The following is an 81,009-nucleotide window of genomic DNA, read 5'->3' on the forward strand; positions in this document are numbered from 1 at the left end:
ATATCGAGAAGCGAGTGATGTCAGCCAAAGTGCTGGATTACTGGTTTGAGAAGAACGATTCGCGCGAACACGTAGGACATTAATTAAAACATGTTCAAGGATTAGCGGGACGATAGTTATGGACCTGTGGATTAGCTTGCCGCAGGTCCTTCGTATATACAAGAGACCATTAGCATAATAGGCATAAGGAGGAATCGACATGATGGACGAGCAGTTATTAGATCAGTATCGGCAGCAGGGCGCACTTGTGCGTGTGGTGCGTGATCTATTGGAAATAAATGATGTTAAAGGAATCGTCGTTGCGTGGGATGACGACAGTATAATGATTAGGAAGCCGAACCGACGTATTGTGAAGTTGAAGCGCTCCTACCTCGTGCAACCGATTGATGAGCCGCGTAAGCTGCCCCCAGGTTTGTTGGAACAATAAGTTGCTGTAGAAGAAATTGTGTAGGGTAAGGCTGTAGTGAACAGCCCCTTGAGCTAGCCAGCAATGAGAAATATATTGCAAGGATGGGATAAGTATGATAGTATATGTTTCCTAGCCCAATTGTTATGGTTCATGAATGTGGCTAGTTATTACATGTTATACATGCAGTCATGGCGGAATTGGCAGACGCGCTAGATTCAGGTTCTAGTGCCCGCAAGGGCGTGGAGGTTCGAGTCCTCTTGACTGCACCATCTTGCTATCAACAAGTTCGTATAACTGCTTCAACAGCGGTTTGAGAGCTTTTTTTATTTTTATTGGCTATCGGCACGCTAATTGCAATTGATCGCATTCATGCCATAGTGCGGCAGTTCGACGGCAGCCGCTTAAGCAATTAAATGAACATGTTGACACGCAACTTTTAACGTGGTATATTATTTCTTGTGACCAAGCGATGATCAAATGAAGACAGCATTAAACATATGGCTCATATAGTTATGAGATGTGTTGTGGATACTTGTGATCATCACGTTTTATGAAGTACAGCATACATATAATGCTCTATTATACAGCATGCAGTCATGGCGGAATTGGCAGACGCGCTAGATTCAGGTTCTAGTGCCCGCAAGGGCGTGGAGGTTCGAGTCCTCTTGACTGCACCAATTTTATAAGCACGAGAAGGTTCAGAGAATGCTAAATAGCATTTTGTGAATTTTTTTATGTTTAGAATCTGTACACTGGATTGTCCACCATTAGCAGTACCATCCACTTGCAAGTAAGCTTCGATACTCTTCTGTTTGCTCCTCTCATCGTCATACTCATACTCATAAACTACTGATCACCTTTTGTTTATTCTCCTTGTTTTATTCGCAAGCACCCTCCATCATTTTTAATCTGCCACTTGTACAAACTGTAGTCGTTTTCAATATTAACCATTGTTTAATAATTACTTTACGATTTCTTTACGACACGTGACTTTTCTCATTACATTATAACGGGCGGAGCTTGGTTCGGCTCATTTTCCTTGATTGGAACTTCTGACTATTTATGTAGTGGAAATAGCGATGATTAAGGGGGTGATAGAGTTAGAGCTTTAGTAAAAGCTGGAGTCGTGTGCTGACAATATGTACAAGCATCAAGAGGGTAAGGTTAGAGCCGATTCGTTCAGAACGGATAAGCTACAACTATAGGTTAAGGAGTGGGAGGGGATAAACGTTGCCTATCATGCTGTCCCGATGGGATAAAAAGGATGAAGGTATGTTTGTTGCGGAACTGTACATTCGATACTACCCCATGATGAGAAAAAAAGCTTTTGAGATTACACGCGATCATAGTGTGGTAGAGGATATCATTCAGGATGCTTTTATTCGATTAATGAACAAAATTCCACTTCTAAGATCACTAGATTCCGGTAAAAGAGTTTCCTATATACTCCAGACGATTCGACATACTGCCCTTAATTATATGAAACAGCATGCTAAAAATAAAAAATATACGACGACTTGTTATTCCGATTTGGAGTGGATATGTGATGCGCAGTTAAGTATTGAGGACACGTACAATGCAAAGGAAGGGCTGCATTCTGTAAGTGGTATCATTTCTGAACTGCCCAAAAGAGATCGACTGCTGCTTTATAACAAGTATATTTTAGATTTAGACGATCACGCTATTTCCCGCTCAATGAAAATACCAACAGCTAACATTCGATCGTATTTGACGAGAGCAAGACAACGGGCGCTAAAAATACTGCTTAAGCATAAAAGCTACATCACTAGAGCGCACCCTCAAATTTAATTTCAAAAAAAGTTACCTTAGCTGTTGCACATTTTTAAGTTTGGTTGTCTTTAAGATAGAGACATATGGATCAAGCATATGGATCGTTTGAATTGGTGGCCGCCATTCAATATAAAGTCTACATTTATATAGTTGGAGGTTATGTCATGTTCAAGAGTAAATTATTGCTAGCGTCCATGTCGTCCTTATTATTGGCTGGTGCAATCGGGCTACCTGTTTCACAGGCTTTTGCAGCATCACCTCAAACAACAGTAGTATCTAGTGTTACAGTGGGAAGTGCACAAGGGTCTGTTGAGGCCGCAGGAAAGCTAGGGTTTCTAGTTAGAGGTGCGCTTGTTGTTATTAAAAATGCAGTTAAATATGGTGGGGAAGCATTGTCCCACGTTGTAAAATGGCTGGATGCAGACACCGCAAAATACTTATCTAAAAACACAGGCAAAATCTCGGATGGCATCGATAAAGCCATTGGTAAAATTAGTGAGTTGGGAGATTATGCAACCGCGACAATCCGGACGATACTGCTTGACGGACTTCGTGCGGCAGGTGTGCCTGATAAGTATGGTGTAGCGATTGCAGAGGCTATTGCTGCAACGGTTGACTTATTGCTCCTCTAATTGGTGTAAACATAGGGAGGGGGAACGATCGGTTCTCCCTCTGAATGTTTGTAGAAAGGTGGTTTACATATGGATACCAAAATAAAGCAATTGGAAGATATGATCGCTCAACAAAACAAAGTTATTCTTACGCTGCAAAATAAAATTGAATTGTTAGAAGATAAAGCAGTACGGCTAGCCATTTGCAAAATATCAAACGGAAACTACCCTTATTATGACTTTATTTTGTCCTACCATATAACTCCGGAACAGCAATTTCAAATTAAAAGATTATTTATGGTGTTATCTGAAAAATTAGCAGGTAATGCCCTTCCCGTTTCGTTTAAGACTTCTGAACGTTATTCAACTGATTTCATATATGAAACGAGCACATTTACGTTTAGCGACGTCAAAAAATCGATCTTAACGATCTTGCTTAATACGGATGAAGACCTTCCGCTTACTTTAATTAAAGCGATGAGGGATCAAGGCATGCAAGTAGAACTTTGTAATTATTTAATATCTTTAGCCGAACATGAAATCTAGTCAAGCGACCCTTTAATATATAAGCTAGTTCTTTACTCCATGAACAATTTAGTAATAACGATAGGAATGTTAACCTATGAAAATAATTAGAAATGTCTGCTTGCTCTTTTGTACGAGCTGCATCTTGCTCGTTTCTTTATTCGTTCCACCTTCCTTATCCGCTCAAGAGGAGAAACGCCAATACTTCATTTCATTTAAATCACAGATTAATACCGCTTTAATCTACAGCCTGGGAGGCAAAATTGTAGAATCATATCCAGACTTGACGATGATACTCGCAGAGCTATCAGCCGCGAATGCAGCCAAGCTCAAAGGGGACCCACAAATAGAATTTGTTGAGCAAGATCGTGCAATACATGTGTTGCCTGAACAGGGTACAACTGTGGAACGTGAAATGTCGCATCTGTCACAGTTTAATCAGGGGCAGGTCATCCAATGGGGAGCCCAAAAAGTAAAAGCAATTGAAGCTCAACAAGAGGGTTACATGGGGAAAGGAATTAAAATCGGAATTATAGATTCCGGAATTGACTATACGCATGAGGATCTTTCGATCGCAGGTGGCGTTAATATTATCGATGGCAGCGCAAACTTTATGGATGATTATGGGCACGGAACGGAAATAGCAGGAATTATCGGCGCTCTTCCTAATCATATAGGTGTGCTAGGTATTGCGCCAGACGCTCGTATATATGGAATAAAGGTGCTGGATGCAAAAGGGGACGGGCACATCAGCCATGTCGTGAAGGGGATTACATGGTCGATTGATCATCATATGGATATTGTCAATTTAAGCTTTCAAACAAAAGAGAACAGTAAAGCATTAAAGAAAGTAATCAAGAAAGCATATCAAAAAGGGCTGCTGCTTATAGGGGCCGCTGGCAACAACGGCTTTAATGAAGGAAATACGGTTGAATATCCTGCCGCATATAAAGAAGTGATTGCGGTTGGAGCGATTAACAGTAGAGATGAAAGAACCTTTTATTCGGGTAGAGGAAAAGAATTAGATGTAATGGCCCCAGGGGCAAGTATTTACAGCACGACATTACATCATCAATATACAATGACGCTTGGAACTTCTATGGCAGCAGCTCACGTCTCAGGCGTAGCCGCGCTAATCATGGAGGCGAAGCCTCACTTAAACAACAGAGAGATTCGTTCAATTGTTATGCACACTGCTAGTAAAATGGGGGAGAGAAACCTGTACGGACACGGATTAGTTGACGCTTTAAAGGCCATACATTACCCTACATCGAAATAATAGGATATACAACAACGCAACCTTCCTTTCAGCGTATAAACAGGCTGAAGGGGAGGTTGCGTTGTTGTTCGTATGTTACTGAAATGGATCACTCGTCACAATCATCCTCGAACAACTGCCGGAGCATCGCGTTACGATTTTCTAAAAATGATCTCGTAATTTGATAATGATCGGTGTCCTCGTAACGGATTGGAGCTATCGGATGACAATCAAAACTAATAATTTGAGCATCTGGATATCCCATTAAAATAGGGGAGTGAGTAGCTATAATAAATTGCGAATCTTGGGATAGATCCTTGATAATACGCAACAGTGCCAATTGCCTTGCGGGTGATAAAGCGGCTTCAGGCTCATCCAGCAAATAAATGCCCTTGTCTCTAAAACGGTGACGAAACAAGCTAAGAAACGACTCGCCATGCGATTGCGTATGCAAGGAACGTCCGCCGTACGCTTCATACATACCGATTTCATCAATATGGGTAGCAAACTCATAAAAGGATTCTGCGCGCATAAAAAAGCCATTTGTGAGCTTAGGAAACCAAGACAGCCTCACATAATTGCCCAGTGCCGCCTCAGAGGACTCTACATAGTAAGTGTTATTCCGACCGCCACCAGCGGTATTAAATCCACATTGATAGGCAATTGCTTCAAGTAAGGTCGATTTGCCTGAGCCATTTTCACCAACAAAGAAAGTAACGTTGCTAGAAAAATGCAGTGTATCCAATCTTTTGATTAAAGGCAAGGAGAAGGGATAACTTTGATAATTGTGCATCTTTTCTTTTAGCAAATATAAGCTCTTCAAAGACATGAAGTAATCTTCCCTCCAAGCAGGATAGATGTACAATCAATTCAACTAAAGTTGTTTGTCCACCAGTACACGGTTGCCCTCAATAACAACAACATCTCCAACCTCTGTACCTGGGGGGAGCAAATGCTTCGGGTACTCAATCGAATGTTCCTCTACTTCAATGACTGCAATATCACATTCAAAGCGATTAATGGTTCCTTTTATCATGTAAGAGTACCTCCTGTACATTATTTTAATATTCAAAGTTTAACATACGAGCAGCAATATTGCGATCATCCGCTAAGGAAGCAATCGTCACCAATTTCCATTTTCAGTATTTGTACAGAATGAACGTTTAGTATAGGTACAGAGTTATTTGATTGTCATTAAATAACTCCTGATTCTGTTACTCCATGTCCAACGTGCATACAAGAAAGAGTCGGGAAGAAGTCATTACGAAGTGAAGGAGGGTACATATGCTCACCAACTCGCTGGCAATGACTTTTTTGGCTAGCGAAGGATGATAAATGAAAGCAGAAAGGAGCTTACTGCACGAATGAAAAGAGTTGTAAAGACGCAAGCGGTTATTTGGGCGTTTATGTTAATGCTGCACAGTGTGCTGCTGCCTGTCGCTGCTTATGCTAATCAAGCTGGCGGCGATGCAAGTGGTGTCCAAATTAAATTAAACACTACGGAAGCGAATGTGCTTACAGGCAAAACATTTTCGTATGAAATCGACTATAGCTTGGCGAGTACGACAGGAGACTTTGCCAATGCCAAAATAGTGCTGCCCCTCCCAGCAGGAGTTGAATTTGAACGTACAGTAGATTCCATTCATGCAACAGGGAAGTATGAGAAGGTTGGCAACGCCGGACTTGTAACCTTCACATTCAAAGATCCCACAGCGGCGGGTGTAACTGGCAGGCTGCAAGTGAATGCACATTTTCCTAACTTCATAACACCAAATGGAACTGTTGCTGCTACAAATGCTGTATTTGAACATAATCAAGGCAGCATTCATGTGACGTCTAACGTGGTGGAGGTGACGGCACAGGCATCTGCGGAATGGGGCTTAACAAAGGAACAAGTTGTACCCGTGAAGCATGTCAAGCCTTTACCTGGCAGTGAAGTGGAGTACAAAATTATGTTTGGCGATAAAAAGGATGCGAATCAATATGGCAATTTGAACATTGATGACGTGATCCTTACAGACACACTTCCAGACGCAGCTACATTTATTTCGGCGCGTCCAGCACCGAGCAAGCAGGAGCTAAACAATAAGCGATTGACTTGGCAGGCAGATGCTCAGGGGAACTTTCCTACTGAAATATTTGTAAAAGTGTCTTACCCAGCCAATGTCATCGATGTAATCAATCAGCACCCTGACAAGTATCCAGAGCAAAAGGTAACCAACAACGCCCAAGTATCCTACAAGCCGCTCGGGGAATCTCAGCCTGCCACTCTTCAGGCGAGCGCATCACACGGCTTTGTTGATGTACCGCAAGGCGGCATCTGGATATACAAAAACATTTACAGTGCCAACGAGAAAGAGTTGTCCAAAGGTCAAGGGGTCAGCTTCTTTATCGGGGGGATGGATAATTCAGCAAACGTAGAACTGCAAAATGTTAAGATGACGGATATGACACCTCATGGTTTGGAACTTCACTACTTGAAGACACCTAAGTTTGTCGGACTCCCATCTTATAAAGTACAGTACACAACAACTACGCATCCCAAGCAAGACAGTGACTGGGCGGATTGGAGGGCAAACCTATCAACAGATCAAGCCCATCAATTAAAAGCAGCAGATCTATCACCTACACAAGCTGCTGATGTCAAAGGCATTCGGTTTGTGTTTGGTTCTATTCCGGTTGAATTTCGTCAAGTGGGCGCACTGGAGCTGCGTTATAACCTGACAGCAGATTACAAAGATTTGCCGGAACCATACGTATATGGATATTTCCAAGATGGTACGGATGGGGAGCCTGGAGGGAATTACCCAGAGCTGGACAAATATAACGGATTGCCGAATAGTCAGGAAAGTCCTGCTGACCGTAAACAAATTGTGAATCATGCAGTGATGACCCATACGATGAAAGACAAAAATGGGAACCCAGGTGACATACAACAATTTGTAGCTAGAGTTAAAGTGCTTGCCGTTGATAAATTGCCTATCATTAGTGTCGACAAAAAGGCGAGCGGCAGTTCGTTTGAGTCAGGAGATAAGGTTACGTATACGATCAAGGTGAAAAATGAAGGAAGTACGAACGTTGACTTCGAAAATCCAATCGTAAGGGACCTGCTGCCTGCTGAATTGGAGTACGTCCAAGGCTCCGCAACATTTACAAATAGTAACAAAACCGTACTGCCGGCTCCGCATTTTCAACAGGGAAGCCCTGACAGCAGCGGCCGAACGCCACTGGTTTGGACATGGGGAAATGATCCGAACAATACGCTGCTGCTTCAAAATGGGGACACACTGACTTTGACCTTTGATGCGCAAATTCATAAGGGTACGTCACGTGGCTCCATTACAAACGAAGTGGAAGTGACGTCTGTTACCCAGAAATATGTAAACAATTATAATAATTTTAAAAATCAACGTTTTAAAGATGGCAAGTGGTATGTATACAGCAATAGTGCGATTTATATCAATTCTGCAGTTAACCTTGAATCCATTAAATGGGTGCAGGGTGATCTGGATAATGGAGCTTGGACGAGATATCCAGATACAGGGAACGTTACACCTGGCGGTGAAATTAAGTATAAGCTGGAATTACGGAACAATGGTACCGTTGGAGTTAAAAATGCAATCATCGTAGATGCTCTGCCTCACGTAGGCGATCGTGGTGTCATCGATCCAGCACAGCGAGGTAGTAAATGGAGTCCTGTATTGACTCAGGAGCTTAGTTTGCCGCAGGATGTGGCGGTATACTACAGCACAGATAGTGAAGCAGCTATGACCGGAGGCAACTGGTCTAAGGTGCCTCCTCAAGATTTAACGACAGTTAGAGCTTTGCGCTTCGAATTTGGCAAAGATGTGATCTTGGCTCCTGGAGAGTCGAGAGAGCTGACGTGGACGATGCGTGCGCCAGTAGGTGCGCCGACAGGAGCGGATCAGATTGCTTGGAATTCCTTTGGATACACAGCTATTCCAGTAGGTAGCGATTCATTTATGCTGCCTGCGGAGCCGCTTAAGGTTGGCATTAAGATCCAAGAAAATCCTAAAGCTGAACTAGGCAACTACGTTTGGCTGGACGTCAACGACAATGGAATCCAGGATGAAGCACCATCAAGCGGTGTTAACGGTGTACGAGTTACGCTGCATCGTGCAGCGGACGGTCAACTGCTGCAAAGTACAATTACTGGCAACAGCCATACAGGGAACCCGGGTTATTATTTGTTTACGGGTCTTGAGGCAGGTCATTATGTTGTCAAATTTGAACTGCCTGCTGGTTATGAGTTTGCGAAAAAAGGCGAGGGGTCTAATGCTGCCCTGAATTCAAAGGCTGATCCTACAGGCATCACCGCTGTAGTAGCACTGCAAGCAGGCGACAAGTATCATGATGTGGACACAGGGCTAATCCCTAAAAAAACGCCCCCTGTTACGATTAAGGGTGCGATCGGCAAATACGTATGGCTGGATACGAACAGCAACGGTATTCAGGACGTCGAGGAATCCGGTCTAAACAACGTTGTGGTTGAGCTGCGTAACGGTCACGGAGACTTGCTTGCTTCTACCGTAACGCGCTCGGTTTACTACAGCTCGGTCACGAATTCGGTATATGATCCGACGGTAACCGGTTCTGTATATAATCCTACTGTGACGGATTACGTGTATAAGCCAGGTTATTATTTATTTGATCAGCTTGATGCGGGGCAGTATAAAGTTCGGTTTATTGTACCGGATGGTTACGTGTTTACGAAAGCGAATCAAGGCAGCGATCCTGTACGTGATTCCAATGCGAATACGCTTGGTTGGTCGGAGGATATTACGTTAACAGAGGGACAGCGAAATTTAACGATTGATGCGGGTCTTGTAGTGAAGTCAACCCCTCCAGTTGATCCAGGAAAGCCGGATGAACCAGGCACACCAGGTAAGCCAGATCCAGGTACGCCAGGAAAGCCGGATGAACCAGGCACACCGGGTAAACCAGATCCAGGTACGCCAGGAAAGCCGGATGAACCAGGCACACCGGGTAAACCAGATCCAGGTACGCCAGGAAAGCCGGATGAACCAGGCACGCCGGGTAACCCAGATCCAGGTACGCCAGGAAAGCCAGATCCAGGTACACCTGATGAAGATGGGGCAAATCAACCTGGAGATCATACGCAAGGAGAGCAGGATGGGCAAAATGAGACAGACGGCGGCGGCACGGATGTAGCAGGTGAAAACGATCATGTGAAGCCAGAGCAACTGCCTCAGACAGGGGAAGAAGCCCCAATTGCCCCAATCGCAGGCATTATTCTTTGCGTAATTGCGCTTTTGATGTGGCTCGTCCGCAAAAAAATAACGACTGTCCGCTAATCCAGTGTTAGCTACAGATTGAAGCGGCAAGCGGCAATAGTTGTCCTGCTGCGACGGCGTTAAGCGAAATGACGAGTGAGACTGATCCGATATTTTAATGTTTAGCGTCGCCCTAATGGCGGCGCTTTTATATGGAGCGGGTGTTATCCGCACATGGCTAAGCCATACAGTTGTGCCAGATAGCACACAGGGGTATAGAAATCGTAGGAGATACAACAGGTGTGTCTTGGCCCGACTAAGCTAACGCACAGAGGCCGACTCATTATGAGCCGGCCTCTGTTGCTATAATGTGGAGCGTGATCTAAGTAAATATTACATCGTTGCCTTTATAATTAGACGATGGGTTGATTTCCCAAACGGCTCACAAGTAATGAGTGTCAGTTCCTTGCTATCCTCACGCTGATCTAAGACCGACAGATCTTCAGGTAATACAACAAATTTGGAAGTAACGCTGTACTCAAACGAGTGATCAGCCGTTTCTAACTTAATCTTATCTCCCGCCTCAAGCTCATCTAAGCGGTTAAAATGTCTGCCGTAGGTTCGACTACGATGGCTCGCCAGCACAAAATTGCCAATCTCGCCAGGCATACGTTCAGGAATGACAACACCACTTCCCAATTTAAGCGATTGTGCTGTTGCACCTTCTACCATAGGCTCACGTAAATCGATCTTCTCTATGGAAATCGTTCCGTATACAGGCAGCCCGTCAATAAGCGCAGCGGGTGACTTGTTGTGAGATGCGGAAGTTGGACGTATCGGAGTCGTTGATCCACTGCCAGATGTTATCGACTTGGGAAGGGAGTCCCATTCTGTTAGCAAGCGCAGCTCATTTTGCTCTTCTACATATCGTGTCCATTGGGGGTAAAAAATGAGAACTAGGCCGACAATTATCAACAGTATAATGGCCATATTCCACAGCCTTAATTTGGAACGCGAAGTCATAATATAGGTGTACTCCTTATGGATTTAAATATTGCACCTATTTCATTTTACGCGTATGCTGTACATGGTTTCAACCTGTATGGACTTATTTTACACAATAAAATGGATATCGTGGGACTTGCAACGTACGGCTAAAGGATGACGTAAGGGAATCTTGATGGGAATATTCACCTATTGTAAAATGGTAGAACTCCCCGAGGGAGGCGTTGATGGACATCCTGCAAAGTTAGCATGAACACGCAGAGGAGGAAAAGCCCCTGGCTCCGGGGACCGGACGGGTAAGGGGATGCGCTATTATATATGCTACAAAAATCGAAAGCTGCTAGGTCCTATGTCCAAAGAAGAAGCTGCCCGTGAAATATTTGAGCTCAGAGGAACCTTCAAAGACCTGTACATATTAGTGGTTGATGTCAATGGGAAAGTTATAGGGCGCATGGGACGAAAGAAATAAGTTATAACAGGGGCACCAGTATGAAGGGAAGCCAGCCTATTGTTATGAATAATACGGAAGTGAGCGGGGAACAGCAGAGGTGGTGTTCCTCTTTTTTTGATGCAAACATAGTGCCATAAGGGGGATAGGCACACTTGTCACATTGCAAATCAAATATGTAACTAAAGAACTAATCTGAAAAAAAACTGAAACTTCATGATTCATTTACACATAAATCAATTTGCTTTCCAGTATATTAGGCTCGAAGGATCTAAATAGAGACGATCTAAACGGACTGAAATAAACCATATTTGTTTTGACGTGCCACGGGAACACTTTGTACCAGTTCACCCACAATGCCTCCTTTAACCTCACCATACTGCTTATTATTGATGATGTCCGGCCAACCCACCTATCGATCCATGCCTGTACGTATCACGATACAAGATCCTTCCGATTGGAGTTCAAGTTAAAAGTGGAGACTTTAGCGTAACGAGGTATTCATATGATTGATATTCATGCACATATCCTTCCTCGTGTAGATGACGGGGCGACATCGATGGCAATGTCGATTAGGATGGCACGTCATGCTTCTATACAAGGCATCAGGCATATGTTAGCCACACCGCACCATCGCAATGGCTTATATGTGAACCCTGCGCCCGTTATCCATGACGCGGTCAAGCGCTTAAACGAGGAACTTCAGCACAGCAACATTAAGCTGGTAGTATACCCAGGTCAGGAAATTCGGGTATACGATCGTTTATTGCAGGATTTGACCCTTGGACAGGAGCTATTATCCCTAAATGAATCAAGGTATGTCTTGTTGGAAATGCCATCTACACATATTCCTCCAAGGCTGCGAGAGTTGGTGTATGAAGTGTGTCTATTAGGTAAAGTGCCCATCATCGCACATCCTGAGCGTAATTTGGAGGTGATGAGCACACCAGCACGATTAGCTGAACTTGTACAGCAAGGGGCACTGTGCCAAGTGACTTCACATTCCTTAGTGGGCCATTTTGGCAAGAAGGTTAAAAAACTTGCATGGGAGTTGTGCAAGCAGCATACTGTTCATTTTGTCGCTTCAGATTGCCATCGTGACGTAAGAAGAGCGCCTAATCTGGGGGAAGCTTACAAGCAAATGCGACGTTTGCTTGGAGAGCGATATGTGCACTTTTTCCAGGAGAATGCCCGCAGTGTACTCTTTAATGGCGAAATCAAGCGGGAGTCTCGTTCTATGCAACCGGTGAAATGGTATCACTTATGGAGATAAAGAGAGACGGCAATGAAATGCGTCTACCATTAGGAGAAGGGATGAAGCCTAAAGATGAGAAGAAAGCTGTTGTTGTCCATCATCGCACTTCATTTGGCGATGAGTTCATTAGTATTGCTGCCGCCAAGTGCGGACCGTTCACCCGTTTATTATCAGCCTGAGATTGCTTATGCTGACGCAAGTGCTGCAAGCGGGCTTGATCACATCAAGACCAAGAAAGATGCTATTTTCAAGCTAATCAGTCCAGAAGATGCTAAACGACTTGAACAAGTGCGAGAGCGAATTAAGAAGCTGAAAAGCAAAGATATAGAGAAGGTTTGGAAAAAAATTAACGACATCAAAAAACGACAAGGATCGGGTTACGAGCATGTAACAGAACAACGTGTGCTGGAACTCGTACAGCAGCTAACTTATTTCGTATACGGGAATGATTGGGCTAAATTCGATAATTTAAGAAAAGATGCTCCGTTCCGTCAGTTTATAAATGAATTAGCCAAATTAGGTGGCATCAAAGCGGGCTTAGGGGGACTTTCCTTTGAAGATGCCTATCAGTTTGCTTTAGAAGTGGAAAAAGCGATCCGACTTAAAATAGATACGCTTGATTATGAAGATAGATTGCGGCTTGCATCAAACAAACAGGAAATAAAACGATTGTTTGTAGAGGTGTTTAACGAAATTAAGAAAACATCCCGTAATCCGCTAGCAACAGTGATACGTGCATTCCAAATCTCGGAAGACGATATTTTGAACGTTACTGATCGAATTGATCCTGGTTATCGCGGTGCTACCGTGTTGCTGTTTGCTTATGCGCAAACAGAAGTAACCGTTAATTACCGTGTGACACAAGGCGGCAGAGTTGCTTATCCGACTTTAAAAGTACTAGGTCAAGAAGTACCCAACGTGCTGCTGAAATGGAAAAAGATAAGTGGCTCTCCTGCCGTTACGGTACGTGATAATCGTATCGTGCTAGCAGATAAGGAAAAGTCCGGCACGGCGATCATTGCGGCAGAGGACGTCTTGTTCCGTGAAGAGCTTTATCGCGGCAGCGTTACTCTAACGGCTGATGCAGTTCCTGACGGCATCGTAATTCCGACGCAGGCTGAGATTGAACGGATTGTGAAGCGGACGCTTAATGAGCTAGAGACGATTCGAGAACAGTTAAAATATGCGCAAGGTACAAAACGCGCACTGTTGCTGGCTGAAGCGAAGGCGATCGTAGAGAAAGCAGTACCGAAGATAGCGCATTACAACTTAGCTAGCTTTATTCAGATCAATAACGGAAAAGCCACCGTAAACATCGATGTACCGAAGCTGGTTAGTTATTTAAAAAATAGCGCTGCTATAACCAAGACGCTTCTCACAACTTACAAAGCATTGGATCCAAAAACACGTGCACCAGAGGTGGAATATGCATTCGACTTTGGCAGCGTGAAGAGTGACCGCATTACACTCGATTTACCGAAAGAACTTCTGAAGGAGGCCAGTGCACTTGGTGTGACCAATCTTGCGTTAAAAGTAAACGGGGTGACGATAGTTGTCGACATTACCTCATTAAAAGGGAATACTGTACTGCACCTAAATCAACAAGCCCAACCACCGAGGGACCTGCTATATCGATCGGAAACGTACAGCTTTACGCTGGAGACAGATGGTAAAGCCGTTACCAATCTGTTGCAGCCTGTTCAAGTCCGTATTCAAGTCGCTGACGTGCACCGTACTGAGCATTTGGCGTTAGTCAGCTTGGGGGAGCAAACCTATTCCTTACACGGTGGGTCATATGATGCGGATAATAGCACATTTAACGTCAAACGTTATACGCTGCTTCCTTTTTCTGTTATTGAACGCAACGTTACATTTACCGATTTAAGCTCCGTGCAATCCGCGCAGCAAAATGCTATTCATACGGTTGCAGCACAAGCCATTATGGAAGGTGCGGGCCATCAACAATTCAGGCCTAATGAACAGCTGACGCGTGCACAACTCGCCAAATTACTTGTTAAGGCGTTAGAAGTAGAGCCTGCTGCATCTAATGTAACTTTCAAGGACGTAAAGAACAGCGATTGGTTCGCCTCCTATGTTTCGTCTGCTGTCCAATCGGGGTACATGGCTGGGCAGACGGGCGCAACTTTTAATCCTGCTGCCTTCGTCACCAAGACCGAATTAGCAGCGGTTGCTGCTCGTATTTTGGCATGGTCCAGTAAAGAGGTGACAGAAGCAGAGATCGTCTCCATATTGAAACCCTTTCCAGATGCTGCTCAAATTCCCGCTGCTGATCGATTCCATGTTGCACTGGCGTCGCAATACGGGCTGATTACAGCCGACGCCAAGCAGAGGTTAAATTCACTGGCGAACGTAACGAGGGCTGAGGCGGCCGTTTTTATATCCCGCGTCCTAAAGTTGAGATAGTCGGGGGTAACTATTAGGAGGATTGTGATGGGGATTGACATTAAAAGTCTCATGTTATTGATCCGCCGAAAAATAGGGTGGGTGTTGGCTATCGTCACGGCAGCCTCTTTAACGGCAGGTTTAATTAGTTACTACGTGTTAAAGCCGACGTATGAAGCTTCCAGCCAAATTATTGTAAATTCAACAAAAGGGGTAGGAGAAGGCGTTATAAGCATCAACGAAGTGAATATGGATCTCCGCCTCATTGATACGTACAAAGAAATTATTAAAACGACTTCTATGATGGCACATGTCACGACGGCTCATCCAAACCTTGGTTATAGTCCAGCTCAATTGGCGGCTCGCGTTCAAGTCGATTCCGTTAACAACACACAAGTGATCACCATATCATTTCAAAATGATAACTACTTAAAGGCGGCCCAGACGGTAAATGCGATCGCACAAGTGTTCCGTGCGGAAATTCCTGCTCTGATGAAGACTGACAATGTGTCGATATTAGGACTTGCGGATGAGCTGGCTAAACCTGCTCCGATCGGGCCCAAAACCGTGTTTCATGTAGTGCTCACTTTTATGATATCTTTATTGGTTTCGATTGGATGTATTGTATTTCTTGATTATTTGGATGACACCGTCAAAAGTGAGGCCGAAATTTATCAACTGCTAGGACTTCCGAATTTAGCGACAGTAATGGTCATTCATGAATCGGATTATTCCGGTCAACTTCATACTTCAATTAAAGGGAAGGGAAAATTGAACGATGTCACAATTGGGCAAGAAGCATAACATTATTACCGAGCAAAACCCGATGTCACCGATATCGGAAGTGTATCGTACACTGCGTACGAATATTCAATTTTCCTCCATAGACAGTCCAGTAAAGTCAATTATGGTCACCTCGGCTGGTGCAGGTGAAGGAAAAACGACTACGTTAACCAATTTGGCGGTTGCTTATGCGCAAGCGAATATGAATGTCATTATTGTGGATGCGGATCTGCGAAAGCCTTCTATTCATGAATATTTTAGTTTATCTAATCGTCTCGGGGTCACGAATGTACTTGCGCATCAAGTTGGTAAAGAGACTGTCATTGCGAAAAGTGGAATTCCTTATCTCGATGTTATCCCTGCGGGGACGATCCCGCCGAACCCTTCGGAATTACTCGCTTCCCAGCACATGTCAACATTAATTCAGGAACTGTCGCAATCCTATGATGCTGTATTTATTGATACACCTCCCGTTCTGCTCGTCACAGATGCTCAAGTGATGGCTACGAAATGTGACGGGGTATTGTTAGTTGTCCATTATGGCAAAGTGAAACGCGAGGATCTCCGCAAGGCTAAAGCAAACTTACAGTTGGTCAATGCGAATGTGTTGGGAACGGTGCTCAATAAATACGCACAAAAGGGTATGAATCGATATCACTATTATGCAGGCAGCAATTAAATGCAATTCAATTATTGAGCATGTTCCTGACATTAGAAACGTTTGATGGAGGATCATGATGAATCAAGTTACCGAAATGATGTTGAGAGAGCAAAGTGCAGCAGTTGTCAAGTCACATAAAGAGGTCGACGTTTCGTACTTGTTTCTGACATGCAAAAGGATTATCGATTTTTTCCTCTCTTTATCGCTGCTTTTAATTACATCTCCGATAATAGCCTTGCTGATTATTTGGATTAAATATGAGTCGCCCGGGCCTGCACTGTATGTTCAGGAACGTGTTGGTTACAGGGGGAAAATGATACGTGTTTTCAAATTAAGATCGATGTACATTGATGCGGAAAAGGACGGTCCACGATGGGCCGTCCGCAATGATAGTCGAATTACTAAAGTGGGCGGATTTATCCGTCGAACCCGATTAGATGAGCTTCCGCAGCTTATTAACGTGCTGCGTAATGATATGAGCTTAATTGGACCACGGCCTGAGCGATATGCATTTATGCTGCAATTTAGCGAGAAAATTCCCGGTTTTATGAATAGAGTGCTCGTCAAGCCTGGATTAACGGGATGGGCGCAAGTAAACGGAGGTTACGACCTGACTCCAGAAGAGAAGTTTGAGTATGACATGTATTATATCCATCATTATTCGGCATGGTTGGAGACCAAAATCTTTTTCAAAACTATTTTTATTGTGCTGACGGGTAAAGGGGCACGATGAGCCCTTTTTGATGTTATTAATACTACTTTTTCAATTGGTAAAGTTGGTTAATTAAATAAAAAGCTTGGAGTTGTAAATTTATGAGCTGCTTGGTGTGAGGTGCTAGATGAAAGTAATGGTGATTTCGAGCAGTGCCCCCTCTTTACTAACGTTTCGTAAAGACATGATCAAGGCGTTTCAACGGGATGGATATGAAGTTTTGGCTACTGCTCCAGAGCCTGCACAGGAATGGGCACCCAAGTTCAAATCGTTTGGTGTCCATTACTATACTGTGCCGATTGAGCGTAACGGGCTCAATCCTGTAAAAGATATTGGCACACTGATCAAGCTTTTGAAGCTAATACGCCGCACGAAGCCGGACAAAATCTTTGCTTATCAAGCAAAGTCGATCGTATACGGGTGTATCGCGGCGAGATTGGCAGGGATTAACCACATTTTCGCATTGATTGCAGGATTAGGTTCGGTATTTCGTACTAATAACAAGTTATCTTTCCTCAAGCTTGTACTGATGCTGCAATATAAGCTCGCACTTTCCTGCTGTGAGCGAGTTTTCTTTCAGAACAATGACGACATTAGCGAGTGCAGGCGGCTGCGACTTGTTCGAGAAGAGCAGCCCTGTCTTATTCACGGCTCTGGTGTTAATTTGGAGCTGTTTACCGAGCAGCCTTTGCCGGATCACGATACGTTTTTATTTGTCGGCCGACTGATAAAGGATAAAGGACTGATGGAATACTTGGAAGCTGCGCGAATCGTGAAGCAAACGTATCCGGCAGCAAGGTTCCTTCTGGTAGGCCCGTTTGATACGAATCCGACGGCGATCCAATATACAGATTTGAAGCCTTATGTGGAGGATGGCTCCGTGGAGTACGCAGGGGCAACAGATGATGTGCGGCCTTATTTAAGACAGTGTTCAGTATTTGTACTGCCTTCTTACCACGAAGGCACACCAAAGAGCATTCTGGAAGCTATGGCGACAGCTAGGCCGATTGTGACAACAGATGCGCCAGGATGCAGGGAAACGGTTGTTGATCTTGTAAACGGTTTGCTTGTTCCCGTGAAAGATACACAAGCGTTAGTCCATAAAATGAGATGGATGATTGAGCATCGGACTCAACTCGAGTCCATGTCCCGCGAAAGTTTGCGTATATGCAAGGACAAATATGATGTAAACAAAGTGAATCAAGTTATTTTAAATATTATGTCATCCAACCCGATGGAGGTTAAATCTATGCTAGACGCCATCAAGGACCGGGAAACGTCGATTGCGGTAGTTGGACTTGGATATGTCGGGCTTCCCTTAGCTGTTGCACTTTCTAAAAGGGCTAACGTGATTGGTTTTGACAACAGCACCCCCAAAATTGAACGCTACAAAAACGGGTACGATCCAACCCATGAAGTAGGTAACGATCATATTCGCAAATGTACGGTGGAATTCACGAGTAATCCCGAGGATATTGCACGAGCTGCGTTTGTCATTATAGCTGTACCTACTCCCGTGGATCGACACCATAAACCTGACTTGTCAGCTATAACGGGAGCCAGTCGCGCAGTTGGCCGTTACATGGGGAAAGGCAGCATTGTGGTCTACGAGTCCACTGTATATCCCGGTGTGACGGAGGAGGTATGTGTTCCTATTTTGGAGCAGGAATCAGGAATGAAGTGTGGTGTGGACTTTAAGGTGGGCTACTCTCCGGAACGTATTAATCCAGGTGATAGGGTGCATCGGCTAGAGTCCATTGTCAAGATCGTATCAGGTATGGATGCAGAGAGTCTGGACATCGTTGCGGGTGTATATGAATTAATTATTACGGCAGGTGTATACAGAGCGTCGTCCATTAAAGTGGCGGAGGCCGCCAAAGTAATTGAAAATGCACAGCGAGACATTAATATCGCGTTTATGAATGAATTGTCTATCATTTTTAACCGGCTTGGCATTGATACGCTGGACGTCCTGGAGACAGCAGGAACGAAGTGGAATTTTCTCCACTTTAGACCTGGTCTTGTAGGAGGACACTGCATCGGGGTCGATCCGTACTATTTGACCTATAAAGCCGAGGAAATAGGCTATCATCCCGAGGTTATCCCGGCTGGTCGTCGGATTAATGACAATATGGGCAAATATGTAGCTGAAAGTGTCGTCAAGCAGATGATTCGCGACGATTGCCCTATTAAAGGCGCTAAAGTTCTTCTAATGGGGGTTACCTTTAAAGAAAATGTGCCGGATGTTCGAAATTCTAAAGTAGCCGATATCGTTCGTGAATTACAGGAGTATGGCATTTTGATTTATGCCGTTGATCCTCTTGCGGACAGCGATGAAATTCAGGAGGAATACGGATTTGAGCTAGCTCAGGACATTCCTCCCGTCGATGCCATAATCGTTGCGGTAAATCATCAGGAATATGTCGATGCTCCTTTGGAGCAGCTGCGAGGAAAGTATGCTGACAACAGAAACGTACTCGTTGACGTTAAAGGCATTTATGATCGGAACGAGGCCGAGGCTATGGGCTTCAAGTATTGGAGGTTATAAGATGGGATACGAGCTAGTGAAGCTTCCTCAAGGGACGTTATTTCTAGTTACAGGTGCCGCTGGCTTTATCGGTTCCAATCTTGTCGAAACGTTACTTGACATGGGGATGAAGGTAAGAGGACTCGACAACTTTTCCACGGGCAAACAAGTGAATGTAAGTCTATTTGCCAATAATCCCAATTATGAGTTTATGGAAGGTGACATTCGTAACTTTGATACGTGTCAGCAAGCTTGTAAAGATGTCGAGTATGTGCTTCATCAGGCAGCGCTTGGCTCTGTGCCCCGATCAATTGAAGAACCACGGCTATATGAGGAAAATAATGTGTTAGGCACGCTAAACATGATGGAGGCGGCTCGTCTGTCAGGAACGGTAAAACGATTAGTATATGCATCATCCTCATCTGTGTATGGAGATTCCGCACAACTTCCTAAGTACGAGGGGGCTGAAGGCCAACTTCTTTCCCCTTACGCGGCAACCAAATTAGTGAATGAGCATTATGGCTCTTTATATACACGACTATACAACATGCCTTGTATTGGGTTGAGGTATTTTAACGTGTTTGGTAGAAGGCAAGATCCGGACTCGCAATACGCTGCCGTCATTCCTATTTTTTCAAAGCTGCTGTTGAGCGGAGAGCGGCCGACCATCAATGGGGATGGGTGGCAGACTAGAGACTTCACGTACATTGACAATGTAGTTGAAGCGAATTTAAAAGCTTGTGTCGCAGACGAGGCAGCCTGCGGGGAGGCGTTTAATATTGCTTGCGGTGAAAGATTCAGTTTGCTCAATATGCTAAAACAGATGTGTGAGCGGCTTAAAGTGCCGTATAATCCTGTCTTTGGTCCAGACAGACCTGGAGATATTAAGCACAGTCTGGCCGACATATCGAAGGCCCGTAAGCTTTTGGGCTATGAGGGAAAATGGACATTTCACGATGGTTTTGATCGTGCGGCTGACTGGTATCGCAGCTATTTTGAACAGAGCGTCTCAACTAATTAATGGAAGATGGAGGGCTGTTATGCACGCCGTATGCAGATGGCATCAACGGGCGCGGTGGCTGCACAAGCATCGCGTTCCGTTTTTGCCAACATGGATTTACTATTTGATGCGCATTGTGTTTGCATGTGACCTGCCATATGCGGTAGATATGGCAAAAGACGTAAAGTTGTACCACAACGGACTTGGTGTTGTGATCCATCGCAAAGCGAAGATTGGCACTGGCACCAGCATTTATCAAAATGTGACGATCGGCGGCAATGGGAGAGAAGGAAAAGATAACGGAATTCCGGTTATCGGGTGTCATGTATTTATTGGTGCAGGCGCCATCATTATGGGGCCGATTACGATCGGGGACTATGCCAGAATTGGCGCTAACTCTGTTGTGACCCGCTCGGTGCCTCCGTACGGAGTAGCTGTAGGCGCACCCGCTCAACTTATTCGGATTGATTATGATAGAGGGGTGAGCGCACGATGACAAATGGAGCACCACGGCGTATTTTACATGTGTTCTCTAGATTGGATAGGGGCGGAGCAGAAACGCGCATTATGGACGTATATCGTTATATGGATCGTACGTACCTGCAATTCGACTTTTTGGTGCTGGAGCCTGGACAGCACCATTACGATGAAGAGATTGAGCAGCTTGGCGGCAAGAAACATATCGTTCGGCATCCTAAGCGAAGCGGCATTTTTGCACATGTGAAGGAGATGTACCAAGTGATGAAGCGGGAAGGTCCCTATCAGGCGGTTCATGCCCATACAGCACATCATGCAGGATTGGTTATGCTTGCTGCCCGCCTCGTCGGGGTATCATTTCGCGTCAGTCATGCGCGCACGACCGGCACGTCCGGCTCTATGCTGAAACGACTTTCGATCCTGTTCGGGAAGCTGTTGATGCTGCATCATGCAACGCGCCTTCTTGCCATTAGTCGCGATGCAGGACGTTATTTGTTCGGGCAACGGGCAGTAGACAGCGGGCAGGTTGAGATCGTGCCTAACGCCATCGACTTAGCGCCGTATTTCGACCTCCAGGAGGTGGATGTGGCAGCGAGCAGGCGAAATAGTGGCATTCCCGATTGTGAACTGCTGCTTGGCCACATCGGGCGGCTGCATGCAGTGAAAAATCATATTTTTTTGTTTAAGCTGCTTGCACATCTAAGGGCTGCGCACGTCGATGCCCGCTTAGTGCTTATTGGCGGGGGGGCTCTGCGGAAACAGTTGGAGCAACAAGCTGCTGATAGCGGGTTGTTAGAATGGGTACATTTCCTCGGTATCCGTACCGATATTCCGCCGCTGCTTCGTATGCTGGACGTATTTGTGATGCCCTCGTTTTATGAAGGGCTCGGTGGAGCTGCTATAGAGGCACAAGCGGCTGGTGTTCCGTGTGTATTATCGTCCTCTCTTCCTGAAGAGGTTGATATGGGGCTGGGGCGGGTACACTTTTTGTCACTGCATCAACCGCTTGAAGATTGGGCGCAAGCTGTTCAGGAGCAGGCGAAGCAGGCACGACCAAGCTTTGAGCGTATTTATGCCGCTTTTTTTAAGCGTGGTTTCCTGCTTGAACAGGAGTTGGATCGATTGCAGCATGCGTATGGACTATCTACTTTTTCTCAGAATGACTTAGATAGACGGAGGATCTACGAAGTATGAGCAGCTTGCCAAAACGAGTGCTGCAAGTGATCCCTTCGACAGGCTACGGTGGTATTTCATCCATGTTGATGAATATTTATCGTAGTGTGGACAGAAACACTTTGCAATTTGATTTTGCTGCTTTTAACGAGGGACCGCTCCATGATGAGATTGTGGCAATGGGCGGTCGTATATTTTATTTTGACTATATTAAGAAGCAAGGTATCTTTTCTTATATGCGCGCTTTTAGGAACTTGATACAGGAACAGGGTCCGTATCAGGCCGTTCATGTTCATAACGGTTACAAAGGTGGATTTGCGTTGAAGGCGGCCCGGCAGGCGGGGATTAATAAACGTGTCTGCCATATCCATACGAGCAATGTGGAGCAAGCTTGGCAGAGAGCGATTGTACCGCTGTTAAAGTTTGCTGCGATCGCAAACGCAACAGATCTGCTCGCTTGCGGGGAGGAGGCGGGTCGCTTTATGTATGGCCGCAGGCCATTCGATGTATTGACTAACGCGATCAATTCGTCTTCCTACAGCTCACAATCGCAGTCAGATCGCAGCACAATGAGAGCACAATTAGGCATTCCGCTCGATTGTCTTGTGATCGGTCATGTGGGCAGACTATCCGAAGTGAAAAATCACTTCTTTATTATAAATATTGCGGATTGCTTAAAACAGCAGCACCCTGAGCTGTGCTTTTGCTTCGTATTTATAGGAGATGGACCGCTCAGGCACGATTTAGAACAGGCCATTCGCAGCAAAGGCCTTGAACAGCACGTTATGTTTGCAGGGCTTCGATCGGATATTCCAGACCTGCTGCAAGCATTTGATATTTACGTATTTCCATCGCTATTCGAAGGATTGCCCGTCTCTCTCTTGGAAGCACAGGCATCTGGCTTGCCTTGTCTCGTCTCAGCAGGCGTACCGTATGAAGCTGACATCGGAGCGGGTTTAGTCCGTTTTATGGACTTGACAGAGGGCAGTGCTAGATGGGCAGCCGCATTACTGGAGTGGGCAGCAAGAGGGCGAGGCGATACACGGGAATCAGAGTTAAGGCTGATTAACAAAGGTTATAACATCGAAGAAAATGTCCGTAAGCTAATGCACATTTATCAGCTATAAGATTATGCGCTGTGCCCAAACTATGGGCACAGATAGGGGGAGAATGATGCAGCAAATTTACGATGGAGCCCCTTACGTCATCCCACACAGCAGTTCAAAGCAGCGATTTGTGTTACCCGCTTGGCTGTTCTACACGATTGTATCGCTTACACTTCTGCTCTATTCATGGCTGCAACAGCCTATTTATTTAAATGCTGCAATTTTGATGATGGCAGGTTACATTTGCGTTTCACACGCTTATCGACATTTTTTGTTGATTGCGTTTCTACTTCCTTCTCTTCATTTATTTGTAACGGAAGATAGTGGTGTCTCTTATGCAACGCTGCTGTTTCTTGTTGCACTCGTCAAGTATGTGGCTGCTCGGTTTAATACGATGAAGCTGCATGTAGTCGGGCTCATTGTCATGCTAGGTATGATCGCATATGAATGGCTCCATCTGTTTTTGAATGGTCAAGTAATGATCGTGCCTGCTATCAGATGGTCAGCTTTGTTTCTGTACGCATCCCTGATGATCATCGATATGAACTTCAAACCAGATTTTAAGCAGGTCGCACACTATTTTGTAGCAGGAATCGTGTTATCAAGCGTATGTGGATTTGTGATGTCCTTTGCCAATGCTAGTGATGCAGTGACAGGATATGCCCGATTTGAGGGAGCAGGTGGTGACCCAAATGGCTTTGGAATGATGATTTTGATGGCTGCTTTTTTTTTACTCCACATTTACAAACAATCACAATTCCCCAAGCCACAATACATTTATTTTGCATTAGGATTAATGCTGCTAGGGTTATCGACCTTATCCCGCGCTTATTTGCTGACAGCAGCCATTACGACGGTACTGTTAGCAGGCTATATGATCGTCACTTCCGAGCATAGCATGATAAGGCTGCGTAGGAAGCTGGCATTTGCCGTGCTTGTGTTTGCTGCTGTGTTTACTGTGCCTGCCATAGGGTTTATTACTTCTATCATGGAGCGAATGTCAATCGGAGATAGCTTGCAAAAGATGACAGGACTACGCTCTATGCTCGCTCAACAATACTGGGAAGTGTTTACGGAATCCACCTTGTGGGAAATGCTTTGGGGCAAGGGGGTTATCGGATATTTGCAGCAGAGCAACATTTCGGTTATGGGGGTTTTGACGGGACCTCATAACACCTATTTGGAATCGTTAATGGCGTGGGGCATGTGCGGAACGATGTTATTTGTCATTTATATGGTGGTATTAAACCAATGCCAAAAGCAAAAAGTGGATCCAGGTCATCGGCCGTCCTTCCTATCTTATCTGCCTATCATTTCCACACTTATATTTCTACTCTCGCTACAGTCACTAGCCAAGTACAGCACTTATTTTTATATGACGATGTTATTGATGAACATGTATTATTGTGAGCATGCTAACCGAGGTAATGCTGAACGTATATCCCCTTCGGTGACGGTGAGAAAATGAAGTTAAACAACGCGGTATTTAATTTAATCGCAAATCTGCTGCTCCAGTTTGTTACTGCTGCTGTTGGCCTTATTTTGCCGAGATTACTCATTGAAGCTTACGGTTCAAATATGAATGGTATGATTTCCTCGATCAATCAATTTTTAAGGTACTTGTCGTTAGTGGAGGCTGGTCTTGGGGCCGCCTCTATCGCTGCGTTATACAAGCCGCTTGCTGCTGGTAATGTCCTTGAAGTGAATGCCGTATTGTCGGCTTCACGGCTGTTTTATCGTCGAACTGGCCTTATTTTTGCGGTGCTTGTTGTCGGAAGTGCAATCGGGTATCCATTCCTCGTCCACGGTCAAGTGCCGCTAATGACTTCAAGTGCGATGGTGCTTATTTTGGCAGGAAGCGGCTTGGTGGAGTACTTTATTATCGGTAAATATAGAGTGCTGCTGATGGCAGATCAGAAAAGTTATGTAATCTCCCTCATTCAAACAATTGGTGTATTGTTAAATGCCGCAGTGTCCGTCGTCCTCATTATGAACGGATATGATGTATTGATCACCCAAGCCGCTGCGACACTCCTATTTGTTTCCAGAGTCGTATTGGTCAAATGGTATGTCCGTCTTGCATACAAGGAAGTAAACTATTTTGCTGAGCCGAATCATCATGCGTTAAACCGACGCTGGGACGCTTTTATTCATCAGCTTAATACGTTAATTGTTTATGCCGCGCCTGTCATGATTATCACGATCTGCTGTAGTCTCAGTGAGGTGAGTGTCTATGCGGTGTACAATATGGTGTTTGTTGCGGTAAATATGTTCGTTTCCGCGTTCTCTAGCGGGTTAATGGCTTCATTTGGCCATGTAATTGCGAATGGGGACCGCGGTAGCTTGCTGCGACAATTTAGTGCGTACGAGTACATGTACTATGCGGTGTTGACGGCTGCGTATGCTTGTGCAGCTATATTTATTTTACCTTTTATCCGCCTTTATACTACGGGTATTCATGATGCTGTGTACATTCGTCCAGAACTGGCGGCATTATTTATAGTTGTAGGGATTATAAGCAACGTAAGGCTGCCGCATTACACGTTAATACAAGCAGCAGGCCATTTTAGAGAAACCAAATATCCTTCTATAGTGGAGTCGATCATTCATTTGGCAGTATCGCTTGTACTCGTTCAATGGTTAGGAATGATCGGGGTGATGCTAGGCAGCCTTTGCGCGCATTTATACCGTACGCCAGAGCTGATAAGGTATACTTCCAAGCACATATTGGGGCATGGCACGAGGCAGACGACTGTTCGAATGATGAGACTGGTTGTCCTGAGCGCCATCGGGACTGCACCATTTTTATTCCTATTTGTGCCGGACCCTGTCCGTGTAACCGATTGGTTAGTGTGGGCTTTTATCGCAGGAGCGAGTGTACTTTGTATAGTTATTATTGGTAATGTATGCTTTGAGCTGGACACGGCGAGGCAAGTCTGGAAGCAAGTCAAACAGGTAACTAGGAAATGGAAAACAAGAAAAAGCAACGGACAATTGGATCACGATCAAACAAGCTAATCCACGATAGGAAGGTGGAAGATGCTGTGCGCTCAAAAGTTGGAATTGTTCTTGTTGTGATCATTGTGTTAGGTGTCATTGGCGTATGGTGGGGATATGAGTATTTGACAAACCGGGAGGTGTCTACTCAGGAATTGGGGGTAGATACTGATTTCTTTGACTTTAGTAAAGTAGATACAACTCAAACGGTCAATAATATTGGAACGATTTCTCCAACCCAGTCCGCATCAAAGCAGCATCTTGCTGCTACACCAACACCAAACAGAGACGGGCAGACGGGAGAGCGATCTCACGAGCAACATCCGCAGGCGGAAGGTATACAACAACCGTCAAGCGGTGCTGGCAGTGCTCAGGCTTCGTTGTCTGAATCGTCTATTCGGGATCGTTATACCGATTGGTTTGAGAGTTTGCAGGCGGTAGCCATAGCACGGCTTGATGTACTGGGTAAGAAAGCAAAAGCAGATTATAAGCTGTACAAAGCAGGGAAATCAAATCGTTCTCTGGCTGATCTGACTTCGCTTTACATGAGTGCGGCTAAAAAGCTAGAGAAAAACGTTGACAAGTCATTTTATCGTCGGCTGGACAACATGAAGGCAGAATTGAAGGAACATGGATTTGGAGGCCAACTGGCAGAGGAAGCAGAGGCAGCGTATCGATTAAAAATAGACACCAAAAAGGCACAATTGATGGACAAAATTGCTGGTAAGTTAAAATGATCTCCATTGCGCACCTATCTGTGCTTCTTATTTGGTGACAAGACAAACCATATAGAAGAGGGAGGGGAGGCTCTCTCTTCTATATGGTTTTCATAGTGATGTTCGTTAGCCTGCATTGTCTGCGAACAGGTTAATTGTGATACGATTGCGGTTGTACACTGTACCCTGCATTGTACCCGTAAGCCGGGTTCGTTGAGTACAGAGGTGTGCTTGCATTGTCGATCTGATTACAGGCTTGCAACACGGCCTGCATTTGCTGGATGGCAGCTTGGTGTCCTTGCAAAGCGGTTTGTATCACTTGAACAGCTTGTCGTTCTCGCTGTACCAGTTGTTCCAGATGTTGAGCGTTTTGCTGCTCTTGCTGAAGTAAGCGTTGATAGTTGCCGCTGGCTTGTTCCGTTTGTTGGATCATTTGTTGAATTGTGCTGCGAATTTGCTGTGTAGACGTATGTGTCATTTTTCTAACCTCCTGCATGTAATGTAAGCTGTTGGCATTCCGTATGTAGGATGTGCGTTGCTGTCCATGACTATGCAGCAGATGAGGGAGATTCAATAATACTCCAACTCGTTCGTAATTTTAAAATATATTTCCAGCACGTCAGGATGCTTCGTTTCATACGTATAGAGCGCATCTGGATCGTCAATCGGAATCGCAAATTCGACTTCCATCGCCATCATTAATTCCTTTAATGCTGCTTCGAGATGTGCTTGATCCACATAATAGGTCGATGCGATTTGTGCAAAGCGTTGTGTGAAAAAGTCCAGTTGACACTGGATCATACCGTTCACCATCCATGTATAGTTCATTAGTCTAATATGACTACATAATTATATGATCAATGATACATAAATGTCACGTATATTCAACCGCATAAAATAGGGACTAGAAGAGTCAGCCTTCAGCATTTTTTGTCTCCAATGTGAAGCCAATAAAGGGTATACTAGTAGAGTGTGATAAATAAGAAACTTGTACTTGCACTTGCGAATTGACGATACATCACAGAGGGGGAGAGAAGTTGGACATTGGAGCCAAGTTATTGATTTTGGATGTGGATACAGGTGTGGATGATGCACTTGCAATCGCTTACGCTGTTCGCTCGCCTGAGCTTAAGCTGCATGGCATCACGACTTGTTATGGAAATGTTACAGTAAGTGAAGCGGCACGAAACACATTGATTGTGCTGGAGAAGCTAGGTGTTTATGATGTTCCTGTGTTTAAAGGTGCCGAGCAGCCCTTGAGACGAAAAAAGGAACATTATGTGAGACACATTCATGGTGAACATGGCTTAGGTGAAGCAGCGTTATTTGAGCCCCAAAATAAACCCTCTAATCAGCATGCTGTTGATTACCTGATTGAGCAAATTCGGGCCTACCCGAAACAAATTACACTTGTTATGGTCGGGCCGTTAACGAATTTGGCATTGGCTTTGCAGAAGGCCCCAGAAATAGCGGAGTTGATCGGAGAGTTAATTATTATGGGCGGGGCTGTGCGTACTCGCGGTAATGTTACACCTCATGCCGAAGCAAATATTCATTGTGACGTTGATGCGGCGGACGTGCTGTTTAAAGCGAAGTTACCGTTAACTGTAGTTGGTCTTGATGTCACGATGGAGACGTTGCTTCCTTTGTCTGCTGTTCAGCAGTGGAGGCAGAAAAATCCAGATATTGGCGGGTATTTTGCAGATATTACTGAATTCTATATTCGTTTCTACGAGACACGTTATCCTGGCAGCGGCGGCTGTGCGTTGCATGATCCGCTGGCAGTAGGTGTGGCGATTGATGCTAGTTTTGTGAAGCGTATGCCTCTACATGTTGCTATTGATACGACAGGCGAAGAAGTGGGCAGAACAAGAGAGTTACATGAAGGGGAAGCCACGTGTGAAGTGTGCTTGGAAGTGGATGCTGAGCGATTCCTGACCCATTTTTTGAGCCGCGTCATCTAGCTAAAAATCGAATAGCATGTGAGCTGATGGAAGCGTTATATGTTCTGCAAGCTCAGTCGGAACAGCAAAAACTCTGCGTTATAGAAATAACGCGGAGTTTTTGTCATGCATACAATGACAAGCACAGCGTGCGCAGTTGTAGTATGTAAAGGCTATGAAAAAAATATTATATTTTACTTAAATGCGTCGAGTCAGGTCAATAGAAATATTTGTCGTTTTCGTAAATAGGATGATGCTAGCATTTAGAAACAGCGCTGTTATCACATTTTTGGCTGCACAATCTAATTGGTTGATAAAGTTTCCAATTATTATATCTTGTTCCTAATCATTTTCAAAGGCATGATGTCTATGAAACTTGTATACGGAAGGAGATTAAACATGCGTTGGAATTCATACATAAAAGGAACGATCTTAGGTGTATCTTTGTTAACGTTAACGCTCACTAGCATCCCGACACTAGCTGCCGCAGAGCGGTATGCGATGTCGTATCTTTATTTTGGCAATCCGAGTAATTATGTACAGGCAGTTAATCACACAAAAGGTAGTTTGGATATGGTATCGCCAAGCTATTTTGACCTTCGTGAAGACGGCTCTCTTTTACTGACGGAAGCGCTTGATCCGGCCTTTATTAAGGAGATGCACAATAAAGGGATGAAGGTAGTTCCATTTCTAAGCAATCATTGGGATCGTAATAAAGGGATTGCGGCTTTGAACAATCGAAATGCATTAGTCAAGCAAATTGCTGCGGCAATTGAAAAATACAATTTGGATGGTGTTAACGTTGACATTGAAAATGTAACAGACAAACAACGTGATGACCAGACGCAGTTGGTTAAAATGCTGCGTGAGACGATACCCGCCCACAAAGAAGTATCGGTAGCTGTGGCAGCCAATCCGCATGGATGGACGACAGGTTGGCATGGCTCCTATGATTATGCGGCCTTGTCGAAAGTAAGCGACTACTTAATGATTATGGCTTATGACGAAAGTTATCAAGGCAGCGAGCCTGGACCTGTGGCGGGTCTTCCATTTGTAGAACAATCGATCCAATACGCGCTAAAATACGCTCCAAGCCATAAGCTGGTACTGGGAATTCCGTTTTATGGTCGATATTGGAAGTCTGATGGAACGATGAAGGGGAATGCAGCACAGAATTATCGAGTTCGTAAACTGTTACAGGATTACAATGGCAAAACTTATTATGATACGGCGGAACAGTCTCCTAAGGGTATATTTACGATTAAGTCAGGGGATACGCTGCCGAATGTTCATGGAACAACATTAAAACCAGGATCTTATACGGTATGGTTTGAAAATGAACAATCTATTCAAGCGAAACTAAATCTTGTAAATAAGTACAACTTAAAAGGGGCAGGAAATTGGAGCCTGACAGAGGAAGCAGATGGTACATGGGATTATTATAGTGCCTGGCTCAACGGCTCATCATTTAACGATACAGCAGGACACTGGGCGAGCGCTCATATTCATGCTGTGAGCGAACGTGGCTGGATGACGGGAATCGCTGCACGAACGTTTGCGCCAGAACAACGATTGACACGCGCGCAATCAGCTTCCATCGTGGCGCGTATGCTCCATTTGCAGCCGCAAACGACAGATTCCCTGTTTTGGGATGTGCCATCTCGTCATTGGGCTGCAAATGACATTCGTATGGCACAGCAGGCTGGAATTATGATGGGCCGGACGGATGGCAGCTTCGGGCCGGATGAAACGATAACACGTGAAGAATTGACCGTGCTGCTGGCGCGAGTGCTACAGGCAGCTCCATCCAAGCCAGTCGTTAGTTCCTTTGTGGACGTGAGTAGTGACAGATGGTCGGCAGCCGCTATTGCAGTGTTGGCGGAAAATGGAATTGTTAACGGCTATCAAGAGGGTACTTTCCGCCCCTTGCAGGCGGTCACTCGTGCTGAGATGGCCAAGATGCTGGATCTTGCAGCTCCGATGTTAAATGAACGGTTTTAAATTGTTCATTTGTCTCTGTTCGTCTTCGTTGCATTTTGTTTTAACTTCATATTAAACAAACGAATAATCCCCTCTGTAGAGACGATAAGGATCGTCTCTACAGAGGGGATTTCGTATGTCTGGAAAGGAGAGATTACTCTTCTTTCCAGTCTTCTTTACTTAATTGCTCGTCAATTACATCTACAAAGCGGTTAAAGCAATTACAATAGAAGTCTTTGCGGCAAATTGGGCATGGCATCGTCAACAGACGGTTAATCATTTTCTTGCCATTGTTGTCAAACAAACGAAGCTGTGTTCCGTCATGAAGGGTAAGAACCAACTGAGACAAATTCGTCTCGGGATTATGGTCTGACAACTGTGCTCTCTTTACAATTGGTTGATAGGACATCTTCATTATCACCTGCACTCTACTTTTTTGCGTACTTATCATCTTAGGGGAATTGCGGATGCTTGTCAATTGGCAAGCAATCATCGCCATTGTACGCATGATTATTGTTACATTTGGTACATATTAAGAACAGCACAACGCATCATATATTATAACCCAAAACAGGGCTGAATGGAGGGGCAGAAATGAGCGATTTAAAAAACATGGTAAAAGGCGTTATTGCGCAAAATAAGGTTCAAAGCAAGGTCTGGTTTCTGTTAAAGGTCGGTACAGGAGTGCTAGCTATCATTATTGCGCTGATGGCTTGTGTGCCTAAGATAGTAGCGGCAGATGAAGTGCTTGTGCATAAAAAGGTGAATTTGCAACAGGTATCTAGCTTGTCGCCTGTTCAAGAAAAGAAGAAATCGGTAGCTATAGTTATTGATGATTTTGGCAATAAGATGAAAGGGACCGAGCTGATGCTAAAGCTGCCGGTTCATATTACGGTAGCAGTTATGCCCTTTTTGCAAACCTCAGTTGCAGATGCGGTGCTTGCCCATCAGATGGGACATGAGGTGATCGTACATATGCCGATGGAGCCGAAGTCGGGGAAAGCAAGCTGGCTCGGACCAGGTGCTATTTTGGCATCCCAATCGGATGAGGAGATCGAGAAAAGGATCCGTGCGGCCATTGATGCTGTTCCGCATGCGGTCGGGATGAATAATCACATGGGCTCCAAAATAACGGGAGACAAACGTATAATGCGAGTTGTACTGCGTGTTATTAAGGAGAAGGGGATGTATTTTCTGGACAGCAAGACAAATTATCGCTCCGTTATCGAGGAAGTTGCGAACGAAATAGGTGTTCCTGTTGTGAACAATCAAATATTTTTGGATGACGTTTATTCTGAGGCACATGTCACCAAGCAATTTAGTAAAGTGCTGGAGCAGCTTAAATCTAGCAAGGCCTGCATCACGATCGGTCACGTTGGAGCGGGTGGACTAAAGACGGCTGCCGTCCTTCATCGTCAAGTTCCCCAAGTGATGAAGGACGTACAGTTCGTCCGTATTTCTGAATTAGTAAAAAAGTAAGAACCAGGCGGTGGCTTATTGCAGGAATGTGGCATACAAGTAATAGCCACTAACCCCTGTCAATTATGAAAAAGTGGCGTAATACTGGATAATGGCATCACAAATTCGTTGTGCGATAGCAGATTGGCCTGCGCTGCTTGTGAGCAGCAACCGATCTTGTTCATTGCTAATAAATCCAGTTTCTACAATTACTGCGGGCTGCTGCACTTTACGCAGCAAATAATACTTATTTCCGGCTTCGGGAAGCATAACTTTTTGAAATAAGGGATTTAGCTGCTGCTGGATCAAAGTAGCAAGCAGCCTGCTCCGCCCTTCTTCTTGATGTAATACAATAGGCCCGCGTGCAGCCTGGTTTTTGCCCCAATTGACGTGCAGGCTCACATAAATGGAGACGGGTACCTCTTCGCTTAGCTGGCGTCGCTGCGCTAAGTCCTTCCGATGTCTTGAGCGTGTAACTGACCAGCGATTATCATCACTTAAAGCGTAGTCTCCCGTTCGATTTAAGACAGCTGGAATGTTTTTGCTTTTTAACAACAAATACAACTTTTGAGCGATGGCCAAGTTAATATCTTTTTCCAAAACGTTCTCATGAACAGTTCCACCGTCAATCCCCCCGTGACCAGCATCAATAAGCACAAAGGGGTGAGGAAATACATGAGTAATATGCTGATGGGCTTCGTCGGTATCAAAACTTGCTTGTTGTTCATTTGTCATGTGATTCATAAAAGTTGGCGACTGGGCGTCGTAGGCGCCGACAGCAGAGGCCATAGAAGCCGCAGAAGTTGCCAAAGCTACAGAAGCCACAAATAGGGCATTAACACTGAACAGGACAGTAATGCAGGTTAAAACAAATGTCTGGGGGTAACGCATGGAACATGACCTCTTTTCCACATAACCTTGTCTTGGGCGTTATGTCGTATCGTGCACGAATAAGAATTAAGCCATACCCAGCGTATATTGGAAACAAGGTTTTTTGGTTGAATGACGTAATCACGTTTAAAATAGGAGAGGAAAGCTCACACTAGAAGCAAAAGAAGTCATTCGGATTCGGAGGAATGTACATGTCAAAGCGTGATGACTTGATTAAGTATATTACACAACGCGTAGTGACCTATATCGATGAGCCCAAGGAACAACGGAGCGAGCGCAGGCTTGAACGCAAGCACCAACAGCGAGAGCATTGGTTAGTACGTTGGTTCGGATTATTGCCATTTAGTATGAAGATGATGGCTGGAGACTGGAGGCATGCGGGACAACCCTTCGTGAAGCGGATTACAAAAGTTGTGGAGCGAATCCGTCGTACTGGCAAATGGGGAAAGGGAAAAACGTTGTCATGAATTGGAACATCAGTAACAGAAATATTATGAACAGGTAAAGGCATGCTCCGTATAAATAAGGGGCACGCCTTTTTTTGATACGATTAAAAGTTTGGGGGGCAAGTGTTACTGAACAGGTGTAATATAACCAGTTGTTAATGCTAATGGCTCTGCAATGAAGCGGATACAAGCTGCTCCAGAAGAGGATACTGCCGCATAGGAAGCGGCAAATGTCTGGCCATCTGTCCATCCCTGCTTGCCGACCAGTGCATAAGGCAGATTTATCGTTCCGCTGTTGTAGGGGCGTGACTGAACGTAGATCCAAGGAGAAGTTTGTAGATCAGGGTTCCAATGATTGAGCCACTCTAATGCTTTTTTTCCGTTTAATTGCTGTTTTCCGTTCATCCATTGAATATTGTCGTAAGGGTCAAAATTGGATTTGATTACGACCGGATCGTCTGGCGTTAGCCTTGGATTGGATATAACTCCAGTCCATGTGCCAAGGTTTTCTGAGCGTGCTGATAACGCCGCAGATGTGACTTGCAGACGGGGGGAGTTTTTAAACCGACTAAATGACTGCTCAAATGGAGTCATTTCTAACTCCTCTGGTAGCTGCTCGCCAGTTTCTGCATCCAGAAGCACGCTTTCCTTGCCGTTATGTACGCGCCACATGGCGATCAAAGGCGGAGCATATAACGGGCTGATTTCCAGTTTGTCGCCCTCCCAGCCTAGTGTATGAATCGCTTCCGATAGAACGGTTTGATCATAGGGGAGTCGAGCGCCTACTCCATACTCAGTTAACAAGTAATCGTTGTCTGGTGTTGCATAAATGATCAAATATCCCACCGTTTTGTTAGATGAACTTAACACATTTACTAGCCAGCCATGCGTGCCTGGCCCAAGCGGCTGTACATCGGTCTTAGCAAGCTTCCACGAAGAGAACGGCTGATGCTGTGACAGTCTTTGCACGGTCTGCTCAATGGTCTCCTGTAAAGAAAGACGGGGAGCAATTCGATATTGTGTCGCGGCGGGGATGTTCGCAGGCTTTTGATGTCGTATGGTGAAAGTTCCGTCGCGTAATTGGTTGGGAATGCTGGCTTGGTGTGACGTCGGTAGGTTAAGTTCAATGCGGGCCGGTAGTTGTATGGACTCCGAGCCCGTCACGATGACATATGATAATCCTGCGGATACAACAGCAGTTATCGCCGCAGCACATGTTAAGCGAACGAAGTGGTTCCACCAATGGTTCATGTTCAAGCACCTCATTTCTTGGCAACCTAATAGAATATTAATGGTTTACCCTATTTATGCTAACTTAACACCATTTTATCGAAGCTATTTTTAAAAGACTGTCGCTTTAAGGCCAATATACAGCTTGTTTTAGCAACTATTTTTGCCGTTCTGTGGCGGTTCAAGGCAATTGGTTATGAAAGCCAGATCGTGCGAAACGAGAACTGTCGCATTATGCGAGCATAGTGAAAAAAACGGCTCAACCATTCAAGCCGGAGGGCAAATGAAGGAGAGCCGTATTTATAACGCTAAGCGTGATTCTAGGTTCAAACTGCCATCGAATCTCGTTGCAGCGTATTTCAAATTGCTCGCGCGCCGAGCGAGTTTGTGGCGCTAATGGCTCTTGGGCAGTTGCAGAATGATCTGACTGCTGCTCATGCAAGGGGTCAAGCTGCTGTAACATGCTGTCAAGCGAAGCGCGCGGCGGAGGCAGTTCAACAGCTAACGGCTGCTCTTCTGCTGCAAAATCCGCAGCATCTGTAGAAGCCGTATCGGATTTCATCGCTTCTTCCTCTTGCTTGATCAGTGGCTCATAATAAGCAGCTAATCGTTCCCATTCTTCATCGAGCCGCTCACTTGCTTCTATCGCCCAGCTCATATCATAATCAGCCGCCAACTGTCGAATACGTTGCTCTACGAGTTGAACCGCTTGTTCGAGTGTAAATCGCCAAGTCATCGTGTGTACGTTTGCAGGCAGCTTTGGCGTCAATTGTCGATCTTTAACCAGCTCCATAAAATGAGGATGAATCGTTCCACTCACAAGGGAGACGCCGAATGAATGAAGCTCCTCCCGTTTGAGATCACACGCAAACTCTAGCTTTACATTTAGCAATAAATAAGGCTCGTAAGCTAAAGAGCGACGCTGCCCACGTCCTGTATAAGCTGTGCTGCTTTCTTCGAACAAGGAGAGGTAACGTCCTCCTTGTAAGGCCGCTTGCATAATTTGTTCCAGTCGTTGACTACCAAAGGTCACATTATCTTTAGGAATACGACCGACTCCTCCTCCACCGCCTGTAAATGCAGGTGCAACGCCAAAGTAGCGCTGCATAATGCTGTCACCAGTACCTACAGCTTCACCGACGGCAGGCGGCAGCGGAACTGATTCGGTAACAGGGGCGGTCACATAACTGACAGGACCCCGACTCGCCTCAGGTGGCATCCTAGCGGGATCAAACACAAATGTAAACCGCATCGTCTCCGCCTCAGCCCCTGTCCGGTCAACAAAGCCCCAATAATAGGGCCGGTTTGTTAACACACGATCTGCTTGTTCGGACAGCTTTACCGTGACATAAGCCGGTGTTTTCTCAATAATATGACACGCTGTTGATTCCAAATACCTCATGACGAAGCGGGTAATTTGTTCCGTATCCATATGCTAACTAAGCCTCCGCTTCCGTACCAAATCGTTGCAAAAATGACTGTACTTCACGCTGCTGCTTGCTACTAGCGGTAATGTCCACCTCATTATGCAGTTGTGCTCGAATTTCATTAAGGGATTGTCCAAGTGAATCAACCTGCTTACGCACTTCTTCTTCATTATCGGCTTCAAGTAAAATACGAGACAAGCTGCGCTCCAAGCTATCTTGTTCTTCAAACCGCTCCAATATCATATCCAAGCTGCCGATAACCATTTCAAACATATTAATTTTTTCGTGTAATAAATTCAAAATATGCTCCTCAATGGTACCTTTGGTAGACAAATTATAAATTTTGACGTCATGCATCTGCCCAAGTCGATGGACTCTGCCAATACGCTGTTCTACCCGCATCGGATTCCAGGGGAGGTCAAAGTTAATCATATGGTGGCAAAATTGCAAATTAATGCCTTCTCCCCCGGCTTCTGTAGCTATCATCACCTGTGCACGCCCTCGAAACAGATCCATCATCCAATCCTTTTTGCCACGATTCATCCCTCCCCGATAAGGTACAGCGACGAGTCCACGATCACGGAAATATTGCAGCAAATATTCTTGAGTAGCACGATATTCTGTAAAAAGAATAACCTTCTCGTTCATGCCCTGAATTAATTGCATCGCCGTTTCGGCTTTTGTGTTGGATTTAATTCGTTTAATAAGGTCTACTAGTTCCCATATTCGTTCACGTACAGGCGAATTTTCTGCTAATTTCTTAGACAGATTAACAAGTGTTAAAAAAACGGCGTCTCTGCTGGAACAGACTTCTCGCTGTAATGTGATCAATGAGAACATGCTGCCAACATCAGCGACGTTGGACTGGTATTGTTCCCGAATGAACTGTGTTACGCCATCATATAAAGCTTTCTCGTCTGATGAGAGTGTCAAGGGCACATTTTTAACGATACGCTTCGTAAAATGAACGTTACCTTCTCCACGCCGGTTGCGGATCATCACCTTCGATAGCTCAGATTGCAAAACCGTTTCGTTTTTAGGAACACGTTTGTCTGTCACATAGTTAGTGCTAAAGTCTCCTTGGGCGCCTAATTGACCAGGCTTCAGGAGCGTTATGAGATTATATAACTCGTTCATATCGTTCTGCACCGGTGTAGCTGTCAGCAGCAGGCAATATTTTTTTCGTAGTTGAGTAACGAATTGATAATTAGTCGTTTTACGATTTTTTAGCTTGTGTGCTTCATCAATGACAAGCATGTCATATTCCTGATCCAGCAGAATGGAGCGGTGTGGGTCGCGTTTAGCCGTATCCATAGATGCGACTACGACACCGGAGTGCCAATGATACTCTTTCTTCTGGGCGACGGCTGGTATGCCGAACTTATGATTAAGCTCGCGTACCCATTGCAGTACAAGCGAAGCGGGTACAAGAATGAGGGCCCGTTTCACGAGCCCGCGGATCATATATTCCTTAATAACAAGGCCAGCTTCAATTGTTTTGCCAAGTCCTACTTCATCTGCAAGAATCGCACGTCCACGCATCTCGTGCAGCACTTTGCGGGCGGTAGAGAGCTGATGAGGCAAAGGTTCGACATTCGTCAAGTGTGTTAAGCACTGCAACTCATCAAAAGATCGGATAAGCTTAGCTTGCTCCGCTTCATAAGCAAGTTGGAACAAGGTCCAGTCATCCCACGGACCATTACGATCGATACGTAGCTGCATCGTCTCCATCCAACTGCGGTCAAAGTGAAACGGTACGTGTTCGTCTGCGCTTAACGTCATTTTTTCATTTTTCACGAGGTGGACCTCCTTGCTTTGGTGCCATGTAATGTACGTTTAGTATGGTCTATATTTATACAAATCATAACTTTGGACATTTTTGGCGAAGTATAAATACATAATGGTTACTACGTTAACGAAGGCGTATGTCAAATGCCAAAAAGGCTGAATGAGAGAGCATAATAGAGAGACGATAAGGGAGGGGGGAGACGAGGTCGTTTCTTTTAAGAATATCCTTGTTTAATCATTCGTAATTCTATATGTTGTGTAGTAAAATGATCAACGCATACTATATATTGTGTGTCTTACATACGTTATGAGCTGAAAATGATGTGTGTTTCATGTTGTTTATTTCGTCCATTTTGTGACACAGGAGGTTGTTTGTATTGGATACTATGAAGAAAGCACAGCGCTTGGCAGGACTGAGCGAAAAAATATTTTTGGATCGATATGCGTGGAAGGACGCGGATACGAATCATACCCAAATAGGGGACGTCGTTCTTGTATTAACGAAGGATGATCCTAAGTTTCCGGCTAAGGAAGTCGGTGAAGTTATTGCTCGTGATGGACGTCATGTGACCGTGAAGACACGGGGTGGCGAAGTGGTGCATACGACGATAGAGAAATTAACACTTACAATCGAGAAGACACCAGAGGAAATGTGGGATCGCTTAGCAGCCGCAATGGCATCAGTAGAAGCAACACCCGAAAAGCAAGCAGAGTGGACGGATCGTTTCAGATATATGCTGGATGATTGGAAGCTGGTTCCTGGAGGCCGAATAGCGGCTGGCGCTGGGGCTAGCGAGGAACTGACATTGTTTAATTGTTATGTCATACCATCGCCTAAAGACAGTCGCGGGGGTATTATGGAAACGTTGTCGGAGATGACAGAGATAATGGCACGCGGAGGCGGCGTTGGCATTAACTTGAGTTCATTGCGTCCACATCGTGCGATCGTTCGGGGGGTGAATGGCTCCTCAAGTGGTTCGGTATCCTGGGGAGGCTTGTTCAGCTATACGACGGGTTTGATCGAACAGGGGGGAAGCCGTCGTGGTGCACTCATGCTGATGATTAATGATTGGCATCCGGACGTACTCGATTTTATTACTGTCAAGCAAACGGCAGGACAAGTTACAAATGCGAATTTGTCTGTTTGTGTCAGCAACGCTTTTATGAAGGCTGTAAAGGAAGACTTGGAATGGGAATTGGTATTTCCGGATACGTCTGATGGTGACTATGATGAGATTTGGGACGGAGATTTGGATAAATGGAAGCAAGCGGGTAAACCTGTCATTCCATATCGCAAAGTGCGCGCCAGAGAAATTTGGCATACGATTATTGAATCCGCCTGGAAGTCGGCTGAGCCAGGCGTCGTATTTATGGAATACTACAACCAAATGTCAAACAGCTGGTATTTTAATCCGATTATTTGCACGAATCCGTGTGGTGAGCAAGGATTGCCAGCTTGGGGAGTTTGCAACTTGTCAGCCCTGAACTTGTCGAAATTTTACGATGAGGAACGCCATGATGTAGCGTGGGATGAGCTGGCACGGGTAACAAGGGATGCCGTTCGTTTCTTGGATAATGTAATTGACAAGACACCGTATCATTTTGAGAAAAATCGTGTAAATCAGCAGACAGAGCGGCGAGTTGGCCTCGGCTCTATGGGCTTGGCAGAGCTGATGATTAAGCTCGGCATTCGTTATGGCAGCGCGGAATCATTAGATTTTTTAGATCGAATTTACAGCTTTATCGCTCGTGAATCGTACTTGGCCTCCGCCGAAATTGCAAGCGAGAAAGGTTCGTTCCAGGCATTTGATGCAGAATTGTATGTACAGAGCGGATTTATGAAAACGATGATTGAAACCTTCCCAGAAGTAGGACAGGCGATTAAGGAAAAGGGAATGCGCAACGTCACGGTCATTACTCAGGCGCCAACAGGCTCTACCGGTACAATGGTAGGGACATCAACAGGCATTGAGCCGTACTTTGCATTTAAATATTTCCGCCAAAGCCGGCTTGGATTTGACGAGCAGTTTGTACCGATTGCACAGCAGTGGCTGGATGCTAATCCAGGGCAACAACTGCCTGATTACTTTATAACAGCGATGGATTTGTCCGCGGAAGATCATATTCGTGCACAAGCGGCGATTCAGCGTTGGGTGGATAGCTCAATCTCGAAGACGGCCAACTGTCCGCATGACTTTACGGTGGAAGAGACGAAACGTTTGTATGAGCTCGCATTTGACCTTGGCTGTAAAGGGGTAACAATCTACCGCGACGGCAGCCGTGATGTTCAGGTGCTGACGACACAGAAGCAGGAAGCGAAGACCGAAGATGCCGCACAGTCGGCAGATGCAGCACAAGTGGCAGAGAACAAGGCCATTGGTGTGTCGGCAGCATCTCCTTCCGCACCAACTGTTCCGGTTGATGCTGCCACTACGGCAGTGGCAGCAGGTACTGTAGGCTACATGCGTCGGCCACAAGTGCTTCGTGGTGCGACCTACAAAATTAATACGCCATTTGGTATGGCTTATATTACGATAAACGATTATGAAGAAACGCCAGTTGAAATCTTCTTAAATGTAGGCAAAGCTGGCTCCGATGTGTTTGCAATGGCAGAAGCACTTGGTCGCGTAAGTTCTTTGTTCCTTCGTTATGGTGACCACGGCAATAAAGTTGAACTGCTGATCAAACACTTAAAAGGTATCGGCGGTTCCGGAGCAATCGGCTTTGGCGCAAATCGCGTCGAGTCCATTGCTGATGCTGTGGCGAAGGCGTTGGAAACACACCTTGCCGAAGCCAGTGTCACCGCCGCTGCGATCGAGTCTGCACCGATCGCGGCTACAATTGAAGCACCAGCAGCTTCCTCGCTTGCTGCAGCGGAAACCTTACACGCAGACCCGCTTGTTATGCATGCGCAGGTGCGGGTGGAATCGCGCGATCTATGCCCATCGTGTGGCTCAGCCTCGCTGTTAAACGTAGAGGGCTGTAAGACGTGCGCGAACTGCGGTTACAGCCGCTGCAATTGAGTGTGAACAATGAGGCATATTTACAACTTTGTAGCTAAATTGAGGAGTTATTCCAAATATTATATAGCTCTGTCACTAGTCCGCAAGCGGATGTACACATGTAAAACATAGTAGATGTGGGACAAAATTTTTTAACTTGCACGGCAACATAAATGTTATGTTGTCGTGTTTTTTGTTGTTATAGAACTTTCAGGTCATCAAACGAAAGAAGTAGGGAGTAATGTTCTTAGGTGTCATCTTTTGTAAATATTAAAATTGGGTTTATTTACTTACATATGATCATATAAAAATATAATAATTTTGTGTGAACATACCGATAAATCTAGTACAGCACGACATTTTACACAATAAAGGGGAAGGTTTTATGGGAATTCCAAAAAGAAGGCAAGGAACAAAATGGCTCGTCAGTCTATTAGTAGGTTTACAGGTGCTCACTTATTCGGGTGTATCCTTCGCAGCACCAAATGAACTCCACGATATAGACAGCGGGATTGCGAACCTCCATTACAATCGTAATGAAGTGTTAGCTGTAAAAGGGGATCAAATTAGTAGTTTTGTTCCTAAAGAAGGTCGTCAATCCAATGGTAAATTTATTGTAGTTGAACGCGACAAAAAATCACTCACAACTTCACCCGTAGATATCTCCATTATTGACTCCATCACAAATCGAACTTACCCAGGTGCCATTCAGCTAGCAAATCAGGATTTTGCCGATAATCAGCCTAGTTTACTTATGGCAAAAAGACAACCGTTAGATATTAGTATTGATCTGCCCGGCTTAAAAAGTGAAAATACAATAACGGTTCAAAATCCGAACTACAGCAGTGTTTCTGGCGCTGTTGATCAGCTCGTATCGACTTGGAGTGAAAAGTATTCCGGTACGCATACACTGCCTGCCAGATTACAGTATGCGGAATCTATGGTATATAGTAAAAATCAAATTTCGAGTGCATTAAATGTGAATGCTCAAGTGCTTAACGGTACACTTGGAATCGACTTTAATGCGGTTGCAAGCGGCGAGAAAAAGGTGATGATTGCGGCTTATAAGCAAATCTTCTATACGGTTAGTGCAGCACTTCCTAACAACCCGTCGGAGTTGTTTGATAACAGTGTCACGTTTGCTGAGTTGGTCCGAAAAGGAGTAAGCAACGAGACTCCGCCACTCATGGTGTCTAACGTATCATATGGCAGAACCATCTACGTCAAATTAGAAACGACCTCAAAGAGTAGTGATGTTCAAACCGCATTTAAATTGTTGCTCAACAATCCGAGTGTCCAAACTAGTGGTCAATACAAAGATATTTATGAAAACAGCTCATTTACTGCTGTCGTCCTAGGCGGCGATGCGCAAACACATAACCAGGTCGTCACAAAAGACTTTAATGTCATTCAAAGTGTAATTAAAGACAATGCTCAATACAGCACCAAGAACCCGGCTTATCCTATTTCTTATACTAGTGTCTTCCTAAAAGATAATTCCATAGCAGCGGTTCACAACAATACCGAGTATATCGAAACTAAAACGACGGAATATACAAAAGGTAAAATAACACTTGACCATAGCGGCGCGTATGTAGCTCAGTTCGAAGTGTCTTGGGACGAATTTACGTATGACGAAAATGGACAAGAAGTTATTACTCCTAAAACGTGGGAAGGCAGCGGTCGAAATAGAACTGCCCATTTCTCGACAGAGATCCCACTTCCGCCTAATGCCAAGAACATAAAAATATTCGCAAAAGAATGCACAGGTCTCGCTTGGGAATGGTGGAGAACCATTATAGATGAAACTAACGTGCCGTTAACTAGCAATATAAAAGTTTCGATTTGGGGAACAACGTTGTATCCGTCAACATCCATCAGTCAATAGGAAGTAGTAATTTAGAAAATCTCCCTTTACCAAAGGGGAGATTTTCTTTTTATGTTGAAGGCGCACTGGAAGAGAACCGTCCATTAGGTAGGCGGTTCATCACACTATCGTTCAGCGTTTATTTAACATCTTGAAACAATCCTCTGCCAATAACATTTGCTGATATCGGGTTAATCCCCATTTCTCTCACCCATACCGAGAGTTGGCCCATATGATGAATTTCATGTGCAATTACATGACGTAATATTTCACCTTTAGTATAACGTTCTTCCGACCACGGAACGGTCACAATGTCTCTATCAAAATCATCGGACCATGTTTGCAGAAATGCTTTAGTTTCATGAAGCCAACGATCAGAAAGTTCCTTTACATGTTGGAGTGTCATATCGTTCTTGTATTGTACTTGAATATCTGGCTTACCTTGTATGCCACGAATCCAACTGTACTCCACATCCGAAATATGGAACAGCGTATACAGAATGCTACCCACACCACCTATTCGATTACGCAGCAATTCCTCTGTTGGCATTTGTTTGCATAGCTCAAACCATTCCTCTCTTATCATCCAGTTATACTGAAACATCGTTATCAACTTTATCGCCCCTTGTCTAAAGACTTCATTCTATTAATTATAGAACAAATGTTCGTTCTTGTCTATAATTAACCAATTTTATTTTCCAGGTTAGTCTCAATTTATTCCTATTTCTGCTATGAGTTCGAGAATAAACAACTGGATTTATTATTATAATCAGTATAAAATTCATTTTAATTATGAAACTAAGTTTCGTCTAATGGAACTAAAGGAGAGATTAAATGGCTTATTATTTCTATGGACTTGACCACGTTCAACTGGCAGCCCCGGAAGGTTGCGAAGCAGTTGCACGGAGTTTTTTTAATCATGTATTGGGCTGGACGGAGATTCCAAAACCTGAAACGCTAAAAAAACGTGGTGGTGTTTGGTTTCGATGTGGTACTCATCAAGTACACATCGGCGTACAAAAAGATTTTGTTCCCGCTACAAAAGCTCACCCAGCATTTCACGTACATAACTTAGATGAATTCCGTAATTATTTGCGTCAAAACAATATTCAAATAATAGATGATGGAACAAGGGCTGATGAAGGAGTAAGACGCTTCTATTTAAACGACCCCTTTGGAAATCGACTTGAATTTTTAGAATGGCTTACTCCATTATAAAAAACGATAACCGCAATAGAATATAGTAGCCATCCATATTTTGTTTGCAGCCTACAGTAGTAAATACGGTAGGTTTTTTTATTTAATCCGCATGTTCCTCTATATAAATTAAATTTAATTATTAAGTTTTGTAGTATTGTGTAGGTTTTCGTGGGTTGCTAGTTAACTTGGTATAACAATCAATTTCATTCACAGGAGGGAGGGGATTGGATGATTCATTTCCACCAGATTAATAAGCATTACGGTCCTTACCATGTGTTAAAAGATATAAATTTATCGGTCAAGCAAGGTGAGGTTGTCGTTGTGATCGGCCCGAGCGGCTCTGGAAAAAGCACATTGGTGCGTTGTATAAACCGCTTGGAGTGGGTGACTGATGGTGAATTGATAGTGGACGGCATGCGTGTAAATGACAAGTCTATTGATATTAACAAATTGCGTCGTCACATCGGGATGGTGTTCCAACATTTTAACTTATACCCGCATAAGACTGTAATGCAAAATATTACGCTTGCGCCTATACAAGTAGCAGGCATGTCAAAGCAAGAGGCCGAAGAAGCCGCGATGGTAAACCTTGACAAAGTAGGCATTGCTGATAAAGCAAACGCGTTTCCGTCCCAGTTGTCCGGCGGTCAGCAGCAGCGTGTTGCGATCGCGCGTGGACTGGCCATGAAGCCTAAAATTATGTTGTTTGACGAGCCTACCTCCGCATTAGATCCGGAAACGATTGGCGAAGTGCTTGATGTTATGCGCAAGCTCGCACAGGAGGGAATGACGATGGTTGTCGTCACTCACGAAATGGGGTTTGCGAAAGAAGTGGCCGATCGCATCGTATTTATGGATCAAGGCACAATTATTGAAGAGGCGGAGCCGGCACAATTTTTCACACAACCACGCGAAGAGCGAGCTCGCTTGTTCCTTAGCCGGATATTAAACCATTAATGATAAAGGAGAGTTGGTTATGAAATTGTGGAGTAAAATGATCGGATTATCGTTAGTCGCCGCATTTGTTGTAAGCGCTTTAATGGGGTGCGCAAAGCAAGCCTCCGAAGCCGAAGGGACAATTGCCAAAATTAAAAAGCAAGGTAAAATCATTGCAGGAGTCAAGTATGATTTGAATTTATTCGGACTAAAGGACCCTGCTAGTGGACAAGTGCAAGGTTTAGATATCGATATTGCGAAGCAGATCGCAAAGAAAGTTCTCGGGGATGAACATGCAATCGAATTTATGGAAGTAACCTCAAAAACACGGATTCCTATGCTTAAAAATGGAGACATCGATATGATTGTGGCGACCATGACCATTACGGAAGAGAGAAAAAAGGAAATTGATTTCTCGGACGTCTATTTTACAGCGGGACAGTCTTTACTAGTGCCCGTTGACAGCACAATCAACTCAATTAAAGATTTAACGAAAGATGCAAAGGTGCTGACCGCCAAAGGCTCCACATCCGCCAAAAATGTTCGTGAGGCGGTGCCAGACGCGCAGGTAATGGAATTCGAAAACTATGCGGAGGCGTTTACCGCCTTAAAAGCGGGTCAAGGCGCAGCATTAACTACTGATAATGCCCTGCTTTATGGTATGGCACAACAAGATCGTAAGTTTCGCGTGTTAGAGGAGACCTTTACAAAAGAGCCCTATGGTATAGGCGTTCGTAAAGGGGATGAAGAGTTTGCGAAGCTGATCAACGAGACATTAAAGGAATTACAAGATAACGGACAATATGTCGACATCTATGAAAAATGGATTGGAAAAAAACCGAACTAAACGTAAATGAAGGTCGAGGGGATAAGCGCACATCGCTCTTCTCCTCTTTCTAGTTCGTGAAGATAACAAGTCTTTAGGAGGTCAACTGATGTTAATTCAATTTTCAGTTCTTACGGAGCATCTCGACCGATACTTGATCGGATTGGGAGGAACTGTTGCGGCAAGTGTTGTTTCCCTCCTTGCGAGCTTTGTGTTAGGCGCTATGATCGCGGTGTTATGTATTACACCTGTGAAGCCACTGCAATGGGTAGGTACCGCCTATGTTGAGTTTTTTCGCAATATACCGCTTATACTTATCGCATTTTTTGTGCTGGTTGGAGTTCCACTATTAACGGGTACTGTTTTGGTGCCGTTTATATCGGGACTTACAGCTTTGACGGTGTACACTTCTGCTTTTATTGCTGAAGCGATTCGTGCTGGAATCCAATCCGTACCTCAAGGTCAGATGGAGGCAGCTCGTTCTTCTGGGCTAACTTATTTGCAAGCGATGCGGTATGTCATTTTGCCACAAGCGGTTAGATTAGTAATTCCTCCGTTAGGCAACCAATTTCTGAATTTGGTAAAAAACTCATCGATATTTACGGTATTGTCTGCATCGGACTTAATGTATCAGGCAGATTTAATTAATTCGGATACGTTTGATACGTTCAGCACTTACATTTTTGCCGCTCTGTTTTACTTGATTTTGACGATCCCACTTAGTTTTGGTATCCGATATTTGGAGCGCCGGTTCCCCCGTGTAAAAGGAGTTGAGGCATAATGGATTTTGTTGGCGCGTGGTCTCCTGTAAATATACAGTTTTTGCTGAGTGGATTTTTGATTACGTTAAAGGTTGCGCTTGTGTCCATTGTGGCTAGCTTTACCATTAGCGTAGTTATCGGTACTGTGCGGTACGCACAGGTGCCTGTGTTCGGAAAGTTATGTGCGGTTATCGTCGAGACTGTTCGCAACTTGCCGCTGCTCTTAATTATTTTTTTTACGTACTTTGCACTGCCTGAGATCGGTATTAAACTTGATAAATTTACAGCAGCGGTCATTGCGCTTGTTATTTTTGAGTCAGCGATGATTTCCGAAATTGTACGAGGGGGGCTAAACGGTGTGGAAAAAGGTCTAACCGAAGCGGGTCGTTCATCAGGCTTAACATCTGTACAGACACTTAAACACATTGTACTGCCCATCGCGCTGCGTCGGATGGTGCCGCCATTGGTAAGTCAATTTATTTCATTACTAAAAGATACATCACTAGCGGTTGTTATTGCACTTCCGGAATTGATGAACCATGTCCAGATCATTAACGGTCATAACATTAATTACGTTATTCCGACGTTTTTGTTTGCTGCATTTTTGTATTTTACAATCAATTATTTACTCTCGATCGTCTCGCGCAAGCTTGAAAATAAACATACTTGAGCATTTTGTATGAACCTGAGCCTCAGTCTCTGCTTTTACAATCTCTTATCTTATTCCTAACATCACTCTGATCTTTTAGTGCTAGCATAAATTATCAACTGTGTTAAGAGGTGAACAGACGTGAATCACATGAAGAGAAGGTGGCCTTTCTTGCTGCTGGCGCTAGCGATTGCACTAAGCTCTATTCCAATGGGGGCGAGCGTTCAAGCACAAGAGAGTAAAGGGAACGAAGGAAAGGCAGCGGTAGAGCTTGTAAGTGCAGGTTCGCACTGGAGCTACAGCGACGAAGGCATTGACCACAGTCAGGCGATGAAGCAGGCTGCTTACGATTATTCGTCCTGGAAATTGGGCCTTGCTCCATTTGGGTACAAGGAAAAGAACGGCGTCGTAACTAACGAGGTAGCTCCAGATTCGATATTCGATAAAGTGGCTACAACGATCAGCTTTGGCGGGAATGCTAAAAATAAGTATACGACAACGTATTTCAGCAAAGTCATTACAATGGATGAGGTTCGTGACTATGCTTCTTTCGAAGCTACTTTTGGTGTGGATGACGGCTATGTTTTTTATGTCAATGGTGCGGAAATTATCCGCGGTGGCATGCCAGATGGTGAGGTAACGTATGAAACGTTGTCTACCTCCTCCAAGGATAAGCCGGTCATTTATAAAGCGGATGTAAGCGCAAAGCTTAAAGCCTCATTGAAAAAAGGGAACAATACGTTGACCGTTGAGCTACATAATCAAAGCCTTACTAGCTCGGATCTTTACTTTGATATGATGCTGACGGCCGTTCCTGCATTGAAACCGCTGCCGCTTGTCACACCAAGCTCACTTTGGAGTTACAATGATGAGGGGATCGATCATAGTCGGACGGTTACGGACGTTACCTATGATTATTCGACCTGGAAGAGCGGTCTTGCTCCATTTGGCTATAAAGAAAAAAATGGTGCGGCTACGGATGACGTAATGCCGGATAGCGTGTTTGGCAAAGTGTCCACAGTTGTGGATTTCGGTCAAGACCGTAAAAACAAGCGTACGACCAGCTATTTCAGCAAAACGATAACGATTGCTGAGTTGCGTGGTTATGGATCATTTGAAAGTGTGTTTGGCGCTGACGACGGCTTTGTTTTTTATGTTAATGGTGTTGAGGTGTTTCGCGGCGGGATGCCGGAGGGACCCGTAACGTATGCAACGTTGGCCACTTCCAATAAAGATAGGCCAGTGATTTATACGCCAGATTTGAATGAGGCATTAAAAAAATGGTTGCGCCCAGGTCCAAATGTATTAACGATCGAGCTTCACAACCAGAGTCTGTCCAGCTCTGACTTGTATTTTGACATGAAGCTGACTGCAATGCCTGAGCAAGATAGCAATGGTGGTGGACCAGGAGGTGGCACGAATCCTGGTGGGAGCAATGGTGGAAATACTGGCAATGAAGGGCAAGGCATTGTTTTGTTATCTAAAGATTTAAATTGGAAATATTTAGATGATGGTTCGAACCAAGGAACAGCTTGGCGGGCAACGAGCTACAATGACTCGGGTTGGGCTTCAGCTCGTGGGCCGTTCGGGTATCCAGCAGACGAATCAACGTCCGCCTTTGGCAGCATTCAGCAGGTGATTAGTTATGGCCAGGATGCTAAGAAGAAGCATCCGACCGCATATTTCCGAACGGCGATGGACGTAAATAACTTGTCAGCATACAACAAGATTGTCGGACAATTTGGGATCGATGATGGTGTTATTCTGTATGTGAATGGGACGGAAGTTTATCGATTCAACATGCCTGCGGGAGTGGCTGACTACGAGACTTTCAGTGCTACAACGCTAGGCAGCCCTACGACGGAAACAGCAGATTTGACCCAACCGCTTAAGGGTGTGCTAAAAGAAGGGCGTAATGTGGTGGCTGCGGAGGTTCATCAACGAAGCGGCAGCAGCTCCGATTTGTATTGGGCGATGCAGTTGATCGCCAATCCTAAGGACGAGGGTCCGGGGACTTCGGGCAATCTGCTTCCAACGGCGGTGACGATGACCTTTAATGGTGATCCGAGTACAGCTCAAGGCTTTGCTTGGTATACCGATCCGAAGGTAAAAGGAACGAAGCTGGAAATTGCCCCAACAGCTTTTGTGACAGGGTTAACGCTGCCAGCGGGACATACGATGACATTTGAAGGAGCATCTATGGACGTTCAAGTGTATCAGTCACGTGCAGATAAAAGTGCAGGCAAACGTACAGTGTACGCAAGTCACAAAGTGTTGGCTCAAGGTTTGCAGCCAAATACTACCTACAGCTACCGAGTAGGTGACGGGCAAGATGGACACTGGAGTGGTATCCGTACCTTTACAACGGCAAAGCCAAGTGATGAAGCATTTACCTTTCTATATACAACAGATCCGCAAGGAACGACGGAGTCTGAATATGTCACATGGAATCATACGTTGGAGGAAGGGATAAAGAAGTTCCCTAAATCCCGTTTTATCACAGTTACAGGTGATTTAGTTGATCATGGGGACATTGAGGATCAGTGGATGTGGATGTTAAATAAGCCACAGTCCATATTTACAGAAGTACCGTTAGTACCTACAGTGGGCAACCATGAGAGTAAGCTGAACAATAATTTTTGGTATCATTTTAACTTGCCTAATATTTCCTACACAGGCGCCAAACCAGACGGATCGGTTTATGCTTTTGATTACGGTGCGGCTCACTTTATGGTCATTAATACGGAATATAATGAAGTAAAAGATGTTGATGTAGTGTACAAAAAGCAGGAAGAGTGGCTGCGTAAGGAGGCGGCAAAGAGCAACCAGAAGTGGAAGATCGTGATGTTCCACAAGTCCCCTTATTCTGTTGCAAGCCATACAAATGACAGCGATACCCTTTTCTTTCGTAATAAGCTGACATCGTTGTTTGACGAGCTTGGCATTGATGTTGTATTGAGTGGGCACGATCACACCTATACACGGACATATCCAATGTATAACCATGAGCCGCAGAAGAATACGGCTTCGGATGGAGACGGAAGTTTGCTTAATCCGCAAGGCACTTTGTACTTGGTGAGCAATGCAGCAGGAGATAAGCGCTATACACCAAAGCAGGGACCGTTTCCGTTTGCTGAAAAATACGGTCAGCCGAATAAGGAAATGTTTACAGGGGTAGTTGTGACCGCGGACAAAATTTCTTTTGATGTATACACAACGACAGAAACGGGCTCAACTGATCGTTATGATCAATTCAGCATTAAGAAGACAACAGCTAAGCCGAACAATGTCCGTGAGGCAAAGCTTGGAGCCATTCAAAATGGCGCGGCTACGTTGTCTTGGCTTGCCCCCGCGGGTGGGCGAGAAATTACAAATTATCGAATTTATGAGAAGAATGATCAGCTTGGACCAAACTGGACCGTGCAAGTGCGGCCTGAGCAGGGCAAAGGTTCTTACAGTTATAAAGCTCAAGGGCTCGATGCAGCTAAAAGCTATCAATTTGTTATTAAAGCCGTTAGCGGCAAAGACAATGCCGATGGTTTTGTAGCTGCATTAAGTAATAGCGGTGCTGGCAATAACGATGGTAGCTGCAACGGTAACGGGAGCAACGACGGAAATGGTAATGGAAGTGGGGGCAGCACCGGTGGGAATGCTGGAAGTGGCACGGGTGCAGGTTCAAGCACGGGTTCAAATACAGGTTCAAGCACAGGCCATTCCGGCGGCACGAACGGCAGCCAACAGGACGGTTCTAAAAACGGCAGTGCTAGCAGCGAGCAAAGTACGGGCAGCGGCAGCACTGGAGGTGGGAAGACATCCCCTACATGGTCTGATATTAATGGCCACTGGGCAGAGAACGCAGTTCGTGAAGGTGTGAATCGTGGTTTTGTGACAGGTTATGCGGATGGTACATTTAAGCCGAATAAGCAAATAACTCGAGCAGAACTAGTTGTGATGTTAGTAAGAGCTCTGCAACGGTCAGGCAACGGTACAACACGAACCTTTGCGGACCAAGACCAGATTCCACAGTGGGCATTACAAGCGATTAGGCAAGGAGTTGAATTGGGGTGGGTGTCTGGTTATGCCAATAACACCTTCCAGCCTAATCGTTCCTTAACTAGAACCGAATTGGCAGTCCTTATTGTAAGGGCAGCAGGGCTTGAGCCCAAACCTCTAGCGAAGCTCCACTTTGCTGATGCCAAGCAAATTCCAGCTTGGGCAGTGCCATATGTGGCAGCAGCAGTGGAAGCGGGCTACATCAGCGGGGTTAGCGGCAATCGATTTGACCCCCAGACGCATGCGACTCGCGCCGAGGCTGTCAGCTTAATTGTTGGCCTTCTAGCGCGTAACAATTGATCCGTTTAAGCACGTCATAGCAGGTTCTCCCAGACCAACTGGGAGAACCTTTTTATATTTATGCTCTGTAACTGACAGCTTGCCTCAAATATGTCTGTCTGTTTCTCTTACGCAGCTTATGAGTCAAGGGGAGGTATACAAGCTGCTTCGTTACAAAAAGAAGGATTCACGCGACAACATGCACTCTTTTCCAGTAGGATAAATGAAGAGGGAATAGGAGGATCTCAGGTGGAAAGGAGAAGCAAATCAAAATGCGAGACTATAGATGGTTTATTTGGTTTATCATTCTATTGTCGACAGGACTGCTCGGAGAGGCAAAAATCACTCCGTTTGGAGGCGAATTTCGATTTTCGCTTGGCATTATGGCATATTTTTTCGGTATGTTATGGTTTTCCGTGCCTGTGCTTGTAACGGGCATTTCGGCCGGAGTATTTGTCGTTTCATTCCGCATTGCAATGGATGGGACGTTGCAGGGTATCCCCTTGGATGCAGGGCTTCTCCATCATTTACCCGTATTTTTTTATTATGTGACGTTTTCGGCAGTCATTTCGCTGCTCAAGATCAAAGCAAACGTTGAATATCACCTGAAAGTTGCTTTTTTTGGCGCCTTTGCAGATATGGCATCGAATGGTACAGAACTGTTAATCCGAATTGCATCTGGTGAAACTGCTCGTGTGACGTATCAGGAGATTATGCTCATTATTTTAGTTGGTTTGCTTCGTAGTTTTTTTGTCGTAGGTTTGTGCAACATGTTGGCTATTCGGCAAGTAAGAGCGCTAGGAGAACAGAGACGCTTGGAATTGGAACGACTCATGATGATAAATTCAGATTTGTTCGCTGAATCGTTTTATTTGAAAAAATCGATGTCTCATATTGAAGAAATTACACGTGAAAGCTACCAGTTGTACAAATCTTTAAAACAGGTGCACTACCCGAATGCGGCCCAGGCTTTACATATTGCGCAGCATGTACATGAAGTCAAAAAAGATTCGGAACGAATTTTATCCGGCTTATTTAAAATCATCCAGCAGGAACGTATGCTATCAAAGCGTATTGCAATTGCAGATTTATGTGCAATGGTCGCTCGTACTAATGTTAACTACAGCTTACTGCTCGGAAAACTTATCGAAATTGAAGTGCGTACAGACACCATCTTGTCCACAACTGAGATTTATCCGCTGCTGTCTGTTCTGAACAATATCGTTTCTAATGCGGTAGAAGCCATTACACAACAAGGTCAAATTCAGCTAGTGGGCGAGCTTTGCGACGATTACTTTCGATTTGCCGTTACGGACGATGGCCCGGGTATAGCAGTTGGTGATAGGGACATGATTTTTCATCCTGGCTTTACGACTAAATTTGATGCGGCGGGAAACGCATCAACAGGTATTGGGCTGTCCCACGCGGCTGATATCGTGCGCTTGCTTGGGGGCGAGCTTACCGTGTGCAGCGATACAACTGTCACATGCTTTGAAGTACGGATTCCTGTAGGACGATTAGCACAACGGGAGGGTGTTGAAGGTGCTCAAATTTTATGTGGTTGAAGACGATCCAGCCGTTCGTAAAATGTTATCACGCATCGTTGCCGAAAGCGGCTTGGGTGAGGTTATGGGTGAAGCCGAAGATGGATCTTGTGCGTCAATTATAGCCGTACAAGCTGCGGACGTAGTAATTATCGACCTGTTAATGCCAGGCCGTGACGGGATTGAAACCGTCAAAGCGCTGCGAGAAGCGCACTACGGGGGTAGATTTATTATGATTTCCCAAGTGGAGAACAAGGAAATGATAGGTGAGGCTTACCAGCAAGGAGTGGATACGTTTATCCAGAAGCCTATTAATCGCTTGGAAGTAGTAGCTGTGCTGCGACGGGTGTCTGATCATCTCTTGCTAGAGAAATCGATGCAGACGATTCGTAACTCGCTTCGCTTGTTGGATGTACCAGGGGATGCAGCTGTGCATTCGGGCACGCACTTGCAGCAGCAGAGCTCGATTGAGCAGCAAGCGCGTACTTTGCTGCTGCAATTAGGAATTGCTGGGGAGACGGGTACTTCTGATCTCATTCGTATTATGAAGTGGCTAAAAACACAGGAGCAAGCGCAGCAACTTCTGCCTGACTTACCGCCACTCAAAACCATCTATGCACACGTAGCGAAGGGTAGTCTGCAACAGCCCGAGGCAAACATGCAAAAGGTTGTGCGAGCCTTGGAACAGAGAATCCGGCGCTTAGTTATGCAAGCGCTTACTCATTTATCGTCCTTAGGTTTAAACGATTATGGTCATCCAACATTTGAATACTATGCTTCACGGTTATTTGACTTTCAGGAAGTACGCCTTCGCATGAGAGAGCTTGAGGAACAGCGTAAATCATCTGCTGCTAAATTAAACCTTAGAAAGTTTTTGTATGTACTTTATGTAGAATGTTGTTCCGCAAGTGACACTTAACTTGATCATTGATCGCCAGTTCATTTCCTCGATGTTGTTTACCCACTTACATGTCCACTCTCCAAGCTTATTATGTTTCCCTTTGCAAGGCCTTATTTTTATTCTCTTGTATAACGTTTTTGCGACGCCAAAGCTGCTGCGTAGCGTGTATAAAGCTGCATAAATTAATTACGGACTACATAAGGTGGAACAGTGATGGTATTGGAACCATGCATCGTAAAATGGGAACAGCAATACCGATAAAGGAGATTGAGAACATGAAAAAGATAATGAGTCTGTTACTTGTATTTATAATGAGTGCTGCGACTGTAGCTAACATTTCAACTCCAACCGTCGAAGCTGTAGAACAAAAAAACAGTGCTATTGTCAGTATCTCCAACAAAATCGACACGATGTTAAAAAGTGATCCTTCGTGGGGCGATTATTTTGTTAAACATACGGTGGAAGAAGCTATTTTACATGGAAGCAATATTGAAGGTACGACGATTTCTAATGTTGAAACATTAACGGTAGGTGATACCTTTTTAACGAATCAGACATCACAGGAACAAACGCTCACCTCAAGTTCATTTGAATATGAATTTCTGGAAACGACGAGTACAACTAATACGACCGGTTGGACATTTGGTTATGAGTATAATGCCTCTCTAAGTGTACTTGTCGCAACAGCCTCACACACCTTCCGCGTCGACTATGATATGTCTACCTCACAGACCAAAGAAAAGTCCATCACAAGAACGTTGATTGTACCGCCCCAGAATGTGAATGTCCCGGCAGGAAAAACGTATCGCGTAAACTATGTATTTGATAAATTGATTGTTTCGGGAAGAAACAGTTTGTTAGCGGACATATTTGGACTATCCTTTTACAGCATTTTTTGGGATTACCCTGAATCGATCGGAATTGCGATCAACTATGCTAGTGATAAACAAGGATTAATTCATGTTGAACGAGAGGATCGTCCAATATTTGATAAATTACGTCATGGAGTAAGAGCAGAGGGAGAAGGGCGCTTCATTACAGAATATGGTACTCGGCTATACGTAACAGTTGATGATGTGACGAACCCCAACAAGCCTACTCTAGTGGAAACACGAATTGTAAATAACACACCTCCGAATCGGTGGTCACAAATAAAACCGATTTACAAGTAGGTTCAGTAGTTCATGCAGGAATGAAACAAGCCGCCTCGATTAAGGGGCGGCTTATATGATGTGGCCGGAAAAATCCTCTCCAACATATGAATTTGAATTAAACACCCTAAAAGTAAGTAAATTATTTTATTGAAGTAACAAAGAAAAGGTTGACTTGTCAATGTGATGTAACTATAATGGTTACATCAGGGTCGTCACCACATAATAGCAACAATCGTATGCATCATATTGATTTGATGAAGATCAATTGCAGCTAGAAAGGCGAGGAGAAGATGACTTTAACAATTAAAGTTTATTCTGACTTTATATGTCCATTCTGTTTCCTGGGCAAAGGCCCGTTAGATGAAATAGTAAAGGAAAAGGACATCGAGGTAGAGTGGATGCCATTTGAATTAAGACGTAGTCCGCAGCCAAAGATCGATCCGTGGCAAGAACCTGACAAGCTGAGCTCTTGGGATTCTTATATTCTCCCGACTGCGAAGAAGTTTGGTGTTGAGATGCGGTTGCCGCGCCTATCGCCGCATCCGTATACACATTTGGCTTTTGAAGGTTGTCTATTTGCGAAGGAACACGGAAAAGGAAATGAATTTCACCACAGAGTGTTTACGGCCTTTTTCCAAGAAGAGCAAAATATCGAGGACGTTGAAGTATTAACGAACTTGGCAGGGGATGTCGGACTTCCCCAGGAGCAGTTTAGAGAAGCATTGGAGTCGCGTAAGTACCATGAAGCGCATCAGGCTGCTTTGCAGCATGCGTATGAAGAAGCTCGTATTAACGCCGTACCAACGTTTGTAATAGGTAATGAAGTGGTTAAAGGAATGGCCAGCAAGGAAAGATTGGCGACTATCATTGATCGCGAGCTAGCCAAAGCTAATACAAACGTCAACATATAATATAACTATTTGGAGGTTGTTTACATGTCAGCTGCTACAACTTATTTAAAGGATGCTTTAATTAACCGTCGTTCCGTTCGTAAAGTAGGAAAAAGTGCTTCCATTACAAAAGAAAAAATTCAAGAAGTGATCCAAACGGCTTTGCATGCACCGACTTCTTTTAATATGCAAAGTGGTCGTATCGTAGTTCTGATGGATGGCGAACATGAGAAGTTGTGGGATATCGTAAAAGAAACGCTGCGTTCCCGTGTTCCGGCTGAAAACTTCGAAGCGACAGTTGAACGGTTGGCAGGCTTCCGTGAGGGTGCAGGTACCATTTTGTTCTTTGAGAACCAAGAAACGATCCGTACAATGCAGGAGAAAGCCCCTTCCTACAAAGACCAGTTTCCATTCTGGTCACATCAAGGCAGTGCAATGCTCCAGTATGCAGTGTGGTTAACGTTGTCCGCAGAAGGAATCGGTGCCTCTATTCAGCACTACAATCCTATCATCGATGAAGAAGTAAAGAACGTGTGGAACATTTCGCAGGACTGGAGCTTGGTTGCACAAATGCCATTTGGCGAAGCGAAGGAACAGGCTGGAGAGAAAGCATTCTTGCCGTCTGAAGATGTTGTGAAGTTTTTCTAACACACGTGGTGTCACTGGTTAAACGTGTGTGGAAATTGTATCGATTATAAATGCATGATGTATGTTGTAACATCAATAAAGGGTCGAGCGAACATGCTCGGCCCTTTATTGATGGATACAATCAGCTAGGTACAAAAAAGATCCGTATGATCAGTCGATACTGCGAGCTCAATTGTCGCCTCAAGACTCGTACAGTCGGAAGTTCGTCAGTTCCTGATTTGAACATTCTTAAGCTGTAGTTTTCCTGCATATTCGGTTATTGAATTTATATTTCACCTATGTTATATTGCAAATGTGAAATATTTTGGAAAAGGAGTTTCTCTATGCATACATTATCGAATGTTGAATTCATGCTCCTGCAAATGATCGCGGAACTTAGTCAAGCTTCCGGATACGATATGATGAAGTTAGTCGAGCAGCGAGGCTATAAAGAATGGGCGAATATCGGTACAACTTCGATATATGCGGGATTGAAGAAACTTAGCGATAAAGGATGGATCTCACCTGAGACATCCGACGAGAAATTCGGCAAGGGGCCAACGCCGACCCGATTTTCCCTCACCGAAGAGGGTATACGTAAGCTGAGAAATGAAATTATGGATAGTCTGTCGTCTACACGGGAACGTGACAACCGCTTCGATCTCGGTTTGGCCGCTTTGCCCCATATTGGGAAGGAAGAGGCTGTCCTTGCTTTACGAAAGCGACTGGATTTCCTTGGTGAACTCTCCATAAAAATAAGACAGAAGTACGAATCACAAGGTGGAGCTAGCTTGCCGCTGAACGTAAGGGCGTTGTTCTTGCATCCAGTCAGCTTAATCGAGAGTGAGCAAGCGTTCGTTAGCCGTTTAATACATGAATTATTGGAGGAGGCAAGTAGGCATGGTCAAATTAATTGAAGGTTTCATTCCTTATCAAGGTGAACATTGCGAAACAACCGCTATTGGTAATTTAATGCAACATACGGGGGTTCGCCTGTCTGAGCCGATGTTGTTCGGACTCGGACAAGGGCTTGGATTCATATACTGGGATTCGAAAGGGATGGACTTCCCCTTCATCGGAGGAAGGGTAAAACCGGATAAACTGACCGCTAATCTTGCCGAACGGCTCGGCTTAAACGTTAAATATCAAGAAACCTCTTCCGTCAATAAGGCGTGGCAGAACGTCCGAAGCAGCATCGAAAATGGCATTCCGATTGGACTTAAGTTAGATGCCTATTACTTGGATTATTTTAAGAACAAAATACACTTCGCTGGTCACTATGCGGTACTTTATGGTATAGATGACGAATACGCCTACTTAGCGGACACTAGACAACAGGGTGGACTGGTGAAGACGCGTTTGACAAGCTTAGCTGCTGCTAGAAATGCAAAGGGACCCATGAGCTCCCGAAATCGTTCCTTTACGATCGAGCCAAACGACACATTGCTTCCGCTTGTACCTGCAATACGCGAATCTTTGAGGATGAATGCGCATGACTATTTGAACCCGCCCATTCGAAATGTTGGCTATAAAGGCATCGTTAAAATGAGCAATGAAATTTTGAAGTGGCCTTCTCACAGCAATAATTTCGAACATGATTTATGTCTTACCGCGACGCTAATGGAGCGGGCGGGAACCGGCGGTGCTTTATTTCGGAATTTGTATCGGGATTATTTGAGAGAGTGTGCTGATCGGCTTGAGGACTCAAAAATTGAACAAGCCCATTGCATGTTTACAGAGATCGCTCCAATGTGGGTTAGCGTCTCTACTTCAATCGATCATGCAGGAAGAACAGGTGAGTACCAAGAACTCGTACATGCGTCTAAGCTGTTGCTCGAGATTGCGGATAAAGAACGTGCTGCCATGGAGTTATTGTTGTGAGCCTTACACTTACATTGAAGGAAATCATTCCTTTTGTCACGCATGCTTTCACCAGTGTCAGCTTAAGCACCTCACGAGGGTGCTTTTTTTCTTGCCATATTTGGGGGAATAAAACAAAATACCGCGATTAACGCGGTATGTAATGACTCAACGTTCTTGTCATCGGATATTGATGGTGGGGACAGGGCTGATAAAGGCTTTGATAATTGTAGTGTGGCTGCGGAAGGGCTGCTTGCGGATGTTGCGGTTGGTGCAACTGCTGCTGCCTTTGTGAGGGATGGAGATGCGCATGCGATTGCAAGTATGCCCGCTGCTCATCATGGTGCTGCCCATTTGCTCCAACAGGCCGCATACAGTTGGCGGGAGGGCCAATAACTACTGTTTTTGTGATCGGCTGGAGTGCAGAAGCTATTTGCTCTTCATTTAAACAATAAGTATGAGCGAACACTTCTTTCGGCGTAAAGCGGAGCACATCGGAGCCAAATACAACCGTTGGTGCAGGCTGATCAAATATGGCAAGTGCATGTGTTTGATCTGTTAATGCTGTTTCCCAATGCCACCACCCTTTAGGAATGTTTACGACCTGACCGGGCTTCAGACGATAATGCAGCACTTGATTAGTAAAACCATTGAGTATGCCAATAAATAGTTCGCCAGATATCGTATATACTAATTCAGCTTCGCTAGGATGCCAGTGGGGTTCAATGGTTTGTCCCTCGCTGAGAAAAATGTCAAGTAAAGATACATTTTCCAGGGAAGATAATTGTACATTGGACAATACATTAATGTAGTTATTATCGTCTTTTTTAAAAAAGGAGCTGCTGTTTACATCATAAGACAAATTTAAAGAGGGGGACTGAAAATCTGGGTTCGTCATGGTGATCATACGCCCTTTCCGAAAGTTATATCGTGTTTGCGGCACAGAACATTGTATGCGAACGCCTACTTGGGGGTGAGCATCTCCGTTTGGCCGCATGAAAGTTAGCCGCTAGTTATGGTAAGATATGAGTATATCTAATATTACATAGTCGGGAGGAATCAAATATGATCAGAGCAGCAAAGCCAGAGGATAGTAAACATATTATTCCCCTTATGATGGAAGCGATTGGTACAATTGCATTTGATTTGTCGGGTACAGAAAACAAGGAAAAGACGGCGGACATCCTGGAACAGTATTTTATACGATCGGACAATCGGCTAAGCTGGGACAATAGTATCGTATGGGAGCAAGATGGAGTACCGCTTGGTTACGCATTATTTTATGAGGGCAGCAATGTAATCACATTAGACAAGCCGTTGGAAGCACGCTTATCTGAATTGCGTGGGGAGCCTGTTCAGCTTGTCAAGGAAGCGCTGCCAGGGGAATTTTATTTGGATTCACTAGCGGTAGATGCCTCGCAGCGCGGGCAAGGCATTGGCAAGCAGCTTATGGCTGCCTTTGAGGATGAAGCCAAAACACGAGGTTTAGCGAAAGCGTCCTTACTCGTAAATGTGGCGAATATTAGAGCGAAGCAGTTGTATGAAGCACAGGGGTATGAGGGAGATGGCCTTGTGATCACGATTGCTGGTGAAGACTATGAACATATGGTAAAAAAAGTATAAAATTCAACAGTTATCTTTGAGTGAAAGAGGTCTGCTGCTAACGCGGTAGACCTTTTTTGCTACAAACGCGCCCTGTTTTTAGAGAGGTTTTATGAAAAAGGCAGTAAATTTTTATGATAAAAAATCAAATGATGAGTTAATTTCTGAAAGGGCTGAAAAACGTATCAATTGGAAGAGTAAACCTGATAAATGGCAATGTATTCGTTTTCTTTAAAATTAGAGCGGTTTTACTTTTCGACGTAAAATGCGATATTTTGTAAGTAGAAATTATAGACTACCATAATTACACAGAGAGTAGGTGCATGCATCAGAACATCTGAATTTATGCATATATGTCGGCTACATGATACGCATAAATACCTGTCCAGATCCCCCAGTTTCAGATCCATTTTTATTAATCTCTCGTAAGTGTCTTCTTCATTCAGTTCATTACATTTCCTGTTGTTCAAGATCTAATCTCATCATAATTGTTATACACACAAACGGGGATATCGATATCTTTTGTGTGTTCTTTGATCATATGAACAACACCTTATTTTGTTATGCCAAAGAGCAGTAGATAGAGAAGAAGGAGTGAGTGAGTACCATGCAATACTTTTTGTATTTAACGACGATTGTGTTCCTTGTCTTTCAGCTTCTTTATACGGTCATTCCACTTTTGTTCAGTAAAGTAAAAAAGTTAGATGAAACGTTTGATGAAAAATCGATTTCCGTGCTTGTTCCAGCTTACAATGAGGAGCTAACGATCAAAAATTGTATAGATGCGATGGAGGGCTTGAACTATCAAAATCATGAGATCATTATCATTAACGATGGTTCTAAGGACAGCACTCTTTCCAAATTAGAAGAGCTATTAGAATTAGTGCCGGACAACAGAAAGCCGGATAAGAAGCTTACATACAAATCTATTAAAGGAATTTACCGATCACAATTGTATCCGCACATATTTGTGATCGATAAGCATAACGGCGGCAAAGCAGATTCGCTTAATGCAGGTATTGACTGTGCCAATGCGGACATTGTTATTACGTTGGATGCAGACAGCATGCTAGAAGTGAATTCTTTAAAATATGTTAATCAATACTTTCATGATGAAGCGATTATCGCACTTGGTGGAACCGTTAAAATTGTGCAAGGCGCTGAACGTAAAGATGGCGTCATCGTTGAGAAATTTAAAGGTAAAGGACTTATTAAAAGTCAAATTATTAATTACGTCCACGGGTTTTATGTCCGCAAGCTTACGCAATCTTTTTTTAACTCCATTGTAGTAATTTCCGGCGCGTTCGGAGCCTTCTATAAAGATATTCTAGTCGAGGTAAATGGTTTCAGAAGCACCGTTGGCGAGGATATCGATATAACGCTCAAAATCCATAAATATATGAAAGCCAACAAGCTAAAAAAGAAACTGGTGTATGCGCCTGAAGCTGTATGCTATACAGAATGCCCTGAAAATCTTAAAAACTTCTACAAACAACGTATTCGTTGGCAAAAAGCATTTGTCGATTGCATTTTGATCTACTGGTCGAAGCTGTCGCAAAAGTTCACGGTCGGTGTAAGTTTATTTTTTGCCATTGACGGCTTTATTTTAGGAACGTTCACCGCATTTACCACGATATTTTATATTATTCAAGCATTGCTCTCAGGCGACAATCTGATGCAGGCTTTAATTTTGTTCCTCGTCACATTAGTTGTAAATGCAGTTCAAATCATCATTTCACTTTACCTATGCAAAAAATACGGCAGTAACTATTCCTTTTTCGACTATGTCAAAATGTTTTTGTTCAGTCAATACGAGCTGCTCACGTATCGTAATATCCTGTTGTACATTAACATCGTGGGTACGTTTAAATACTTTGACAATGATGAAGGCTGGGGCTTTGTGGAACGTAAAGGTGTCGCAAGCATTAGCCAGAACGTAGCAGCTAGTTCTCAATAAGTTATTCAGGGGGCAACTATGAACAGCATATTTCAAAATAAACGTATCGTATATGTGGATATCCTTCGTATTTTATCGATCGCAGCCGTCATTATTCTTCACATTACGGCTGATCTGCTGACTCGCACTAACGATTTTAATACGGGCTCCTGGTGGATTAGCAATTTGTTTAATTCCGTATCCCGTTTTGCGGTACCTGTGTTTTTTATGATAAGCGGTGCGATGATTTTGCGTGTTGAGATCAAGTCCTATAAAGATTTCTATATCAAGCGAGTTGTACCCCTGCTCATCCCTTTGTTTACCTGGTCACTAATTTATGATCTATATAACCAGTATTATATTCTTAAAAGCAACATGGGCATTGGCGAATTTATAGTGGACTTTGGGTATCGATTATTGACGGATCGAAACTATGTACATTTATGGTTTTTATACGCCATTATCGCTATTTATGCAACGGTTCCTCTGATTAGTAAATTAGTTAAAGTCTGCTCGCAAAAGGACATTCGTTATTATTTATTGTTATGGTTTATTGTGAGTGTGGTGTACCGGTTTATTTCAGATGTCGTGTTCCGACTGACCGATCAGTACATTAATATTCCGATTTTAAATATTCCTTTCTTTACGGGATTCCTAGGCTATTTCATTTTAGGTTATTACTTGTTTAATTTTGATCTTCCAGATAAATGGAAAAATATACTATATAATCTAGGTATCGTATCCTTTTTCTTGACTCCAGTAGCGACTTATTTTGCTTCCCTCCACAGCGGAGTGTTGGATGAGATGTTCTACGGCAACTATTCTATTACAACTTTCTTTATGGCTGTGGGCATGTTTGTTTTCTTCAAAGAGAAGGAGCCCGCGATTAGTGAAAAAACAAATCATAAAGTGAAAAAGATGATCAGCTCGTTATCCAAAGCAAGCTTTAGCATCTACCTCATTCATTTGTTGGTTGATCTTCTAGTATCGCGCAGAGTGGAAGTGGAGGCTACGATGCTTCAGACGAGTACAAGCCTTATTTTTAACATCTTTGCGATATTCTCAATTAGTTATGTGACAGTTAAAGTATTAAATCTGAATAAATTCATAACACAAATATTATTTGGTGGAAGAGGGTAGAGCAACGATGAAAATAAGTATATACACCAAGGCTTTTGTAGCTCTGCTGCTGGTAGGAATGGGAATTTATTTTTTTCAAATTGCCAATGCGGAAGAAAAGAAAGTAACCACGGTCTATATAGAAGCGTGGCGTGATCCGAAGGATGTTCATTTGACACAAAAAAATGTAGATATCGCCTTTGTAGCCTTTGCAAAGATTGACGGCACTAATCTTTATTTTCATAAGGACGTTACAGCCAACAATCAGATCAAGGAGAATATTAAGCAGCTAAAAGCTAATAATCAAGGTACTAAAATGGTGCTTGCGGTTGGTGGTTATGGTGTAGATGGGTTCTCTGATGCGGCAATGGACGGCAATCGCTATTTATTCACCGAAAATATAATAAGCATGGTAAAAGAATTGGATTTGGACGGTGTAGATATCGATTGGGAGTATCCTGCATTTGATGCTTGGAAAACACAAAAAGCTCGCCCTGAAGATACTAAAAACTTTACAAGTCTAATGAGAGAACTTCGCGAAAAACTCAATCGACTGCCGCATAAAAATAAGTCAAAATACTTGTTAACCTTTGCGTCGGGTACACAGGATTGGTATTTTAAAAATGTAGAAGTTAAGCAAGTAGAAAAGTACGTGGATTACATTAATGTGATGAGCTACGACATGACAGGACGCTGGTCGGATACGACAGGCTTTAATTCCAATTTGTACATCGACAAGCAAAATAAATCAAAGCTCAGTATTGATAAGGTCATCACCAAATACTTAGAGCACGATATTGACAGCAAGAAGCTGTTACTGGGTGTGCCGGCTTATTCATATGGTTGGAAAGGTGTCAAGAGTAAGAAAGACGGACTGTTCGAGTTGGGCAAGCCGATTGATATCGTCAAAACAGATCTCAGCTACAAAACGCTCATGGAAAAGTATATGAACAAAAAAGGATTCAAACGTTACTTTGACGAGAAGGCACAAGCTGCTTATTTGTACAATGGTGATATATTTATCAGTTATGAGGATAAAGAAGCGCTGAAGGCCAAAGTGGCCTATATCAAGCAGAAAGATCTCGCAGGAGCAATGGTGTGGGAATATTCACAGGATGCTGACGATGGAATTGTGAGATATTTGTCCGAAAACCTGAACAAAGAATAATGGTTTAGAAGCCGGAAATTTTGGTTATATATACAGCAGGATGGACATGCTAAGTTATTGGAACGCCTATGCAAAGCATAAAAGGAGCGATAACCAATGAGTAACGATTTCTTGGCTGCGGTCAAACAAAGACGAACGTTCTATGCCATCAGTAAAGAAACAACCGTGAGCGACGAGCGGATTGAGGCGCTTGTAGGAGAAGCAGTCTTACATACTCCTTCCTCTTTTAACTCGCAAAGTGCAAGAGTAGTTGTCCTGCTAAAGGAACAGCATGATAAGTTGTGGGATCTGACAACTGAGACGCTGCGCAAGATCGTGCCAGCAGACAACTTCGGTCCGACGGCAGACAAGATGAAGGGGTTCCGCAGTGGCTATGGAACCGTACTTTTTTTTGAAGATCAGGCTGTCATCCAATCTTTGCAGGAGAAATTTGCCGCTTATAGTGACAACTTCCCGATTTGGTCACAGCAATCGTCAGGGATGCTGCAATTTGTCGTATGGACAGCACTAGAGCAAGAAGGACTCGGTGCTTCGCTTCAACACTACAATCCTTTAATAGATGAGCAAGTCCGTCAGGAGTGGGGTCTTCCATCAGATTGGAAATTAATCGCGCAGATGCCATTTGGTCAGCCGGCAGCACAGCCAGGCGATAAGGCATTTCAACCGTTGGAAAGCCGCTTAAAGTTGTTTAAATAAGAACAGACTGCTCTTTGCAGTTGAAAATAAATCCGTGCTGAACGCAGCACGGATTTTGTTATTTCAAGCGAAAATGAGGATGACTATGATGAGAAGTGGAAGTTATAATAGCGTAAAGCAACGAGTCTGACGATTACCCAAACATACCTTTAATTACATAAATTATGAAGTAAGTGTCAGATTGCATAGTTAAAAGGAGGGTATCCATGTTTAGTTATCCGGTAAGCGCTGAAATAAAGCTAAAGCTGCTCCAACCTATTTACGCTGAAGAAATCTATGAAGTAACGAACAATAACCGCATTTATTTAAGAGAATGGCTGCCTTGGGTGGACAATATGAAAAGTGCGGCTGACACGAAACTATTTATTGAAAGTGAGCTACAGAAGTTTGCGAATAATAGTGGCTTTAGTTGTGGTATGTACTATAACGATCAATTTGCAGGCTGCATTGGCTTTCACGAGTTGGATTGGCGAAATCGTAAAACATCGATAGGATACTGGCTGGCAGCGGAGTTTCAAGGATTAGGTGTAGTAACAAGTACGTGTAGGGAAATGATTACCTATGCATTCACGGAGTATGGATTAAATCGAATTGAGATTCGAGCAGGGGAATATAATGCGAGAAGCAGAGCGGTTCCCGAGCGGCTTGGATTTACTTATGAAGGCAGCATTAGACAAGCAGAATGGTTGTATGACCGCTGTATCGATCATGCCGTTTATGGGATGTTGGCAGGTGAATGGAAGCCTGCGTCACGTAGCATAGTGTAATAAGTTACTCATACTGCATAACTTTTAAGTACAATAATCTCTGCTAAATGTCTGTTGTAAGCTCCGTGAATGGATGGTACCTTATACCTTACTGGACCAGAACGTCACGTGTCGGTTCGAGATGGTAACGGGCTTGAGCTAGGTATTATCGTAGAACCCCAGGAGATGGATGAACTGGGCCCGAGCAGTAAGAAGTGGTTAGCAGATGTGCTGTAGTAACATTTTGATTATTCGATATTTGAAAAGGGCTGCAGTGAGGTTAAATTGTATAGTTATTGCTTTAGATGGATAGCTTCGCTATAATGATAATTATATTTTGCACTTAAGGGAGAGACTTTAATGTTGGTGGCCGTTCTTAACTAATCAAATTCCATATTGAGGCTTCTGCATCTTAATGTTGTCTAATTTTTATAACTGACAACGTTTATTTTGAATGCGCAGAAGATAACCTCGGAATTAGTTAAGAACAGCGGATATCATACAATGCCCTAGGTGTACACCTATCTTATTGACGCCATCATCCGTGCTGTGTTCAGCGCGGATTTTTTTGTTGTTTTGGCGGTTTATTTAGGATAGGCAACTCTTATGTAAGGCAGAGAATGACGATGTCATTCTCTGCCTTTTTTTAATTATAAGGAGGAATAGACAATGAATAACATGAACTTGCAGCGCTTGGAATACGGAAAGATCAAAGAAGTACTTGAGTCTTATGCAGCTTCTTATATTGGCAGGCAGCATATAGCAGAGATGAAGCCCCTTACGAATATGAGGGTGATCCGCCAGCAATTGGATGAAACGGCTGAAGCTAAATTTATGCTGCAATCCGGGGCCAGTGTGCCGATTCCTTCACTAGAGGGAATCGAACATGTATTAAGTCTGCTGGACACGGGCTACGTGTACAGCGAACAGGACTTTATGCATATGCATCAGTTTCTGCATAGCTGTGCGCAGCTCATGAAATATATGAGTGCTAAAGCTGCGATTTCCCCCCATGTAAGCGCATATGCGACGGCAATGTTTGAGCTCCATGCACTTAAATCTGAAATTGAGCGCTGTATTCATCATGGTCGTGTCACCGATTATGCCACTAAGGACTTGATGAAGGTGCGAAAACGGATCGCAACGATGGAAGAGCGATTAAAAGGCAAATTGGCGGCATTAATGAGCAGATACAGCTCTATGCTGCAAGAACGGATCTTCAGCATGCGTAACGATCGTTATGTATTGCCGATCCGCAAGGAGCATCGGAAGCAAGTAAAGGGCACGGTACTGGATGAATCGGCAAGCGGCCAGACCGTGTATATAGAACCTGCTGATCTTATGCACCTCCAGCAGGAGCTTGCTGCTCATCGAGCGGAGGAAGCTCGAATTGAAGCTAAAGTGCTAAGCGAATTGACCGCTTACGTTGAGCAATATGCGCACGAGATTCGTATTAATGTGGATACAGTAGGAGCGTATGATTATTTGTTTGCAAAGGCTAAATATGCCATCTCTATTCAGGGGAGCAATGTGCAATTAAATGAGGCTGGCCGCATACTTTTGAAAGACGCACGCCATCCTTTACTCCAAAGTATGGTTCCACTTCAATTTGCGATTGGGGACACTTATCAGTCGCTCATTATTACGGGGCCAAACACTGGTGGCAAGACACTTGCGCTAAAAACGGTCGGCTTATTGACAGTTATGGTGCAATCGGGTTTGCTCGTTCCCGTGGCGGAAGGCAGTATGTTCGCCGTGTTTGATCATATTGCAGTTGATATGGGAGATGGGCAGAGCATTGAACATGCGCTTAGTACGTTCTCGGCGCATATCCGTAATGTGATTGACATTTTACAGGTTGCAAACGACGCTACGTTAGTGTTGATCGACGAAATGGCTTCAGGGACTGATCCCGGCGAAGGGGTAGGACTCTCGATTGCGATATTAGAAGAGCTGCATCGTCGAGGAGCTACCGTAGTAGCCACGACTCATTTTACAGAAATCAAAAATTTTGCCGGTACGACACCAGGCTTTGAAAATGCACGTATGGCGTTTGATCCAGATACGCTGCAACCGGCTTATCGTTTAGTGATCGGAGAGGCGGGACAAAGCTATGCTTTTTTGATCGCCTTAAAATTAGGACTGCCCGTTAGCATTATTAATCGTTCACGCGAGCTCACTTTAGCAGCGTCAAACGTAATAGGAGCAGTAAAAGAGACATTAGCTGAAGCGGCAACAGTAAAACACGCAAATGTGCAGGCAGTACAGGTGGAACAACATATGCAACAAGCAATGAGACAAGAAACGAAAGCTGTACGCAGCGAGTTAGAATTACGTGAACCGTTACAAGAAGTGATGTCGCATGTGCAGCCAGAGACTGAACGAGCAGTAAAAACACCAATGGGCGGCAAACATTTACAAAAGAGCAGCAAAGGCCAACAGAAACAGGCAGTTGAGACGGAGAAGCAGGTCAGCTATCAACTGGGCGACAGCGTGCGCATTCCTTATTTGGGGAGGACGGGAATCGTATGTGAGCTCGAAGACAGCAAAGGGATTGTCGGTGTGTTGATTATGAAGCAAAAGTGTAAAATTAACAAAAAGCGATTGGAGCTTCATGTAGAAGCTAAGGATCTATACCCGGACAATTATGACTTAAGCATCGTCTTGGATACGAAGGAGAATCGTAAGAAGCGGAAGCTGATGAGCCGCAAGCATGTAGAGGGACTGATGATTGAGATTCAAGCAGAAGAATAACGGAGGTGGGGGTGGACGAAAAAAGCAGGGGATTATGTACTAGGTGTCGAAGTGAAGGTAGAATTGAAGAGTACAAGGAAGGACTAGGAGTACCAATTAACCGGCTTCGCTTGAGTGCATGTGGACTAAGCGGAATGTGGATGGATTTGTGATAGTCGGGAACGAATACGTCCTGGGGATGCCGTGTAAATATGCAGCTGTTTATGGGATGGTATTTCAGGCAAATGCAAGTATAAGGTTAGGAAAGAAGTGAGTAGGTACAATGATCGAAGTTGTTGGAGCGATTGATAAGGAAGGCAGATGTCAGCATTACCACCAAGAAGTGGACGTTGTAGCTATTAAATTTAAATGCTGCAACACGTATTACGGTTGTTTTTATTGCCATGAACACTCGGCTGATCATCCTGCCATGACGTGGCCGCAGCAGGAGTGGGGCTGTAAGGCGATTCAATGCGGGAACTGCAAGACAGAGCTAACGATCCAAGCTTATCTTAACAGCAATTATTGCTGTCCGGTGTGCCAGTTCCAGTTTAACCCGAGGTGCGCGAACCACAATCATCTTTATTTCGATGTCAGCTTAGGATCGAAATGTAACTTATAAACGGATACAAAATACCGTGTCTCTCGATCATTTCGAAGGACACGGTATTTGTGCATCCGACTACAAGCAGCGTAGTCCGCAAGTGTGACCACGCAGGTGATCCCTCTACTCTGTTTGTATAACCCCGCACGCGATTCGATCACCCGAGTTGCCTGAAGGGTCCGTTATGTAGTCGTCCGCTTTAGCGTGAATAATAATTGAAGTACCACCAGAGCGCAGCAGAGAGTTGGGCTGGTCTTTCACTAAGGTGACCGTTTTGGTGGAAAGGTTAGCTTGGACTGTACCATAAGTCCCTACTTCAATGTTAGGCAGATCCCCGCTATGAAACCCTTTCGGATTGTGGAATCCGTGCTGCTTATGCTGTGGATTCAAATGGGCTCCAGCCGTTTTGAAATCTGGAGTATCGCATCGGCCTGTCTCATGAAAATGAATCGCGTGTATACCTGGCGACAGATTACGAGCTTCGATGGAAAGGTGTACGGTGTCACCTGATTGGGTAAGTCGAGCTGTTCCAATTGCTGCTCCTTCGTTGTTGATCATATTTACTGTTATTGCAGGCTGCTTCCCCTCAGCTAGAGCAGTGCTGTTACCACAGGCGCTTAACAGCAATCCACTAAATAATAGACTCATCGTCGCTAACTTGTTCATGATGTCCTCCTTGGAATGTGACTTCCATACTAGTGTTTACCTATTTTGTGTAAAGAAAACGGAGGACGATGGAATGATATCGAAATGGCTTAAGCAAGCTTTCTGGCACAGCGAAGGCTTGGTGCTGGAACGACAGATGCAGGTCCAACAGGATATGTTGTCTGCTGTAAGACTAATCTGACTTTTATCCATACACAAAGCGGTGTCCTTTTGTGAATATACGGCGTAGAGGGCGGCTGTTATAGTAGGCTAAGAGTTAATTGATAATGATCTTATAGATGGGATGGACGTGGATTAAACCATTTTGCCCTATCATACAAATGTAGAATCACTGCACACGCTCGTGCAGAATTTGTGGGAAGCGGCCGCTACCCTCCCTGATATCGGTATATAAAGGAGTTCATCATATGCGTAAACATGTAAATTTGTACGCGGCATTGGTTATGCTGCTATTGACCATCGTATGGACAGGCTGCTCTTCAGCATCGTCGAGTCAATCAGGCGTTACACCAGCTGCATCAGGAAATGAAGCCTCTTCTTCCAAGCACACAAATGACATAGCACAGACGAGGACAGTGTCCACGATCAAGGCCCGTCTGGAAGACGCTTAATGCCGTTAAACAGGATCGTGTATACATATGGAAGCATGAGAAATCCTGGTACTTTGATCCAATTGCGACGTTAGCGCAGACAGAGGAGCTTGCTGCTTGGATCACGAGTAGAGAGGGCACAGGTATCAAGTGCCAGGAACAATTCAGGTTTGATCCTACAATTAGGAAGAGAGACGGCTGTTTAGCGGAGCCGTCTCTTTTTTATTTTAGGCTTTAGCCAGTTGAGCTCGCGAAGCGTGCGAAACATAAAACCACCTGCTATGCGGGTGGAGGGAACCAGGGTTACACCAATAAGACCATTCCGATAACATTGAGATGTTCAGGCTCAACGGAAGGAATGGTCTTAGATGGCAAACAAGAACTATAGTTTAGCGTACACGAAGTGGATGTGCAAATATCACATCGTGTTCACCCCGAAGTATAGACGTAAAGAAATATATAATCAAGTAAGAAAAGACTTGATCGAGATCTTCAAACGTCTATGTAAGTATAAGGGAGTAGAAATAATAGAAGGGCATATGATGCCAGATCATGTGCATATGCTGGTGGCTATACCTCCCAAAATAGCGGTATCAACTTTCATGGGATATCTGAAAGGGAAAAGTGCGCTAATGATCTTTGAGAAGCATGCCCAATTAAAGTATAAGTACGGGAATCGGAAATTTTGGGCAGAAGGATATTACGTGAGTACAGTGGGTTTAAATGAAGCAACTGTAGCAAAGTACATTCGAGAGCAAGAAGCACATGATCAAGCAATAGATAAGCTGAGTGTAAAAGAGTATGAGGATCCATTCAGTGGTAAAAGTAGCAAAAAGAAATAAACCAGTTCAACTGGTAAGTGGAAGTGACAAATAACACTGAGCCTGAACAGATTTGCTGTCAGGCTAGCGTCTTTAGGCGCAGTTTGGCAACAGGGGGTTATACCCCAAGTGCAAACCACCCGTTTGACGGGTGGTTCTGATTTCATGGCACTGAATATGGGCACGTTTAGTAAATGATTCAACGGTAATTCTGCCTTTTTCTCGTAACTTTATTTACGCATTAAAATCCTCTCGACCCCGTGTCGTTCCCCTTTGACGAGAATGAGCTCCGCACGCGGCTTAGTTGGTAATATATTTTCCGTAAGATTCACGAGATTAATGTCTCTCCATATTTGCTGTGCAAGCTGCAGCGCTTCCTCCTCCTGCAAGCCGGCAAAACGATGGAAGTAGGATTCTGGCTTCTGGAACGCGGTGCTTCTTAGCAAATTAAAGCGCTCAATGTACCATTGCTCCAGATGCTGTTCACTTGCATCAACAAAGATCGAGTAATCAAAGAAGTCGCTTACAAAAATGCTTCCTTCCCGACTAACTTGCAGCACATTAATACCCTCGACAATAAGAATATCTGGACTGTTAATTGTTTGCTCCTGATCCGGCACAATGTCGTAGACCATATGGGAATATATCGGCGCGGTGACGTTAGGTTTACCTGATTTGATATCTGTCAAAAAGCGAAGCAGCCGTTTTGTATCGTAGCTTTGGGGAAAGCCCTTTTTGTTCATCATTCCCCGCGATTGCAAAACTGCATTCGGATATAAAAAGCCATCTGTGGTCACCATATCAACTTGCGGATGCGTGTCATATTGCGACAACAGAAGTTGCAGCAACCTTGCAGTGGTACTTTTGCCTGCTGCAACACTGCCAGCGATGCCAAGTACAAAAGGCGCTTTATGTCCATCAAGTTGTAGGAATGAGGATAACTTATGATGCAATTGCATAGAGGCCATCACACGATGATGAATCATTTCTGCAAGCGGGAGGTAAATGTCGTTTACCTCTTGAATAGACACTTGATCATTTAGTCCTTTTAATTGTTCAAATTGTTCTGAAGTCACGGATGTATGCATACGGCTGCCTAGACTTGCCCACCGCTCTCTTTCAACCGTACTGTAAGGAGAAGACTTTGGCATAGATGATGGACCTCACGTTTCAATCAGTTTAAATGTTGTAATGAAAAACATGTATTTCATTATTTTATTACTAAATGCTCGCCAAGCCAAGTAGGACGTATCCAGGAGGTATGATATCAAGCAGGATGGAACGGGATGAAGTGTCGTATACGATTTCTACCATTTATATCACTTATATCATAACTATGTTGATTTGGCCTTGTATTATAGATGATCACTATCTAGTAGAAGGATCTGTTTTGGGATTATTCCTCGGGAAATAATAAAGGGAACAGCAGGTCGCAGCTTGTTGGAAAAGTGGACTTGTTAGTATAATGGTAGAAATTTGTTACCTAAGGGGGAAGGTTGTTAGTATGAGACGTACACTTGTTATTAGTGACATTCATGGAGAACTGGACAAGCTGAACCGGCTGCTGGAAATAGTGAACTATGATTCCCAGCTTGATCAATTAATATTACTCGGAGATTATGTGGATCGAGGACCTGATCCGCGAGGTGTCATCAAAAAAGTAATCGAGTTAAAGGCTGCGGGCGCACTCGCTCTTAAAGGCAACCACGAGGATATGATGATCAAAGCCTTGACAGGAGAAGGGAATGACGCTTGGAATCGTTGGTTCAAGCGGAATGGTGGCGACATTACTTTACGAAGTTATGGAATTGGCGAAGAATGGTTGGTCAAAAATCCAGAGCAGGATACTTATGAACTTGTCCCCTCCGCACGAACGGAGGAACTGTTGGTGGATCTAACCTTTTTACAGGAGTTGGATCATTATGTAGAAACCGAGGATTACATATTTGTGCATGCAGGTGTCGATCCTGCTACCCCTGTTCACGAGACCGATCCTTACACGCTCATGTGGATTAGAGAGGATTTTCATCAGGGATACGTGGGGCAGAAAACGGTCGTATTTGGCCACACCACAACGAATAGACTGCATGGGGACGTTGACAATTATGAAGTATACTATGGAGCGAACCGGATTATTGGTATCGATGGCGGTGCTGTCTTCGGTGGGCAATTAAATGCGTTGGATGTAACAAATAACAAAGTCTACGCTGTAAAATGAAAAAAGGAGGGAGGCCGCCATAGGTGCTCTCTCCTTTTTTTGTATTGTCTCTGCTATTTGTTTCCTTTGTACAAAGAACGATACTCACTCGCGAGCATACTCATCCAGATCGAATCATGGTACTGATGATCGTAAAATACAACCTGTCGCTGCACGCCCTCCTGCTGAAAGCCCAATTTCTTATAGACGTGTATGGCGCGGTCATTGTACGTAAATACGTTAAGCTCAATGCGATGCAAATTCAAATTGCCGAAGCCATACTCCAGCATGAGCCGAATTGCTTCAGAGCCATAGCCTTTGCCTTGATGGCAAGGCGCATCGATCGCAATTCGTAGATTTGCGTTACGATTAATAGAATCGATATCCTGAAGCGCAATATCCCCGATCAAGAAGTCGGAAGAGGCTTCGGCAATAAGCAGCAGCACAGCAGTCGTATCTTGTGCTTTACTCTCTATATAATTGCTGATCTGCTCTTTTGTAAAATGCCGCTGTGTACCAGTTAATCTTCTCATTTCCGAATGAAATAACAGATGATAATAGGACTCTGTGTCTTCTTAATTGACGGGTCTTAAATAAACGTGCTGTCCTTCCAAAAAACGTATCGGCTTGTAGTGTTGCTCTGCTGCTGCCATCGTTAATGCTCCTGTAGTTAACATAATAAAGCCAGATGATAGACTCACTATACCTTTAATCTGTATACTTGAAAATATACAGATTTGAATAAACCTAAAGGACAGATAAGAGAGGCGTATAGGGTACGATGTTCATTCCTAGATTAGATAGAGAATCAACATTTGCTGTTCTACGGAGACCCGCAAGGGGAATATGGGCTGCGTGTGCAAATAAGTGGTTATTTGCATCGCTTCCGTGGCTGTCGATGCACACCGGATCAGATTGTCGTGGAGAATCCTGGTTACGGGCAAAAACATGATTTAGTGATTGAAACGATCCAACGTGTCTTTGCAGAAAAGGCGCAAATTATCGGTAAGGACGCCGGATTTCATATTTTGCTGCGGATCGAGCATACCAAAACCGAACAGGAGTTGGTCGCGATAGCCAAACAAGCGGATATCCGTATCACTGCCGCAGCTTATACTTGGCTGGAGCCGCCTCATTATACGCACAAGGAGTTTCTACTGGGCTTTGGCGGCATTCATATGGACCGAATTGTAGAGGGAGTGGAGCGGTTGTAGAAGTGTGGTATGGGGAATGAAGGCATATCAACACGTTAAGAGCTACAATGTGTGAATTAGAGTTTGATGGGAGAGACAGGATGTTTGGAACTGTAAATAGTTTGAGATAAAGGAGACTGGCTAATGAAGCTAGTTTCCTTTTATTTGCATGGAATAAGTTATTTATAAATCCAATTATTGTTTGGAATCTTCCGTGAGCATGACGTATTGTGGTAGAGTACAGGGTCTTTTTGTAAGTTAAATATAATGATGGAAATAGGTGAAAGCATGAGAAAAGTGATCATTTGGTTCCTCGTCAGTTTATTTGCAATGAGTATGGCTGAGTCAGCGTATGCTTTGTCTGTTAACGAGTACATATATGACTCCAATGGCAAGTTAAAGTCTACTTATAATTATGACAATCGAAGCAAAGTAGAATACAACTATAGTTCGAATGGTAACGTTACTTTAAAGAAGCATAGAGTTGATGCCCCGGTTCCAGTAGTGAATAGACTGAACAACTCTAGCTTTAGCAGCTTTGTTAATGGAGTTGTTGAAAATTGGGACATTTCGAAGTGGGATGTCAATCAAGCTGAGTTTAAAGAAATTGAACATCTTGGAGTAAAAGCGCAATCGGTGCGATGCTCTGAGATGAAAAGCAATGGATATTGCGGAATAAGTCAGGTTGTAGCGGTACATCCGAATCAACCGTACACATTACGTGTATCGATGGATATTCAAGAACTCCATGAAAGCAGAATGCAATTGTATGTGGACTATTATGATCAAGCACAGAAGTTTATTAGTGTTAGTGTCCAAGATCTGAAGGGTCCAATTAAGGCGGGTTATGTTACAGCAAGCCTTTTGGGGAATATTCCGAGTAATGCCTCAACAGTAAGAGTTTATATTTTGTCAAGAAGTGAGTCGGATAATGGGCAGGCTGCTTTTTATATACGAAATGCGGAGCTACGGTATGGCAATGATTTTAACCTGTTAAGTAATAGCTCATTTAATGGAACGAGGGGGCAGGAGGTCGCTGATTTATGGACGAGGGTAGGATGGGATATAGGTATGAGAAATACTTATATTCTTGAACACGATAATAATTATGTGCAAGAAATATTATCAGATCAGATTGGTGAGAATGGAGCCGCAGGCATTAGTCAAGTCATACACATTACGCCATCTTCTCAATCAACACAATTTAAAGTATCAGGCAGCTTTAATATTATCAGATTACAAGATTCATATGTTCAGCTCTACGTGGATTTTAAGGATGACAACGGGAGCTTCGTAGGGGCTTATGCCGCACCTTATTTTACCAAAACTAATGGTAACGCAATTACGATTGCGGAATACGGACAAGTCCCGGCAACCGCGACTCATGCAGTCGTGTATGTATTGATTAGAGGTCAAAAAGCTAACAGTTCAGGCCACATTCTAGTGGATAATTTGAGATTTGCATACAACGAACCAAGTATAACTGCAGATGAAGAATTTGATGTATACCTTAATGGGGATATGAAGTCAGATTATTGGGATAAGGTAGTATGGAGCTCAGATTCATATGATTTTCAACTGCGTCAGCACAAAGACAAACAAATTGCTCAATATATATCTAGCAAAGCCATCAAAGCAAATGGAATTGTAGGCGTTGTACAAAAATTAGCAATCGTGCCATTAAGAAATTTCAAAGCCACTAGTGATTTGAGGATAAGTCATTTACATCATGCCAAAGTTCAGCTTTATATCGACTTTTTTAATGTAGATAACCAGTTTATAGGGGCAAGTATTGTTGAGGGGGATAAGGTGACAGGAAATACACCCATTATACTAACAACAGCAGGAAAGGTGCCTGAGCAGGCAGCCTATGCATTTGTATACATTTTAATAAGAGGTATTACAGATGGTGCCGAAGGAGAGATATTAGTTGAGAATGTTAAAATGGCATATCAGTAAGGTAACGATCACAGTAGGTTTCTTGATTTCTGTATGGTGTTTGCAGTTACCAGCAAGCATAGCTCAAGCTGCTTTTGACGATGTGCAGTGGGGAGATAGCATGGTCGTTAATCTGGATGGTTCCAAGGCGAGCATTAACATTTATGATATCGATCAGAAGCTGCAAGCAATTCACCAGAATGGGAAGATCGTAATTAAACAATATGATTTGCAAGGCAATTTAAAGAAGACATATCTTCAACGAGAGCAAGCAGCGTATTCTTTATCCAATGCCTCCTTAACGGTATATGTTCAGCATAACAATACCGATGTGCGTGAATTGAAGTTGGCTTACTGGTCAGATGCTGTGAGTAGAGAGAACTCTTCAGTAGTTTTTGCAAAGAAGATGGGAAATGGATTGTGGAAGGCAATCATTAAGTTTAGCGATTTATCGCCAGGGACGGGTAAATACCACGCAATGATTCAGGTTGATGGAAAAGATACACGTCAGCTTGAGTTTCAAGTCGTGGATACCGGGAAAATAGAGCTTAGTTCTAATCCCTCTTTACATGATGACGATGTGACGATTCGGATTTCTGGTGTGTCACTGACCGTTAAAGAAGTGAGATTTCCGACGTGGACGAAAGCCAAGGGGCAGGATGACCTGAAATCTCCTTGGATATTAGGATCTAAGAAGGATATAGATACATGGGAAATTAAAATTCCATATCGTGACCATAACTATGAAACGGGTAATTATATCACGCATATTTATTCCATTGATAGATATGGGAATAACTGTGTAATTGGGTGGATTGAGTATAAGGTAAAAGGAGGCATTAAGGCCCCTACAAAGGTGGACATTTCCGATGTCTCCTATGATTTAGTTGTTTATGACATAGCGGAGTCAGTACAGCAGGTTTATTTCCCAACCTGGTCTTTAAAAAATGGACAAGATGATGTGGAATGGATTCAGGGTATCAAAGAAACTTCAGGAGTATGGAGAGGTACGGTTATATATGCAAAGCACCTCGATGATCTAGGTGTGTATACAACCCACGTTTATGCTGACAAAAACATGATTCAGATTGCAAATGTCACTGTAGAAAATAAAGCTCTTGTCACAGCTCCAAAGCAAGCTGAATTAAAAGACGGTCATTATCAAGTTAGGGTATCAGGTCTATCGGATAAGGTTAGCAACGTCTATTTTCCAACCTGGACCGAACAAAATGGGCAGGATGATTTAAAAATTCCTTATGTAAAAGGTACAAAAAGTGTGAATGGGGATTGGATCTATACAGTGAATTATCGCGATCATAAGAATGAGGCGGGTAATTATATCACGCATGTATATACAGAAGATAAATATGGTAACCGGAGGATGATCTCGGCTCATATTACTGCTGTTGCAGCAAGCCCTTCGTATCCTACTAAAGCTAAGATAAAAGAGAAATGGTACGATATTTTCGTTTATGGACTACCGAGCACAACTAAAAACGTTCAGTTTCCTACTTGGACATCAGCCAACGGTCAAGATGACCTTGAATGGATAAATGGTGAGCGTGTAAGTGAAGGGGGTTGGCGGGGAAGGATATTTTTTGATAAACACAATGAAGAAACAGGCTCTTATATCACTCATATTTATGTGGATGAAAAGTTCTATCATGGAGGGATAGTAGAAGTTGAATCGTAATTAAGAAGGCGTCACTTAGTGCCTATTCCGAACTGCTCATATCTGGGAACATGGAGTGGGGAATTGAGTTGGAAATAGAAGATAATATACAAACTAGAAGATTAGTATAGTAAATACATAAAAGGGGATATGTGTAGTGAAAAAAATATCATGGGTCCTGATCGTGGCACTTTGCTTAGAGATATTGTCACCTGGCATTCTAAGCATGCAGCAGTCAGTTCAGGCATTGGAAGGACAGCAGCAGGGAGAGCTGCTGACCATTGACAGCTTGGCAGCAAAATACCAAGTGTCACCGACGAGCATTATTGAAATGCTGAATGCGGGTTACAACTTAATGGATATAGCTACTGCACTAGACAAAAATGAAGACGTTTCGAAATTATTCGAAACGCTAAATATGTTATTCCCGGGTAAAGGGAAGCCGTATGAGCCACCGACAGTCACGGATGCAACGTATTGGTCGCAATTATTGAGCAGCGTAGCGCTTAAAAGCGTAGGAGAGGTTACTTATGAGCCTGAGTCGGTTACGGGCTCGGTCTATGCGCGTTTAAGCCTAAATTCGAGTAGTGCAAGTCAGTACGATGAATTAACGTTAAAGAACCAGCACGTCAAGCTGGATCAGGCGCCATATAGCGTCAGCACAGGGGTAGAAAATATCTCGACACAGGATGGATCATTAAATTTAACTGTGACGGACATAGGCATTCCCGGTCGCAACGGCTTGTCTTTTCAGTTAACTCGTTTGTATAACAGTAATGATGCAGAATATTACAATAAGGGAAGCGTTCCAAGCTATGTTACGACATACTTTTATACACCTGTTGTAATCGCTAAAATTTATAAACAAAACAGGGTTACGAATCAATATGAGTATCATACGCAGATGGAAATTAGAAGCCACCTGTTTGAGTATAAGGATTACTGGAGAGATATGCCCACCTATACGATCGAGGACCTTAAAGGTCGTACCGACAATCGTGATGCATTTAAAAGAGATCACCTTTCCGACCCTAATAAAGCACTACAGGAATTTACATTTAATAGCGGAGACGATATAATTCGTGCCTACTTATATCCAACAGGGGAGTTATCGCCGAAACATCCTTATGCTTATGAGGGATACCCAGGGACGAAGCAGGATAATAAGGTGTTCAAGGATCTATCCGATAGACAAACACGACTAGGCACAGGTTGGAGCTGGGATATCCCTCAGGTGCAGATGATAGGAGGTTATAAGTATGTTCGACTGCCGGGTGGTGGTACATATCTGGCAAGTAATAGCGAAGCAAAGTTGGTTGATTATCCATGGGACGATATTCTTTTTTACAATGATTTTAGTCGATTAGTAGAGGGTGTCCCTTCTGAATTTGTACTGAAATATAAAAATGGAACATCCTATTACTTTACACGTGAGGGTAATCTGCTGCAAATTACTGATACGCATGGAAATTATATCAACTTTAAATATGAAAAGCCCTATAATGAAGAACAATATGTTTTGAAGCAAGTGAGTGATCCGCTAGGAAATAAGCTTACATTTACCTATGAATATCAGAAGATCACGGTTACGAATGGAACAGACACGGTTGCGTATCAAACGATGCTTATCCCCGGCTCATCAAGCAGTGAAGCTGGAAGCGTATTTACATTGTCTTCTGTAAAGGATGTTTCTGGGAAAACGACGTACTACACGTATAAATTTGCAGAGTCTAAGTTTTCAATTATATATAATGTGGAGCCTAATGAGCGAAATGATTTTGCCTTGATTAGCAGTATTCATCATCCTACAGGTGCGAAAACGGTATTTAGTTATGACTCGTTTATGCGTAGATCCGGTTATTATACGAAGCAGTTAAACTATCGAATAGTTGAACGAAAAGAAATACAGGAATATGTAGATGGTCGTGTGACGGAGAGCAATAACCGTACGTTCCGTTACGAATTGGATCCGTATTATTACAAGGGGGATTATCAGTACCAAACGATTATGTCTAGCGGGGACCTTACAACGATTTATATCTATAACAAGATTATGGATAAAGATAACCCTAAATTCTTTCATCTTGAAACGATAGTGCGAGCAGGTAATACGGAGCACGTTACGATCAAGGGCTACGACGCTAATATCCATCGCCCCTATCCAACCCAGATCATCACCAAAAATCGCAGCGGCAGTGCAGAAGGTCCGGCTTTGGTCACCAATCGGCAATATGATATATACGGCAACATTACCAGTGAAACAAACAATATGGGCGGCAGCACGATCACTACCTATGATCCAACATTTGCGCTGCCGCAGACAATTACAACCAAGGTCGATGCGAACCAACAGTCGGTGACTCGATTTGTACGGAATAGCCAAGGCTCGGTAGTGGAGTCCAAGACGTATGCGAATGCCGAAGGCGGACCGCTGCTGCGGCACACGAACTTTGAGTATGACGGCTTTGGTAATGTGACGAAGGTGATTGCCAATAACAACGGCA

70 protein-coding genes, 2 tRNA genes and 1 pseudogene (1 of these 73 running past the window's edge) are annotated in these 81,009 nt (G+C 44.0%); 58 read left to right on the forward strand and 15 right to left on the reverse strand.

The genetic code is table 11. The features are described from left to right. The 8 genes from H509_RS0118365 to H509_RS0118400 all read left to right on the forward strand — a co-directional run. On the forward strand, nucleotides 1–83 hold the 3' end of the coding sequence (locus H509_RS0118365) for a hypothetical protein (RefSeq protein ID WP_028546373.1). 244 nt of this gene lie to the left of the window's left edge; only the last 83 of its 327 coding nucleotides appear in the window; the start codon falls outside the window, past its left edge; it ends in the stop codon at nucleotides 81–83. Between the two features lie 116 nt (nucleotides 84–199). After that, nucleotides 200–427 (forward strand): hypothetical protein, encoded by a 228-nt coding sequence (locus H509_RS0118370; RefSeq protein WP_028546374.1) that lies wholly within the window; start codon nucleotides 200–202, stop codon nucleotides 425–427. 164 nt (nucleotides 428–591) lie between these two features. Next, a tRNA-Leu gene (locus tag H509_RS0118375) sits at nucleotides 592–678 on the forward strand. A 321-nt stretch (nucleotides 679–999) separates the two neighbouring features. After that, nucleotides 1,000–1,086, forward strand: a tRNA-Leu gene (locus tag H509_RS0118380). A 562-nt stretch (nucleotides 1,087–1,648) separates the two neighbouring features. Then, complete coding sequence (locus tag H509_RS0118385) at nucleotides 1,649–2,218, forward strand: RNA polymerase sigma factor (RefSeq protein ID WP_245596166.1); 570 nt, start codon at nucleotides 1,649–1,651, stop codon at nucleotides 2,216–2,218. A 65-nt stretch (nucleotides 2,219–2,283) separates the two neighbouring features. Further along, nucleotides 2,284–2,832 carry a hypothetical protein gene (locus H509_RS25850; protein WP_169450948.1) on the forward strand — a complete coding sequence of 183 codons (549 nt, stop codon included), beginning with the start codon at nucleotides 2,284–2,286 and terminating at the stop codon, nucleotides 2,830–2,832. 69 nt (nucleotides 2,833–2,901) lie between these two features. Next, nucleotides 2,902–3,357: a hypothetical protein gene (locus tag H509_RS0118395; RefSeq protein ID WP_051287337.1), complete on the forward strand. Its 456-nt coding sequence runs from the start codon at nucleotides 2,902–2,904 to the stop codon at nucleotides 3,355–3,357. Between the two features lie 76 nt (nucleotides 3,358–3,433). Then, complete coding sequence (locus tag H509_RS0118400; protein ID WP_051287339.1) at nucleotides 3,434–4,615, forward strand: S8 family peptidase; 1,182 nt, start codon at nucleotides 3,434–3,436, stop codon at nucleotides 4,613–4,615. An 88-nt stretch (nucleotides 4,616–4,703) separates the two neighbouring features. Here H509_RS0118400 and H509_RS0118405 read toward each other — a convergent pair whose 3' ends face one another. Beyond that, entirely contained in the window at nucleotides 4,704–5,423 is a 720-nt protein-coding gene (locus H509_RS0118405; protein WP_028546378.1) for an AAA family ATPase, read from the reverse strand. 45 nt (nucleotides 5,424–5,468) lie between these two features. Beyond that, on the reverse strand, nucleotides 5,469–5,630 hold the full coding sequence (locus tag H509_RS25855) for a DUF3006 domain-containing protein (protein WP_051287341.1): 162 nt from the start codon (nucleotides 5,628–5,630) through the stop codon (nucleotides 5,469–5,471). Nucleotides 5,631–5,958: 328 nt separating this feature from the next. On the opposite strand from H509_RS25855, the gene H509_RS28640 reads away from it, so the two are divergent. Next, on the forward strand, nucleotides 5,959–9,930 hold the full coding sequence (locus tag H509_RS28640) for an SdrD B-like domain-containing protein (RefSeq protein WP_051287343.1): 3,972 nt from the start codon (nucleotides 5,959–5,961) through the stop codon (nucleotides 9,928–9,930). A gap of 312 nt (nucleotides 9,931–10,242) precedes the next feature. Here H509_RS28640 and H509_RS0118420 read toward each other — a convergent pair whose 3' ends face one another. Continuing rightward, the gene (locus H509_RS0118420) at nucleotides 10,243–10,872 is read right to left on the reverse strand and encodes a class D sortase (protein ID WP_028546379.1); all 630 of its coding nucleotides are present in this window, start codon (nucleotides 10,870–10,872) and stop codon (nucleotides 10,243–10,245) included. A gap of 935 nt (nucleotides 10,873–11,807) precedes the next feature. Here H509_RS0118420 and H509_RS0118430 point away from each other — a divergent pair. The 13 genes from H509_RS0118430 to H509_RS0118490 all read left to right on the forward strand — a co-directional run bounded on the left by H509_RS0118430 (nucleotide 11,808) and on the right by H509_RS0118490 (nucleotide 27,133). Next, entirely contained in the window at nucleotides 11,808–12,575 is a 768-nt protein-coding gene (locus tag H509_RS0118430; protein ID WP_028546380.1) for a tyrosine-protein phosphatase, read from the forward strand. Between the two features lie 54 nt (nucleotides 12,576–12,629). Beyond that, entirely contained in the window at nucleotides 12,630–14,981 is a 2,352-nt protein-coding gene (locus tag H509_RS0118435; RefSeq protein WP_028546381.1) for an S-layer homology domain-containing protein, read from the forward strand. Nucleotides 14,982–15,008: 27 nt separating this feature from the next. Continuing rightward, on the forward strand, nucleotides 15,009–15,764 hold the full coding sequence (locus H509_RS0118440) for a YveK family protein (protein ID WP_028546382.1): 756 nt from the start codon (nucleotides 15,009–15,011) through the stop codon (nucleotides 15,762–15,764). After that, nucleotides 15,739–16,422, forward strand: a complete 684-nt coding sequence (locus tag H509_RS0118445; RefSeq protein ID WP_028546383.1) for a CpsD/CapB family tyrosine-protein kinase — start codon at nucleotides 15,739–15,741, stop codon at nucleotides 16,420–16,422. Before H509_RS0118440 ends, H509_RS0118445 begins: the two co-directional genes overlap by 26 nt. Nucleotides 16,423–16,501: 79 nt before the next feature. Beyond that, the gene (locus H509_RS0118450; protein ID WP_084159289.1) at nucleotides 16,502–17,137 is read left to right on the forward strand and encodes a sugar transferase; all 636 of its coding nucleotides are present in this window, start codon (nucleotides 16,502–16,504) and stop codon (nucleotides 17,135–17,137) included. A 106-nt stretch (nucleotides 17,138–17,243) separates the two neighbouring features. Beyond that, entirely contained in the window at nucleotides 17,244–19,664 is a 2,421-nt protein-coding gene (locus H509_RS28690) for a nucleotide sugar dehydrogenase (protein ID WP_084159260.1), read from the forward strand. 1 nt (nucleotide 19,665) lies between these two features. Continuing rightward, nucleotides 19,666–20,664: an SDR family oxidoreductase gene (locus H509_RS0118460; RefSeq protein WP_028546386.1), complete on the forward strand. Its 999-nt coding sequence runs from the start codon at nucleotides 19,666–19,668 to the stop codon at nucleotides 20,662–20,664. A 19-nt stretch (nucleotides 20,665–20,683) separates the two neighbouring features. Then, nucleotides 20,684–21,139: a serine O-acetyltransferase gene (locus tag H509_RS0118465; protein WP_028546387.1), complete on the forward strand. Its 456-nt coding sequence runs from the start codon at nucleotides 20,684–20,686 to the stop codon at nucleotides 21,137–21,139. After that, the gene (locus H509_RS0118470; protein WP_028546388.1) at nucleotides 21,136–22,314 is read left to right on the forward strand and encodes a glycosyltransferase family 1 protein; all 1,179 of its coding nucleotides are present in this window, start codon (nucleotides 21,136–21,138) and stop codon (nucleotides 22,312–22,314) included. The genes H509_RS0118465 and H509_RS0118470 overlap by 4 nt, the downstream gene beginning before the upstream one ends. Beyond that, nucleotides 22,311–23,420 carry a glycosyltransferase gene (locus tag H509_RS0118475; protein ID WP_028546389.1) on the forward strand — a complete coding sequence of 370 codons (1,110 nt, stop codon included), beginning with the start codon at nucleotides 22,311–22,313 and terminating at the stop codon, nucleotides 23,418–23,420. The genes H509_RS0118470 and H509_RS0118475 overlap by 4 nt, the downstream gene beginning before the upstream one ends. Nucleotides 23,421–23,466: 46 nt before the next feature. Then, nucleotides 23,467–24,867: an O-antigen ligase family protein gene (locus H509_RS0118480; RefSeq protein ID WP_028546390.1), complete on the forward strand. Its 1,401-nt coding sequence runs from the start codon at nucleotides 23,467–23,469 to the stop codon at nucleotides 24,865–24,867. Beyond that, nucleotides 24,864–26,417, forward strand: a complete 1,554-nt coding sequence (locus H509_RS25865; protein WP_051287345.1) for a lipopolysaccharide biosynthesis protein — start codon at nucleotides 24,864–24,866, stop codon at nucleotides 26,415–26,417. Before H509_RS0118480 ends, H509_RS25865 begins: the two co-directional genes overlap by 4 nt. 26 nt (nucleotides 26,418–26,443) lie before the next feature. After that, nucleotides 26,444–27,133 (forward strand): hypothetical protein, encoded by a 690-nt coding sequence (locus H509_RS0118490; protein WP_028546391.1) that lies wholly within the window; start codon nucleotides 26,444–26,446, stop codon nucleotides 27,131–27,133. Between the two features lie 130 nt (nucleotides 27,134–27,263). Here H509_RS0118490 and H509_RS0118495 read toward each other — a convergent pair whose 3' ends face one another. Continuing rightward, entirely contained in the window at nucleotides 27,264–27,590 is a 327-nt protein-coding gene (locus H509_RS0118495; RefSeq protein WP_028546392.1) for a hypothetical protein, read from the reverse strand. A 92-nt stretch (nucleotides 27,591–27,682) separates the two neighbouring features. Further along, nucleotides 27,683–27,940 (reverse strand): hypothetical protein, encoded by a 258-nt coding sequence (locus H509_RS0118500; protein ID WP_157277799.1) that lies wholly within the window; start codon nucleotides 27,938–27,940, stop codon nucleotides 27,683–27,685. Between the two features lie 209 nt (nucleotides 27,941–28,149). Here H509_RS0118500 and H509_RS0118505 point away from each other — a divergent pair, with 209 nt between their 5' ends. Further along, on the forward strand, nucleotides 28,150–29,076 hold the full coding sequence (locus H509_RS0118505) for a nucleoside hydrolase (protein ID WP_028546394.1): 927 nt from the start codon (nucleotides 28,150–28,152) through the stop codon (nucleotides 29,074–29,076). A 378-nt stretch (nucleotides 29,077–29,454) separates the two neighbouring features. Then, a complete protein-coding gene (locus tag H509_RS25870; protein ID WP_036697747.1) occupies nucleotides 29,455–31,056 on the forward strand; it encodes an S-layer homology domain-containing protein in 1,602 nt (533 codons plus the stop codon). Between the two features lie 133 nt (nucleotides 31,057–31,189). On the opposite strand, the gene H509_RS0118515 is transcribed toward H509_RS25870, so the two are convergent. Next, on the reverse strand, nucleotides 31,190–31,444 hold the full coding sequence (locus tag H509_RS0118515) for a hypothetical protein (RefSeq protein ID WP_028546395.1): 255 nt from the start codon (nucleotides 31,442–31,444) through the stop codon (nucleotides 31,190–31,192). Between the two features lie 185 nt (nucleotides 31,445–31,629). Between H509_RS0118515 and H509_RS0118520 the strand changes: the two genes are divergently transcribed. Further along, entirely contained in the window at nucleotides 31,630–32,514 is an 885-nt protein-coding gene (locus H509_RS0118520; RefSeq protein ID WP_245596144.1) for a divergent polysaccharide deacetylase family protein, read from the forward strand. Nucleotides 32,515–32,577: 63 nt separating this feature from the next. Here the strand turns inward: H509_RS0118520 and H509_RS25875 are convergent, their stop codons facing one another. Continuing rightward, nucleotides 32,578–33,384, reverse strand: a complete 807-nt coding sequence (locus H509_RS25875) for an N-acetylmuramoyl-L-alanine amidase family protein (RefSeq protein ID WP_245596145.1) — start codon at nucleotides 33,382–33,384, stop codon at nucleotides 32,578–32,580. Between the two features lie 191 nt (nucleotides 33,385–33,575). On the opposite strand from H509_RS25875, the gene H509_RS0118530 reads away from it, so the two are divergent. After that, the gene (locus tag H509_RS0118530; RefSeq protein ID WP_028546397.1) at nucleotides 33,576–33,851 is read left to right on the forward strand and encodes a YqzE family protein; all 276 of its coding nucleotides are present in this window, start codon (nucleotides 33,576–33,578) and stop codon (nucleotides 33,849–33,851) included. A gap of 105 nt (nucleotides 33,852–33,956) precedes the next feature. On the opposite strand, the gene H509_RS26885 is transcribed toward H509_RS0118530, so the two are convergent. From H509_RS26885 to H509_RS0118545, 3 genes are all read right to left on the reverse strand, one after another. Then, entirely contained in the window at nucleotides 33,957–35,081 is a 1,125-nt protein-coding gene (locus tag H509_RS26885) for a hypothetical protein (protein WP_028546398.1), read from the reverse strand. Nucleotides 35,082–35,319: 238 nt separating this feature from the next. Continuing rightward, nucleotides 35,320–36,492, reverse strand: coding sequence for a YqhG family protein (locus tag H509_RS0118540; protein ID WP_028546399.1), 1,173 nt, complete (start codon nucleotides 36,490–36,492; stop codon nucleotides 35,320–35,322). Between the two features lie 7 nt (nucleotides 36,493–36,499). Continuing rightward, nucleotides 36,500–38,269 (reverse strand): DEAD/DEAH box helicase, encoded by a 1,770-nt coding sequence (locus H509_RS0118545; protein ID WP_028546400.1) that lies wholly within the window; start codon nucleotides 38,267–38,269, stop codon nucleotides 36,500–36,502. Between the two features lie 392 nt (nucleotides 38,270–38,661). Between H509_RS0118545 and H509_RS0118550 the strand changes: the two genes are divergently transcribed. Both H509_RS0118550 and H509_RS0118555 read left to right on the forward strand, forming a co-directional pair. Further along, on the forward strand, nucleotides 38,662–41,298 hold the full coding sequence (locus H509_RS0118550; RefSeq protein WP_425414249.1) for an adenosylcobalamin-dependent ribonucleoside-diphosphate reductase: 2,637 nt from the start codon (nucleotides 38,662–38,664) through the stop codon (nucleotides 41,296–41,298). A gap of 364 nt (nucleotides 41,299–41,662) precedes the next feature. Next, complete coding sequence (locus H509_RS0118555; RefSeq protein WP_028546402.1) at nucleotides 41,663–43,165, forward strand: thiol-activated cytolysin family protein; 1,503 nt, start codon at nucleotides 41,663–41,665, stop codon at nucleotides 43,163–43,165. A 118-nt stretch (nucleotides 43,166–43,283) separates the two neighbouring features. Here H509_RS0118555 and H509_RS0118560 read toward each other — a convergent pair whose 3' ends face one another. Further along, the gene (locus H509_RS0118560; RefSeq protein WP_036698100.1) at nucleotides 43,284–43,748 is read right to left on the reverse strand and encodes a DinB family protein; all 465 of its coding nucleotides are present in this window, start codon (nucleotides 43,746–43,748) and stop codon (nucleotides 43,284–43,286) included. Between the two features lie 230 nt (nucleotides 43,749–43,978). On the opposite strand from H509_RS0118560, the gene H509_RS0118565 reads away from it, so the two are divergent. The 13 genes from H509_RS0118565 (at nucleotide 43,979) to H509_RS0118625 (ending at nucleotide 58,845) form a co-directional block, all read left to right on the forward strand. After that, nucleotides 43,979–44,362 (forward strand): VOC family protein, encoded by a 384-nt coding sequence (locus H509_RS0118565; RefSeq protein ID WP_028546404.1) that lies wholly within the window; start codon nucleotides 43,979–43,981, stop codon nucleotides 44,360–44,362. Nucleotides 44,363–44,572: 210 nt separating this feature from the next. Continuing rightward, complete coding sequence (locus tag H509_RS0118570; RefSeq protein WP_028546405.1) at nucleotides 44,573–45,301, forward strand: amino acid ABC transporter ATP-binding protein; 729 nt, start codon at nucleotides 44,573–44,575, stop codon at nucleotides 45,299–45,301. Nucleotides 45,302–45,320: 19 nt separating this feature from the next. Next, nucleotides 45,321–46,127: a transporter substrate-binding domain-containing protein gene (locus H509_RS0118575; RefSeq protein ID WP_028546406.1), complete on the forward strand. Its 807-nt coding sequence runs from the start codon at nucleotides 45,321–45,323 to the stop codon at nucleotides 46,125–46,127. Between the two features lie 88 nt (nucleotides 46,128–46,215). Next, nucleotides 46,216–46,887: an amino acid ABC transporter permease gene (locus tag H509_RS0118580; protein ID WP_028546407.1), complete on the forward strand. Its 672-nt coding sequence runs from the start codon at nucleotides 46,216–46,218 to the stop codon at nucleotides 46,885–46,887. Further along, nucleotides 46,887–47,537, forward strand: a complete 651-nt coding sequence (locus H509_RS0118585; protein ID WP_028546408.1) for an amino acid ABC transporter permease — start codon at nucleotides 46,887–46,889, stop codon at nucleotides 47,535–47,537. The genes H509_RS0118580 and H509_RS0118585 overlap by 1 nt, the downstream gene beginning before the upstream one ends. 129 nt (nucleotides 47,538–47,666) lie before the next feature. Next, entirely contained in the window at nucleotides 47,667–51,869 is a 4,203-nt protein-coding gene (locus H509_RS27305; protein WP_245596167.1) for an S-layer homology domain-containing protein, read from the forward strand. Between the two features lie 251 nt (nucleotides 51,870–52,120). Continuing rightward, complete coding sequence (locus H509_RS0118595) at nucleotides 52,121–53,413, forward strand: sensor histidine kinase (protein WP_028546409.1); 1,293 nt, start codon at nucleotides 52,121–52,123, stop codon at nucleotides 53,411–53,413. Beyond that, nucleotides 53,391–54,311 (forward strand): response regulator, encoded by a 921-nt coding sequence (locus H509_RS0118600; RefSeq protein ID WP_028546410.1) that lies wholly within the window; start codon nucleotides 53,391–53,393, stop codon nucleotides 54,309–54,311. The genes H509_RS0118595 and H509_RS0118600 overlap by 23 nt, the downstream gene beginning before the upstream one ends. Before the next feature lie 257 nt (nucleotides 54,312–54,568). Beyond that, entirely contained in the window at nucleotides 54,569–55,465 is an 897-nt protein-coding gene (locus H509_RS25890) for an ETX/MTX2 family pore-forming toxin (protein WP_051287347.1), read from the forward strand. Between the two features lie 272 nt (nucleotides 55,466–55,737). Next, the gene (locus tag H509_RS0118610) at nucleotides 55,738–56,358 is read left to right on the forward strand and encodes a DsbA family oxidoreductase (protein WP_028546411.1); all 621 of its coding nucleotides are present in this window, start codon (nucleotides 55,738–55,740) and stop codon (nucleotides 56,356–56,358) included. 24 nt (nucleotides 56,359–56,382) lie between these two features. Then, the gene (locus H509_RS0118615; protein ID WP_028546412.1) at nucleotides 56,383–56,985 is read left to right on the forward strand and encodes a nitroreductase family protein; all 603 of its coding nucleotides are present in this window, start codon (nucleotides 56,383–56,385) and stop codon (nucleotides 56,983–56,985) included. A gap of 323 nt (nucleotides 56,986–57,308) precedes the next feature. Next, on the forward strand, nucleotides 57,309–57,881 hold the full coding sequence (locus H509_RS25895) for a PadR family transcriptional regulator (protein ID WP_036697755.1): 573 nt from the start codon (nucleotides 57,309–57,311) through the stop codon (nucleotides 57,879–57,881). Next, nucleotides 57,865–58,845 carry a BtrH N-terminal domain-containing protein gene (locus H509_RS0118625; RefSeq protein ID WP_028546413.1) on the forward strand — a complete coding sequence of 327 codons (981 nt, stop codon included), beginning with the start codon at nucleotides 57,865–57,867 and terminating at the stop codon, nucleotides 58,843–58,845. The genes H509_RS25895 and H509_RS0118625 overlap by 17 nt, the downstream gene beginning before the upstream one ends. A gap of 127 nt (nucleotides 58,846–58,972) precedes the next feature. On the opposite strand, the gene H509_RS25900 is transcribed toward H509_RS0118625, so the two are convergent. Further along, nucleotides 58,973–59,722: a cupin domain-containing protein gene (locus H509_RS25900; protein WP_051287349.1), complete on the reverse strand. Its 750-nt coding sequence runs from the start codon at nucleotides 59,720–59,722 to the stop codon at nucleotides 58,973–58,975. Between the two features lie 167 nt (nucleotides 59,723–59,889). On the opposite strand from H509_RS25900, the gene H509_RS0118635 reads away from it, so the two are divergent. The 10 genes from H509_RS0118635 (at nucleotide 59,890) to H509_RS27310 (ending at nucleotide 69,446) form a co-directional block, all read left to right on the forward strand. Next, complete coding sequence (locus H509_RS0118635) at nucleotides 59,890–60,447, forward strand: GNAT family N-acetyltransferase (RefSeq protein ID WP_028546414.1); 558 nt, start codon at nucleotides 59,890–59,892, stop codon at nucleotides 60,445–60,447. A 91-nt stretch (nucleotides 60,448–60,538) separates the two neighbouring features. After that, on the forward strand, nucleotides 60,539–60,661 hold the full coding sequence (locus H509_RS28645; protein WP_281169753.1) for a hypothetical protein: 123 nt from the start codon (nucleotides 60,539–60,541) through the stop codon (nucleotides 60,659–60,661). Nucleotides 60,662–61,033: 372 nt separating this feature from the next. Next, nucleotides 61,034–62,383 carry a glycosyltransferase family 2 protein gene (locus H509_RS0118640; RefSeq protein WP_028546415.1) on the forward strand — a complete coding sequence of 450 codons (1,350 nt, stop codon included), beginning with the start codon at nucleotides 61,034–61,036 and terminating at the stop codon, nucleotides 62,381–62,383. An 18-nt stretch (nucleotides 62,384–62,401) separates the two neighbouring features. Next, a complete protein-coding gene (locus H509_RS0118645) occupies nucleotides 62,402–63,502 on the forward strand; it encodes an acyltransferase (protein ID WP_028546416.1) in 1,101 nt (366 codons plus the stop codon). A 7-nt stretch (nucleotides 63,503–63,509) separates the two neighbouring features. Further along, nucleotides 63,510–64,649: a glycoside hydrolase family 18 protein gene (locus tag H509_RS0118650; RefSeq protein WP_028546417.1), complete on the forward strand. Its 1,140-nt coding sequence runs from the start codon at nucleotides 63,510–63,512 to the stop codon at nucleotides 64,647–64,649. Between the two features lie 96 nt (nucleotides 64,650–64,745). Continuing rightward, nucleotides 64,746–65,345, forward strand: a complete 600-nt coding sequence (locus tag H509_RS0118655; RefSeq protein WP_028546418.1) for a nitroreductase family protein — start codon at nucleotides 64,746–64,748, stop codon at nucleotides 65,343–65,345. Between the two features lie 206 nt (nucleotides 65,346–65,551). Beyond that, nucleotides 65,552–66,112 (forward strand): GNAT family N-acetyltransferase, encoded by a 561-nt coding sequence (locus H509_RS0118660; RefSeq protein WP_028546419.1) that lies wholly within the window; start codon nucleotides 65,552–65,554, stop codon nucleotides 66,110–66,112. A gap of 69 nt (nucleotides 66,113–66,181) precedes the next feature. After that, nucleotides 66,182–66,328: a hypothetical protein gene (locus H509_RS27785; RefSeq protein ID WP_157277803.1), complete on the forward strand. Its 147-nt coding sequence runs from the start codon at nucleotides 66,182–66,184 to the stop codon at nucleotides 66,326–66,328. Between the two features lie 432 nt (nucleotides 66,329–66,760). Continuing rightward, entirely contained in the window at nucleotides 66,761–68,845 is a 2,085-nt protein-coding gene (locus tag H509_RS0118665) for an endonuclease MutS2 (RefSeq protein ID WP_028546420.1), read from the forward strand. 262 nt (nucleotides 68,846–69,107) lie between these two features. Continuing rightward, nucleotides 69,108–69,446 (forward strand): CHY zinc finger protein, encoded by a 339-nt coding sequence (locus H509_RS27310; protein WP_084159263.1) that lies wholly within the window; start codon nucleotides 69,108–69,110, stop codon nucleotides 69,444–69,446. Between the two features lie 105 nt (nucleotides 69,447–69,551). On the opposite strand, the gene H509_RS0118675 is transcribed toward H509_RS27310, so the two are convergent. Beyond that, on the reverse strand, nucleotides 69,552–70,094 hold the full coding sequence (locus H509_RS0118675; RefSeq protein ID WP_028546421.1) for a superoxide dismutase family protein: 543 nt from the start codon (nucleotides 70,092–70,094) through the stop codon (nucleotides 69,552–69,554). Between the two features lie 407 nt (nucleotides 70,095–70,501). Here H509_RS0118675 and H509_RS0118685 point away from each other — a divergent pair, with 407 nt between their 5' ends. After that, nucleotides 70,502–70,705, forward strand: a complete 204-nt coding sequence (locus H509_RS0118685; protein ID WP_028546422.1) for a hypothetical protein — start codon at nucleotides 70,502–70,504, stop codon at nucleotides 70,703–70,705. Nucleotides 70,706–71,052: 347 nt separating this feature from the next. Then, on the forward strand, nucleotides 71,053–71,526 hold the full coding sequence (gene tnpA / locus H509_RS0118690) for an IS200/IS605 family transposase (protein WP_028546423.1): 474 nt from the start codon (nucleotides 71,053–71,055) through the stop codon (nucleotides 71,524–71,526). A gap of 209 nt (nucleotides 71,527–71,735) precedes the next feature. Here the strand turns inward: tnpA and coaA are convergent, their stop codons facing one another. Then, complete coding sequence (gene coaA, locus H509_RS0118695) at nucleotides 71,736–72,656, reverse strand: type I pantothenate kinase (RefSeq protein ID WP_028546424.1); 921 nt, start codon at nucleotides 72,654–72,656, stop codon at nucleotides 71,736–71,738. Nucleotides 72,657–73,009: 353 nt separating this feature from the next. Here coaA and H509_RS0118700 point away from each other — a divergent pair, with 353 nt between their 5' ends. Further along, nucleotides 73,010–73,723 (forward strand): metallophosphoesterase family protein, encoded by a 714-nt coding sequence (locus tag H509_RS0118700; RefSeq protein ID WP_028546425.1) that lies wholly within the window; start codon nucleotides 73,010–73,012, stop codon nucleotides 73,721–73,723. A gap of 53 nt (nucleotides 73,724–73,776) precedes the next feature. Here H509_RS0118700 and H509_RS25905 read toward each other — a convergent pair. After that, nucleotides 73,777–74,355 (reverse strand): annotated as a pseudogene (locus tag H509_RS25905) (GNAT family N-acetyltransferase). A gap of 162 nt (nucleotides 74,356–74,517) precedes the next feature. Here H509_RS25905 and H509_RS0118710 point away from each other — a divergent pair. From H509_RS0118710 to H509_RS0118725, 4 genes are all read left to right on the forward strand, one after another. Then, entirely contained in the window at nucleotides 74,518–74,916 is a 399-nt protein-coding gene (locus tag H509_RS0118710; protein WP_028546426.1) for a hypothetical protein, read from the forward strand. Nucleotides 74,917–75,399: 483 nt separating this feature from the next. Beyond that, complete coding sequence (locus H509_RS0118715) at nucleotides 75,400–76,854, forward strand: hypothetical protein (RefSeq protein WP_169450951.1); 1,455 nt, start codon at nucleotides 75,400–75,402, stop codon at nucleotides 76,852–76,854. Next, nucleotides 76,832–78,526, forward strand: a complete 1,695-nt coding sequence (locus tag H509_RS26890) for a GBS Bsp-like repeat-containing protein (RefSeq protein WP_051287351.1) — start codon at nucleotides 76,832–76,834, stop codon at nucleotides 78,524–78,526. Before H509_RS0118715 ends, H509_RS26890 begins: the two co-directional genes overlap by 23 nt. A 136-nt stretch (nucleotides 78,527–78,662) precedes the next feature. After that, on the forward strand, nucleotides 78,663–81,009 hold a 2,347-nt coding region (locus H509_RS0118725; protein WP_028546428.1), incomplete at its 3' end, for an RHS repeat domain-containing protein.

It is taken from the genome of Paenibacillus taiwanensis DSM 18679, assembly GCF_000425125.1.
GTDB classification, from domain to species: domain Bacteria; phylum Bacillota; class Bacilli; order Paenibacillales; family Paenibacillaceae; genus Paenibacillus_B; species Paenibacillus_B taiwanensis.

Bases quoted from the DNA above. Each gene is read 5' to 3' on its own strand.
- H509_RS0118370 (WP_028546374.1), top strand. From the start codon at position 200: ATGATGGACGAGCAGTTATTAGATCAGTATCGGCAGCAGGGCGCACTT.
- H509_RS0118385 (WP_245596166.1), top strand. From the start codon at position 1,649: ATGCTGTCCCGATGGGATAAAAAGGATGAAGGTATGTTTGTTGCGGAA.
- H509_RS25850 (WP_169450948.1), top strand. From the start codon at position 2,284: ATGGATCAAGCATATGGATCGTTTGAATTGGTGGCCGCCATTCAATAT.
- H509_RS0118395 (WP_051287337.1), top strand. From the start codon at position 2,902: ATGGATACCAAAATAAAGCAATTGGAAGATATGATCGCTCAACAAAAC.
- H509_RS0118400 (WP_051287339.1), top strand. From the start codon at position 3,434: ATGAAAATAATTAGAAATGTCTGCTTGCTCTTTTGTACGAGCTGCATC.
- H509_RS0118405 (WP_028546378.1), bottom strand. From the start codon at position 5,423: ATGTCTTTGAAGAGCTTATATTTGCTAAAAGAAAAGATGCACAATTAT.
- H509_RS25855 (WP_051287341.1), bottom strand. From the start codon at position 5,630: ATGATAAAAGGAACCATTAATCGCTTTGAATGTGATATTGCAGTCATT.
- H509_RS28640 (WP_051287343.1), top strand. From the start codon at position 5,959: ATGAAAAGAGTTGTAAAGACGCAAGCGGTTATTTGGGCGTTTATGTTA.
- H509_RS0118420 (WP_028546379.1), bottom strand. From the start codon at position 10,872: ATGACTTCGCGTTCCAAATTAAGGCTGTGGAATATGGCCATTATACTG.
- H509_RS0118430 (WP_028546380.1), top strand. From the start codon at position 11,808: ATGATTGATATTCATGCACATATCCTTCCTCGTGTAGATGACGGGGCG.
- H509_RS0118435 (WP_028546381.1), top strand. From the start codon at position 12,630: ATGAGAAGAAAGCTGTTGTTGTCCATCATCGCACTTCATTTGGCGATG.
- H509_RS0118440 (WP_028546382.1), top strand. From the start codon at position 15,009: ATGGGGATTGACATTAAAAGTCTCATGTTATTGATCCGCCGAAAAATA.
- H509_RS0118445 (WP_028546383.1), top strand. From the start codon at position 15,739: ATGTCACAATTGGGCAAGAAGCATAACATTATTACCGAGCAAAACCCG.
- H509_RS0118450 (WP_084159289.1), top strand. From the start codon at position 16,502: ATGTTGAGAGAGCAAAGTGCAGCAGTTGTCAAGTCACATAAAGAGGTC.
- H509_RS28690 (WP_084159260.1), top strand. From the start codon at position 17,244: ATGAAAGTAATGGTGATTTCGAGCAGTGCCCCCTCTTTACTAACGTTT.
- H509_RS0118460 (WP_028546386.1), top strand. From the start codon at position 19,666: ATGGGATACGAGCTAGTGAAGCTTCCTCAAGGGACGTTATTTCTAGTT.
- H509_RS0118465 (WP_028546387.1), top strand. From the start codon at position 20,684: ATGCACGCCGTATGCAGATGGCATCAACGGGCGCGGTGGCTGCACAAG.
- H509_RS0118470 (WP_028546388.1), top strand. From the start codon at position 21,136: ATGACAAATGGAGCACCACGGCGTATTTTACATGTGTTCTCTAGATTG.
- H509_RS0118475 (WP_028546389.1), top strand. From the start codon at position 22,311: ATGAGCAGCTTGCCAAAACGAGTGCTGCAAGTGATCCCTTCGACAGGC.
- H509_RS0118480 (WP_028546390.1), top strand. From the start codon at position 23,467: ATGCAGCAAATTTACGATGGAGCCCCTTACGTCATCCCACACAGCAGT.
- H509_RS25865 (WP_051287345.1), top strand. From the start codon at position 24,864: ATGAAGTTAAACAACGCGGTATTTAATTTAATCGCAAATCTGCTGCTC.
- H509_RS0118495 (WP_028546392.1), bottom strand. From the start codon at position 27,590: ATGACACATACGTCTACACAGCAAATTCGCAGCACAATTCAACAAATG.
- H509_RS0118500 (WP_157277799.1), bottom strand. From the start codon at position 27,940: ATGAACTATACATGGATGGTGAACGGTATGATCCAGTGTCAACTGGAC.
- H509_RS25870 (WP_036697747.1), top strand. From the start codon at position 29,455: ATGCGTTGGAATTCATACATAAAAGGAACGATCTTAGGTGTATCTTTG.
- H509_RS0118515 (WP_028546395.1), bottom strand. From the start codon at position 31,444: ATGTCCTATCAACCAATTGTAAAGAGAGCACAGTTGTCAGACCATAAT.
- H509_RS0118520 (WP_245596144.1), top strand. From the start codon at position 31,630: ATGAGCGATTTAAAAAACATGGTAAAAGGCGTTATTGCGCAAAATAAG.
- H509_RS25875 (WP_245596145.1), bottom strand. From the start codon at position 33,384: ATGCGTTACCCCCAGACATTTGTTTTAACCTGCATTACTGTCCTGTTC.
- H509_RS0118530 (WP_028546397.1), top strand. From the start codon at position 33,576: ATGTCAAAGCGTGATGACTTGATTAAGTATATTACACAACGCGTAGTG.
- H509_RS26885 (WP_028546398.1), bottom strand. From the start codon at position 35,081: ATGAACCATTGGTGGAACCACTTCGTTCGCTTAACATGTGCTGCGGCG.
- H509_RS0118540 (WP_028546399.1), bottom strand. From the start codon at position 36,492: ATGGATACGGAACAAATTACCCGCTTCGTCATGAGGTATTTGGAATCA.
- H509_RS0118545 (WP_028546400.1), bottom strand. From the start codon at position 38,269: ATGACGTTAAGCGCAGACGAACACGTACCGTTTCACTTTGACCGCAGT.
- H509_RS0118550 (WP_425414249.1), top strand. From the start codon at position 38,662: ATGAAGAAAGCACAGCGCTTGGCAGGACTGAGCGAAAAAATATTTTTG.
- H509_RS0118555 (WP_028546402.1), top strand. From the start codon at position 41,663: ATGGGAATTCCAAAAAGAAGGCAAGGAACAAAATGGCTCGTCAGTCTA.
- H509_RS0118560 (WP_036698100.1), bottom strand. From the start codon at position 43,748: ATGTTTCAGTATAACTGGATGATAAGAGAGGAATGGTTTGAGCTATGC.
- H509_RS0118565 (WP_028546404.1), top strand. From the start codon at position 43,979: ATGGCTTATTATTTCTATGGACTTGACCACGTTCAACTGGCAGCCCCG.
- H509_RS0118570 (WP_028546405.1), top strand. From the start codon at position 44,573: ATGATTCATTTCCACCAGATTAATAAGCATTACGGTCCTTACCATGTG.
- H509_RS0118575 (WP_028546406.1), top strand. From the start codon at position 45,321: ATGAAATTGTGGAGTAAAATGATCGGATTATCGTTAGTCGCCGCATTT.
- H509_RS0118580 (WP_028546407.1), top strand. From the start codon at position 46,216: ATGTTAATTCAATTTTCAGTTCTTACGGAGCATCTCGACCGATACTTG.
- H509_RS0118585 (WP_028546408.1), top strand. From the start codon at position 46,887: ATGGATTTTGTTGGCGCGTGGTCTCCTGTAAATATACAGTTTTTGCTG.
- H509_RS27305 (WP_245596167.1), top strand. From the start codon at position 47,667: ATGAAGAGAAGGTGGCCTTTCTTGCTGCTGGCGCTAGCGATTGCACTA.
- H509_RS0118595 (WP_028546409.1), top strand. From the start codon at position 52,121: ATGCGAGACTATAGATGGTTTATTTGGTTTATCATTCTATTGTCGACA.
- H509_RS25890 (WP_051287347.1), top strand. From the start codon at position 54,569: ATGAAAAAGATAATGAGTCTGTTACTTGTATTTATAATGAGTGCTGCG.
- H509_RS0118610 (WP_028546411.1), top strand. From the start codon at position 55,738: ATGACTTTAACAATTAAAGTTTATTCTGACTTTATATGTCCATTCTGT.
- H509_RS0118615 (WP_028546412.1), top strand. From the start codon at position 56,383: ATGTCAGCTGCTACAACTTATTTAAAGGATGCTTTAATTAACCGTCGT.
- H509_RS25895 (WP_036697755.1), top strand. From the start codon at position 57,309: ATGCATACATTATCGAATGTTGAATTCATGCTCCTGCAAATGATCGCG.
- H509_RS0118625 (WP_028546413.1), top strand. From the start codon at position 57,865: ATGGTCAAATTAATTGAAGGTTTCATTCCTTATCAAGGTGAACATTGC.
- H509_RS25900 (WP_051287349.1), bottom strand. From the start codon at position 59,722: ATGACGAACCCAGATTTTCAGTCCCCCTCTTTAAATTTGTCTTATGAT.
- H509_RS0118635 (WP_028546414.1), top strand. From the start codon at position 59,890: ATGATCAGAGCAGCAAAGCCAGAGGATAGTAAACATATTATTCCCCTT.
- H509_RS28645 (WP_281169753.1), top strand. From the start codon at position 60,539: ATGAAAAAGGCAGTAAATTTTTATGATAAAAAATCAAATGATGAGTTA.
- H509_RS0118640 (WP_028546415.1), top strand. From the start codon at position 61,034: ATGCAATACTTTTTGTATTTAACGACGATTGTGTTCCTTGTCTTTCAG.
- H509_RS0118645 (WP_028546416.1), top strand. From the start codon at position 62,402: ATGAACAGCATATTTCAAAATAAACGTATCGTATATGTGGATATCCTT.
- H509_RS0118650 (WP_028546417.1), top strand. From the start codon at position 63,510: ATGAAAATAAGTATATACACCAAGGCTTTTGTAGCTCTGCTGCTGGTA.
- H509_RS0118655 (WP_028546418.1), top strand. From the start codon at position 64,746: ATGAGTAACGATTTCTTGGCTGCGGTCAAACAAAGACGAACGTTCTAT.
- H509_RS0118660 (WP_028546419.1), top strand. From the start codon at position 65,552: ATGTTTAGTTATCCGGTAAGCGCTGAAATAAAGCTAAAGCTGCTCCAA.
- H509_RS27785 (WP_157277803.1), top strand. From the start codon at position 66,182: ATGGATGGTACCTTATACCTTACTGGACCAGAACGTCACGTGTCGGTT.
- H509_RS0118665 (WP_028546420.1), top strand. From the start codon at position 66,761: ATGAATAACATGAACTTGCAGCGCTTGGAATACGGAAAGATCAAAGAA.
- H509_RS27310 (WP_084159263.1), top strand. From the start codon at position 69,108: ATGATCGAAGTTGTTGGAGCGATTGATAAGGAAGGCAGATGTCAGCAT.
- H509_RS0118675 (WP_028546421.1), bottom strand. From the start codon at position 70,094: ATGAACAAGTTAGCGACGATGAGTCTATTATTTAGTGGATTGCTGTTA.
- H509_RS0118685 (WP_028546422.1), top strand. From the start codon at position 70,502: ATGCGTAAACATGTAAATTTGTACGCGGCATTGGTTATGCTGCTATTG.
- tnpA (WP_028546423.1), top strand. From the start codon at position 71,053: ATGGCAAACAAGAACTATAGTTTAGCGTACACGAAGTGGATGTGCAAA.
- coaA (WP_028546424.1), bottom strand. From the start codon at position 72,656: ATGCCAAAGTCTTCTCCTTACAGTACGGTTGAAAGAGAGCGGTGGGCA.
- H509_RS0118700 (WP_028546425.1), top strand. From the start codon at position 73,010: ATGAGACGTACACTTGTTATTAGTGACATTCATGGAGAACTGGACAAG.
- H509_RS26890 (WP_051287351.1), top strand. From the start codon at position 76,832: ATGTTAAAATGGCATATCAGTAAGGTAACGATCACAGTAGGTTTCTTG.